Raw genomic sequence first — 115,343 nt, forward strand, 5'->3', positions numbered from 1 at the left:
AAAGCCTATCAAAGCTATATTTAATAGGCATGTAAACCAAAAGCTATTGGATACTTCATCTACCAATTCATAAAAAATGTCATGGAGCTAAGCGGCTCACGCTCCCCCCTCATATGCCGACCTACACAAAAATGCCCAGGCTGCCGCACGAGTCCTCTCGTGTGGTTTGTTGTTTAAAATATCACGCGAAAGGATTCGCGCGATAGCAGTGCAACACCGCGTTCAGACTTTGGTTTTCAACCAGCCAGAACGCTTAGTTATTGGCTAAAGTGATTTCTTTATTTTGTCTTCCCATATAATAACTCCATTTTCTGATGCTTTTATTATAAGTTCATTATCAACCTCGTTTAAATCAAATTTGAAGTTCGAGTCTAATTTTGGGAATGTATTATGATACTTTTTTTCCAGTATTTGCTTTTTAAATGGCCAAAACTCTTTCTCTACCAGAATAGTTGTTAATCTGAACATACTTTTTGAGCTGTCTTTGGACTTCAATTGTATCTCATTGACAGTAATTCGATGTTGATTAACATGTTGTTCAATGGGAGGCTTGGTTTTCTTGTTCCCTAAAGTTGATGTTCCTAATAATCCGAAGAGGATAGCACCTCCAAAAATAAAAATGGAGCTTATAATCCCAAATATTTTGGCTGTCCTTTTTTTCTTTCTAATCATTTCCCAAATAAGACAACATATTGAAAAGAACACACATGAAAAAAGAACAATAGGCACAACAGCTATTATAAAGCTTATTCCTATAATCTGTAATGAAATCAATACAATCAAACTTATTCCACCTAAAATGGAGATTGTACTATTAAAAAGTCGATTCCCACTAAATTTCCAGGATAAAATGAGACTTAGTATCGGATGAAGTAATAGGGAACCAATTAATAAATATTTTTCTATCATTGGGTTTTTGTTTTTTCATTATTGCCAACGGTGGCGGTATGGTTAGTAAGGGATTGCGGGCTTTTTACCTATCAAGTTACAGCAAAATTTGGAGCGGGGATCAGCCTACCCCAAGTGAGCCGAGCCCTGCTATGCGCTATTACGGGGTAATGGCATTTCGTGATTTTTCTGCTCGATATAATTTATTTAATTCTGGTTGCAGAGTCCAAATTCCAATTGGAAAAAAAAGAATTCTTAATAGTTGAATGATTAAGTCTCCAGCTCTCCAATTTGCTCCATATTTTGAAATTGCCAGTCCTTTTGAGAAAAGAAATATGAAGTAATAAAATAAGAAAGCCCCTCCAAAATACAGAATGAATGAAATTAGAAAGGATAAACCATTTGGTATTGCAAGTGGAATTAATACGAATTCAGTATTTAAAAGTCTAAGTGCAGTGCAAATTAGAAATACTGTTCCATACTTAACTATCATTTTTTGTTTCTCAGAAAGGGCTTTATATTTTCTATCCAATAATCCAATTGAAGTTACCATCCAGGATCCCCATAAAAAATAGGAAATGACAAGTGGGATTATACTTTCTGTAATGCTTAAACCCAAATTGAATATCGTGTTTAAACAGATAATAGTTCCAATAGATCCTACTCCAGTTCCGAGAAAGAGAAGAAGAAATAACTGCCAGTGTTTTAGTTTTAATATAAATCTCATAATTTCAATATTACTATTAATTTATAAATTCCCCAGGCTGCCGGACGAGCCCTCTCGTGTGGTTTGTTGTTTAAAATATCACGCGGAAGCATTCGCGCGATAGCAGTGTATTTCTCACATTGCATACAAGGGCTCGAATATGCGGAGTGCGGGATTTCAAGGCACTTCGCTATCAAATCGCCCCGCATTACGTATATTTATTGTTGGACTTTCGTGCTTTTCATTTCCAATAGTCAAGTTTGTAAATAATTAAGAATAATTCTTCGTGTCCAAAATGTGTTAACTGTCCATATTTGATGTTTGGTGTAAATGGTTTTGACCTTACCCATCCACAATCATGATAGCACATGTCAACTTTCCCAATTAATCTATTTTTATTGTCATAGAATTTGAAAATATAATCCACATCCTCGTCCCCCCAAGTAGTTTCTCCCCAATCAAAATTCATTGGATTATTAAACAGAGCAACAATTTCATTTATTTTATCTTCCTTCAATGTTTTAGAAATCCAAAAAATCTTAAATACTTTATCTTTTTCAAGCATTTTAATTTTGAAAACTTCTTGTCTTGGAAATTCAAATTCATCTTCTCCAAAGTATTTCCCGTATACATTCCTATGGTTCAAATATTCGTCATAGTGACTTTTCCACTCAAATAATTCCTGCTCTTTTTTGGACAATTCACGAAAATTTGTCCTATAGTAATCTTTAAGGTCTAACCATTTTAAGGCAACGCCTACAATTAAAACTATGGATATTATTTTAAGTATTCGTTTCATTCTTGTCTTGGCATGAAGCACAACTCGTCTATTTACCTAATACGCTTTATATCGTACCATATTGACATAACATAAAGCCTATCAAATCTATATTAAATATGCATGTAAACCAAAAGCTACTTTATACTTAGTTTACCATCATATCAACAGCTAGTTATTTTGTGGTTAATACCATCATTTTAAGGTTTTATTTTCAATTGAACCCTATACCTTGAACCCATAACACGAAATCCCAAACCCTACACCGCGAACTAATCACCAGGCACTAAACTGCGCACTCTCTACTCTTTTTAGTATCTTTGCCCGGGTTTATTCAAACCCACTTAATACGAATAGCAAAACAATAGTTAGATATGGCTCAAAAACCAAGCATTCCAAAGGGAACCAGGGATTTTTCACCCGTGGAGATGGTGAAACGCAATTACATTTTTGATACGGTTAAAAGCGTGTTTCAGAAGTATGGCTACCTGCCGATTGAAACGCCAGCCATGGAAAATCTGAGCACCCTGCTTGGCAAATACGGTGAAGAAGGCGATAAGCTTTTATTTAAGATTTTGAATTCGGGCGATTATTTGAAGAAGGCCGATGATGGTTTGCTGGCCGAAAAAGCCTCCAACAAAGTGATGTCGCAGATTAGCGAAAAAGGCTTGCGCTACGATTTAACGGTGCCTTTTGCCCGCTTTGTGGTGCAGCACCAAAACGAAATTAGCTTTCCATTCAAGCGCTACCAGATACAACCGGTATGGCGTGCCGATCGCCCACAGAAAGGTCGTTACCGCGAGTTTTTCCAGTGCGATGTGGATGTGGTGGGCAGTAACTCGCTGCTCAACGAGGTGGAGCTGATTCAGATTGTTGACGAGGTGTATCGTCTGCTGAATATTAATGTGGTGCTGAAACTCAACAACCGCAAAATACTATCGGGTATTGCCGAAATCATTGATGCATCGGATAAGATTGTGGACATAACCGTGGCCATCGACAAGCTGGATAAAATAGGTCTGGATAAGGTGAATGAAGAGCTGGCATCGAAAGGACTGTCGGCCGAGGCCATTGATACCATACAGCCTATTATTATGCTGAGCGGCACCAACCGCGAGAAGGTGGCTAAGCTGCGCGAGGTGCTGGCTTCATCCGAAATTGGCTTGAAAGGGGTTGACGAACTGGAGGTGGTGCTTAACTACCTGGATGTACTAAAGCTGGATTTGGAAGTGGAGCTGGACCTGACACTGGCCCGCGGCCTTAACTATTACACCGGCGCCATCTTCGAGGTAAAAGCCAGGGATGTAGCTATTGGAAGTATTACTGGCGGTGGCCGCTACGACGACCTCACCGGCATCTTCGGTCTAAAAGACGTGTCGGGTGTGGGTATCTCCTTTGGAGCCGACCGCATTTACGATGTGATGAACCAGCTGGAGCTGTTTCCGAAAGCCGACGGCGCTAAAACACGGGCCATGTTTGTTAACTTCGGTGGCGAAGATGAATTATACGCCTTGCAAATACTCAATGAGGTGCGCAAAGCAGGCATCAATGCCGAGCTGTTTCCCGACGCGGTGAAGATGAAAAAGCAGATGAATTACGCCAACAAAAAGGAAATTCCATTTGTATTGCTGGCCGGCGAAGAAGAAAGAAAGGCTAATACTGTAACAGTCAAGAATATGGAGAGCGGCGAACAGAGCCAGCTTACCGTTGACGAATTGATCAAAGTCATCAGTATTTAATAAAGAATTTATCTATGTTTGCGGGGTAGGCATCAAATTGTCTACCCCGCTTTTTATGGGCCGAATTCTTAAGAACAGAACACATCTATTTATCTCCTTTGGCGGCGATATCCGCTGCCCCTGAGCAGGCGCTGCCTGTTTTGTTACGAGGCAATGCTATCAAAATAGCTGCATTCCACACGCTCACCCTTGTATTCCCTAAAGGGAACAGCGCGCAGGATAAGCCCCTTTAGGGGTTTGGGGTAATAATTGCTGCCAAATCATTGATTACCTTCAGCCTAAATCCAATCCCCAAGGGACAATAAGAAACAAAACAGGAAAGCCCAGGCACGGATCATAAACCCGCGCCAGCTAACGAATCATCCAATTAAAATAACCTGGCTGTAAATGGCTATCAGCTAAAGCCAACAGCTACAAGCTAAAAAACACCATGCAAAAGACATTTGAAATATCACCAGCACCTCTTTCATTCGAAATCATTGAAACCATTTTAAAAGAAGGTTATCACCTGGCTTTGTCGGAAGAGTCGGTACAACGCATTGAGCATTGTAAGCAGTACCTCGACAATAAAGTGGCCAGTCACGATGGGCCGGTTTACGGTATCAATACCGGTTTTGGCTCCTTATGTAATATCTCCATTTCGTCTGATGACCTGAGTAAGTTACAGGAGAACCTGGTGAAGAGCCATGCCTGTGGTATTGGCCGCGAAGTGCCACGCGATGTGGTTAAGCTGATGCTGATGCTGAAGATTCATGCTTTGAGTATTGGTAACTCAGGCGTGCAGCTACAAACCGTGCAACGCCTGTGCGACTTTTTCAACAACGGCGTGTACCCCATCGTTTTCGAACAAGGTTCCTTAGGTGCATCGGGCGACCTGGCTCCGTTAGCACACTTATTCCTCCCACTTATTGGCGAAGGCGAAGTGCATTACAAAGGCGAATTGCGTACAGCAGCCGACGTATTGGCCGAAAACAACTGGGAGCCGATTAAGCTGGGTGCCAAAGAAGGTTTGGCCTTGTTGAATGGTACACAATTCATGAGCTCACACGCTGTATATACGCTGCTGAAGGCCTTCCGCCTGTCGAAATACGCCGATATTGTGGCAGCCACTTCACTGGATGCCTTTGATGGCCGTATCGAGCCTTTCTTCCCGCAGTTGCATGCGGTGCGCCCTCACCCGGGACAAATCGAGACTGCCCGCAACATCAAAGCCCTGCTGGAAGGCAGTGAGCTGATCACACGCGAGAAGAAGCACGTACAAGACCCGTATTCATTCCGTTGTGTACCACAGGTACATGGTGCCATTAAAGACGCCATTAACTACGTGGCCAACGTGGTACTGACCGAAATCAACTCGGTGACCGATAACCCAATGGTATTCCCCGAAGACGATATGATTGTGTCGGGTGGTAACTTCCACGGCGAGCCACTGGCATTGGCCATGGACTTTCTGTCAATTGCCATGAGTGAGATTGGCAGTATCTCTGAGCGTCGCACTTATCGCCTGATATCAGGTGAGCGTGGTTTACCTGAATTCCTGGTGGCCAACCCAGGCTTGAACAGTGGATTTATGATTCCGCAATACGCTGCCGCTTCCATCGTCAGCCTGAATAAGCAGATGGCAACACCTTCATCGGTGGATAGCATTCCATCGTCGAACGAGCAGGAAGACCACGTGAGTATGGGTGGTAATGCCGCCACTAAAGCACTTAAGATTGCCGATAATGTGGAGCGTGTGCTGGCCATTGAGCTGTTTAATGCTTCTCAGGCCATCGACTTCCGTCGTCCGGCTAAAACATCTCCATTCCTCGAAGACTTCCTGGCTCAATACCGCGAGTACGTTGGCTTTGTGAAAGAGGACAAAATCATGTACAAAGAGATTGAGAAGAGTGTTGATTTTCTTCAGAACGGTGAGTTTGGTGAGTTTGGCGAGTAAATAAAATAACTTTCAGCTTCTGGCTGTTAGCTACTGTATTAAGGATCGCATCTTTATAACCATAATGGAAATAAAGATGCGATCCTTTTTAGTTAGAAGATGTTAATCATCTTGATACTCACTAATTATATCTTGATACTATTTAAAAAAAACCACTACTTTTGCAGCTCGAAACAACGGAGTAAATAATTAAGACATAATATAATGGCATTACAGTGCGGAATCGTTGGCCTGCCCAACGTTGGAAAATCAACCCTATTTAATTGCTTGTCGAATGCAAAAGCACAGTCGGCAAACTTCCCTTTTTGTACCATCGAGCCCAATGTGGGCGTTATCACCGTACCCGATGAGCGATTGGTGAAGCTGGAAGAGCTGGTGAAGCCACAGCGTGTGGTGCCTACCACCGTGGAAATTGTAGATATTGCCGGTTTGGTAAAAGGTGCCAGCAAGGGTGAAGGTTTAGGTAATAAGTTCCTGGCTAACATTCGCGAAACAGATGCTATCATCCATGTATTGCGCTGCTTTGATGATGATAACGTAACACACGTTGACGGCTCCATCGATCCGGTAAGAGACAAAGAAATTATTGACCTGGAGCTGCAGTTCAAAGATTTGGAGACCGTGGAAGCACGCCTGCAGAAAACAGAGAAAGCAGCCAAAGCATCGAAGGATCAGGATGCCAAGAAGCTGGTTGAGGTACTATACCGTTACAAGGAAGCCTTTGAGAACGGCAAATCGGCCCGTACGGTGGAACTGACCGAGCATGAGCAAAAAGTAACGAAGGACCTGTACTTGCTGACCAACAAGCCGGTAATGTACGTTTGTAATGTGGATGAATCATCGGTGGTAGATGGTAACCAGCACGTAGAGGCCGTACGTGAAGCTGTTAAGGATGAAAATGCTGAAATATTAATCATTGCCGCTAAAACTGAGTCGGAAATTGCCGAGCTGGAGACTTTCGAAGAGCGTCAGGAGTTTTTGGAAGACATGGGACTGAAGGAATCAGGTGTTTCCAAGTTGATTCGTTCGGCCTACAAGCTATTGAACTTGCAAACCTACTTTACTGCAGGGGTGAAGGAAGTACGCGCCTGGACTTTCCACAAAGGCTTTTGCGCACCGCAAGCCGCTGGTGTTATTCACACCGATTTTGAAAAAGGCTTTATCCGCGCCGAAGTAATTAAGTACGATACCTTCGTTGAATTGGGCTCTGAGTTAGCTTGTAAAGAAGCCGGTAAAATGAGTGTTGAAGGTAAAGAATATGTGGTGCAGGATGGCGACATTATGCACTTCCGCTTCAACGTGTAGGAGACACAAGACATTAGAACGCGAACAAGTTCGCTAATAGATATTAGAAGCCTGGCAATTGCCGGGCTTTTGTTTTATCCCTTATTGCTTTTCAATACTTTTAATACGATACGAGCGACTATTAAGCTGAGTATAGCACAACTTAAGCCCAATGTCAGTAGTGGAGAGTTCTCAGCCAAGGTGTCGGAGAAAACTAACAATGAGGTGCAGAAACCAATGGCGAAGGTTACTGCAATAATTACCATCAGGTCTATCGGTCGTATTAATTTCATGCGCTCATCATTTAAAGTCTGAATCCCATCAGCAGAATATCATCGACCTGCTCATACTCGGTACCCATCCAATCTTCCATCTTCTGGTGCAGAATAGCCTTTTGGTCATCGATAGGCAGTTTGTGAATATTCAATAGCAAATGGCGAAAACGACGGTATTTAAACTTCTTACCCTCCGGACCACCAAACTGGTCGGCAAAACCATCAGAAAACAGGTAAATAACATCGTTAGGATATACCGGTATCTCCTGGCGTGTGTAGGAAAGTTCTTTACTATCATCAGAATAACCGATTGGGAATCGATCGCCTTTATAGGTAATAATCTCGTTATCGCGTATAATGTACAAGGGATTCATAGCCCCTGAAAAGTGCAATACCTGCTTATCTTCATCGAGCATTACCAGCGCAATATCCATTCCGTCAGTAATACTCTGCTTATTGAGACTTCCATCCTGGCCGTTCTTCTGGAAGGTACTGGCAACTTCCTGGCTCAAACTATTCAATATACGAGCCGGGCAATATTCTTCCTGTATCTCCACTATCTTCTTCAGTAAATCATAGCCAATAATGGACATAAAAGCCCCCGGAACTCCGTGTCCGGTACAATCCACAGCTGCCAAAAACACTTTGCTGTTTGTACGGTAAGCCCAATAAAAATCGCCACTTACTATATCCTTGGGGCGGAAGTAAATAAAGGATTCGGGCAATATCTGCTTTACCATCTCCTCCGACGGAATCATGGCTTCCTGAATGCGCTTGGCATAACTAATACTATCTGTCAGGCTTTGGTGAATGCGTGATAAGGACTCTTTCTGAATCTCAATCTTCTTCTTGTCAATAGCCTTTTCATTAAGAGCCTTGTAGGCCTTTCGGTAATTACGTATTCGGTAATTAATAAGCGTTTGCACCAATAGCACTCCAAAAATAATATAGAACGCATAGGCATAGCCCGACATCCACAGTGGCGTGGTAACGTCAATAATCAGCTCGGCCTGCTCAACACAAGGCACCCCATCATTATTAAAACCTTTAACTTTTAAGGTATAGCTGCCCGGAGATAAATTGGAGAAATTAACAGAATTCTGATGCGTCACATCCCGCCAGTCTTCATCGTGCCCTTCCAGTTTCACCCGGTAGGTATTAGCTTTTGGATAGGTGAATTCTAAAGCGGCAAAAGATACCGCAATCATGGTATTTCGCTTGTAACCAACACTTATTTGACTTCTCACTCCTTCGTATACTGCATCTACCTTGCCCTTATAGTAAACTTTCACACTGTTAATCACCATTTTGGGCTTGTTATTGTTGGTAGGCACATCTTCGGTGTTGATAATGGTCAGGCCCTTATCACCTCCAAAAAAGAGCTCATTCTTCCCATATTTACACGACGCCCCGGTATTGAAATTATAATCGGGTACACCATCGTTTTTATTATAATTGAAAGGAGGTGTTCCCGGAATAATTGAAGAGATACCCACACCTGTGCTTATCCATATTCTGTTATATCCATCCACTTCAACCGCATAAACCTTCCCACTAATCAGTCCATCGTAATTCCAAAATGAAGTGGTTTTGGTATGCTTATCGTAATAAGAAAGACCTGCGTGAGTGCCAATGATAATCCGGCCATGATCTTCAGCGAAGGCTGAAATGATATTATGACTTAGGCGCTTCTCTTCTCCTTCATTATTTCTGATTCTTCCAAAGGTTTTTGACGCCACATTATAGGTGTTAATCCCGTTATTGGTACCAATCCACAATTGCCCGTCAGCATCTTCAAAAAGCACGTTTATTTCATCATCGCAGAGCCCATATTCCACATCTTTATCGGCCCAGTAGCTGGTTATCTTTTCACCATCATATCGATACAGTCCAAAACGGGTGGCAAACCAGATGTGTCCTAAACGATCTTCAAGAATATCATTGACAACATTGGTCTTAAGCAGGTAGCGGAAATCATTACTATTTGAATAATCAAATTCTTTAATCCGGCTTGCCCCTCGCTCTAAAATAAATATACCTTCATCGGTGCCAAACCATATATTCCCCCCGGAGTCTTTATACATGGCATTAACCGTTGGATCATTGGCTGAAACGTATGCAGGATAAATTGTATAGTGCTTAAACTGTTTGGTATTACGATTGATACAGTAAACGCCTTTTTGACCTGTTCCAAGCCACAGGTTGTTTAAATCATCTACATAAACAGAATAAAAATCATAACAATCAATCGGATATTCAATATCGTCAATAGCGGCTATTGATGAGAACTTAGACGGTTTACGATCAATTTTAAAGAGGCCATCCTGAGCTGTCCCAATCCACAATAATCCGCTTGCATCCTCAAGTATTACTGTTATGTTTTGAAATGGACGCTCCAGGTAAGCATTCAATTCCAAGGCCGAATAGTCGCTGTAAGGTGTTTGCGAAAACATAAGCCCTTCGGGCGTTGCCAGCCACACTATGCCATTACGCCCGGCCAGCAAGGCACTTATTCCTTTATTTTCAAAACGGTTCGTTTTTTTATAAACTCTGGTTGAGATAGATGTATTTACATTGTACTTCCATAAGCCTTTATCCGATCCGGCAAGCACAACACTATCGTTAACCATCACCAAACTACTGATTTCCAATTGTTGATGAGCATTTTCAGGATTTATCCGATTTAGCGCATCACTTGTATTATCAATGTATTGAATACCATCTTTGGAACCAAACCAGACATGCCCCATACCGGTCTCAACCGGGTAAGTATTACTTCTGCCTGTTTTTAAAACAGATGAATAATGATCAAATTTTATGAAATCTTTAGTGCGGTAATTCACTTTCGCGATGGCATTTCTGGTTTTAATCCAAACGTTATCGCCTTCGGTATGCATACCATACACACCGGATTCTCTTAGTGCACTGAATAATTCAGACTCCTTATCTATATTAAGAAACTTACCATTGCTAACCTGCCAGATGGCTATCCCGCTATTCCGCGTACCAATCCATATATTGCCATCAGGCGTTTCGGTGATTGCCTGGATATGATTGCCAATAATGGTGCTATCAATCAAAGGGTGATGTCTGAAGGAAACAAATCCATAACCATCGTAACGATTAAGCCCATCGGTTGTGCCTACCCAAATATAGCCCCTGCTATCCTGATACAAAGCCGTAATATGACTATTGGACAAACCGTCCTTAATGGTAAACTGTTCCATGGAAAGCTTACCACTTTGCGCCATCAACAACGACAAACTGCTAACATACAAAGCAATAGCAAGCAAAAAACGCAAATAACTAACTTTACCCATGGATTTAAATAAATATCCTTGAATCAACACACTCATTGCTGATAAAAGTAATAAAATCCTCTGATCTTTTATAATAGCCAATGAAGAAAGAAGAGGCAAATAAGGTTTTTAACATGGTATTTTAAACAAAAAAAGAGAGGCGTTAACCTCTCTTCAATCTATTTGTCGTAATAGTTATGGCTGATAATTCACCTTTTCAGCAAACCATTGAAGATTTTGCGATTTGGGGCGCTCAATTGGTAAACCATAAAGGCGATCCCATATTAATTGTGTTAACACTCCCAAGGCTCTGGAAACACCGAATAGCACCGTATAAATTGGATATTCAGTAATTCCAAACGATGACAATAATGAACCACTAATGGCATCTACGTTTGGCCATGGATTTTTAACCTTTCCGGTTTTTTCCAGAATATCAGGAACCACCTGATAGATTTTGTCGACTAATTGAATTAGTGGGGCATCAGGCGCATATTTTTTGGCAAACTCCAGCTGAACGGTAAAACGCGGATCTGTTTTGCGTAATACAGCATGGCCATAACCAGGTATAACCTGCCCGTTGCGCAACGTCATCTCCGCATAATCCTTAATCTGTGATGTACTTGGAGAATCAGTTCCTATCTCCCGCAACATCTTATTTATCCAGTGCATCACATTCTGATTAGCCATACCATGCAATGGTCCTGCTAATCCATTCATGCCAGCTGAGAAACTGTAATAGGGGTTTGAAAGAGCCGAACCGACCAGATGTGTGGCATGAGCAGAAACATTGCCCCCCTCATGATCGGCATGGATAACCATATAAAGCCTCATCAATCGTTGTACTTCTATACTATCGTAGCCCATCATATGTGACAGGTTAGCGGCCCAGTCAAGACTCGGGTCAATATCAATATACTTCTCATTATGAAATACTCTGCGATAAATATAGGCCGCTATAACCGGTAACCTTGATATCAGGTCCATAACGCCTTCGTAGGTAGGCGCCCAGTAATCTTTTTTATCCATGCCTGTAAGGTAGGCCTTACGAAATTGCGATTCGGTGGACATGGCCAGAATAGCGCTGTTAAACTGAATCATGGGATGCGCATCCTTAGGTAACGCATTAATTACATCAAATACGTGAGAAGGAATACCTTGAGCTCTAAGGGCCCACTGCTCGCTAATATGATTGACATCTTCCTTGGTAGGTAGTTCGCCTGTTAACATCAGGTAAAAAAGTCCTTCTGGCAGTGGCTCACCTTCCTGGTGCAACTTAGGTAATAACTCCTGTAACTGCGGAATTGAATAACCTCTGAACCGAATGCCCTCTTCAGGGTCCAGTTTAGAAGTACAGGTCAGTAACGATACCATACCTTTCATCCCTGTCAATACTTGTCCTAAGGTAACATCCTGTATAACATCGTCACCGTGTTTCTTTATTAAGTCCTTTACCATTTCGGCCTTGGGGCGACCAATTTCAATGATACGTTCTTTGATGTAATCCATATTGAGTAGCTGATTGAATTAATAAAAATGCCAACGTGTGTGGTTGCGGCATTATTAGAACAGATTAATTATCTAATTGTTCTGCAGCTAAACAAGTACAAAAAAGGCCGGCCAAATGGCCAGCCTTTATATGGTATAAGAAGTCGCTTCTTATTTCTTTTGAACTTTTGCATATCCGTAAACAGCGCGCTCACCTAATTCCTCCTCAATGCGAAGCAATTGGTTGTATTTAGCCATACGGTCTGAACGGCTTAATGAACCAGTCTTAATCTGACCAGAGTTAGTAGCCACAGCGATGTCAGCAATAGTTGCATCTTCAGTTTCACCTGAACGGTGAGAAGTAACCGAAGTATAACCAGCACGGTGAGCCATTTCAATAGCGTTCAATGTTTCAGTTAAAGAACCAATCTGGTTTACTTTAATAAGGATTGAGTTAGCAGCTCCCAACTCGATACCTTTCTTCAAGTAATCAACGTTAGTTACGAACAAGTCATCGCCTACTAACTGACACTTATCACCGATAGCAGCATTTAAAGCTACCCATCCGTCCCAGTCGTTCTCATCCATACCATCCTCGATTGAATCGATTGGGTATTTAGCAACTAGTTCAGCCAGGTAAGCAGCCTGCTCTTGTGAGTTACGCTTAACACCATTTGGCTCGAAAATGCTGTAGTCATATACACCATCTTTGAAGAACTCTGAAGAAGCACAGTCCATAGCGATAGAAACATCACCACCATCTTCTTTACGACCAGCTTTGTAACCAGCATTTTCGATAGCTGTTAAGATACAATCGATAGCCTCTTCTGTACCACCTAACATTGGAGCGAAACCACCTTCGTCACCAACAGCAGTAGATAAACCTTTTCCTTTAAGTACTTTAGCCAAAGCATGGAATACTTCAGCACCCATACGTAAACCTTCACGGAACGACTCAGCACCTACAGGACGAATCATGAACTCCTGAAAAGCGATAGTAGCATCAGAGTGAGAACCACCGTTGATGATATTCATCATTGGAACTGGTAAAGTAACGGCATTAGTACCACCAATGTAACGATACAATGGCATTCCTAAATACTCAGCAGCAGCTTTAGCAGAAGCCAAAGACACACCCAAGATAGCATTAGCACCTAATTTGCTTTTAGTTTTAGTACCGTCAAGCTCAAGCATTTTGTTATCGATAGCAACTTGCTCCAATACGCTCATACCGATCAATTCAGGTGCGATTACTTCATTAACGTTTTTAACAGCACCTAAAACACCTTTACCCAAGTAACGACGATTATCGCCATCGCGTAATTCTAAAGCTTCATGTTCACCTGTTGAAGCACCTGATGGTACGGCGGCACGGCCAACGAAACCACTTTCTAATGTTACTTCAACTTCAATTGTAGGATTTCCACGAGAATCAAGGATCTCACGTGCATGAATGTTTGCAATTTGTCCCATAATACTATTGTTTATGTATTGATTGATAATTTTCCAAAAAAAAAGGATAATGCAATTTCATCATTATCCCCTTTTAAAGCAATTTCAAGAAAAAAAAGGAAAAACGAAAGTCTTTCCTTTTTCACTCATTGATTTATTCTTTTGATTCAGCTTCAGTAGATTCCGAAGTTGGCTCAGCACTTTCCTGTGCTGGTGCTTCAGCTGCAACAGTGCTATCAGCAGTTGTTGCTTTTCTACGTCCGCGTCGTGTTCTTTTACCAGCTGAAGAGGATTTCTTAGACTCCAACATGTTTTCATTGTAGTCAACCAATTCGATTAAACACATCTCTGCGTTATCACCAATACGGTTACCCAATTTCAAGATACGAGTATATCCTCCTGGTCTGTCAGCTACCTTAGCTGCCACTTCACCAAATAATTCTTTTACAGCATACTTGTCTTTCAAGTAAGCGAACACAGTTCTTTGTGCGTGGATACGCTCTTCAACTGTATTTAAATCTTTTGTTTTGGTGATAAGAGGCTCTACATACATACGTAATGCTTTAGCCTTAGCAACCGTAGTCTTGATTCTTTTGTGAAGAATCAAAGAGGAAGCCATGTTTGCTAACATCGCTTTGCGATGCGCACTCTTACGACCTAAATGATTAAATTTCTTTCTATGTCTCATCGCTATTATTCCTTGTCTAATTTATACTTGGCGGTATCCATTCCGAAAGTAAGTCCCATGTTAAGCAGGAGATCATCCAGCTCAGTCAGTGACTTCTTACCGAAGTTACGGAACTTCAACAGGTCGTTACGGTTAAATGTTACCAGCTCACCTAGTGTTTCCACATCAGCAGCTTTCAAACAGTTAAGCGCACGTACTGATAAGTCCATATCAACCAGCTTAGTCTTTAGAAGCTGACGCATATGTAATACTTCTTCATCAAACTCTTCGTTACCGAATTTCTCATCTGAATCAAGAGTAATCTTCTCATCTGAGAACAGCATGAAGTGATAAATCAATATTTTTGCTGCTTCTTTCAACGCATCTTTAGGATGGATTGAACCATCCGATTCAATTTCTAAAACTAACTTTTCGTAGTCAGTTTTTTGCTCTACACGATAGTTTTCAATCGCATACTTAACGTTGCGAATTGGAGTAAAGATTGAATCGATAGCAATTAACCCAAATTCTGCCTCGGCTGGTTTATTTTCCTCTGAAGGAACATAACCTCTTCCCTTCTCAATGGTCAATACCATCTGCAGATTTACTTCCGGGTTCATCTTAGCAACAACCAACTCGGGGTTTAATACCTCGAAACCAGTCATGAATTGATTAAGATCACCGGCAGTAAACTCTTCTTTACCTGAAATACTTACAGTAACAGTTTCCTGCTCTGTATCTTCTACCAGATTTTTGAAGCGAACCTGCTTAAGATTAAGAACGATTTCGGTTACATCATTAATTACACCAGGAATACTGGTAAACTCATGATCCACCCCTTCGATCTTGACAGTGGTAATTGCGTATCCCTCTAATGAGGACAACAATATTCTTCTTAAGGCATTTCCAACGGTAATACCATATCCTGGTTCCAACGGACGAAATTCAAACTTGCCGAATTTTTCGTCGGCTTCCAGCATAATTACTTTATCTGGTTTTTGGAATGCTAATATTGCCATAAGAATTAATTATTTAGAATACAATTCAACTATCAACTGTTCTTTAATATTTTCAGGAATATCACTTCTTTCAGGTACATTCAAGAATTTACCTGCAAATGAATCTTGATCCCATTCTAACCAGGAATATTTATGCACACCTGTATTGGCCAATGACGTTGAAATAACTTCAAGCGATTTTGACTTTTCGCGAATTCCTACGATCTGATCAGCTTTTACCTGATACGAAGGAATGTTCACAATTGCACCATCTACTACAATGTGACGGTGAGATACAAGTTGTCTTGCAGCTGCTCTGGTAGGAGCAATTCCCATACGATAAACTACGTTATCTAAACGAGATTCCAGAAGTCCAAGTAACACCTCACCTGTAATACCTTTGCTTCGAGAAGCTTTTTTAAACAGGTTACGGAATTGTTTTTCCAATACTCCGTATGTGTACTTAGCTTTTTGCTTTTCCTTTAACTGTAGACCGTATTCACTTGTTTTACGTCTACGGTTATTTCCGTGTTGCCCTGGAGGAAAATTTCTTCTTTCGAAATTCTTATCCGGACCATAAATCGCTTCACCGAATTTACGGGCGATTTTTGTTTTTGGACCAATATATCTAGCCATTCTTCTAAATTTTTGACTTTAAATTTTTGATTTTAAATATTGAATATGGCAGCCGCTAGATTATAGAGAGGAGAAATAATCATATAACCAATTCTTATTCAAAATTTGCCATCAAAAACCTATGGTTAACAACTAGTCGAGTAATTAAACTCTTCTTCTTTTTGGAGGACGACATCCATTGTGTGGTAGTGGAGTAACATCAACAATTTCGGTTACTTCGATACCTGCAGCATGAATTGAACGAATCGCAGACTCGCGACCATTACCCGGTCCTTTCACATACACTTTAACTTTTCTTAGCCCTAGGTCAAATGCTACTTTTGAACAATCAGTAGCAGCCATCTGTGCAGCATATGGGGTGTTCTTCTTAGAACCACGGAAACCCATTTTACCGGCACTAGACCAAGAAATCACCTGACCGTTTTGGTTGGCCAATGAAATAATAATGTTATTGAAAGACGAATGGATATTAGCCTGTCCAACAGCCTCCACCTTAACAACTCTCTTTTTTTGAGATCCTGACTTCTTTGCCATATCTTACTTAATTATTTAGTGGCTTTCTTTTTATTTGCAACAGTCTTCTTCTTACCCTTACGTGTACGAGCGTTGTTTTTAGTCGATTGACCACGTAATGGTAATCCGATACGGTGACGAATACCTCGGTAACATCCAATATCCATCAGGCGCTTAATGTTCAATTGAATTTCTGAACGTAATTCACCTTCGATTTTGTATGTGTCTGAAATATTATCACGAACAGCCTTAATCTGCTCGTCAGTCCAGTCTGATACTTTCAAATTAGCGTCAACGCCAACATTTTGAAGAATCTCTTGTGCTCTGCTTCTTCCTATTCCGTAGATATAAGTTAAAGCGATTTCTCCTCTTTTATTTGAGGGTATATCAACTCCAGCAATCCTTGCCATAATCTTATAATTTATCCTTGACGTTGTTTAAACTTTGGATTCTTTTTATTAATCACGTACAAGCGCCCTTTGCGTTTTACAATCTTACACTCGGCACTTCTTTTCTTTACAGATGCTCTAACCTTCATGATCGGTCACTTTATTATTTGTATCTATAGGAAATTCTTCCCTTTGTCAAATCATACGGTGACATCTCTACCTTTACTTTATCTCCAGGTAAAATTTTGATATAGTGCATACGCATTTTACCAGAAATATGTGCAGTAATGATGTGACCGTTTTCCAATTCCACTCTAAACATGGCATTGGATAAGGCTTCAATGATTGTTCCGTCTTGTTCTATAGAGGCTTGCTTCGCCATAATTTATGTAACTTTTTATTTTTCAGACTGCAAATGTAATACTTCTTCTACAAATTTAAAACTAGAAAGTATATCAGCTTCACCTTTTCTTATTGCTACAGTGTGTTCATAATGAGCAGATACCTTTTTATCGATGGTTCTGATGGTCCATCCATCATCTTCCTGAACGATTTGTCGCTTACCAAGATTAATCATTGGTTCGATGGCAATTACCATTCCCGACTTCAATTTAGTACCATTTCCCTTTCTACCGTAGTTGGCTACTTCAGGTGCTTCATGAAGATTTTTACCAATTCCATGACCAACCATTTCACGCACTACTGTATACCCACGCTCTTCTGTATAACTCTGTATGGCATGCCCGATATCGCCTAAACGATTATTTTCAATGGCCTGCTCAATGCCTTTGTATAATGATTCCTTAGTAGCATCTAATAATGCTTTAACATCCGGCGCTACCTCACCAATTGGGAAAGTATAGGCTGAATCACCATAGAAATCGTTTAACAATACACCACAGTCAACCGAAACCACATCACCCTCTTGCAAAGGTGCATCATTAGGTATACCATGAACCACCTGTTCGTTTACAGATGTGCATAGGGTATTGGGAAACCCCTGATAATTTAAAAAGGCAGGAGTACCTCCATTATCTCTAATGAAGGTCTCCGCTATTTTGTCTAATTCCAACGTAGAAACACCAGGCCTGATAGCCTTTGCAACTTCTCCAAGCGTTTTAGCCACCAATTGGTTGCTTATACGCATCAGCTCAATCTCTTCGTCAGTCTTTAAATAAATCATATGAATGATCGTTCCTCAATTAATAGATTGCAGCTCCACCACCAGATCTACCCATAATTCTACCAGACTTAGTTAATCCATCGTAATGACGCATTAACAAGTGGCTTTCGATTTGCTGTAAGGTATCTAATACAACACCCACTAGAATTAGTAGTGAAGTACCACCATAAAACTGTGCAAATCCCTGATCTACACCAGCCATCATAGCGAAAGCAGGTAAGATAGCAACCAATGCTAGAAATACAGAACCAGGTAAAGTTATTTTTGACATGATTGAATCTAAAAATTCAACTGTCTTTTTACCTGGCTTTACACCTGGAATAAAACCACCATTACGTTTCATATCCTCAGCCATTTGCGTAGGATTAATAGTGATAGCAGTATAAAAATAGGTGAAAGCAATAATCATTAAGGCAAAAATTACATTATACCAAACACCTGTAAAGTTAGCAAAGATAGATGCAAAGCCGCTTGCAGTTTCGCTATCGACAAAGCCTGCAAATGTTACAGGAATGAACATGATAGCCTGAGCAAAGATGATTGGCATTACACCAGCCGCATTAACTTTTAAAGGTATATATTGGCGAACACCTCCGTATTGCTTGTTACCAACAATTCGCTTGGCATACTGAACAGGGATACGACGAGTACCCTGAACCAAGGCGATTGTTCCGGCAAATACGAAGAACAACACAACAAACTCGATTAGCAACATTACCAAACCACCGCTTCCACTAGCAGCTTCCATTCTTGATATAAACTCGGCAAACAACGATTGTGGCAAGCGAGCAATAATACCAATCATGATGATTAGTGAAATACCATTACCAATACCTTTATCGGTAATACGTTCACCCAACCACATTACGAACATCGTTCCGGCAGTTAGGATGATTGTACTAGTAACAGTAAACGACCAACCTGTAGCTACAAAAGCCGCGTCTGGCAACTGATTAAATAGGTTTGTTAAATAACCCGGCGCTTGAACAACCAAAATCAAAACAGTCAAATAACGAGTTATCTGATTGATCTTTCTACGTCCACTTTCACCTTCCCTTTGAAGACGTTGAAAGTAAGGTACTGCAATACCCATCAATTGAATAACGATGGAAGCAGAGATGTAAGGCATAATACCCAATGCAAAGATGGATGCGTTAGAAAACGCTCCCCCTGAGAACATATCGAGCAGGCCTAATACACCGTCCCTTGTTTGACTTTTAAGCGCACTTAGTTGCGTGGGATCAATACCAGGAAGCACAACAAAAGAACCAAGTCTGTAGATTAACAACAGACCTAACGTTGTCGTAATTCTGGATTTAAGATCCTCAATTTTCCAGATGTTGCGGATGGTTTCGAATAGTTTCATTCAGTTACAATTTTACTACGGTTCCTTCAGCAGCTTCAATAGCTTTAGCAGCAGATTCTGAGAATGCATGAGCTTTCACTTCTAATTTAGCTTTTAGCTCACCATTTCCTAAAATCTTCACCAAGTCATTCTTGCTAACTAAACCGGCTTGTCTTAAAACTTCAGGATCAATTACACTAACCTCTTTATTTTCAGCAATAGTCTGTAACATCTCAATGTTTACAGCCTTATACTCAACGCGGTTAATATTTTTGAATCCGAATTTAGGAACACGTCGCTGCAAAGGCATCTGACCGCCCTCAAAACCAAACTTACGTGAGTAACCCGAACGTGATTTAGCTCCTTTATGACCGCGAGTAGATGTTCCACCACGACCAGAACCTTGTCCACGACCGATACGTTTTGAGGTCTTTACTGAACCCTTTGCAGGTCTTAAGTTATTTAAATTCATATTAATTTCCTCTAATTCGTTCGACCAAATTATCTTTCTACTGTCACCAGGTGCAGTACTTTTTGAACCATTCCTTCAATTTGAGGTGTGGCTTCATGTTCAACGGTTTGCTGAAGCTTCTTCAGCCCAAGGGCAGCCAAGGTGTTTTTTTGCCTTGCAGTGGCCCCGATTTTACTCTTAACCTGAGTTACTTTTATCTTAGCCATTTTGTCCTTATTTATCCGTTAAAAACTTTATCCATTGAAACACCTCGTTGCTCAGCAATAGTAGCAGCGTCACGCAGTTCAGTAAGGGCGCCGATAGTCGCTTTAACCAAGTTGTGAGGGTTAGATGACCCTTTTGACTTAGCCAATACGTCTGTTACACCAACACTCTCCAATACTGCACGCATCGCACCACCAGCCTTAACTCCGGTACCGTGAGAAGCAGGCTTCATAAATACGCTTGCTCCGCCGAAACGTGCTAATTGCTCATGAGGAATAGTACCATTGATAACAGGTACTTTAACTAGATTCTTTTTGGCAGCTTCAACACCTTTTGCTATAGCTGTTGTTACTTCGCCTGCTTTACCAAGGCCCCAGCCAACAACGCCGTTCTCGTTTCCAACCACTACAATGGCAGAAAAACTAAAGGTTCTACCACCCTTGGTTACTTTAGTTACCCTGTTGATAGCAACCAAACGATCTTTTAACTCCAGATCGTTATTGTTTCTGATTCTTTTGTTATTTCCAGCCATCGTTTGTTAGAATTTAAGCCCTGCTTCACGAGCAGCATCGGCTAATTGTTTAACTCTACCATGATAAAGGTATCCATTTCTATCGAACACAACAGCACTAATACCAACCTTCTGAGCAGCTTCGGCAATGTTTTTTCCTACCATTGCAGCCACTTCCGACTTAGTACCTTTCTGATCGGCAATCTCTTTAATCAAAGAAGAAGATGCAGCTAATGTTTTACCATTAACGTCATCGATTAACTGAACAGAAATCTGCTTATTGCTTCTAAATACTGACATTCTTGGACGCTCTGCGGTTCCGCTGATATTCTTGCGAACGCGCAATTTAATTTTTCGTCTTCTCTCTATTTTCGAAAAAGCCATAATTCCTAATTTAATTCAGATTAAACTTTAGCAGATTTACCGGCCTTACGACGAATTTCTTCGCCTTTGAAACGTATACCTTTACCTTTATAAGGTTCTGGTTTACGTAAGGACCTGATTTTGGCACAAACCTGGCCAAGCAATTGCTTATCTGCTGATTCAAGCGAAATAATAGGATTGCTTTTTCTGTCAGTAACAGCTTCCACTTTAATTTCAGCAGGTAACATTAAGTGAATCGGGTGAGAATAGCCTAACGCCAATTCAAGGATCTGACCTTGATTAGTTGCGCGGTAACCTACACCTACTAATTCCAACTCTTTTTTGTAACCTGTTGAAACTCCCACCACCATGTTGTTGATCAATGAGCGGTACAATCCGTGCTTAGCACGTATTTCTTTTTCATCGTTGGGACGAGCTACAGTAATAGTGCCTTCCTCAACTTTCACTTCTAATTCAGGGTGAATTTCCTGCACCAGTTCGCCTTTTGGTCCTTTAACTGTCACAGTATTGTCTTTAACAGTTACGTTCACGCCTGAAGGTATGCTAATCGGTGCTTTTCCAATTCTTGACATAGTTCTTCTTTTTTAATAAACGTAACACAATACTTCACCACCAATTTTCTGTACTCGGGCTTCTTTATCTGTCATTACACCTCGTGAAGTTGACACGATAGCAATACCAAGACCGTTAAGAACGCGAGGTAAACTACGATACCCGGCATACGAGCGTAAACCAGGTGTACTCACGCGCTTAAGCGCTTTGATAGCCGGAGTTTTTGTTTGAGGATCGTACTTCAGTGCGATCTTAACTACTCCTTGCTTGTCATCTTCGATGAATTTGTAATTTAAGATGTACCCTTTCTCGAAAAGAATTTTGGTCATCTCTCTTTTAAGGTTGGAAGCCGGAACTTCAACAACCCTATGACCCGCCATAATGGCGTTCCTGATTCGTGTCAGGAAATCTGCTATTGGATCTGTCATTTTATAAAGATTAAATTGATCCCGGCATTAATACAACACCGGGACAATATTTAACACTCTTACCAACTTGCTTTTTTAACACCAGGTATTAAACCAGCTGAAGCCATTTCGCGGAACTGAATCCTTGAAAGGCCAAACTGTCGCATATAACCTTTCGGACGTCCGGTTAATTTGCAACGGTTGTGCATACGCACAGGTGAAGCGTTCTTAGGCAGCTTTTGCAAACCTACATAATCACCTTCTTCCTTAAGCCTAGCACGTTTTTCAGCGTATTTGGCAACAAGCTTAGCCCTTTTTACCTCACGGGCTTTCATTGATTCCTTTGCCATATAACTAGTTATTTTTCACGTTTTTAAATGGTAACCCAAACTCTTTTAACAGAGCATAAGCTTCCTCATCGGTTTTTCCCGAGGTCACAAAGGTAATATTCATACCCAATATTTTTGACACATTGTCAATATTTATTTCAGGAAAAATGATTTGTTCTTCAATACCTAAGGTATAGTTTCCACGTCCATCAAGCTTACTGTTGATACCTTTGAAGTCGCGAATTCGAGGCAGTGCCACACGAATTAAACGCTCAAGGAATTCATACATGTTCTCACGACGAAGTGTTACACGTACTCCAATTGGCATTTTTTTACGAAGCTTAAAGTTCGAAATATCTTTCTTCGAAAGCGTAGCCACAGCCTTTTGTCCTGTGATAGTAGTTAGTTCTTTGATGGCGTTCTCAATCATTTTCTTGTCAGCAGTTGCTGCACCAAGACCCTGGTTGATAACAATCTTTTCTAACTTAGGAACCTGCATGATTGATTTGAACCCGAATTCTTTCATCAAGTTCGGTACAATCTCGTCCTTATACTGTTTTCTTAAACTAGGTGTATAACTCATTACTTGATCTCCTCCCCTGATTTTTTAGCAATTCGAACCAGTTTTCCATCATCATTCAACTTACGACCAATACGTGTTGGTTTTCCGGTTGAAGGATCTTTCACATTTAAATTTGAAATGTGAATAGGAGCCTCTTTCTTAACTATACCTCCTTGCGGACTTTCAGCATTAGGCTTTGTGTGCTTGCTCACCATGTTAACACCTTCAACAATGGCGCGGTTTTTAGCAGGAAATACCTCAAGTACTTTCCCTTCCTGGCCTTTGTTGACACCGGCATTAACAATTACGATGTCGCCTTTTTTAATATGCAATTTACCCATTGTTCTAATCTCTTTGATGATTAAAGTACTTCAGGCGCCAACGATACGATCTTCATATATCCTTCCCTTACCTCACGGGCAACAGGACCGAAAATACGTGTTCCTCTCATTTCTCCGGCCTGGTTCAATAGAACACAAGCATTTTCATCAAAGCGGATGTAGGAACCATCTTGGCGTCTAACTTCTTTTTTAGTGCGCACTACTACAGCCTTGGTTACAGTACCTTTTTTAAGGTCGCCACCAGGGATTGCGCTTTTTACAGTTACCACGATACGATCGCCTACTCCGGCATAACGCTTCCTTGTTCCTCCCAGAACACGGATACATAATACTTCTTTGGCTCCACTGTTATCAGCAACTGCAAGTCTAGATTCTTGTTGTATCATGATTACTTAGCTCTTTCTAGAATTTCAACTAATCTCCAACGTTTAGTCTTGCTCAAGGGACGAGTCTCCATAATTTTTACGGTATCCCCAATATTGCAGGTGTTGTCTTCATCGTGCGCGTGAAACTTCTTGGTCTTTTTCACGAACTTACCGTAGATGGGGTGCTTTTCGCGGATCTCTACAGAAACAACGATAGACTTCTCCATCTTGTTGCTTGCCACAACACCAATACGCTCTTTTCTAAGATTTCTATCCATCTCCTAATTATTTTTCAGTTTGTTGCTTTTGACTCAAAATAGTCTTCAAGCGCGCAATGTTTCTACGAGTATGTCTAATCTGCATTGGATTTTCCAATGGCGAAGTAGCATGGTTTAACTCCAACTGTTGCAAAGCAGCAGTTTCAGTTTCGATACGCTCAGCTATTTCGCTAACACTTAATTCTTTGATTTCTTCTACTTTCATGTCCTTAAGCATTTGTTGATTCAACATAGTCTCTTCTCACAACGAACTTTGTAGTTACCGGAAGCTTTTGAGCGGCAAGGCGCAATGCTTCTTTAGCTACTTCGTAAGGTACTCCTTCACATTCTAAAATAATGCGTCCTGGAGTAACAGGGGCCACAAATCCTTCCGGACTACCTTTACCTTTACCCATACGTACTTCGGCTGGCTTTTTAGTAATCGGTTTGTCAGGAAATATTCTAATCCAGATCTGTCCCTGACGCTGCATGTAGCGCGTTACGGCGATACGAGCAGATTCAATCTGACGACCTGTAATCCATTTACTCTGTAAGGCTTTGATACCGAAAGATCCGAACGCCAGTTCCTGCCCGCGTTGAGCTTCACCCTTCATCCGGCCTTTCTGCCTTCTTCTAAATTTTACTTTCTTTGGTTGTAACATCGTTCCTAATCAATTAATGTGAAAGGAGAATTACTTCTTATTATTTCTTCTTCTCGGACCTCTACCGCCACCGCGGTTTCCACCAGTGCCTTTTTCTTTGGTATTGAAAGCTGGAGATAAATCTGGCTTACCATAAATTTCTCCTTTGCAAATCCACACCTTGATACCAATCAGACCCATTTTAGTCAGGGCTTCTTCCTGAGCATAGTCGATATTAGCACGTAATGTATGCAGTGGCGTACGGCCTTCTTTATACATTTCGCTACGCGCCATCTCAGCTCCGTTCAAACGTCCTGAAATCTGAATTTTGATACCTTCAGCACCCATTCTCATGGTAGAAGCGATGGCCATTTTAATGGCACGACGATATGCGATACGTCCTTCCACCTGACGAGCGATGTTTTTCGCTACAATAATAGCGTCCAACTCTGGTCTCTTTACCTCAAAGATGTTAATCTGAACTTCTTTGTCGGTAATTTTCTTAAGCTCCTCTTTCAGTTTGTCTACTTCCTGACCTCCCTTACCAATAATGATACCTGGACGTGCAGTGAAAACGGTAATAGTAACCAATTTCAAAGTACGCTCGATAATGATACGAGAGATGCTGGCTTTAGCTAAACGTGCATTGAGGTACTTTCTGATTTTGGAGTCTTCTAATAGCTTATCGCCATAGTTCTTTCCTCCATACCAGTTAGAATCCCATCCTTTGATGATTCCTAACCTGTTACTAATTGGATTAACTTTTTGTCCCATCTAGCTATTAGTTTTCTTGTGTTTCACTTGATACTACTTTGCTTGCAACACGCAACGTAACGTGGTTTGAACGCTTTCTGATACGGTGCGCACGACCCTGTGGAGCCGGACGTAAACGTTTCAAAATACGGCCTGAATCAACCGCGATCTCACTCACATACAAGTTGGCGTCTTCGATGCGAACACCTTCGTTCTTTTCTTTCCAATTAGCGATAGCAGAAAGCAACAGTTTCTCAACCCTTCTGGAAGCTTCTTTCGATGAGAATTTCAGCATATCCAGAGCAAGGTTCACCTCTTTACCTCGGATCATGTCGGCAACAAGGCGCATCTTCCGTGGTGAAGTCGGTACATTGCGAAGCTTTGCGAAGTAATCGGTCTTCTTGGCTTCCTTTATTTTTTCAGCTCTTATTCTTTTTCTTGCACCCATTTTTTACTGTTTAAAGAATTTAAATATTGGCAGGCCAATTATTTTTTCTTATTACCTCCATGACCGCGGTATGTGCGGGTTGGGGCAAATTCGCCTAATTTGTGTCCTACCATATTTTCAGTAACATAAACCGGGATAAACTTATTGCCGTTGTGTACAGCAATAGTGTGTCCTACAAATTCCGGTGAAATCATAGAAGCACGTGCCCAAGTTTTAATAACTGATTTCTTACCTGACTCGTTCTGTGCCAGAACTTTCTTTTCCAGTTTAAAGTCGATAAATGGGCCTTTTTTTAATGATCTGCTCATAATTCGTTTAAATTAACCGGTTATTTTTTCCTTCTTTCAATGATGTATTGGTTTGAAGCCTTCTTCTTGTGACGAGTCTTATAACCCTTAGCCAATACCCCTGTACGAGATCTTGGGTGTCCTCCTGAAGAACGACCTTCACCACCACCCATTGGGTGATCAACTGGGTTCATAGCCACACCACGTACGCGTGGACGACGACCCAACCAACGGCTACGTCCAGCTTTTCCTGAACGCTCAAGAGCGTGATCTGAGTTACCTACTGCACCTAAAGTAGCACGACAAGTAGTCAGAATCATTCTTGTTTCGCCTGAAGGCAATTTAACAACCGCGTATTTTCCATCACGAGCAGCCAACTGAGCAAAAGTACCAGCACTACGTGCCATTGTACCACCCTGGCCCGGACGCAATTCGATGTTGTGAATAATGGAACCTAAAGGAATCTCGCTTAATGGCAAGCTGTTACCGATTTCAGGAGCAACCCCTGTTCCTGAAGCAATTGCTTGACCTACCTGCAACCCGTTAGGTGCAAGAATGTACCTTTTTTCTCCATCAGCGTAAGCTAGCAATGCAATACGAGCACTCCGGTTTGGATCGTACTGAATTGACTCAACTGTTGCGTTAACACCGTCTTTATTACGCTTAAAGTCGATTACCCTGTATCTCCTTTTGTGACCACCACCGATATTTCTAACGGTCATTTTACCGGTGTTATTTCTACCACCAGACTTCTTTAATGGCCTCAATAAGGACTTTTCTGGTGACGCTGATGTAATCGTATCAAACGCACCAATAATTTTGTGTCTCTGCCCCGGTGTTGTGGGCTTTAGTTTTCTTACTGCCATTTTTATTAGATATTGCTATAAAAATCAATAGTATCTCCTTCAGCTAATGTTACTACAGCTTTTTTGAAGGAATTTGTTCTACCAACAATAACTCCACTTTTTGTGTAACGCGACTTTGATTTCCCCGCGTATACCATTGTATTGACAGACTCAACACTTACGTTGTATAACTCTTCAACAGCGTCTTTGATCTGCAGCTTGTTAGCTTTTTTATCAACAACGAATGCGAAGCGATTCAACTTTTCGCCAAGTTCTGTCATTTTTTCAGTTACAATCGGTTTAATAATAACTTTCATGACGAGCCTCCTTATGCGTTAAACAGTTTACCGAATTCTTCTACAGAACTTTCTACTAACACCAAGTTTTTAGCTTTCATGATGTCATATGTATTAAGTTCAGCCAATGTCACTACGTCAGCACGCTGAATATTGCGGGCAGAGCGGTAGATGTTATCGTTAGCCTCTTTTAACACTAATAATGAGCGCTGACCATTCATTTTCAGGTTAGCAATCATTGCAGCGTATTCTTTTGTTTTAGGCGCTTCGAAGTTGAAGTCTTCCAAAACAGTAATCATTTGCTGCTGTGCCTTGTAGGCTAGCGCAGATTTACGAGCCAACTGCTTAAGTTTTTTATTCAACTTAAAACGATAGTTACGTGGACGAGGACCAAATACGCGACCTCCACCAACGAACACAGGAGACTTGATACTACCCGCACGGGCGGTACCTGTACCTTTTTGTTTTTTGATCTTACGAGTACTTCCTGCTATTTCTGCACGTTCCTTTGACTTATGAGTCCCTTGACGATTGTTAGCCAAGTATTGTTTTACATCAAGGTAAATGGCATGATCGCTGGGCTCAATTCCGAACACCGTTTCAGGTAATGTTACCTTTCTTCCGGTTTCTTTTCCTTCTAATGTTAATACGTTCAGTTCCATTACTTTTCAATAATTAGATATGAGCCTTTTGCACCCGGAACAGAACCTTTAACCAAAATAAGGTTGTTCTCAGGAATTACTTTAATCACTTTCAGGTTTTCAACCTTTACTCTGTCACCACCGGTACGACCAGCCATGCGCATACCTTTGAATACTCTAGCAGGGTATGATGCTGCACCAATAGATCCAGGAGCACGCAAACGGTTGTGCTGTCCGTGGGTAGACTGACCTACTCCACCAAATCCATGACGCTTAACTACACCTTGAAAACCTTTACCTTTTGAGATACCAGTGATATCAACAAAAGAGTTTTCATCGAAAAGGTTCACATCAACAGTTTCACCTAATTTGAATTCGTTGTCGAATTCGTGGAATTCAACCACTTTACGCTTAGGTGCTGAACCGGCCTTTTTAAAATGGCCAGCTTCAGGTTTTGTTGTGCTTTTTTCCTTCTTGTCGTCAAACGCCAACTGTACAGCCTCGTAACCGTCAGTTTCCACAGTTTTGATCTGTGTAACTACGCAAGGGCCTGCTTCGATAACAGTGCATGGCACATTTTTACCATCGGCACTGAAAACGGATGTCATTCCGATTTTTTTTCCAATTAGTCCTGGCATTGTTTAAACATTTAAGATTATCACACTTTAATTTCTACTTCTACACCACTTGGCAACTCCAACTTCATCAAAGCATCGATTGTTTTAGCTGTAGAGCTATAAATATCAATCAAACGCTTGTAAGATGATAATTGAAACTGCTCACGTGATTTCTTGTTCACAAATGTGGAGCGCAACACAGTGAAGATACGCTTGTGAGTAGGTAGCGGAATAGGACCGCTAACTACTGCACCAGTGCTCTTAACTGTCTTTACAATCTTCTCAGCTGACTTGTCAACCAAGTTATGATCGTAAGATTTAAGTTTTATTCTAATTTTCTGACTCATAGTGGAGAACACTAATTCTTATAATAATTCTACTTTTCCTTTTGCTTCTTTTACTACTTCAATAGCAATCTGACGAGGTACTGTTGCGTACTCTAAGAATTCCATTGAAGAAGTAGCACGACCTGATGAAATGGTACGTAAAGCGGTTACATAACCAAACATCTCAGCCAATGGCACCTTAGCTTTTACTACACGTGCACCAGCTTTAGATTCCATACCTTCAACCTGACCGCGACGCTTGTTAAAGTCACCGATGATATCACCCATGTACTCTTCAGGAGTCACAACTTCTACACGCATGATAGGCTCCAATAACTGAGGCTTAGCTTGTGCTGAGGCTGATTTGAATCCCTGACGGGCACAAATTTCGAATGACAACTGGTCTGAATCGACAGCGTGGAAAGAACCATCGAATACAGTTACTTTTAGCGCTTCTACTTCACTACCGCACAGTACACCATTCAACATAGCTTCTTTGAAACCCTTCTCAATAGATGGGATAAATTCTTTTGGAATGTTACCACCTTTGATAATGCTTTCGAACTGCAGACCTGTTTTACCTTCATCTGCAGGTCCCATGCGGAACTGGATATCGGCAAACTTACCACGACCACCAGACTGCTTCTTGAATACTTCGCGAAGCTCAACTTCCTGAGTAATGGTTTCTTTGTATGTTACCTGAGGCTGACCCTGGTTACACTCTACTTTAAACTCACGCTTCAAACGGTCGATTAGTACCTCAAGGTGAAGCTCACCCATACCAGAGATGACAGTCTGACCAGTTTCTTCGTTAGTATTTACTTTAAATGTAGGATCCTCTTCAGCCAATTTACCAAGAGCAACGCCTAACTTATCCATGTCTTTTTGCGACAATGGCTCAACAGCAACACCAATTACTGGCTCTGGGAAGTCCATTGATTCCAAAACGATTGGATGTTTTTCGTTACAAAGTGTATCTCCAGTACGGATATCTTTGAAACCAACACCTGCACAGATATCACCTGCTGAGATAACCTCACGTGGCAACTGCTTGTTTGATTTCATCTGATACAAACGTGAGATACGCTCTTTCTTATCAGTACGTGTATTTAATACGTATGAACCGGCTTCAATTTTACCAGAATATACACGCATAAATGCCAGACGACCTACGAATGGGTCAGTAGCAATTTTAAACGCTAGTGCAGATAATGGTTCCTCTTCATCCATCTTGTACGAAACTTCTTCACCAGTCTTAGGATTAACTCCTTCGATGGTACCGATATCGCTTGGTGATGGCAGGTACTGGATAACCGCATCCAATAAACGCTGAACACCTTTGTTTTTAAAGGCTGAACCACACATCATCGGAGTAATGGTTTGAGCAATTGTTGCTTTACGAATTACTTCTAACATTTGCTCACGAGTGATTGAATCAGGATCCTCGAAATACATTTCCATCAGCTCATCATCGTGCTCGGCTACCGCTTCAACTAATTTTCCTCTCCACTCTTCAGCTTCTGCTTTCAAGTTTTCAGGAATTTCCTGAAGCTCGTAACGTGAACCCATTTGCTCATCATCGAACCAAACTACGGCTTTGTTTTCGATCAAATCGATAACACCTTCGAAGTTTTCTTCAGCTCCGATTGGAATTTGCAAAGGCACTGGGTTAGCACCTAACATTTCACGTACCTGACGCACTACTTCGAAGAAGTTAGCACCTGAACGGTCCATTTTATTTACGAATCCGATACGTGGAACATTGTACTTGTTAGCCTGACGCCATACTGTTTCAGACTGAGGCTCAACACCACCAACTGCACAGAATAACGCAACAGCACCATCCAATACACGTAACGAACGCTCTACCTCTACAGTAAAGTCAACGTGACCCGGGGTGTCAATGATGTTGATTTTGTTTTCAACACCTTCGTATATCCAGTTGGTTGTAACAGCTGCAGAAGTAATGGTAATACCACGCTCTTGCTCTTGCTCCATCCAGTCCATTGTAGCAGCACCATCGTGTACCTCACCAATTTTGTGAGTGATACCTGTGTAAAACAAGATACGCTCAGTAGTCGTTGTTTTACCGGCATCGATATGTGCCATGATACCAATGTTTCTGGTCTTTTTAAGATCTGCCTTTCCCATGACAATAATTTCTTAAATATTTAGATTAAAATCTGAAGTGAGCAAAAGCACGGTTAGCTTCTGCCATTTTATGCATGTCTTCTTTCTTCTTGAAGGCAGCGCCTTCTAAATTGTATGCAGCAACAATTTCAGCAGATAATTTTTCTGCCATTGATTTTCCGCTACGTTTGCGAGCGTATAAAATCAAATGCTTCATGCCGATAGATACTTTACGGGCCGGACGAATTTCTGTAGGAACCTGGAAAGTAGCACCACCAACACGTCGGCTTTTTACCTCCACCGAAGGAGTGATGTTTTCAAGTGCTTTTTTGAAATACTCCAATACTGGCTTTCCATCTTTTTCAGCTTTTTCAGCTACACGCTCCATGGCGTCGTAAAAGATTTTGAAAGCGATTGATTTTTTACCATCGTACATCATGTTATTCACAAACTGAGTAACAGTTGTATCGCTAAACTTTGGATCTGGTAAAATAATCCTCTTTTTTGGTTTACTTTTTCTCATCTCTTCTTTTGTTTACTTTGTTATCCTCTTGGCTGTCTTGACTAGTCTTCAATGCTATGCATTTACTCATCCAGTTAATTAACCAAGTAAACAACGCACTTCACAATGTCTTTAATTACTTTTTAGCAGCTTTTGGTTTTTTAGTACCATACTTTGAACGGCGCTGCGTACGTCCGTCAACTCCTGATGCATCTAATGCTCCACGCACTAAGTGATAACGTACACCTGGAAGGTCTTTTACCCTACCTCCGCGCACCAATACAATTGAGTGCTCTTGCAGGTTGTGTCCTTCTCCAGGGATGTAAGCGTTAATCTCCTTACCGTTGGTTAAACGCACCCTTGCTACCTTCCTCATGGCAGAGTTAGGCTTCTTTGGTGTAGTGGTATACACCCTCACACACACGCCTCGACGTTGAGGACATGCATCTAAAGCACGTGACTTACTTTTTTCCACCTGCTTGTTTCGTCCTTTTCTAACTAACTGATGAATTGTTGGCATAAAATTTAAATATATTGCATTAAACAATTTCGTTCTAAACGGGGTGCAAAGGTACACTAATCCCTTATAAAACCCCACTGATTTTCAGCCTTTTTGACAACTTTAGACAAAAAAGCGCTGCAAAAGTACTAATTTTCAATGAAAAAAGAACAAGCCTTGCTTTATTTTTTTCTCAATCAATCTATATTTTCTCTCTAGAAAACAATTTGTTAGTTCAGGCAGCGGGAAACAATGAACATCATTCCCCCATTATCGACAAACAAGCCCTTGACAAACCAATTTCATGCCATAATTTCGCCTATCTAAAAAAAACTTGTGAATATGAAGACGCTAAACATTCCACTTTTCCTGAGCCTACTCGTTTTTAACCTGGGAGCATTTGCGCAGGAACATATACAACGCGGACTGGCCACCATTAACCGTAATAGCCTTGAAGCACAACTGGCCTTTTTATCATCGGATTGGTTTGAAGGACGCGAGGCGACTACCAAAGGCGCATATATGGCTGCCGACTACCTGGCCTCGCTATACCAGTCAAACGGTCTTTCGCCATTTACTGATAACAGCTATTTTCAAAAAGTTCCTTTGCTGGTGGCTCATGCACCCCACAAAGCCACAATCGCACTCAAAACCAATGAACTTGAAACAAAATACGCATTTCCTGAACATTTTAGAGCAGAAAGAATCCACGCGTCATTTGCATTGGAGGCAGCACCTGTTTGGGCAGGTTATGGCATTAACTCCGGGCAGCTAAAAGAGGTAAATACAGGCAGGAGCAAAGGCAAAATTATGATTCGCTTAACCGGATTGCCAGAAGCGACGGAAGGCAGTAAACTTCAGCAACTACTTAGCCAGCAAACAGAACAAGAATTACACACTATTAAAAAGCAACTGCTGGAACAGTCGGAGGCAGTAGCCATCCTGGAATACGACGTAAATGATCCAAACCTAGAGGCCTCGATTGCTAAAACACCGACTTATGAAGCCGCAGCAGAACAGGTACTTAACAAGCGTTCATCAGGTATTTACCAGAAAAGCTTATTTCTAACAGACGAACCTAGGAAAGGCCCCTATCAGTTTAAAGTGTCTAAAGCTATCATGGAAAGCCTCATCCCCAACTTTGAGCAATTCCTAAACAACTATCTGGCCGACCTGCAAAACCTGAGCATCAACTCCAAAGTTCCATTCTCTGCCAGCTCCCTGAAACTTGAAGCCGAAGCACATGTGGAGCTGAAGCAATGTAATAATGTAATTGCTATGATTGAAGGCTCCGAAAAGCCTGAAGAGGTGATTGTTGTTGGTGCCCACTACGATCACCTGGGTAGTTACAATGGTTACATCTGGAATGGTGCTGATGATAACGGCTCCGGCGCTATTGGCGTTGCTGCCATTGCCAAAGCATTCATGGCGACTGGTGTACAACCCAAACGCACCGTGATTTTTGCCAACTGGACGGCTGAGGAAAGAGGCTTATTTGGCTCACGGTACTTTGTTAAACACTTTAAAGATATCGACAAAATCAAATACTACCACAACTACGATATGATTGGCCGCAGCTACAACTATGAACAACCCGACTCAGCGGTATCATTATTATATACTAAAGAATGGGCTCAAGCAGAAACATTGTGTAAACAATACAACAAAGAGTATCAGCTTGGCTTAAAAATAAACTTCAGCGCCTGGGACAACCCCACCAGCGGCAGCGATAATGCACCATTTGCTAAAAAAGGTATTCCTATCATGTGGTTTCATACCGGCGGACACGAATCATACCATATGCCATCAGATCATGTTGACAGAATAGATTGGCAGAAGCTGGAAGCCATAGTAAAAACAAGCTTTCTGACTCTTTGGAACTTAGCTAACGAATAGTCGAAAACACAATTGGTGAAGTTTTTATTAGGAGCAAAGCAATTTTATGCTTTATCTTTGCCCAGATAAATTTAACGCATTAATGGCTCTCGTCAACCGTGAGCCTTTGTTGTTTGCAGCATAAGGCACCTAATACCGGGATGAGTACCATTAAAATTTAAATTATTAAGCAGGTCACAAAAAACAACAATTATCGTTCTTAACAACACTTGTGACCTGCAAAATAAAACAAACAGATATGAAAGCATTTGTATTTCCGGGCCAGGGTGCCCAATACGTTGGAATGGGTAAAGATCTTTACGAAAACTCACCAATGGCGAAGGAACTATTTGAAAAAGCAAATGAAATTTTAGGTTTCCGCATTACCGATCTGATGTTTGAAGGAACTGACGAAGACCTGAAACAAACAAAAGTAACACAGCCAGCCATCTTTTTACACTCTGTGATATTAGCCAAAACACTCGGCGACGCGTTTAAACCAGAAATGACAGCCGGACATTCACTGGGTGAATTTTCAGCTTTAGTTGCTGCAGGCGCTATGAACTTCGAAGACGGACTAAAACTTGTTTCGCAACGTGCACAGGCCATGCAAAAAGCTTGCGAGATTGAGCCATCAACCATGGCTGCAATCGTTGGCCTGGAAGATGCCATTGTGGAAGAGGTATGCAAAAGCATTGAAGATGTTGTGGTAGCGGCTAACTATAACTGTCCCGGCCAATTGGTAATTTCAGGTTCAATTGCAGGTGTTGATAAAGCATGTGAGCTATTAACTGAAAAAGGAGCCAAGCGTGCCCTTAAGTTACCTGTAGGAGGTGCCTTCCACTCTCCTTTAATGGAACCAGCGCGTACTGAACTGGCTGCGGCAATTGAGGCTACTGAATTCAGCACCCCTGTATGCCCTATTTACCAGAACGTAAACGCACAGGCTGTAACCGATCCGGCTACTATTAAAGAAAATCTGGTTGCTCAGTTAACAGCTCCTGTTCGCTGGACACAAACAGTACAAAACATGATTGCTGATGGCGTATCATCATTCACTGAAGTTGGTCCTGGTAAAGTACTACAAGGATTGGTAAAGAAAGTGGATCGCAAAATGGAAACTAACGGATTCAGCACTTACCAAGGCTAAAAATAGTTCGTTAGTTCATTTGACTAATAGATTTATAGATATAACAAAGGCAAGCTTTTCGGCTTGCCTTTTGTTTTGTTAATCATCCAAAGTACTCAAGTCGCCTTCATCTTCACCCAGTGCTCTGGCCTTTAACACCCGACGCATAATTTTCCCGCTTCGCGTCTTCGGCAACGATTCGGCAAAGATCACCTCTTCGGGCCGGGCAATGGGTCCCATTACCTTGGCTACATGATCGAGGAGTTCCTTCGCTAATTCTTTGGTTCCGGTCAATCCAGCCTTAAGAATCACATACAGATGTATGCCACTTCCTTTTAGTTCATGTGGCAAAGCGATGGCAGCTGCTTCCGCAACATCGGAATGACTGACTGCTGCACTCTCGATTTCTGCAGTTCCCAAACGGTAACCACTTACTTTTATCACATCATCACTTCGCCCGATAATCCAGAAATACCCATCCTCGTCCTTCCGGGCCGAATCACCGGCATGATAATACTTCTGCTTCTCAAACTTTGACCAATAGGTTTCGTTATAACGGTTATCATCTCCCATAATGGTGCGGGCCATGCCAGGCCACGGATTTTTAATGACCAGGGCTCCCACCTCATTGGCAGCTACATCATTCCCCTGCTCATCAACCACTCCCACTTCGTGCCCAAAGAACGGCTTGGTAGCTGAACCAGGCTTTAGTGGAGTAACAGGTAGCGGTGTAATCACAAATCCACCTGTCTCGGTTTGCCACCAGGTATCCATAATTGGGCACTGCTTCTTACCCACCACTTCATGGTACCATCTCCATGCTTCAGGATTTATAGGTTCGCCAACAGAACCCAATAAACGCAAAGAACTTATATCATGTCGGTTGACCCACGATTCTCCATAACGCATTAAGCCCCGAATGGCAGTAGGTGATGTATATAAAACGGTAATACCATATTTATCAATCATGCGCCACCACCTATCAGGGTATGGATGATTAGGCGCCCCTTCGTACATAAATATGGTAGAACCATTGATTAGAGGCCCATACACCATGTAACTGTGCCCGGTAATCCATCCCGGATCGGCAGCACACCACCAGCGATCTTCCGGTTTAATATCGAATACCATACGATGCGTAGCTGAAGTATAAACACTGTACCCGCCATGCGTATGTACCAGTCCTTTGGGTTTGCCCGTTGAGCCAGAAGTGTACAACAGAAACAGCATATCCTCAGCATCCATTTCTTCTGTTTCGCATTTATGGCTGGCAATAGGCAATGCTTTTAAATCGTGATACCAATAATCACGGTCGTTCTCCATGTATACCTCCTCGCCTGTTCGCTTAACTGTAATACACACCTCCATGGTGGGTGATAGCTCCATGGCTTTATTCACAATATCTTTCAGGCGGGTTGGTTTACCTCTTCTAAAGCCACCATCAGCAGTAATAACTACACGACTATTGGCAGCATTAATACGTTCAGCCAAAGCTTCATGACTAAAGCCCCCATATACCACACTATGAGCTGCTCCAATTTTGGCGCAGGCCAGCATCGCAAATATCTGCTCTGGTATCTGCGGCATATATATGGTGACAATATCCCCTTTATGCACACCCATTGCCTTGAGTATATTGGCAAACTCACACACCTCACGATTGAGCGCATGATAGGAATACGTTTTCAGATCGCCTGGCTCACCTTCCCATATAAAAGCCAGTTTGTTACGATTAGCCGTCTTGAGGTGGCGGTCGATAGCATTTTGGATGATATTGGTTTTACCCCCGGTAAACCATTTATAAAACGGATGATTAGAGTCATCCAGGACTTTATCCCATGGCTTATACCAGTCAAGTCGTTTGGCCTCTTCAGCCCAAAAGCCTTCCCTGTTTTTAATCGATTCATGGTATAAATCATCATATGACTTAACGGTGGCATAATCCATCACTTCCTGCGACGGATATACGAAATCTTTTGAGTCCATCATAAAACTTCAGCTTATCTCTTTTGGTTAATAATGTGATTGTCACCAAGATATAAATTGAAAACTTTATTTACAATATTTTCAGACTCTTTATTCTTAATAGTATTCATAAGAAAAGCCTTCTAAAAGGCTTTTCTCAACTATTCAGCAATGTTGTTATCGTTAATCACAATGGCTGCTTTTTGCTTTTTGCCATCCATAAGAATGGTTAAAGGCTGCTCAAACTCCACATGACGGAAGTATTCTGTTTCCCTCACAAGTTTCTGCTGCTTAAGAGTATCCAAATTAACAAACTGTTCTTCACTATTATGGTGCACACTAAAATAGCCCACATTCATAGATGTGACATTATGAAAGAAATGTGAGCCCAATGAGGCATCCAACGGGAAGTTAGGCAATCCCATCTCTACAATAACCCTGGCATGAGATATTTGCGACCAGAATACCGGAATACCGGTAAAACGATCACGGGTTCCCCATCGGCCAGGGCCAATAAGTACATATTCTTTTCCCTGCTCTTCGAAATACTGATTAATAGCCGCCATTTCAGCCCCCATTTCTGCTGTTTTGGTACGATCAAACACATCAATATTCATATACACCACATCTTTAATATGCTTAAGTCGTCCGTTACCCATTCCTTTGATGGATTGAAGTAACAACTGACTATTGCTAACCTCATCAAAGTTAATGTCGGCGTTATTCTCAATACGTATCAGTGGTTTAATCTGCAGCAGGTAAAGAGTTGGCAGGTTACGTCTTCCCGGTTCAAGGTCAACAGCAAACTCAATTTCAACAGGTGCTCCCATAGCCTCTTTGAAGAAGCGCAACAGCATATCCAGTGTTTGCGAAAGCGGAATGTAATCGTACTTGAGGATATTGGAGAAGTTAACGACACGAGGACCGCGCTTTGTGAAGTCATTCACCATGCGATCGTAGTTGTAGTCATACACCGTGGCGCAGTGCTTCAGGTTACCATCCTCTTCGGCCTCTTTGATGGCAAGCTTAACGATAGCAGCATCTTCACCCCCTTTTTCAAGGCAGAAATCTGTTTTATCAAGGTCAAGCGCATAAAAATAGGCTTGTGAATCTTTTATCTGATCCTGAATAGAATTAAGCTCCAGCTTTGGATGCTTAGGACAGAAACGATAAGCCTTTTCACCGCCCACAACATACTTACCCAAACCGACAGCCAAAACAGCAAACCCATCTTCGGGCTTCATATACGAAAACGGATAATAATTATAAGACTGCGCCACCCCACTAATGTTAGGATAGAAGCGATCGCCCACCTTGCCGCCTACCACTTCCTGAATGATGACAGCCATCTTCTCCTCTTCAATCTTATAGTTAACCGCATCAAAATAGGCTTTGGCAGGATCACTGAACATAGATGCATACACCAACTTAACGGCGGTACATAGCTGACGGAATCGCTCATTTACATCGGGATGATTGTTGGGCACCATATAAGTGGCATACACCCCTGCAAAGGGCTGTAACAGACTATCCTCAAACAGTCCGGAAGAACGCACGGCCAGCGGCTGGTCCATCACCTCAACATACTGCATCAGTTTCTCATTCACCTCATCACTCAGCTCCGACTTTAAAAATAAATCTTTGATGGCTTCATAATCGCGGCCAATAAAGGCAGGCGTATAGAGGTTATTTTTTTCGATAAAGTGCGTGAACTCGCCGGCTCCAATTATGGTTGTTGATGGGATACGTATATTAATGTCATCGATGATATTATCAAAATTGATATTCTCGATGAAGTTACTGAGAAAAGCCACGCCTCGTCCCTTACCGCCGAACGAACCTTCGCCAATGCGCACGATATAACGACAGCTTTTCACCATCTCCTTATCAAACATCACCACCTTACCGCGCAGCCTTTCCAAGCGTACATCCTCAAAAATTTCCAATATGGCTTGTCGCAGCTTGTTGGAGCTTTCGAAATCCTCAATGCGATAGGGCCTCAGTCGCTTGGCGATGGTAATCTCACCGCGAGCCATCAGCCAGGTAGATATCCCGTTTCGGCGGGCGTGATACAGCAATGATTCGGGCGTCACCTCTTCGATGCACTCCACAAACTCCTTAAGATTGCGGGCCACAGCTACTTTAGCACCTCGTGTATTTTTAAACACAAAATTACCAAAGCCCAGCTTCTGATGAATGAAATTATAGATATCAAGAGATAAGCTGTCGGAGTTCTTATCAATAAAATCGGAGTTAATGGCTTCGGCCCTTAAGGCATTAGCCGGGTCAGATGACTGCAGCAATGTAGGTATAATCGTTAACGATTTAACATACTTGATAAGTTCAACGCCAGCGTCTTCATCTTCCTTGCCGTTACGTGCATATTTTACATCGGAGATAACACAAATAAGGTTATCGAGGTATTTATCCACAATCTCCACGGCATCCTCATAATTACTGACCAGTAGAATTTTTGGGCGCACCCGCATCTTCATGATCTTATGCAACTGATCGCTCGATTCTTCGGCCAATATAGCCTGTGTCTGACTCATAATAATGGAATACAACAGCGGCAGGTAGCGGGTGTAGTATTTCTGCGAGTCCTCTACCAGCAGGATGACACGCACATCGCCCACCTTCACATCCTTCTCCACGTTCATCTTGTCCTCCACATACTTAATCATGGCCAGAAACACGCGCGAATCACCATTCCAGACAAATACCTTATCGATGTGCTCGATGTTACCACTGCCTTCGTCGAAAAACTTCAGGTCGGCATTATTATTCACCATTAGCAGAATGGGCACCTCCGGCTGTATCTCCTTGAGGCGGGCACTCATTTGCAGGGGCAGCTGCTTATCGAGGCCAGCCATAACAATAATCATGTCAAACTCTCGCTCCTGCATCAGCTCCTCAGCTTCATTAATAGTAGCCACACTGGAGATGCGCGGTGCTGTAAAAAGATTGAGCTGCAGGTATTCGCCAAAAATCTTATCGAAAAAGCGCCCCTCGCGCACAATACTATAGGCATCGTAATGGTTGGCAATAAGCAACACCTCTTTTACCTTAAAAGACATGAGTTCCTGAAAGATATCACGGTCGCTGCGTTTGCGGTTATATATGGTAGATAGTGTTAATTCGTCGATGTTGTTGTTCATTGGGCAGATACTAGACAATTATAAATTAGCTTGCTAAACTCTTAAAACAAAGAAGAGCAAATTAAGTTAAAATTGTTGGCATGGGAAGAAAAGCGAGGTGATTTTGGTCAATGAGGGGCCATGCTGTGCAGCAGGCGTTCTTTCGTAATCTGTGCTAAGAAAGAATTAATACTAACTGCAAAGCCTGTCTAATAAAGTCGGGCTTTTGTATAACTATGCGTTTTGAATTGAGCATTAGCTGGCAATGTGCAGTACTGTTAACTATAGAGGAGAAAAAGAGTTGCTGGATATGTTTATATTCAATTCAGTTTCAGTAAATGTTTTATAGTTACAAAACCGATGCTTATCCATTTGCCAACCGATAGTTATCGGTTTTTAAATGGATAGCTATCCGTTTTAAGGCTCTAGCAGAGCGCAGTCTGCGACTACGCTCAATGAATAAAATGATCCTTTCTCAGGCGTTTGGCTACACGACGTGATAGGTAGTTATTCAAGGTGTCATACCCAGCGTAAATACCATTCACTACAATTTCACTTATCCATTTATAATTGTCTAAATCATTGACATCGTACAAGTAAACATTGTAGCTTGAATTGGGTTCTTCACGCTCATTGGTCACAGAACTATTTTCGTAATAAGTGGTGACATATTTAGAGCTTGTCCAATAATCGCCAAGGTTCACGACCAAAATGGCCTCACAGCCCGAACGTTTTAATTGGTTTTTAAATTGTTCGTAAGTATAATCTTCATCGGGCAAAAAAGCTTCCGTCGATTTTATAATACGTGGAAAACCACCCGGACTTATATTACGCTCGAGTGACTTCTCGAGCTGCTTGCGGAATTTGAGATAAGAGATGTCGTTAAAATTACTGCGTACATTATTGTTGTAGTTTCCCTCAGTGAATCCTTTAAAATTATTGCCTGTGGTAAATACAAGCATCATTGATGAATAGGGACGCTGGGCAGGGCTTTTAACAATAGAAGTAATGGAAGATGAAGCACAGCTGGTTAATAATACAGCTAATAAATAAAGAATAACTAATCGTTGAGGCAAGGTATTACAATTCATAACTTTCAATATTACATGGGGGTGTTATTTCCTAAGAACGTCTGTCCAAAGGCAATTAGCAATTATGTTTTATGAAAGCTTTCAGATATTAGACAAACCCGATGGGGCTTGCACGTATCTAATAACAAAATGATTGATAAAGCATTTTGCTTATATTATGGGTTATACCGATTACGAATCACAGATTGATTAAAAACAAGCCCATCAGCATAACATACTGACGGGCTACTCTAACAACAAATATCAACTACCATTATTGCATTACAACCGATACATTCTGATTGCCTTGTTGAATAACAACAGATGCATCGTTACTACCGTGCTGCTGTACCAGCGCTCTGTTCATGTTACCTTGCTGACTAACAAAAGATGATAAGTGAGACCCCTGCATTTCATTAACAGCACGATTGCCTTGTCCGTTTTGATTTACAACAACCAGGTCATGGCCACCCGAATGGTCAACCCTTGCTACATTAGAGCTGCCAGACTGCCCAACATATATACTTGAATGACCACCATTTGACTCCACAACACCCCGGTTGTCTTCTCCATTTTGGCACACTCTTACTACACCATGACCCCCTTTACGATCGATACGCGCCACATTACCGCTTCCTGATTGATTGACTGTAGCTGTGCTATGTCCCCCTTTTGAGTAAATGACGGCCCGGTTGCCATCCCCCGATTGTCTTACAGCAGCAGTACTATGTGCCCCTTTCTGATCAATCAGAGCTGTATTACCTGTTCCATTCTGCACAGCGGCTGCAGTTAACTGATTGCCTTGCTGGGCAACCTTTGCCAGGTTATTATCACCAGCCTGACGAATCCGTACTAAGTGCCCCGAACTTCCTCCCTGGCTTGCAGAGGCCCTGTTATCATGACCGTTTTGAATTATCCGGGCAGTGTATTCCTGTCCTTTGCCTTGCTTAATATTTGCCCGGTTACCATTACCATTTTGTGCTATTACAGCAGTTCCTCCATGCGATCCGGTCTGAATCTTCGCCCAGTTATCCATACCGTGCTGCGCAATAAAAGCAGTATTATTACTTGCTCCCTTATGCCCATCTCCATGCTCTCCATCTTCATGAGAAGAACCTCCTTTATCGCCTTTGCCACCGTTGCCGCATTGACCACTATCGTGCCCTTCATCATGGCTATCGTCATGCTCATCAATGCTACTGCTTTGCTCAATTGCTGCCATATTCAAAGAACCTGTCTGCACAATTCTGGCTGTGCTATTGGCAATACTTTGCAGGGTACCTTGCTTAATAACTGCCCGTGAACCTGCACCGCTCTGGTCAATTACAGCACGTACACTGTTCACGCCCATATCGGGTAGGCTACCTTGGTGAATTCCAGCCTGATTACCAGACCCATTCTGCCTGACAACTGCGACATTACGCTCAGCAGCTGCTGTGGCATTACTCATCTGATTCACCCTTGAGCGGTTACTTGTTCCGGTTTGATCAACTAACGACCTGTTATAGTCACCTTCCTGATTGGTAACAGCTGTATTTTGTGCCATCACCATTGATGAACATACTAGAAGTCCAATCAACAATTTCATTTTTGTTCTCATAGTGAAAGTTTAGAAATTACAATACCCACCCCCGCACATCATTAACAAACAGCAAGTTAGAGCCAATAATTTCTAAATTCAATTCACTCATCATCAATGGTTCCTAAAAAGTGACGAACACCTTCCAGAATTACATGAACAAAACCATATCATAGACCAAAGCATTGACAATCATTTAGGTACATTATTACCCAATAATAAACTACAGCATTTCTTTAGTACTTGGCAAACGGTTATTAAACGGATCTTTACGTATAGCAGCCCTAATGGCTTTGGCCAGAGCTTTAAAGATGCCCTCGATTTTGTGATGCTCGTTTTTTCCTTCGGCCTTAATGTTCAGGTTGCAGGCGGCAGCATCGGTGAAGCTCTTGAAGAAGTGGTAAAACATTTCGGTAGGCATGTCGCCAATCATCTCGCGCTTAAAGTCGGCCTCCCACACCAGCCACGAGCGCCCACCAAAATCTAGCGTCACCTGTGCCAGGCAGTCGTCCATGGGCAGGCAGAAACCATAGCGTTCAATGCCACGCTTATCGCCCAATGCCTTTTTTATAGCCTCGCCCAGCACAATGGCCGTATCCTCAATGGTGTGATGCTCGTCGACATGCAGATCGCCGTCCACCATCACTGACAGGTCGCAGCCCGAGTGGCGACCAATCTGTTCCAGCATATGGTCGAAAAAATGAAGACCCGTATTGATGCTGCAAATGCCTTTCCCATCCAGGTTGATGGACACAGCAATTTTTGTTTCGGCCGTGCTACGTTCAACGGTGGCGGTACGCTCCGTTGCAAACAAGTGTTGCGTCACATCGGCCCAGCTGGCACTACAGAGCGAGCAAACATCGGCCAACCCGGCAGCCTCCAGCTCCTTGGCAGCCACATCAGATTCCTTCAGGTAGATGGCTTTACATCCCAGGTTTTTAGCCAGCTCCACATCAGTCAGCCGGTCACCAATCACATAGGAATTGGCCAGGTCGTAATCACCCTCAATGTATTTGGTGAGCAAGCCGGTACGGGGTTTACGTGTGGGGGCATTCTCTTCAGGCAAAGAGCGATCGACAAGGATATCGGCAAACACAATGCCTTCGTTTTTGAGTGTTTGAAGCATCTTGTTCTGTGCCGGCCAAAAGGTCTCTTCGGGAAATGAGTCGGTCCCCAGCCCATCCTGGTTGGTCACCATCACCAATTCAAAATCGAGCTGCTCAACAATGGTGGACAGGTTCTTGAACACGCCCGGGTAGAACTCCAGTTTTTCGAGACTATCCACCTGGAAGTCCACTGGCGGTTCTATTATTAAGGTACCATCACGATCTATAAAAAGTAGTTTCTTCATGTTTTAAATAGTATCAAGATTTGAGTATCAAGATGATTTGCAGCTTACCAACCGCCCTGTGTCTTGATACTTTTGTCTTATGTCTTTCTGTCTAATACTTCATCACATTCGTTTTCAACCAGACTTCAAGGTATTCCGTCCAATACGCTACAGGACGTTTGGCATCAAAACCAAAGCCATGGCCGCCAATGGGCAGTATCACCTTGGTCACGTTCCCGCCTTTTTCAAATAAATTATTCGCATACCTGTATGTATTCTCAACAGGCACGGCCCCATCATCGAGCGAATGCACCAGCAGGGTTACCGGCGTTTGTTCACTCACTTGCTTCTCCAGTGAGAAATACTCAACCATGTCCTGTTCAGGTGCATCCCCAATCAGGTTCTGACGGCTCCCCATGTGGGTACAGGTTGTGTCCATGCTGATAACCGGGTACATCAGTACCGAGAAATCAGGCCGCACCTCCTCCGAAGTCCTCTCCTTATCAACCGGATTGGTAAATAAAGTAGATGCCGATGCCGCCAGATGACCGCCGGCAGAGAAGCCTATAATACCGATTCGTGATGGATCAATATGCAATTCTTTAGCCCGTGAGCGAACCAAGTAAATAGCTTGCTGCGCATCCATCAATGGAACAAAAGCCGGTTTATCAAACAAGTCATCATCGGGTAAGCGGTATTTTAACACAAAGGCTTCAAATCCCTGCTGATTAAACCACTCAGCTGCCATAAATCCTTCATGATCGATGGCTTCGATTGCATAGCCGCCACCGGGAACAATGATGACAGCCGGCCTGGCCTCACTTCCCTTTACCGGGTAATGATACAACTGCGGAACGGTTACACGCGAAATACGGTAATCAACATTTTGCTCTTCAACCTCAAGGCCTTTGCTAAAGGGTACACTACCCTCCCAGAGGTCAATAACCTGCTTTTGACTATACATTTGGAACACACTCAAAACTAATAAACTGATTACAAACAGACTGTTTTTCATTGGATTAAGATACTATTTCGGGTACATATTTAAAGCTTCTGTCAACTGCTTATTTTCTTCCGGAGTCCCTACTGTTATTCGCAAACAGCCGGCACACAAGGCTACCGATGAACGATCACGTATGATGATTTGCTTTTGGACCAGATAGTCATAAACACCACGGGCATCGTCCACCCTCACAAGCAGGTAATTGGCATCGGATGGATATACCTTTTTTACAAAATTCAATTGCAACAGCACCTCTTTCAAATAAGTACGCTCTTTTAGAAGCAACTCAACCCATTTCTGCTTTTCATCGACTCTTTCCAGCAACTCCAATGCTTTTTCCTGTGTAAGTATATTAATATTATAGGGATATTTAATATTACTCAGCACTTTTATCAGCTCAGGCGCTGCAAAAGCCATTCCCAGACGAATACCCGCCATTCCCCAGGCCTTGGAGAAAGTTTGTAAAATCACCAGGTTAGGATTCGCGCCCAGCTTCGACAGCCAGCTCTTTTCCAGAGCAAAATCGATATAGGCCTCATCCAGCACTACAATGCCCTCAAACTCACTCACCAGTCTTTGAATATCTGCCTCAGCCAGACAATTCCCTGTGGGGTTGTTGGGCGAACAGATGAACAACAGCTTGGTGCGGTCGTCGCAGTCCGCCAGCAGGCCATCTGTATCCAGTTCAAACTCCTTTGTCAGCAATACCTTGCGCACTTCCACATTGTTAATGTCGGCCGCCACCTGGTACATGCCATAGGTCGGATCGATCGAAACGACATTATCAACGCCTGGCTCGCAAAAGGCTCTGAATAATAAATCAATGGGCTCATCGCTGCCATTCCCCAGAAATATTTGTGCCGCATCAATCCCCTTTAGTGCAGCAATCTTTTCCTTCACCTTGCGCTGATAAGGGTCGGGGTAGCGGTTATAGGGCTGATTATACGGATTCTCATTAGCATCCAGAAAGACAGCCGCCTCACCAGTGTATTCATCGCGTGCCGATGAGTAGGGCTTTAGGTTCTTAATATTTGAGCGTAATAATTGGTTCAGTGGTTTCATGTATATAAGCTTATAGCTGATAGCTGTTAGCTACTTGCAGCTTGATAATAATATAGTATCAAGATGATTCAGAAGACACAAAATAGTCTTATGGCTTGATACTTCTGTCTTGTGTCTATTTACTCATTTTCTTTAATCGAATCGTCACTGCATTTTTGTGCGCCATCAATTGCTCTGCTTCGGCCATTGTTTCAATCGCAGGTCCCAGCTTGGTCAGTCCAAAAGCACTAATCTTCTGATAGGTTATCTTTTTCATGTAACTATCCAGATTGACACCACTAAATGCATTGGCATAGCCGTGTGTTGGAAGGGTGTGGTTGGTGCCCGAGGCATAATCGCCTGCACTCTCGGGCGAGTAATTACCTAAGAATACCGAACCCGCATTGCTCACTTTATTGGCAACCTGCTCATCATCACGCATGGCGATGATCAAGTGCTCAGGCGCATAGTCGTTGCACATGTCGAGCATCTCCTCCACCGTTTTGAGTACCACCAGGCGGCTATTGGCCAGGGCCTTTTCGGCAATTTCCTTACGGGGCAAGGCCTGTAACTGCTGCTGCACTTCCTGCTCCACCTCATCAAGAAAAGACTCTTTATCGGTTAATAAAATCACCTGACTATCGGCGCCGTGCTCCGCCTGCGAAAGCAGATCAGATGCTACAAAAGCCGCATCGGCACTCTCATCGGCCAGCACCATCACCTCCGATGGTCCGGCCGGCATGTCAATGGCCACATCCTTGAGGCTCACCAGCTGCTTGGCTGCCGTTACAAAGCGGTTACCCGGGCCAAATATTTTAGCCACCAAAGGCACCGAAGCGGTACCATAGGCCATGGCTCCGATGGCCTGAATACCTCCTAACTTAAATATGCGGCTCACGCCCACCAATGAAGCGGCATACAGGATGGCCGGATTAACCTGGCCATCGCTGTTGGCAGGCGTGCACAGCACTACTTCTTTACAGCCAGCAATACGGGCAGGAATTCCCAACATAAGCACCGTTGAAAACAGAGGCGCAGTACCCCCCGGGATGTATAGTCCCACCGAATCAATGGCCACACTCTTCTGCCAGCAACGCACACCAGGCATGGTCTCCACCACTTCGCGCTGTGTTTTTTGCGACTGATGAAAGGTTTCAATATTTTGCTTTGCTATCAGTATGGCATCTTTCAAATCACTGCTAACTGCCATGCAGGCCTCATCAATCTCTGTTTGCGACACTTCAAGCGTATCCAGATCAACACCGTCAAACATGCGGGTATACTTAATTAAGGCGGCATCGCCATTTCTTTTGATATCATCCAGTATACCTCGGGCAGTATCATATACATCTTCCAAACCGTTATCGGGACGTTCCAATAACTGGCTCCATTCATTTTTGGGGGGATAAAGAACTTTCTGCATTGTATTTTCAGCTTATAGCCAAGCCCCTGGGCAAAGGCTACTCCCTTATGCGGGATAATTTTAACTCATATTACTTCTATCTGACTGATTAGCTTTTAGCTAATGGCTGATAGCCGATAACGATTTCCATATAATACATTTATCATCGGTCTTCGGTCATCGGCCTTCTCTATAAAATCATCTTCTCAATAGGTACAACCAATAGCCCTTCGGCTCCTAAAGCCTTAAGCTGACCAATTATTTCCCAGAACTTCTTCTCCTGTATTACCGAGTGCACCGAGCTCCATCCTTTTTCGGCCAATGGCAATACTGTCGGACTTTTCATACCAGGCAGAATCTTCACAATCTCTTCCACTTTATCATTTGGCACGTTCATCAGGATGTATTTGTTTGAGTTGGCCGCCATCACCGAATTAATGCGAAACAACATTTCATCCAACAGGGCCTGCTTCTCAGCTGATAGTCCCGAACCTGAAACCAGCAATGCCTCTGACTTCATCACCACTTTGACTTCCTTTAGGCGATTGGCCACCAAAGTACTACCTGAGCTTACAATATCAAATATGGCATCGGCCAAACCAATACCCGGTGCTATCTCCACCGAACCGGCAATCTCGTGTATCTCAGCATTAATATTCTGTTCCTTAAAGAACTTCTCAAGAATTACTGGATAGGAGGTCGCCACCTTCTTGTCTTTAAAATAGTCCAGGCCAGTGTATTCATCAGCTTTTGGAATGGCCAGAGACAGACGACATTTACTAAAACCCAAACGCTTAACTATATTTAAATCAAAGCCTTTCTCGGCCATTTCATTCTCACCCACAATGCCAATATCGGCCACATCATCAGCTACCGTCTGCGGTATATCATCATCGCGCAAAAACAATACCTCGATGGGAAAGTTGGGCGATGAAGCCACCAGTTTTCCACTTCCTACATTGAATTTAATGCCTGCCTCTTTAAGCAGTTTCATTGAATCTTCGTTCAAACGACCTTTCTTTTGTAATGCAATTCTCAATTTAGTTTCCATGTTATGTTCTTTTTAAAATATTGTCAATAAAAAAGGCTTACCCTGTGGATAAGCCTTTAAATGTTATGCTGTTATATACAACACCTCAGCTCATCCGGCAGAACAAGTAATGATGATGATGAATATGAATAGTAAATTGTGTCATAACTGTTGATAAAAAAAAGCGGCTTACCATTTCTGGTAAGCCGCAGTTGATATTTTGATTTTACACACCAATCACCGCCTACCAGTTGAGCAGGAAATAATGATGATGATGATGAGTAAAATTTTGCATGTCTTTGTTTTTAATTCGATACAAATGTAGCCTCAATATTTACAATTGCAAATTTTCAGGTCAATTTTTTATTTATTTATAAGTTAGTTGATCTATATCATACTTTAGACATCCTTTCAAATGACGCATATTGCTGGTCAGTACCTTTTATGTGTTTCACCAACCATTCTTTTAGAAAATTGGTGACCTCAATGGATAGAATCAGCTTGCCGCCTTTCAAACGTTCATAATAACTCTGAGTCTTATCAATAAACTCCTTGTGTAACATTTCATGTTCCTTAAGATTCGGATAATTCATGCGGCGCATATGATCTTCTTCATTGGCAAAATGCGTTTTGGTATATGCTACCAGGCCAAATATTAATTCCTCAAGTCTTTCGCGAGGAGAATTATCTTTTATCCCTTTGTAAAAGTTATCAATTAAGGTAAATAACTCTTTATGTTCATTGTCAATCACGGCATTATTTACCGATAATTCTTCAGTCCACATAGTTGTTTATATTTAGTTGCCCTGCAAAAATAATTAGCCTTAGTTAATTTAACATACGAAAAGCCCAATATTACTAAAATAAACCTCTACCGTTCAACCTGAATCTCGCACTACAATCTGCAATTATGTTGGTCCTGAAATTTTGAAACTCTTCATCTTTCCCTTACTTTCGACAAAAAATAAACGCATTATTATGAGTATTAAACAGCATATACCTAACCTACTCACCAGTTTGAACGTCTTATGTGGTGTTCTCGCCGTTTTTTTTGCTTTAAATGCGCGAATAGACATCGCCATCTGGCTGATTTTTGCGGGTGCTTTATTTGATTTCAGTGATGGATTTGCAGCCAGATTGCTCAAAGCATACAGTAACATTGGGAAAGAACTGGACTCACTGGCTGACCTTATCAGCTTTGGGGCTGCACCGGCTGCTATCTGGTCAACCATCATCAAGTATCAGCTAACAGGCAGCTATGCTACCAACTTTTTTGCACTATCACTATCTCAACAGGTATTTACACTCCTACCATTTATAATGGTTGCTTTTGCAGCTTTTCGATTAGCTAAGTTTAATGTAGATACAAGGCAAACTGAAAATTTCCTTGGCCTCACCACTACCGCCACGGGCATATTCACTGCTGCTCTGGCTTATAAGTTTATTGAAACACCCGAATGGTTTGCCTGGATGAGTCCATTAGTAATTTTAGCCCTAATAGTTTTCTTCAGCATCATGCTTATCAGCGAGGTCCCCATGTTCTCATTGAAATTTAAAAACATCAAATGGGCAAATAACAAAGAACGATTCACACTACTATTCCTGGCCATCGTTTTTGTAGTACTTTTGGGCGTGGGAGGCATAGCTGCAGTTATCCTGTATTACATTATTATTTCACTGACCAAATGGTTAATTGGTATCAAATAACAAAACAATACACTCAAAAAAAGGTCCGTTGGCAGTTACCAGCGGACCTTTTTTCATTATGCAATTAATGTTATTTCAATAACAATGTATTTGTAAAATGCTCCAGCATTTCTTTCACTTCCTCATAATCCTCTTCATCCACCTTAACATCTGTTAGACGTGGTAGGTGAATAGCAAAGTAACTATGGCTGTTGGCCATCTCAAACAAGTTGCTTGCCAATGCCCTAGGATATGGGAACTCAGGATTCACTTCTTTTATCACTTCAGCCACCTTTTCACAAAGCATTTTATAATTTGAGAAAAAGCCTTCCGTATTTTCCTTATCAACTTCTTTGGTATAATAAGCTTTAGTGCCTTCTGCAATAATCACACGGTGCAATACACTCTCATTCACATAGTCAATCGCCGGATTTTCCTTATAGGCATATACAAGCGTACTTATAATGATATTCAAGCGCTCAAGTGGCGAACTGATATTCATTGTATTTATATCTATCAAATAACTTACCCACTCCCAATACCACGATACCAGATAAAGTAACAATAAGTGCTTATTCTCAAAGTATCGATAAACAGAAGCTTCGGTAGAGCCCATTTTGGCAGCCAGCTTTTTAAAAGTGAAGGCTTCAAAACCGATTTCATCAATTAATAGAATACTATTCTTTATAATATTTTGACCTAGGGAAGTCTCCTGTGGATCACGAATGTAGAGTTTGTCGTTTAAGCTGATTTTGATTCCAATAGACATAGTTGCAAAACTTATTTTGAACAAAAATAGAACTTTTTTTGAACAAGTTTGACGTTTTGATGTTTTAGTATTGCAAAATATTGTAATAGTTTTGCTATTATTTTAAAAAGTAATAGATTTGCTCCCGAGTTTTTACCTAATGCATTATGAATCGAAGCTGTTAACCGGGAACAGCATGTGAAAAAAATTAAAGGATTATACAATGAGTATCTCGCAAAAAAATGGATTATTCAGTACCCTCAAACAAGACGTTCCTGCTTCTATTGTAGTGTTTTTAGTGGCAGTCCCACTTTGCCTTGGAATTGCCTTGGCTTCAGGTGCACCTCTCTTTTCAGGAATCATTGCCGGTATTGTTGGTGGAATTGTTGTTGGAGCATTAAGTGGCTCACAACTTGGCGTAAGCGGCCCTGCTGCCGGCTTAGCCGTTATTGTATTATCAGCCATAAACGAATTAGGCTCTTTCGAAATCTTTCTGGCAGCAGTTGTTATTAGCGGAGTGATACAACTCATTCTGGGATATGCCAAGGCCGGTATCATCGGCTATTACTTCCCATCATCAGTTATTAAAGGAATGCTTTCAGGGATTGGCATCATCATTATCTTAAAGCAAATACCACATGGGTTTGGGTATGACAAAGATTATGAGGGTAGCTTAAAATTTGTCCAAAGTGATGGTCACAATACCTTATCGGAGATTTACCACATGTTTGAGGCCATCAGCCCAGGTGCGGCCATTATCACAGCACTTTCCATGGTTGTGCTAATTCTATGGGAACGACCTTTTATGAAAAGAATTAAGCTTTTCCAGATTGTTCAGGGGCCATTAGTAGTGGTTACCATGGGTATACTTCTGAATATGCTGTTTAAAACCATTCCTTCACTAGCTCTCAATACTGATCAGGTTGTGGCAGTGCCAGTTGCCAGCACTATTGCCGGCTTCTTCGGGCAGTTTACCACACCGGATTTCAGCCAGATATTATCGCCTGCCGTTTGGACCATTGGGGCAACTATTGCCATAGTAGCCAGCCTTGAAACACTACTGTGCCTCGAGGCTACTGATAAGCTGGATCCTCAGAAACGCGTTACCCCAACCAATCGCGAGCTAAAAGCGCAGGGTATCGGTAACATCATTTCTGGTTTCATTGGTGGATTACCTATCACACAGGTAATTGTGCGTAGCTCGACCAACATCCAATCCGGTGGACAAACAAAGATGTCGGCCATTTTACATGGTGTTATTATGCTTATCTGTGCCATGGCAATTCCTAATGTGTTAAACCTGATACCACTGGCGAGCTTGGCAGCTATACTTTTTGTAGTTGGATACAAATTGGCTAAACCTGCCTTATTTAAGCAGATGTATGCACTTGGCAAAGAGCACTTCATCCCTTTTATGGTCACAATCGCGGGTATCATTTTTACCGATTTGTTGGTGGGGATTGTACTCGGATTAGTGGTTGCCGTGATGTACATCCTGTATAACAACTATAAAAAGCCATTCTTATTTGAATCTGATAAACACCTCAATGACAACTACCTTCACCTGGAACTGGCCGAAGATGTAACATTTATCAACAAAGCCAGCATTCTGAAAACATTAGGGCAAGTACCTGATGGCTCTAAGGTGATGATTGATGCCTCGCGTTCCATCAATATTTGTCAGGATGTAATTGAAATAATTGAAGAGTTTAAGACCAGTGCCGAATACCGCAACATTGAAGTAGTTATTAAAGAGCGAGAAAAGAAAGGCATTGAAAACCAACGCAGAGCAGTAGAGTTCGCTTTAAAGGAAATTTAATAGTAGCAACAAGTTTAAAATGACATTAAGATGAGTACCGTAACACAAACAGCACAATCACAGGCTAGCATCACTCCCGACATGGCAGTTGAACTTTTAAAAGCCGGCAACAAACGTTTTGTTGAGAACAAAGGGCTTCAACGCGACTTGTTGCAACAAGTGAACCAAACTGCCGACGGACAATTTCCTTTTGCAGCCGTAGTCAGTTGTATTGATTCACGAATCCCGACAGAGGTGGTATTTGACCAGGGTATTGGTGACATTTTTAATGCCCGCGTAGCTGGCAATATTGTCAATGAAGACATACTTGGAAGCCTTGAGTTTGCCTGTAAAATTTCAGGGTCAAAAGCCATTGTGGTAATGGGCCATACCTCATGCGGTGCTGTAAAAGGCGCCTGCGACAATGCTCAACTGGGTAACTTAACGCAAATGCTGGATAAAATTAAACCAGCCGTTGAGCTAACCCCAACAGCCGACGGAGAGGCGCGTGATTCAAACAATACAGAATTTGTAAATCAAGTGGCTGACAAGAATGTTGAGTTGACCATCGAAAACATTAAAAAGAACAGCGAAGTATTAAATGAAATGCATCAGCAAGGTGAAATTGCCCTTATTGGCGCCATGTATGATGTAAATACAGGAGAAATTACCTTTAGTTAGTTATGTTCCCCGGGTTGAATACGTCTGTTTCCTGAGTATAAAAAGTATTCAACCCTTTAATTTTACCTGAGTAATGGTGATTCGATTTCAGACGTGATTTCGAATCACCTTTTTTTTTATAACAATACAGCTTCAATAGGTTGTAATTTATAACATCGACACTAGATATTCCTACAGATTATCTGCTAATGAAGAAAAATTCACCAAATCCGTTTGGTTTTTAAAAAATTTATTTCAAATATTTGTGGCGTACAATTGCAAAAGCAAGACAATGAATATGATTTTAACACATAAAGGCTGGTGGCATCACACTTATCTTTCAACCGAGAGTTAAGGGCAATCGTCGTATATGTAAAAAATATGAACAAAGGCTTATCGAAACTCTCGGTAAGCCTTTTTTAATTCCGTAAATTGAACATACCATGGACACAATAACTATTAAAACACTTGCAACCCCCATACCAGCCAATGTGGCCGATGTCACAACGCCAGTGAGTCTGTATCTGAAGCTACGTGATGCCTACCCCAACACTATTCTGCTAGAGAGTAGTGACTACCATGGCAATAGCAACTCCATGTCGTTCATTTGCTTCAAGCCCTTGTATGAGTTTATTGCCGATAAAGGCTATGTCATGCAAGGCGAAGCACATAAGGAATTGCAACCTGTTAAAATTAGTGCGGATAATAATGTTCCTGAATTGCTTGATAGATTTATCAAGAGCCTTGAAGTGGACAATTCCGATTGCCCCATCAAAATCAATGGCCTGTTTGGCTATTCCACCTTCGATGCGGTGCAGTATTTCGATTCACTAAAATTTGAGGCTGAGCGAAAAGAGGAGCATTCAATCCCCGAACTACGCTACACCTACTACAAATACATTGTTGCATTCAACCACTTTACCAACCAACTGTACCTGATTGAGAACCTGAGAGACAATGAAAAGTCAGAAAGCAACAACATCATTGAGCAGTTTTACAACCGCACCATTCCTACTTTTCAGTTTACACCATCTAACCAGGAACAGTCAAATCTTAGTGATGAAGAATACATGGCCAAGGTGACCAAAGGCAAGGAACATTGCTTCAGAGGCGATGTTTTCCAGATTGTTCTGTCACGTCAGTTCAGACAGCAATTTGCAGGCGACGAGTTTAATGTTTATCGCGCCCTTCGTAATATCAATCCTTCACCTTACCTTTTCTACTTCGATTATGGCGATTACAAAATATTCGGTTCTTCACCAGAGGCTCAATTGGTGATAGACAACAACATGGCGACCATCAATCCCATTGCCGGTACCTTTAAGCGTACTGGCGACGATGCGAAAGACCAGGAACTAGCTATTCAGCTGAGTGAGGATGAAAAAGAAAATGCTGAACACGTAATGCTGGTGGACCTGGCGCGTAACGATCTGAGTCGCAACTGCGAAAAGGTAACCGTTAATACCTACAAGGAAGTGCAGTACTACTCGCATGTACTCCACCTGGTTTCTGATGTAAGCGGACAATTAAAAGAGGGTTCTATTGCGTCACGCGTGATGGCCGATACATTTCCGGCCGGCACCTTATCAGGAGCTCCCAAATATAAAGCCATGCAGCTTATTGATTCCATTGAGAACCAGAACAGGGGCTACTATGGTGGTTGCATCGGCAACATTGGCATTGATGGCAGTTTCAACCAGGCCATTATGATTCGCTCCTTTCTGAGCAAAAACAATACGCTGTTTTATCAGGCCGGAGCTGGTGTGGTCAGTGAATCGAAAGAAGAAAACGAACTACAGGAAGTGAATAACAAACTGGGTGCTTTAAAGAAAGCTATCCGCTTAGCCGAAGAGTTTTAATGAAGTAAAAGAGTAAGAAGGCAGAGGGCAGAAGTCAAACTAACTGCTTCTTGCTTTGACCGTCTGACTTCTGACAATAAAAATATTCAAGCAACTATAAGCAATATAAAAATGAAAATATTAGTCCTGGATAATTACGATTCGTTCACCTATAACCTGGTCCATTATGTGGAGGAGATTATAGATGAAAAAGTTGACGTATTTCGTAACGATGAAATCAGCCTGGCCGATGTAGCCCAATACGATAAGATACTCCTGTCACCCGGCCCCGGCATACCCGACGAAGCAGGTATTCTGAAGGAACTTATCAAAACATATGCTGCCAGCAAGAGCATCCTGGGCGTTTGCCTCGGTTGCCAGGCCATTGCGGAGGTATTTGGCGGCAGCATCCGTAACCTCAACAAAGTATACCATGGTGTTGCAACACCTGTTGAAGTCATTAATAAAGATGAATACCTGTTCAATGGCCTGCCTGAAAGCTTTAAAGCCGGACGCTACCATAGCTGGGTGGTGAATGAAGAGGATTTACCAGCTGAACTGCTTATCACCTCCAAAGAAGCGGACGGCCAGATTATGGGGCTGATGCACAAAGCGTATGATGTGCGTGGTGTACAGTTTCACCCTGAATCGGTGCTGACTGAGCATGGCAAGCAGATGATTAAAAACTGGATAGAGAAATAGTGATTAATCAGAAGACGGAAGACCGGGGACTTAATATTAACCAAGCTGCCAAAAGCTATCAGCGAACAGCAAGCAGCCAGAAGTTTTTTTCACCATGAGCATTAAACAAACCATAAAAGAACTCATTAACCACAAAACACTGACACGGGCCCAGGCCAAGAACGTGTTGGTGAATATTGCCAAGGAGCAGTATAACCAGTCGGAGGTGGTGGCCTTCTTAACGGTGTTTATGATGCGCCCTGTCACTGTTGAGGAACTATCAGGCTTTCGCGATGCGCTGCTGGAGCTCTGCCTGAGAGTGGACTTATCGGACTATCGGACCATTGATATGTGCGGTACCGGCGGCGACGGTAAAAACACCTTTAACATTTCAACACTGGCCTCGCTGGTGGTGGCCGGTACAGGTGCCAAAGTGGCTAAGCATGGCAACTACAGTGTATCGTCCTCATGTGGTTCGTCCAACGTGATGGAGTACCTGGGCTACCGCTTTACCAACGACGAAAACAAGTTGAAGGAACAGCTGGATAAGGCCAACATCTGTTTCTTGCATGCGCCGCTGTTTCACCCGGCCATGAAAGTAGTGGCTCCTATCCGCAAAGAGCTGGGTTTGAAAACCTTCTTCAATATGCTGGGGCCAATGGTTAATCCATCATTCCCTGCACATCAGCTGGTCGGGGTTTTCAGTTTAGAGCTGGCACGAGTGTACCAATACATCTATCAACAAACCAACATCCAATACAGCATTGTACATGCCCTTGATAGCTATGATGAAGTGTCATTGACTGGTGATTTTAAAGCCATCACCAACACAGGCGAACTGGTGTATTCACCGAATGATTTTAGTATGAAACAGATTCAACCAGAAGAAATATTTGGAGGTGACACCGTACCGGAGGCAGCCAATATATTTAAAACCATACTGGAGGGCAAAGGCTCCGAGGCACAAAACAATGTGGTGATTGCCAATGCCGCACTCGCCCTTAATTGCTACTCACCTGAAAAAGGCCTGGAACAGAACATCGAAGAGGCGCGCCAATCATTGCTGAATGGCCAGGCCGCCAAGGTACTATCAACCCTTATTAGCATTTAAGAAACAGCCATGAATATTCTCGATAAAATAGTCGCACACAAGCAAATTGAAGTTCAACAAGCTGCGAAAACTACATCGCAGGAGCAGCTGATGGACCAGCCACTCTTTAACGAAGCTGTACCTTCATTAAAAGGCTTCATTGCAGATCCCGGCAAAACGGGTGTCATCACCGAGTTTAAACGTCAGTCGCCTTCTAAAGGCATCATCAATGGTAATGCAACCGTTGAAGAGGTGGTTACCGGCTATGAAAAGGCCGGCTCCTCTGCCCTTTCGGTATTAACCGATCAGCAGTTCTTTGGCGGATGCAACCAGGACTTAACAACAGCCAGAGCCCTGACGACCATCCCAATTCTGCGTAAGGATTTTATCATTGATCCTTACCAGGTGTATGAAGCCAAAGCCATTGGTGCCAGTGCTATTTTGCTCATCGCTGCCATTCTGGATGTCAACCAGGCGAAAGAGCTGGGTGCCCTGGCCAACTACCTGGGTATGGAGGTACTCATGGAGCTGCATGCACCGGAAGAAGCTGATAAACTCAATCCGTTTGTGGATGTGGTGGGTATTAACAACCGCAACCTCAAAACCTTTGAAGTGAACCTGGAGCAGTCCATTCAGCTGGCTAATAGGCTGCCAGCCGACAAGCTGAAGATTTCAGAAAGCGGTATTCATTCGCCCGAAGATGTGTTCTTCCTGCGAGAGAACGGTTTTGATGGCTTTCTGATTGGTGAGAACTTTATGAAGACAAACAATCCGGCCGAAGCTTTTGCCAGGTTTGCCAAAGCCATTGCCGTTAAAGCCAATGCATAACAGCAACATTAACCAGTTAAGTAACAAAGGATGAAACCAGCACCTGAAATAAAAGTATGTGGCATGCGCGATAGCTCCAATATACAGGAGCTCATTGAGCTAAAGCCCGATTATATTGGCTTCATTTTTTACGAAAAGTCGCCACGCTATGTGGAAAAACCACCGCATGCACAAATGGATGCATCCATTAAAAAGGTAGGCGTTTTTGTCAATGCTAGCGAGCGCACCATCAACGAGAAACGCATCGCTTTTGGGCTCGACATCATACAGCTGCATGGCGATGAATCACCTGAGCTCTGCTTCATTTTGAAACAGTCGGGCGCACAGGTGATGAAGGTATTTCGCATTGATGAATTATTTGACTTTCAACAAACCAGGCGTTACCAGGACTATTGCGACTACTTTTTGTTCGACACACAGACCAAGGCCTTTGGTGGCAGCGGACAAAAGTTTAACTGGCAACTATTGAAGAACTACAACAATGCGCGTCCGGTGTTTTTAAGCGGCGGCATTGGCCCCGATGATGTGGCCGACATTCAGCACCTGGAACACCTCAACCTGAAGGCCATAGACATCAACAGTAAATTTGAAATTAAACCAGCACTTAAAGATATTCCGCGACTATCGGAATTTTTTAAAGCCATAAGACCAACACAGCATGAGCAAGCAGAGTAAATACCAGGCAGATGAGAATGGCATGTATGGCCGCTTTGGAGGGGCCTACATACCAGAGATGCTCTACCCCAATATTGAGAACCTGAAGAAGGTTTACAAAGACATTATCGATTCACCTGCTTTTCAGCAGGAGTACAAAGCCTTGCTGAAGGATTATGTGGGGCGCCCTTCGCCACTTTATCTGGCCAAGCGACTATCGGAAAAGTACCAGACCAATGTGTACCTCAAGCGCGAAGATTTGAACCACACGGGTGCCCACAAGATTAATAACACGGTAGGACAGATTCTGATTGCCAAGCACATGGGCAAACAGCGCATCATTGCCGAAACAGGCGCCGGACAGCATGGCGTGGCCACCGCTACGGCCTGTGCACTGATGGGACTGCAATGTGTGGTGTACATGGGTGAAATTGACATTCAGCGCCAGGCACCCAATGTGGCGCGCATGAAGATGCTGGGTGCCGAAGTGAAGGCAGCCACCTCGGGCAGTAAAACCCTGAAAGATGCCACCAACGAGGCTTTGCGTGACTGGATATGCAACCCCGAGGACACCTTTTACCTTATTGGTTCGGTAGTAGGACCGCATCCTTATCCCGATATGGTGGCCCACCTGCAGGCGGTTATCAGTGAAGAGATAAAGCTGCAAATCAACGAAAAAACCAGTAAGGACTATCCTGATTATGTGATTGCCTGCGTGGGTGGAGGCAGCAATGCCGCCGGTTCGTTCTACCATTTTCTGGACGATGAACGGGTGAAGCTGGTGGCTGTGGAAGCATCCGGTATGGGCGTTGACTCAGGTGATACGGCAGCCACCATCGCTCTGGGCGATATGGGCATTATCCATGGCAGTAAAACCTTCCTGATGCAGAGTGAGGATGGACAAATCACCGAACCTTACTCCATCTCGGCAGGATTGGATTATCCGGGCATTGGCCCACAGCATGCGCATTTGTTTGATACCGGTCGTGCACAGTTTCTGTCGGCCACCGATAAAGAGGCTCTGGATGCCGCCCTGCAGTTAACACAGCTCGAAGGCATTATTCCGGCCCTTGAATCGGCCCATGCACTGGCAGCGCTCGACAAAATGCAGTTTCAAAAGGACGATGCTGTGGTGATTACCCTCTCGGGAAGAGGCGATAAAGACATGGCCACTTATATGGAACGCTTTGGGTTTTAACAGTTCGATAATGAATCATCCCGGCACGATGCTAACAATGGCGAGGACGACGCTGACAATGCCGAGGACGATGTTGACAGTGCCGAGTACGATGCTGACAATGCCGAGGATGATGCTGACGATGCCGAGGACGATGCTGACAGTACCGAGGACGATGCTGACAGTGTCGAGTACGATGCTGACTGCGCCGAGCACCATGCTGACGATGCCGAGTACGATGTTGACGGTACCGAGGAAGATGCTGACAGTAGCGAGTACGATGCTGACAGTAGCGAGGACCATGTTGACAGTACCAAGTGCCATACAAACAATAAGAAGAAGGCTTCTATCAGAAAATAATTAACAAAGCAAGCAGCTAGTAGCTGACAGCAAATAGCTTTAGGATATGAACAGACTACAACAACTCTTTACGAATAAAAAAGATATCTGCTCGGTGTATTATACGGCCGGCTACCCCACTGTAAATGACACCATGCCAGTGCTGGAAGCCTTGCAGGAAGGAGGCGCCGATCTGGTGGAGATAGGTATGCCATTTTCAGACCCTTTGGCCGATGGACCCACTATACAGGCCAGCAGCGAGCAGGCATTGGACAATGGCATGAGCATTCAGTTGCTGTTTGAGCAACTGCAAACCATGCGCGATAGCATTACGATACCCATTGTGCTAATGGGCTATTTTAACCCGGTTTTTAAATATGGTGTGGAGAAGTTCATCGCCAAATGTCGGGAAATTGGCGTGGATGGTGTCATTATCCCCGACCTGCCCTTCGATGAATACCGAGAGCTGTATGAGACCTCGTTCAATGAGGCGGGTATCGCCAATATCTTTTTGATTACGCCACAAACATCGGATGAGCGCATCCGTTTGATTGATGCTCACAGCAAAGGTTTTATTTATGTAGTATCATCGGCATCGGTCACCGGCGCCAAACAGAATGTGCAACAGAATCAAATCGACTATTTCAACCGCGTGAACGGCCTAGGCTTGCAGAGTCCACGACTGATAGGCTTTGGCATCGGCAATCGCGACACATTTGCAACAGCCTGCCAACATGCTGCAGGAGCCATCATCGGCAGTGCCTTTGTGAAACTGCTCAGCGAACATGGGGCCGACAAACAACAGATTAAGGCTTTTATTAACACGATTAAGAATTAAAGTCCGGAGTCCGAAGCGCAAAGTCCGACGACTATTTTTTACCTCAACAAATTAACAACTAAACAATTCAACAATAGAATGCAAAACACCGCCATCATACGAATACATTGTCCCGACCAAAGAGGAATTGTGGCCAACGTCACCGATTTTATATACCGCCACAACGGAAACATCCTTTACCTCGACCAGCACACCGATCGTGCCGAGGAGCGCTTTTTTATGCGCGTTGAATGGGACCTCGACGGGTTTGCCATCGCCCCGGAGAAGCTCCAACAAACCTTTGAAGAAGCGATTGCCACGCCCATGCAGATGGTGTGGACACTGAATTTCTCATCGCAGATACCGCGCATGGCGATCTTTGTTTCGAGGGCATCGCACTGTTTGTACGATTTACTGGCACGCTACAGTGCCGGCGAACTGAATGTGGAGATTCCGCTCATCATCAGTAACCACAATGATTTGGAGCAGGTGGCCAATCAGTTCGGCATCCCCTATTTCCATTTGCCACTAACCAAAGACAATAAACCCGAGGTGGAGGCAGAGCAAATTCGCTTGTGTAAAGAGTACACAGTGGATTTCATCGTATTGGCGCGTTACATGCAGATTCTGTCGTCAGAGTTCAATGCACTTTATCCTAACCGGATCATCAACATTCACCACTCATTTCTGCCGGCTTTTGCGGGGGCTAAGCCCTACCATGCAGCGCACTCACGAGGCGTGAAGCTGATTGGTGCCACCGGGCACTATGTCACCTCTGATTTGGATGCCGGACCAATCATTGAGCAGGATGTGATTAAAATATCGCACCACGACACGGTACAGAGCCTGGTGCAAAAAGGCAAAGATGTGGAGAAGATGGTGCTGTCGCGTGCAGTACAAGCACATATCGACCGCAAGACATTGGTATATAAAAATAAAACCATCATATTCGCCTAACTAATATTCACAAACAAAAAAATACCCATGAAACAATTCGTATTAGTCCTGACTATGGCCCTTTTTACCCTTAACAGCTTCGCTCAACAAGCAGATGACCGTGGTTATTTAGTTAAGGTTGGCGATGTGGCGCCCGACTTTGAAATGACCTTAACCGATGGTTCAAGCGTTAAATTATCAGACCTGCGCGGGCATTTAGTAATGCTGCAGTTTACCGCCAGTTGGTGTGGCGTGTGCCGCAAAGAAATGCCACACATCGAAAAAGAAATATGGCAGGCCTACAAAGACAAAGGATTAAAGGTATTTGGCGTTGACCGTGACGAACCCAAAGCCAAAGCCCTGGAGATGATTGAAGCAACCGGCATCAGCTACCCCATGGGACTGGATGATAATGCCGACATCTTTGGATTGTATGCGGATAAGAAAGCCGGCGTTACTCGCAACGTGCTGATTGATAAAGAAGGTAAAATCATATTCCTGACGCGCTTATTTAATAAAGAGGAGTTTGCCGCATTAGTTAAGAAGATTGGGGAGGAAATTAAATAAGTCCGAAGCACGAAAATAGTGCCTGGTGCTATAGTGCACTGTGCGCAGTCGAGTAATAACAATAACCCTATAGATATGAAAACTTATAAGGAAATACATGCTTGGCAAAAGGCAATGGAATTAGTTACAGACATCTATTCTATAACGGATAGCTACCCTGAAAACGAGAAGTTTGGCTTGACCAATCAGATTAGACGAGCGGCTGTTTCAGTTCCATCCAATATTGCCGAAGGATTTGGAAGAAATTCTTTGCCCGACTTTATACGTTTCCTTAATATCGCAAGGGGCTCCCTGTTTGAACTTCAAACTCAAGTTGAAATCAGTCTCAATCTTGGGTTCCTTGCACGGGATAACTATGGGGAAATAGACGCTAAAACTGAAGAGATTGCAAAACTACTTAATGCGCTTATTAAAAGCCTCAAAAAGAAAATGAACTAAGCACGGGCACTGCGCACCATGCACTAAGCACATATCATGAAAATCATCATCATCAAATACAACGCCGGCAATATTCGTTCGGTTAATAATGCCTTGCTGCGATTAGGTTACGAAGCAGAGATTACTGCTGATCCAACCCAAATTCAACAAGCTGATAAAGTCATATTTCCCGGGGTTGGCGAGGCCAGTACTACTATGGCCTATCTGAGGGAAACAGGTCTGGATAAAGTGATTGTTAACCTGAAACAGCCCGTTTTGGGGATCTGCCTGGGTATGCAGCTCATGTGCAGCCATTCTGAGGAAGGTCATGTCGACTGCTTAAATATTTTCGATGAAAAAGTAAGAAAATTCCAGCTACCAGAAGGCAATATGGAAAACACTAAAATCCCACACATGGGATGGAACCAGATTACCGATGTGAAAACACCGCTTTTTGATGCATCACTGGAAGGGGAATACGTCTATTTTGTACACAGCTACTATGTAGCCCTGGGTGAAGATACGGCGGCCACAACCAATTACATTCTACCTTATAGCTCCGCCTTGCAAAAGGACAATTTTTACGCCACTCAGTTTCATCCTGAAAAGAGTGGTTCGGTAGGCGAACGCATTTTAGCTAACTTTTTAAGATTATAATACTATTAACCATCCTGTGAGCTTGCGAACAGGAGAGCTGACAGCCATAAGCTAGCAGCTAACAGCTTTTTAAAAAAAATGAATAAAATAGACATCATACCAGCCATTGACATTATAGATGGTAAGTGTGTGCGACTTAGTCAGGGCGATTACAACAGTAAAAAAGTATATAACGAAGATCCGCTTGAAGTAGCCAAAGAATTTGAAGACCATGGCATTAAACGGCTTCACCTGGTGGATCTGGACGGTGCCAAAGCCGGGCGGATCATCAACTACAAAGTGCTTGAACGCATTGCTGGCCAAACTAATCTAATCATTGACTTTGGCGGTGGCTTAAAGCGCTCTGAGGATCTACATATTGCATTTGAATCTGGTGCGCAGATGGTCACAGGTGGCTCCATCGCTGTTAAGAATTCTGAGGAGTTCGAAAGCTGGATAGAACAATATGGTTCTGAGAAAATCATACTGGGAGCAGATGCCAAAGACAATAAAATTGCAGTAACCGGCTGGCTCGAAGAAACCGATCAGGAGCTGATCCCTTTTATCAAAGGTTACACTGAAAAGGGCATACAAAAAGTGATTTGTACAGATATCAGCAAAGATGGCATGCTGCAGGGGCCTGCCATTGAATTATATCAGGAGATACTTGGTGAACTTCCGGAATTATACCTTGTAGCCAGTGGCGGAGTGAGTGGTATTAAGGATATTGAGAAGCTGGCGGAAGCCAAAATCCCTGCTGTCATCTTCGGTAAAGCAATTTATGAAGGAAAGATTCAGCTTAAGGAGCTGGAGAGATTTTTATAAAAAGGAACTAACATGTTAGCCAAAAGAATTATTCCATGCCTCGATATTAAAAATGGCCAAACGGTTAAAGGGGTAAAGTTTGTTGAAATAAAAGAAGTGGGCGACCCGGTTGAGTTGGGAGCGCTATATGCCGAGCAGGGAGCCGACGAATTGGTATTTCTGGATATTACAGCCAGTCATGAAGGACGTAAAACCTTTGTGGACTTAGTTAAGCGCATTGCCCGAAACATTAACATTCCTTTTACGGTTGGTGGTGGCATTAGTGAACTAAGTGACGCCGACGCCTTATTGAATGCCGGTGCGGATAAGATTTCCGTCAATTCATCAGCAGTTCGTAATCCCCATTTGATAAATGAATTGGCCCAGAACTTCGGCAGCCAGTTTGTGGTAGCCGCCATCGATGCCAAACACGAGCAAGGCGACGATTGGGTAGTCACAGTCAATGGAGGACGTATCCCGACAGACAAGAGGCTCTTTTCATGGGCCAGAGAGTGTGAAGATCGAGGTGCCGGAGAGATACTTTTCACCAGCATGGACCACGACGGCGTGAAGCAGGGCTTTGCCAATAACGCACTGGCTAAATTGAGCGACAACCTAAATATTCCAATAATAGCATCAGGTGGAGCAGGCAAGATGGAGCACTTTAAGGATGTATTCACTATAGGCAAAGCCGACGCCGGACTCGCTGCAAGCATTTTTCATTTTAAAGAGATTGGCATTCCGGACCTAAAAGCTTACCTGAATAATGAACAAATTCCAATTAGAATTTAGCTGACAGCTAATGGCTAATAGATTATAGCCTTTCCCTTTAACTCTAGTCATGAAAGATTATCGAAAATTACGAATCTGGCAAAAAGGTATAGAGATTGTTAAATTGACATACCAACTAACAAAATTTTTACCGCCTGAAGAGAAGTTTAATCTTGTTTCCCAAATGAACAGATCTGCTGTTTCTATACCATCTAACATTGCCGAAGGTAGTAGCAGAAAAAGTGAAAAAGATTATCATCGCTTCTTGGAAATTTCGTTAGGTAGCTGCTTTGAGCTAGATACCCAGCTTGAAATTATTAAAGAACTGGATTTAACAGAAAAAGACTTGGTAGATAATCTGCGTTCATTACTACTTGAAGAAATAATGATGCTGCAAAGCTTAATGAATAAACTGAATGTAAAACAATAGCCGTCAGCCATCAGCTGTCAGCTATCAGCTATAAATAATCATGACAATAAATTTCCACAAACTCAACAATGGTCTCGTACCTGCCATTATTCAGGATAACACCAGCAACAAGGTGCTGATGCTGGGCTTTATGAACGAAGAAGCCTATGAAAAGACCAAAACCGAACGCAAAGTCACGTTCTATTCGCGCACCAAAGAGCGCCTTTGGACCAAGGGCGAAGAGTCGAGTAACTTTCTGAATGTGGTATCAATGGCTATCGATTGTGATAACGACACCTTGCTTATTAAGGTAAATCCTGTTGGTCCGGTTTGTCATAAAGGAACCGATACCTGCTGGGGAGAAGAGAATACCAGCGAGGATATCCTGTTCTTAAAAACCTTACAGGATTTTATCGACAGGCGAAAAGAAGAAATGCCTGAAAATTCCTACACCACTAAATTATTCACTAAAGGTGTGAGAACAATTACTCAAAAGGTAGGCGAGGAAGCTATTGAAACAGTGATTGGTGCTATGGCCAATGATGATGAAAACTTTTTATATGAAGGGGCCGATTTGCTTTACCACCTGATTGTGCTTTTAACGCACAAAGGCTATCGTATTGAGGATTTGGCCCGCGAACTAAAAAGCCGACATAAATGATAAAATACAAAAGGCTCTTAGCTTAGCCACAACCTTGTCAATAAGCTACGAGCCTTTTTGTATTTTTATGGCATGAAAACAGAAGCCATCATCAACAAATATTACACGCCCAACTCCCCCCTATGGGTAACCTTAACCGAACACAGTAAAGCCGTTAGGGATAAAGCACTCGACATTGTCTCCAACCATCCTGAATTGGAAGCCGATGTGCAATTTGTAGCTGAAGCCGCCATGTTACACGACATTGGCATCTATCTCACCAATGCACCTGATTTAAACTGCTATGGCACATTTCCATACATCTGCCATGGCTACCTTGGCCACGACCTGTTGAAAAGAGAAGGATATCCGAGGCATGCATTCGTATGTGAGCGTCATACAGGAACCGGATTATCTGTTGATGACATCAAGCAACAGAAGCTGCCTATTCCCCATCGTAACATGCAACCCATAAGTATTGAAGAACAGATTATCTGCTTCGCCGATAAATTCTATAGTAAAAGCCGCTCCTTAAGAGAAGCAAAAAGCACAGATAAGATCATTAAATCGATGCGCAAGCATGGTGAACACCAGGTGAAGCAATTTCAAAAGTGGTGCGAGTTGTTTTTATAGTATCAGGCGATAAACCTAAAATTCTCCTGAAACCAATCGCCAACAAAAGGCACCTTCGTAAAACGACCTTGAATAGCACCAATTAAGCCAATCAGCCACAAAACCAATACGACTAAACCAACTACATTTCCCAGCCAGGACAGGCCAATAGTGGCCAGCATAATCTTAGCAAAAGAGGCAATAAAAAACAGTATAAGTGTGCCAAATGACTGGCGCAGGTGAAACAAACCTAATTCACTTTTAGGATTTTCATTTTGTCGAAGTATTAATGCAATAACCCATCCTACAATGGTAATGTAGCTAACGGCTGAAATCAGGCGGCTTTGGTCATTCATTTGATAAGGTTTTAATTTTCTGACGCCAAAATACTACTTTTTATAATAATTCCGCCCCACACATCTTGCACATATCGATGATTCTAAGCATCTTTGTCTCATTATGATGACAATGAGCTACATATCCAATTATCCGACCTACAGCGTCTGCTATAACTTCTAAGCAAGGTCAACTCATTGTATCCATTCATTTCATTTATTATTTAATCAATTTAACTAAGGAGGACTTTACCATGATGACACCAGCTGTTTATCCTGTATCCGTGCGCGTGTGCACATCTGTTTTTGCTTGTACATATAATTTCAAGCACCTGACAATTCATTCAAAATTTAAGTTAAAACAGAAATTAAAACGTGATGACTAAACAAAATAGAACTATATTATTACAAAAGATTAATACCAAACGCTTGAGTACAATCTGGAATGACTTTAAAGAGGCCCTAGCTGGTTCATCCCAGGATTACACACAGATTCCTTTGGGTCGAGCTGTGTTTTTATTAGCCATTCCTATGGTACTGGAAATGGTGATGGAATCGGTATTTGCTGTGGCCGACATCTACTTTGTTGGCCGGCTTGGAGCAGATGCTGTAGCCACTGTAGGTATCACCGAAAGCGTATTAACCATCATTTATGCCATTGCCTTTGGTTTAAGCATGGCCACTACAGCACTCGTTTCTCGCCGGATTGGTGAGAAAAACAAAACAGAAGCATCAAAAGAAGGTATGCAAGCTATTATTGCCGGTTCTCTTATCTCCCTGTTAATCGCAATTCCGGGTGTTGTATTTGCCAAAGATTTGTTGCAGTTAATGGGTGCATCACCAGCCATCATCAACGAATTGTCGGCCTATACATCCATCATGTTTGGCGGCAACCTGGTAATCATGCTGCTATTTATCAACAACGCCATCTTTCGTGGTGCAGGCGATGCAGCCATAGCCATGCGGGTATTGTGGATTGCCAATGGATTGAACATTATCCTTGATCCTTTGCTGATTTTTGGTATCGGGCCATTTCCTGAATTAGGTATTGCCGGTGCTGCTATTGCCACTAATATTGGAAGAGGTATCGCCGTAGCCTACCAGCTTTATGTGCTTTGGAAAGGTAATGGCCGGGTTAGTTTTAGCAGCATCCCTCTAACTATTGATTGGCAACGTATTGCTAAGCTCATTAAAATATCACTTGGTGGCATAGCTCAATCATTAATTGCCACATCCAGCTGGATATTTCTGGTTCGTATCATTTCCAACTTTGGCAGCGAAGTTTTAGCCGGATACACCATCGGTATTCGCATTATCTTGTTTTCACTATTGCCATCGTGGGGATTGAGTAATGCAGCGGCCACATTGGTTGGTCAGAACCTGGGCGCTCAAGAATCCGGGCGTGCAGAAAAAGCCGTATGGGGTGTTGCCCGCATTAATCTGATATTTTTAGGTGGATTGAGCATACTGTTTATCATTTATCCACATTGGTTTGTTGGCTTATTCACAACTGATGAAACAGTGCTGAATGCAGGCATTCAATGTTTGCGCATCATCTCCTATGGATTTGCCTTTTACGGCATTGGCATGGTGATGACGCAGGCCTTTAATGGTGCTGGTGATACCAGAACGCCAACACGCATTAATATTATAGCCTTCTGGATGATTGAAATACCGCTGGCTTATATAATGGCCATTCAACTTGGCTTTCAACAAGAAGGTGCATTTTATGCCATCATCATTGCTGAAGGATGCATGACCCTGTTAGCTGCCTGGCTATTTAAAAAAGGCAGATGGAAAAAAGAAGCAGTCTGACAATTGCGACAGGATATTTGGTAAATACTGCCAAATATCCTGTTATTATCTCGCTGTGTTTTATAGTTTTGGGGAAATACAATCTGTTTTATTCAAATCACACCGTATGAAAAAATATCTGTTTCTGCTATTAACAATCATGACAATAACAGCTTGTCATGAACAAAGTGACAACAACCAACAAACCGAGGTTGCTAATATTTCGGAAGCTACAATTAAAACGACTGTGGCTGCTATAGAAAAATTACATCCCAATGCCAATGCTCAAATAATTAATCGTGGGGTTAAGCATGCTGCCTCGCTTTGGCGCAACGTGGATGGCACTGAAAGCGATTTTCAGCAATTCTGCGAAAAACATTTTATAGCTGATGCTTCGCAAAAGGAGCTGATGTTTGAAAAAGTGAGTCGCAACCTAGAAATACTTTACGGCCACTTCAATAAAATAGCCCTTGAACTGCAGCGTCCGCTCCACGAGCCAATGGGTGACATCATCGACATTGACAAAACCTTTGGAGGATATAGTGCAGGCTCTCATCTTATCGAAGATATGTACCGCAATAAGCTGGCCTTTAATATTGCCTTGAATTTCCCTTACTACTCATTATCTGAAAAAGAACAAAACGCAGCTACCTGGACGCGTAAAGAGTGGGCTTATGCCAGAATGGGAGATGTATTTACAGCACGTATTCCGGCTGAGATTCTTCAAAACGTATCAGAAGTTGGTTCCGCATCAGAAATGTATATCGCCAATTACAACATATACATGGGGCAACTGGTGGATGATAAAATGCAGACCTACTTTCCGGAAGATATGATACTGCTATCACACTGGAACCTGCGCGATGAAATAAAATCGCATTATAGCAAAGGAGCTGATGGTGTTCAGCTGCAAGGAATGGTCTATGAAGTGATGAAGCGCATTATCGATCAAACAATACCAAAGGATGTCATCAATAATGGCGACTACCAGTGGAATCCTTATAGCAATGCGGTATATAAAGATGGCCAGACAATAGAACTAGCCAGTGAAGACAACGGCCGCTACCAACAAATCATCAACAACTTCCATGCTATGCGCCAGATGGATGCCTACACACCATTGAATACGGCTGTGAAGCGAGCTTTCGAGGGAGGCATGGAAATCACTCAGGCTGATGCCGAGCAACTATTTGTTGAGTTCATGTCATCAGATGCCTTAAAGCAGGTTGGTGAATTAATTAAGCAACGACTGGGACGCGATTTGCAACCATGGGACATCTGGTACGATGGCTTTAAAGCCCGCAGCGCTATTGATGAGAATACACTAAACAATATCACCCGCACGCGCTACCCAAATGCCAAAGCCTTGGATGATGACTTAGCCCATTTATTAGTGAAATTAGGTTTTACGAAAGAAAAGGCCTCCTTTCTGGCAGAGCGCATCGATGTCGATCCGGCCCGCGGTTCTGGTCATGCCTGGGGTGCATCAATGAAAGGTGAAACAGCTCACCTACGCACACGAATCCCGGAGAGTGGCATGGATTATAAAGGCTACAACATTGCTATTCACGAATTCGGACATAATGTAGAGCAAACCATCTCGCTTTACGATGTGGATTACTACATGCTTAACGGTGTACCTAACACGGCGTTTACTGAGGCACTGGCTTTCATCTTCCAGAAGCGCGATTTGGAATTGCTGGATATGAAAAATGACAATCCAGAAAAAGAAGCTTTACAGATCCTAGATAATTTCTGGTCAACCTATGAAATTATGGGTGTATCATTACTTGATCAACGCATGTGGAAGTGGCTTTACCATCATCCCGAAGCCACTGCCGATGAATTAAAAGTGGCTGTACAGCAAATTGCTATTGATATCTGGAACGAGTTTTATGCACCAGTATTTGGCATCAACGATCAACCTATTCTGGCTATTTATTCTCACATGATTAATAGTCCCATCTACCTGTCAAACTATGCATTTGGCCATTTAATTCAGTTCCAGGTAGAGCAATACCTTAAAACAGCAGACTTTGCGCCTGAAGTGGAGCGATTATTTAAAATTGGTTCTATTACACCTAATGCATGGATGCAAGCTGGCCTTGGAGAAGACATCTCTATTGTTTCAATCATTAAAGAAGCCCAAACAGCTGCTGAAGAGTTAAGCAAGAATTAGAAAAGACTTAATTATACAAAAAAAGGTAAACCACTTGGTTTACCTTTTTTTTATGGTCTTATATCAATATAGATTAGTCAATCGCTAATTCGATCATCTTCTGAAGCTTTTTGCGGCCAAAGAATATTCTACTTTTCACCGTACCTATCGGCATATCCAACTGTTCAGCTATTTCTTTGTATTTGTAGCCTTCCATATGCATAGTCAATGGTTGCTTAAACTCACCTTCCAGCTTATTCATCTGCGAATGAATCTCGCCGGTATAATGTATAACATCAGGTGTGTCATCAGTATAGTACTTATTAGATAAGTAGTTAACTTCATCAACTAGCATAGGTGCCTGACGCATTTTGTACTTACGGCGATAATTGTTGATAAATGAGTTGCGCATGATGGTGTGCATCCACGCTGAAAAGTTGGTATTCATCACAAACTTCTCTCTTGAAGAGAGGGCTCTGAAGTTTGTTTCCTGAACAAGGTCGTGGGCATCTTCCTCATTCGCTGTTAATGTAAGGGCATAGCTAAACATTTTTTGTTGAAGCCCCAATAGTCGATGGTTGAATTGTTCTGCGGTCATCTTTCTGGGTATTATTGTTTAACATTTTCTGTTTCCTTTAACACAATTGTCCGGGTGTTTAACAATTAATATTTTGGGAAACTCAATTAATTTAATTAAAATCATTCATAAATCCAACTGTAAATCAGTATTACAGTCATTTATTTCTTTTTGGTATTTAATTACCTGATTACTTCGTAAAGATGAACAAAATCAAATTAACTTCCAAATCTGTTTAATGATTTTAACATGCAATTAATCATTATTGCAATAATATTCATAACACTCAATCATCCTAATACCCTAACAGTCAGTTGTAAGAATGCATTTGATTGACTATTTAAATATTTTTTACATTTATTGAAAAGAATTAATAGTGCTCAAACGTTCTATATATTGTCTGTTAAAAAGCGACATTTATCGTGTTTCTTTTCAATTTAAGTAAGTAATTTGCTCTTTCGTTAGAGCTATTCAGAATAGTTGATACTCATGCACATTTTCAAAAAGATATATCATTTTTATGTTGATGGATTTCGTAACCTGTCGCCTTGGGCGCGCACATTATGGGTCATCATTCTGGTGAAGCTGTTTATCATGTTTGCAGTTTTGCGTCTGTTCTTTTTTCGGGATACATTAAAAAACAGGTATGCAACTGATGAGGAAAGAGCTAACCACGTTATCGAAGAATTAATTGGACAATAATAATAACAATAAATTAATATGCTAGAGAATATTGATTTGTCGCTCGTCAATTGGTCGAGGGCACAATTTGCACTTACAGCTATGTTTCACTGGCTCTTTGTTCCATTAACACTGGGCCTCAGTTTTATCATAGCTTTTATGGAAACCATTTATGTAAAAACAGGTGATCAGGAGTGGAAGCGAATCACCAAATTCTGGATGAAACTATTCGGTATTAACTTTGCCATTGGCGTGGCCACCGGTATTATCCTCGAATTTGAATTTGGTACCAACTGGTCCAACTATTCCTGGTTTGTTGGTGACATATTTGGGGCACCGTTAGCCATTGAAGGTATTATGGCATTCTTTATGGAAAGTACCTTTATTGCTGTTATGTTTTTTGGCTGGGGTAAGGTCAGTAAAAGGTTTCACCTGACTGCTACCTGGTTGACTGCAGCAGGGGCAAATCTATCTGCACTCTGGATATTAGTGGCCAATGCCTGGATGCAAAATCCGGTTGGTATGAAGTTTAATCCGGAAACAGCTCGTAATGAGATGGAAAACTTCTGGGATGTCTTCCTATCACCAACAGCCGTTACAAAATTTTTGCACACCACCACATCCGGCTATGTACTGGCCTCGTTATTTGTTGTAGGTATAAGCAGTTGGTTCTTAATAAAAAAGCGTCATGTACTATTTGCCAAAAGAAGCATAGTGATTGCTGCTATTTTTGGCTTAGTATCTTCAGTAATGCTAGTAGCTACAGGCGATGGTTCAGCCCGTGATGTTGCCAAAACACAACCCATGAAATTTGCTGCTATGGAGTCGCTTTACGAAGGCCAGACTCAAGCACCTTTAATTGCCATTGGCCTGTTTGGCAAAGAACACGACGACCCAATGAACCGCGATTCAGATCAGGAGTTTCTGGTTAAAATAGAAATACCTAATATGCTCTCTTACCTTGCTTTTCTGGAGGTAGACGCTTTTGTGCCTGGCATCAAAGATTTGGTATTAGGCAATGAGCAACACAACATCATGTCATATAAAGAAAAAATAAAACGAGGCTATGAAGCACAGCAAACGCTGAAAGCATTTAAAGAGGCAAAAGGTGTTGATGAGGCTGAGTACGAACGATTGAAAGCAAAGTTTGATGATAAAGAATGGGTAGAAAACTATTTTAAATACTTCGGCTACGGCAATTATTATGATCCCAACCCTGAGCAACTTGAGCTTAACGCTTTCAAAATAGTACCACCCATCTCATTGTCTTTCTATGCTTTCCATATCATGGTCATTCTGGGTGGTCATTTTATGCTGCTGTTTATGGTCATTTTATGGTTGGTATACAGAAAGAAACTAGAATCGAATAAACTGGTGTTATACACGGCACTATGGACTATACCATTGGCATACATTGCCAGTCAGGCCGGATGGATAGTTGCTGAAGTTGGTCGTCAACCATGGGTTATACAGGACCTGATGCCCACCATGACTGCCGTATCGAAGATCGACACCAGTTCAGTCATGATCACTTTCTGGCTTTTCACCATCACCTTTGTGGCTCTGGCTATTGCCGAGGTTAAAATCATGGTAAAACAAATTAAAAACGGACCTAAAGAAGGAGGACACAACTAATGTTTGGAGAATTATCACATTTAGCGCTGCAGCAATATTGGTGGATCATCGTTTCGCTTTTAGGCGCATTACTCGTCTTCCTGATGTTCGTGCAGGGAGGACAAACTTTGATTTATACCATTGGTAAAACAAGTATGGAAAGAACAATGCTTGTAAACACTTTAGGTCGCAAATGGGAATTTACCTTTACCACTTTGGTAACTTTTGGTGGAGCGTTTTTTGCCTCATTTCCTCTATTTTACAGCACTAGTTTTGGTGGGGCTTATTGGGTTTGGATGCTTATACTATTTGCATTTGTTATTCAGGCAATAGCCTATGAATTCCGCTCTCGCCCAAATAACGTATTTGGTCCACGTACCTATGAAACATTCCTGCTAATCAATGGTCTGCTGGGTACTATCTTAATCGGCACCGCCGTAGCTACATTCTTTACCGGTTCTGCTTTTACCGTGAATGAAATGAATCAATCACAATGGGAACTGAGCTCTCATGGCCTGGAAGCAGCTTTAAACCTTCACAATTTATCACTTGGACTTGCTGTATTCTTCCTCGCTCGCGTTCTTGGTTTACTTTATTTCATGAACAGCATTAATCATGTTGACGTGTTTACACGTGCTAAAAAGCATCTGATTTACAATGGCATTCCATTTCTGGTTTTCTTCCTCACTTTTGTCATCTGGTTGTTTGTAAGAGATGGCTTTGCTGTAAATCCATATACGCAGGAAGTATATCTGGAACCATACAAGTATTTTAAGAATATGGTGGAGATGCCAATAGTCTTCATCCTGTTTTTAATTGGTGTAGTTGGAGTTTTGCTTGGCTTGGGTGCCGGTATCCTTCGTCGCGACTGTACAAAAGGCATATGGGCTGCAGGTGGTGGTACCGTTCTTACTGTATTCAGCCTTTTACTAATTGCTGGGTTTAATAACACCTCATTCTACCCTTCTACCTATGATTTACAAAGCTCATTAACGATACAAAATGCTTCATCAAGCCACTTTACCCTGACTGCCATGAGTTATGTATCACTGCTTGTCCCATTTGTTTTTGCATACATCTGGTATGTATGGAAGGCCATGAACAACAAGCCAATTGATGAGGATGAAATGAAATCTGAAGATTTACACGTTTACTAATAGAACTGACATGAAATATTTACACGAAATAGTATGGTATCTTTCTCTCCCATTAACCATTGTTATTAGCTACTATGCAGTACTATTTGGCTTAAAGAAGTTTAATCAGCTTCACGAAAAGGAAGAGGAGACAGAATAACAATATCTCTAAGCATATAGAAAGAGCCGCTCAGAATTATCTGAACGGCTCTTCTTTTTGTGCTAACTCAATAAAAAATAGTTATTCAACGTCCCACACATCACCTGAGTGAATCAGGTCGTTGAATGATTTAATTTGCGATTGTTCCTGAACTTCTGCAAGCTGCTTCGCTACACACTGATCATAAACAGGTGCCTTAACAGAACGAATTACACCCAAGGCAACCGGATATTCAGGGTATTCCATATCAGCCAGCTTCAAGTGCAAGGTGATATCATCACAATGTGCATCGTGCACAAGAATATCATCTTCAGTAATGCCATTTTCACCGATGGTAACCACCTTCAATTCTAAGCCTTCAAGCATCAAACCTTTGTTATTTTCAGCTCCAAAAATCATTGGCTTACCATGCTCCAGCTTAATGGTACGATCGGCCGAATGCGCCTTATCGGTAATAGCATTATGGGTTTTATCGTTATAAATAACACAGTTCTGCAGTACTTCAACTATAGATGTACCTTCGTGCTTAGCTGCTTCTTCCAACATCACCACAGAGTGCTTCAGATCTTTATCGATGCAGCGGGCAAAAAACTGTCCACGTGCGCCAATACATAGCTCTCCCGGACGGAAAGGCGCTTCAACTGTACCGAATGGTGAAGTTTTCGAAATAAACCCACGCTTAGAAGTTGGTGAATACTGTCCTTTTGTCAAACCATAAATCTGGTTGTTGAACAGGATTACATTTAAATCAATGTTACGACGAATGGTATGGATAAAGTGGTTACCTCCAATAGCTAATGCATCACCATCGCCTGTAATCTGCCATACTTTTAAGTGTGGATTAGCCACCTTAACACCAGATGCGATGGCCGAACCACGACCATGAATCGTATGAAAACCAAACGTTTCCATATAATATGGGAAGCGTGATGAACAGCCTATACCAGAAATAACTGCTACTTCTTCTTTTTTATATCCCAAAGAAGCCATTGCCTTTTGCACTGAATTCAGAATGGCATGGTCTCCACAACCAGGACACCACTTTACGCTTTGGTCACTTTTAAAATCTGTAAATTTTACTTGACAATTTTCAGCCATCATTTATTCCTCCAGCAAGGTTTTAAAGTGTTCTTTCAATTCTACTACCGTAAATGGTTGCCCCTGTACTTTATTAAAACGTTGTGTTTGAATATCAGGGAAGTTCATTGTCAGGTAATCGGCAAATTGCCCAAGGTTTAATTCACACACCACAATCTTTTTGTAGCGCTTCAGTACTTCATATGTATTGCGTGGTAATGGCTTAATGTAATTAAAATGTGCCAATGCCAGCTTGTGTCCTTCATTTGCCAACTCATCAACTGCAGTAAACAGGTGACCAAATGTACCTCCCCATCCAACAACTAAAACATCAGCATCTTCATCACCCAGTAATTCTAATTCAGGAACCACATTAGCAACGCGTTGTACTTTTTCCTCACGAATTTCCACCATACGCTGGTGGTTCAATGCATCATGAGAAACAGCACCAGTCTGCTCATCTTTTTCAAGTCCGCCAATTCTGTGCTCTAATCCAGCTGTTCCGGGAGTTGCCCAATAGCGTGACAGCTTTTCCAGATCTCGTTTATACGGATGCCAGTCTTTATCATTAACGTCTGCTTTAGGTACGCTAATCGTTGGCCATTCTTCAAGATTTGGCAAACGCCATGGTTGAGTACCATTTGCCAAGAAACCATCGGTTAATAAAATAACAGGCGTCATGTGTTCTACTGCAATTTTGGCTGCGTAGAACGCATAATCAAAGCAATTGGTTGGTGAACTGGCCGCAATAATAACAGCCGGACTCTCACCATTTCGGCCATACAACGCCTGCATCAAGTCTGACTGCTCAGTCTTAGTAGGTAATCCGGTTGATGGCCCGCCACGCTGAACGTTTACAATAACCAGTGGCAACTCAGCAATAACAGCCAAGCCAATTGCTTCACCCTTCAAAGCCAAGCCAGGTCCTGAAGTAGTTGTAATCGCTAAATCACCTGCAAAGCTGGCTCCAATAGCAGTACAAATACCTGCAATCTCATCTTCAGCCTGGAATACCTTCACACCTAAATCTTTACGAGCACTTAATTCCTGAAGAATTTCGGTTGCTGGTGTAATAGGATATGAACCCAGGAATAATTCTAAACCGCTCTTCTCAGCAGCAGCCAAAAATCCCCATGCGACAGCCTGGTTACCGCTAAGGTTGCGATACTTTCCCTTTTTAATATCTGCAGGGTGGATATGATAAGAAGGTGTTAGCGCCTGAATAATGTTACCATAGTTGTAACCATCTTCAAGTACCTTAACATTGGCATCAACAATCAGTTGATTCTTTTTAAACTTCTTCTTTATATAGTCTTTGGTATGATCAAGAGGACGATCGAAAAGCCAGTAAACCAACCCAAGCGCATACATATTCTTGCTTCGAAGGATACTTTTATTGTCCAATCCCATATCTTTTAAGCTTTCTTTCGTCAGCGTAGTGATAGGAGCCTTCACAATATTGTAGCCGCTCAACTTACTTTCAGTAATCGGATCGTCGGTTTCATAACCTGCTTTTCGCAAATTCTTTTCATCACAACTATCTACATCTAAAATAACCGTACCACCTGGTTTCATCCATTTTGCATTAGCCTTTAATGCTGCAGGATTCATTGCCACCAGTACGTCGCAGTAATCCCCCGGAGTATATACTTCGGTATGTCCAAAATGCACCTGAAAGCCGGATACCCCGCTAATGGTGCCCTGTGGGGCACGAATTTCAGATGGATAATCAGGAAATGTTGAGATGTCATTTCCAAAAATTGCAGAGGTGTAAGAGAATAAGGTTCCTGTCAGCTGCATTCCGTCACCGGAATCACCTGAAAACCTTACTACAACTTCATCTCTTTCAATAACTTTTGACCTTTTACCCATGATTGACAAGGTTCTGATTTATATCTATCTATTATAACAAAGTTAATCTATCAATAAAAAGGAAATCAATGAATATAAGCACTTAGCTTTCAACATTAATTTCCTCTGAATTGTGGGAGTAAAGGTAGAGATATGGCCATATCGACAAGTTGATATTTGTCATGTTTAACCGGTTCACACCTTGTGTTATACAACACATTTTAAAATACATAATTTATGGCCGATAAATCGAATTATCCTTTACTTTACCCCTCTTCAACACTCAGAGTTAAAAAAGTTGATTGTATTTTTGACCTTTCAATTCTTCATCTGTTTAACTAATACCTGTTGTAATATAAGCTTTCAAAAGTTCAGGATAATTATAAACAAAACAAAATATGGCACTAATTAAATCAGTAAGAGGCTTTACGCCTAAAATTGGGAAGAATGCCTATCTGGCCGAAAACGCAACCATTATAGGCGATGTAGAGATAGGCGATGATTGTAGTATATGGTTTAATGCAGTATTGCGCGGCGATGTTAATTCTATTCGCATTGGCAACAAAGTAAACATTCAGGACGGCTCTGTTTTGCACACCCTGTATCAGAAATCAGTCGTTGAGATAGGTGATAATGTGTCAATAGGTCATAATGTGACTATTCACGGCGCTAAAATAGAAGACAATGTATTGATTGGTATTGGCGCCACGGTACTGGATCATGCTGTTATTGGCAGCAACTCAATTATTGCAGCTAATTCACTGGTATTAACGGGCACTATAGTAGAACCAAACAGCATTTATGCAGGAGTGCCAGCTAAAAAAGTCAAAGATATTGAGCCGGAACAATCAAGAGAGATGGTACAAAAGATTGCCAATAACTACCTGATGTATGCCGGGTGGTTCAAGGAAGAAGACGAGCAGTAACTTTGAAGCTATCAGCTATTAACAAATGGCTGATAGCTTTTATAAAACCAAATGTTCCACGTTGGTTTCACCTTCGAAAAAAATTCCTGCTGTCTGTTTAAATTTAGCAACCTGCTCTGTAGTATATAAATGTACAGTCCCACTTTTCGAACACATGGCATCCATCTCCGGATGTCGAAACAGATAGTCTTTTAAACTCTCTCCGACAATGTCTCCCTGTTCCAATAGCTGTGCACCAACAGGTAAGTATTGCTTAATTTTTGGGGTTAACAGCGGATAATGTGTACAACCCAAAATGACGGTATCAATTGCATTATCTTGCCTAAAGAGGTTGTCCACGTGCTGTTTCACAAAATAGTCGGCTCCAGGTTTATCAAACTCATTATTCTCGACCAGTGGCACCCACATTGGGCAAGCTTCCTGAGCCACTTGAACTGATGGGAAAAGCTTGTTAATTTCTATTGGATACGATTCGGACTGTATAGTACCCACCGTACCTAAAATACCAACGTGCTTGGTTTTACTATAGGCATTTACTACTTCTACACTTGGTCGTATAACTCCCAAAACACGCTTCTGAGGATCTATATGCGGAAGATCCTTCTGTTGGATGTTACGAAGAGCTTTAGCAGAAGCAGTATTACAAGCTAAAATCACCAGGTTAGCCCCCATATCAAAGAGCTTTTTTACAGCCTGTAATGTGTATTCATAAACAACCTCAAACGAACGTGTTCCATAAGGAGTGCGTGCATTATCTCCTAAATAAATGTAATCGTACTGGGGTAAATGCTCAACTAATTTATTTAATACAGTTAATCCTCCGTAACCGGAGTCAAACACGGCAATTGGTCCTGGTTGCTTCATACATTAGAAATATCACTTAAAGATACAAAAGCGGGTGACTAAACCTAGCCACCCGCTTCAACAAAATTGTTTGCTATTTCTTATTGTGCGCCTAATTTAGTCTTAACCAACGGTGCACAATCTATACTTTTACTTGAGTGGTATACCACTACCTGAGAGCTTATATCGAAAATGTAGATTAAGCCCTGTTCCTGTCCAACTTCATCAATGGCTTTTTGCACTTTGGTAATAATGGGCTGAAGCAATTGCTGCTCCTTCTGGCCAATCGTCTGCTGTGCCATTTGGCTGTATTGTTGCATACGCTGCTCATAATCCTGAATTTCCTTTTCCTTAGTGGCGCGGATTAAGTCAGGCAAAGAATCACGCTGTGACATATAGTCGGTGTATTTCTTCTGCAAATCCTGTTGCATTACCTGCAACTGCTCCTGCAATTTAGTAGCTTCGGCCTGAAGTTCCTGGTCAGCAGCTACTTTTTCCGGCAGTTGCATCACTAATTCCTGAATATTTATATGACCAAACTTAAGATCCTGCGCCTGCACTTTTCCAACGAAAGCAATGGCAGCAAACAGTACTATAACTTTTACCAATTTCATATCTAAATTTTTTATTTACTTATTACTGAATACCTAGTTTAGCTTTCACTAATGCACCAACATCAATGCTTTTATCTGACGCGAAAACAGGTACCCGGCTTGTCATTTCAAATATATACAAAAATCCTTCTTCATCGCCTACTTCCTGAATGGCCGCTTGCATTTTTTGAATAACAGGCGCTTGCAATTCATTCTGTTTGGCCTGTATCTGCTGCTGTGAAAGCAAGTAAAAGTTTTGCACCTTCTGATTCAATTCCATCAACTCCTGCTCACGTGCTTGTCTTTCAGCGGGTGATAAACTCTCAACTTCCTGCTGATAGTTCTGCTGTTTAGTTTGTAAGTCTTGCTGCATGGTCATTAGTTGCGACTCTTTCTGCTCAAACTCTGCCTCCATTTGTTCTTCAATAGCTTTCAGCTCTGGCATTGCCTGCAGTATTTCAGCACTGTTAATATGACCAAATTTCATAGGCTGCTGTGCATTAACTGAACCAATGGCTAGTAAAAATACAACAACCAGTGTGTAGTAAATTTTCATATCTTCTTCTTTAATTATTCACTTTTATATCCAAGTTCAATCAGCACATCGTCACTGATATCATACTTGTTATCCACAAACATAATACCCATCCCGGATGCTTTATCAAATACTGCAGCGATGTTGTTCTCCGAAGCAATATCAGTTATAGCATTGTAAATCTCATCCTGAATTGGCTTTATTAAAGCTTCGCGCCTTTTAAAGAGTTCTCCATTCTGCCCGAAATAGTTCTGTTGTAGTTGTTTTGCCTGCTGCTCTTTTTCAACTATCTCATTCTCTCGTTTAGTTTTCATTTCATTGGAAAGAAAAACATTCTCAGCCTGATAGTTTTTGTATAGCTCAGCTACTTCCTGATAGCGCTGCTCCACTTCACCCTGCCACTTACTGGATAATTGGGACAATTGCTCATTAGCTGCCTCATAAGCAGGAATGTTTCTTAAGATATATTCCGAGTCAACAAAAGCATACTTTTGAGCAAACGCCATTTGCCCAATAAATAAAAGAGATAATAAAACGATGTTTTTCATAGCTTATTCATTTTAGTATGCTTAAATAAACAAAAATCAAACCAAACTCATAACAAGCTGCATGTTAGAAACTTTGACCTATTACAAAGTGGAACTGACTACCACCGGCATTTCTTCTGTATAGACTCTCATCAAATCCATAACCCCAGTCAATTCCCATTAATCCAAAGATAGGTAAGAATATCCTCAAACCGACTCCGGCAGAACGCTTTAGCTCAAACGGGTTATAATCTTCGTACTGACTCCAGGCATTACCGGCCTCAAGAAAGGCCAGTGCAAAAACGGTGGCCGATGGTTGCAATGCCAATGGATATCTTACTTCCATGGTCAGCTTATTATATATATTACCGTCGTACGATCCTTGTGTATTATAAGGAGTAAGCGATGAGTTTTCATATCCACGCAGTCCGATGGTCTCGGAACCATACATGCTGAAGCCCGCCATTCCATCTCCTCCGAGAACGAACTTCTCAAACGGACTCTGAAGGTATTTATTATAGTAACCAAGGAAGCCCATCTCCATTTTACCCATCACAACCAGTTTGCTGGCATTATCAATGGGTTTATAAACGGCTCCTTTGAAAGTCCACTTATGATATTCAATCCGTTGATACTTTTCTTCCTCGCTGGCTTTTGACCAATCCTTGTCTGGCTGGAACATTGACCAAGGTGGGGTAAACTCAACGCCCACAGAGAAGTCAGATCCCTGACGAGTATAAATTGGATTATCAATCGAGCGACGACTCAACATGACCTTAAAGTTCAGGTTGTTTGAAATACCATTCTGCATAATGAAATAATTCCAATCCAACAGATCGTATCGTTGATAACTAGCCTCTGTATATAATGAGAAGAAATCATCGGGCCAGCGAAGACGTTTACCAAATCCTAATGAGATACCAGTAATCTTCATGTGCTGATCGATGGCATCAGGATCTTGCATTCCCGGGTAACTACCTCCATAACCGGGATAACCACCATAACCACCTCCATAGCTATAACGCGGATCGTAATAACTTGAACTAACACCTGTTTGAATAGAGTGATAGATGGAGAAACTCAGCGAGTTAGGTTTTTTACCGCCTAACCAAGGCTCGGTAAATGATAAACTATATGACTGGTAGAACTTACCGTTGGTTTGTGCACGTAAAGCCAGGGTCTGACCGTCACCGGTAGGCAATGGACGCCAGGCCTCTTTATTAAAGAAGTTACGCATTGAGAAGTTGGTAAACTTCAGACCTAATGAACCTACAAACATACCAGCACCCCAACCACCGGATAATTCTATCTGGTCATTGGCTTTTTCTTCAAGCTGATAAACCAGGTCCACTGTTCCATTATCAGGATTTGGCTGAACATCTGGTGAAATATTCTCAGGATCGAAATGCCCAAGTTGCGCCAATTCACGCACAGTACGAATCAATTCAGACTTACTAAATAGCTGTCCGGGCTTGGTTCTGATCTCACGACGCACCACATGTTCGTGTGTTTTGGTGTTACCACGTATGATTACCTTATTAATGGTAGCTTGCTGTCCTTCATAAATACGCATCTCAATATCGATGGTATCACCACGCACACCTGTTTCTACAGGTGTTATATTGGAAAACAGGTAACCATTATCCATGTAGCGGTTATGCACTGCATCTTCGTCAGTAATTAAGCGTTCATCCAGGTATGTCTGGTTAAAGACATCACCTTTCTTAATACGCAAGTCATACGCTAAAAGCTCGGAAGGGTAAATGGTGTTACCCACCCAGGTAATATCACCGAAGTAATATTTATTACCTTCTTCGAGCACCAACTTAACGTCAACAGTGTTATCCTCGATATTTTTACTTACCTCTTCGCTTACGATGCGTGCATCGCGATACCCCAATTCGTTGTATTTACCAATAACAGCTGTTAAATCCTCTTCGTATTTTTCAACAACAAATTTCTTGGTTCTGAAAAAGTTCAGCACCTTGCCTTTTTCGTTGGTCTTTTTCATGGTGCGGTTCAGCTTACCATCGCTAAGCACCTCGTTTCCTTCAAATGTAAGACTACTTACCTTTACCTTATCTTTTTTGTCAACGTTGATGTCCAACGTAACATGATTAGGTTTTGATGGATCGTCTTTTTGAACAATATTAACTTCGGTATTATAAAATCCTTTGTTCACGAAGTGATCGGTGATGTATTTCTCGGCTCGGGTCACCATAAATGGGGTTACCTGTGAGCCTTTCATCATGGCAACCTTTTGCTCTACAGTTTCTATCTCATTCTTTTTGAGCCCATGAAAATACATCTCTGATAAACGAGGTCGCTCCTGCAGGTAAATCTCCAGGTAAATTTCACGCCCCTCGATTTTTTTGGCTTTGATTTTGGCATCGGAAAAAAGTCCGTGTTGCCAGTATCGCCTGATGGCTTCGGACACTTCATCACCTGGCACGGTAATTTGCTGCCCTACTTTCAGTCCACTGATATTGACTAGTATTTTTGGATCCAGGTTTTGTACCCCGGTTACTTCAATATCTGCAATTACATACTTTCGGGGAGTGCCCGAATATGAAATATTTGGAATATCAGTTGTTTGTCCAATTACACTACTAATAGAGAATATAAAAAGAAAAACAATCAATAATTTACTTCGCATATTACCTTCCATGCAGTTCAATAGTTTTTTCAATTTAGGTTAGTCCAACTTCCTCGATTCTATCTTCTCACCTCACTTCACCTGATTATTTTTTAATTTGCTCGCCGGTTTTTCCAAATCGCCTTTCGCGACCTTGAAAATCCAACAGTGCCCGGTAAAAATCATCTCTCCTAAAGTCGGGCCATAAAATGTCGCAGAAATATAGCTCAGAATAAGCTAACTGCCAAAGTAAAAAGTTACTTATTCGATGTTCACCACTGGTTCTGATCATTAGTTCCGGATCAGGTATACCGGCAGTTGACATGTAATTGGATATCACATCGGCATTGATATCTTCAATAGCCAATTGATCATTCTTCACTTCGCTGGCAACGCTTTTAAAAGCTTCAATTATCTCCCAACGAGAACTGTAGCTTAATGCCAGTGTTAATGTTAATCCGTTATTTGATGAAGTTTGTTGTATGCAGTCTTCCAGTTTTTTCTGAACACCACCTGGTAAAGCTTCTTTACAACCTATTGCATTAAGCTTCACATTGTTTTTCATTAAGGTGGAAGTTTCGGAACTGATAGTTGACACAAGGAGGCTCATGAGCGCATCCACCTCCGTTTTGGGACGGCTCCAGTTTTCAGTACTAAACGCATAAAGAGTCAGGTACTTCACCCCAAGTTCGGCCGCTGCTTCTGTTACTTCCCTTACAGCCGTAACGCCATGCTTATGGCCAAACATTCGCGAGTTTCCACGCTTTTTAGCCCAGCGACCATTTCCATCCATTATTATTGCTACGTGGCTTGGCAGCCTGTCTTGTATCAGTTCGTCTTTTAACGACATACTATCAACGTGCTATTTTTTTATACCATCATTACATTTGGTTTTACGCTTCAACATACTGATTGTAACGTATACACCTGCAAACGATATCCAATCGTTATTATGGGTAAAGGTGCTCTCTCCAAATCCATAAGGGTCGGAAGGATCTATGCTTCCTGGCCCCACATAGTCCAAGTCATCAACAAATGTTTTTCGAAAGGTCCATTCGGCTCCAATCCTTACATATTTGTTGATCTTGTACTTTGCACCTATACCGAACGGCAAAGATAATATAAAACTTGTATTGCCCGCAGAATTTTCAACATCTGTATCAATTCTGTTATAAATAGTTGTGGCTAAGCCAACCGAAATGTATGGCGTGAAGGTAGTGGTGGAAATAAATTTATGATCGTAAGACCTGAAATTAAACTCGACCTGTGCCGAAACATCTCCTATACTTCTGTTGAAAGAATAATTCCCTTCGCCCGACTCAAGGTATTTTAAATCCTGACCGTGATAATCCCCACTGATATTACCCACTAAAGCCATTCCTTTAAGGGCAATACGATCGGTAAACACATAACGGCCAATACCACCAACAGCAAGGTGTGAGTTGGTAAACGGAACGCCTGTACTAAGATCTCCAATATAATAGGATGTTCCTAAAAAAGCACCTAGCTCAAGCCGATCCTGCGCCTGCACTTGTTGATTGGCAATGCACAAACAAACAATGACCGCTATAACAAGCGGCCGCCATATTTTTTTTGTTGGGGTTTCCGTATAGATTAGAGGCATTAGCATTAAAATCAAAAACCTGAATTACTGGCAACGTCAACCACAGTTGTACATCGCGGTATAATTGTTCAAACAGCGATTCAGAAAAATTATTGCACTAAAATAAAGATTAATTGCGCTTATCAACGCCCCACATCAATTTATTACGCAATGTAGTAAAGAAGGAGTGACCATCTAATTCAATCACATTGATGCTAAATCCTGCTTTTTTAACCTTAAGGTTGACTGAGTTATCAAACACTTCACTTCGTGAATCGAGCGAAGCCAAAAACTTAGAATCACGCCCTTCCACCTTCAGGGTAACCTCCACATCGTTAGGCACAACAACGGGCCTTACATTCAGATTATGCGGAGCAATCGGCGTAATAATCAAACACTTACTATCAGGATGTAGTATCGGACCACCCACACTAAGTGAATAGGCTGTTGAGCCTGTTGTTGTAGAGATAATCAGTCCGTCGGCCCAAAAAGAGTTTAAAAATTCGTTATTGACATAGGTATGTATGGTAATCATGGCCGAGCTATCGCGCTTTGAAATAGCCAGTTCATTAAGGGCAAAGTTATAATCTCCAAAATGATTCCCATTTGTTTCGAGCACCAGCAAATCGAGCTGTCGGAGCCGGTATTTTCCATCAAGTACCTCCCGCAATGCCACCTTCATTTCTCCTTGAGAGATATCTGCCAGAAAACCTAATCGACCAGAATTTATGCCGACAATCGGAATACCTTTATCTCGCACATAAGTCACCGCTTCTAAAAAGGTGCCATCACCACCAATACTAAAAACCAGGTCCACATCTGCTATGTCATCGTGATGTGTAAAAAAAGCATCCACTTCAGGCTTCATCTTAACGCTTGTAAGCAAAAAGTCGTAGAATGGTTTATGAATCACCACATCCACATTATTGTCCTTTAAAATATTGAACAGGCTTTTACAGGCATTAAAGAACACCTCACCAAACTGCTTTCCGAAAACAGCTATTCGCATAATTTTGAGTTTATCTGAAGAATACTAAATGGCCAAATTAAAATGTACAAAAAATCCATGTTGACGATGTTTATTAACGGAGTAGTTAAAACTCCAGACCATGTCATAAAACGTAACAAAGTCGATACCGGCACCATAGCCATACTGCCAATCATTTACAAATGTATTAGTTATTGGTGGATTCTCTTGCCATACGCTGCCAAAATCATAAAAAGCCTTCAGGTAAAACGCATAATTGACTTTTGCAAACTGAGTGAGCGGCATAAAACCCAAACTTTTAACACGCGGATGAAGCAAAGTGAACAGCAATTGATTTTTCATCGTAAACTGCCTAGTGCCATCGATAACATATAACTCGTAGCCATTCAAAAAGCTTTCATAGCCACTTCCGGCATTCAGAACATAGGGCAGCGAGTTACTCGTATTATACTCTCCATATGCCATGCTGGTCCAGTGCCAGCTCTCGTGCAAACGCACATGTTTATCATAGCTACCTGCCAGCTTAAAGTTATTCAGTTCATCTTGCCACAAGCCAAATCCGGACTGAACAGCTTCAAGCTTGACCCGGCTCCCCTTCAGCGGATAAATCTTAGAATCACGCTTGTCGTAGGTATATTCATACCTTAACTCCAGAAACTGTAGTTTATTGGCGTCAGTTGTCAGGTAGTGGGGATTTAGGTCAATCACAGAATCGCTCACATTGAAATGATGATAAGCAACATCGAGCTTATGCCGCTGATACAAACCTGAGCGTAACGAGTAATAAATGGAACCATGATAGGCCACCTGAGCCATTTCTGTTTCAAGTCCAGTAAAAACAGGTTGATTACTTAGTGTTGCATAAGGCAACTGATCAGACATACTAAAATTAAAGAAAGCACCCCAACCTCCACGCTTATTATATTCAGGCGATAGGTATCCCAATAATATCTGAGTAGTAAATCCAAGCCTGATTCGCGCAATGATTTTTTCGTTGCGCCCCCTGAAATTATCCCGCTTCAGATAGACACCATAGTTGACACGTGACCAATCGCCACTATTAAAGAAAGAACTTAAATTACGATCGGCCACCTCAAATATGGGAAATACCCACCAGTACCATCGTTCATCTACATTGATATGAAACACAATAGTATCATCGGACTGGATGGTGTAATGAATAGAAACAAAATTAAAAAGCGATGTATTTAAGAGATTATGACGGCAACGCTTAACGACCTGTCCAATACGATTAACAAGCAATCTATCACCCTGTTTAAAAATGAGCTCATTAAGAATAACCCGTTGCTTGGTAATTTTATTGCCAGTAATAACAATCTGCTGAACAGTTACATATTCATCATTTACCTGTTCATTATTTTTAACAGGTAACGCACTGGCATTAGCAAGCAAACTGTTCATATGCATCAATATACATATGCACAACAACCTGCCGGCATTTACATAGGCCCATACCATACATTACCTTTTTATTACGCTACATATTAAGATACCTCATTAATGCATCGTAGTTTTTTTTCACTGTATCGTCATAAGCATTGTCGCCCACGTAGGTTGCTTTAACCGAATAGTCGTACCTGTCAAATGCATTTAGCACCGGCCCAACATCAATACGGTTTAGTTTAATGGCTATGCACAATTTATCAGCATCAACAGGCTGAGAAACATACAAACTCAGAATTTTAGCATCTGCATCTTCAACTATTCTGGCTATCTCGGCCAATGAGTAATCACGGGGCATAAGCTCCAACTCAATAATCCCACCTTCGGTGTGAGCCGCAATTAAACCGGCAAAAGTCTGTAATAAATCACTTTGTGTAATCAGACCCAGATAATTCTCCTCTTTATCAACAACAGGCACAACGGTTAGCTTAAGCCTTGAGGCCAGCTCGATAACATCGAATATATGCTGATGCTCAAACACAAACGGCCGTGCATACGACAATGCATGATTCCCCAATGCTTCTTCGGCCTTATTGAAATCGTATATATCAACATCACTAATCAGACCTAAAAAAGCCCTGTTATTAACAATTGGCAAATGCGAAACCCTAAAAACCTCCATCCAGTTAAGGGCATCAAGCCCGCTGTCTGAGGTCTTTAACGAAGGAACAACTTCTGATATTAATTCTTTTGCCAACATAGATTACTTTTCGAAATACTTTATAATTTTGCGCGACAAAGGAAAACCCTTTTATGACGTAATTGTTTGAGTATTAAAAATACTGTCAAACATTATAACAAGCAAAAGTAGGCGATAGTTTATTTTGCATTTAATCACTTATAAAAGGGTGTTCATCAATAAAACAACAATGACAAAACTTAGTGTTAACATAAATAAGGTAGCCACCCTTCGAAATTCAAGGGGCGGCAATACACCAAATGTATTGCAGGCTGCTATTGATGTTCAGGAATTTGGCGGTGATGGTGTTACTGTTCACCCACGACCCGATGAGCGCCATATCCGTTATAAAGATGTGTATGATATTCGTCCGGTCATTAAAACGGAGTTTAACATTGAAGGCTATCCATCGAAAGAATTCATTGACCTTGTTTTGGCTGTTCGCCCGCACCAGGTGACACTGGTACCCGATCCACCAGAAGCACTGACCTCCAATGCAGGCTGGGACACAGTAACGCATATGACATTTCTACAGGATGTGATAGGTCGCTTCAGTGATGCTGGTATTCGCACCTCAATTTTTGTTGACACCAACCTGAAGAACATTGAGGGAGCAGTTAAAACCAATACCGACCGTATTGAGCTTTATACCGAGCCCTACGCCACCAACTTTACGAAAGACCGTGAAGCAGCCATCGCGCCATTTGTTGAAGCAGCCGAATTGGCCAACAAGATTGGGTTGAAAATCAACGCCGGACATGATTTAAACCTGGATAACCTCAAGTATTTCAATGAGCGTATCCCTTATTTAAAGGAAGTATCAATAGGCCACGCTTTAATTAGCGATGCCCTTTATATTGGTCTTGAAAAAACCATTCAGCTATATAAACAGCAATTGATAAAATAAACGGCATGCAACTTTTCCATCGCGAATTTGGTAATAAAGGACCCACTCTGATTATCCTGCATGGCTTGTACGGGGCATCAGACAATTGGGTATCGATTGCCCGCCAGCTGGAAAAGGACTACCACATTTACCTTTTGGATCAAAGGAATCACGGCCATTCGCCCCATAGCAACACTCACAATTATGAGTGCATGGCCGATGACCTCCTGGAGTTTTTTAACGACAAAGGCATTGAAAAAGCGCATCTGGTTGGACACTCGATGGGTGGTAAAACAGCCATGCGCTTTGCTCTCACACATCCCGAGCGCATCAGTAAACTGGTGATTCTCGACATTGCACCAAAATCGTATGCCTCATTCAGTAATTATGCACAGATCACCAACAATCATCAGCTGATTATTGATAGCATGCTCAATGTAGATTTTACACAGGTATCATCACGGCAAGACATTGATCAACAACTAAGCACAAGTCTTCCCGACAAGAAGCTACGCCAGTTTCTCTTGAAAAATGTTAATCGCAGTAAAGAGGACACCTACCATTGGCGTCTTAACCTGCCAGTCATTAAAGAAACGCTGGAACAAATAATGGATGGCTTTTCAGAACTTAACCCGGATGAACTAAACGTCAACATTCCTTCTATCTTTATAAGGGGTGAAAAATCGGGCTATGTGATGGATGAAGACACATTGGTGATGCGCAAATTCTTTAAAACTGCTGAAGTTGTGAGTATCCCCAATGCAGGCCACTGGCTGCATGCCGAACAGCCCGAACTGCTTATTAAGACCCTGGCGTATTTCTTATTGGACTGATTGATTCTGTTTATGTTCAGATTTGGTTGTTTGTTAAGTTGATAGAGTTTATTAACGGACAGAAACCAGATGCAAGATATAAGATTAGAGAAGAGCCTCCATCGCCTGACGGCACTTTCCCTCGAAGAAAGAGCAACTGCACAAAAATCGAAAATCAAGGGTTGGTAGCCTGTTTCACCAGCAACATGCTAATCGCATCCAGCAGATTGTCAAATCAACAACTCAACAATCATCAGGCATGCTCAACCGCATCCTCAGCTATCAGCTCTTCTCCCTTGAAGCGCAAAAACAACTGAGCCGTTGCCAACACATCCTTCTCACAATAGCGGGCTATACGTTCGACATCACGTTCTTCATAAAACACTTGTGCCACCTGACTTCCGTCAATATCATCCTTGGGCGAAGGAATATCAAAAATGGTTGTCAGCAGGTTAAGGGATGTATAATGTTTGTAGTCGCCAAACTTCCACATATCCATGGTATCCATAAACTTCACTTCCCATGGTTTTTTTCCTGCCACATCCAGAATAGGAGGTAACTTAACGCCATTGATAAGCATTCGGCGGGCAATATAGGGGAAGTCAAATTCCTTGGCATTATGCCCGCATATATTCTTATGCATATCACGCGCAAATCCGTTTAGCATCTGACCAAAATCTTCGAGCAGCACCTTTTCATTATCGCCTGCAAATGACTTAACCCGAAAAATTCGCTTGCCTCCGCGAGCCGAAATCACGCCAACCGATATACAAACAATCTTTCCAAACTCAGCATAGATGCCTGCCCGGCCATACACATCGCCTGCAGACTCATCCTCAGCCCTGAAATAAGCCGACTTTTTATCCCAGAGCACTTGCAATTCGGGCGTTACATTTTCAAAACTGGCCTCCTGCGGCACTGTTTCGATATCCAGAAACATGATATCTTCTACTCTGACGGCATCAAGCATAGCAATTAATTTAGGCTGGTTAGGTTACGTTCAATGAAATGCGTGAGAATATTAATGGCAATATGGTTATTACCACCTTGCGGCACAATCAAATCGGCATAGCGTTTGGTGGGCTCAATAAACTGCAGATGACTCGGCTTCACTGTTTCATCGTAGCGCTGAAGCACCTTTTCAACCGTTCGTCCACGCTCCATAATATCGCGCTGTATCACTCTTGACAAGCGATCATCCGCATCGGCATGCACAAACACCTTCAGGTCCATCAACTCGCGCAACTGACAGTTACCTAAAATCAGAATGCCTTCAACAATAATCACATCTCGCGGCTCAACAGTTACCGTCTCTTCAGAGCGCGTACATGATAAGTACGAATACTGGGGCATATCCACCGCACGGCCTGCTTTCAGGTCGGCAATATGCTTAATCAACAATTCCCATTCGATGGCATTGGGATGATCGAAATTTATTTTCTGCCGCTCTTCAAGGGGCAAATGCCTGCTATCTTTATAATATGAATCCTGCGGCAAGATGGCCACTTCGCCCTCGGGCAGCTGCTCCATAATTTTACGTACCACAGTTGTTTTGCCGGAACCTGTCCCGCCAGCTATTCCAATAATCAGCATTTTACTAATTTTGCTTTGTTAGTAACCGACAAAATAAGTAAAATATTCGATTATGATTAAGCACATTGTACTCTTTCAACTGAAAAGCTTTGACAGCGAAAACCTGAAAGCCGCAAAAATTGAGGAAATAAAAAAGGGCTTGCTGGCTCTTGACGATAAAATAGATGCACTACTGTCTATTGAAGTAGGCGTTAATTGCAATCCCAATGAACAGTTCGACATTGCCCTGACCACCACCTTTAATAATATGGAAGACCTGGAGATTTACGCCAAACACCCCGACCATTTGGCCGTTGGTAAAATAATACGTGAGGTATTGGAAGCACGCTCATGCGTTGATTTCGAATACTAAGAGAACTTTACGGAAGGCTCTGCATACAGTTAAGAGCCTTCCCTTATCAGTAAGTTACAAAACAAAGTCTTGACGTTTTCTGCACAATAACAGATATTAAGCTGTTATCACAAATACCCACTAATATCAAACGCATGAAAACGCTGCTATCCATTTTGCTATCACTTTTTACGGCAGGCACCTTTGCTCAAAGCATAAAAGTAGCTGCCGGTAAAATCGTCCGCCACGAAACGTTTCCTTCCAACTATGTAGATGCCCGCAATATTGATGTGTGGTTACCCGACGGATACTCACAGGATAAAACATATGCTGTGATATATATGCATGATGGCCAGATGCTGTTTGATGCCACCAGCACCTGGAATAAACAGGAATGGGGAGTTGACGAAGTATTAGCGAGCCTGATGAATAACCACCGGATACGTGATTGCATAGTAGTAGGCATATGGAATAATGGCAAAAAACGCCATGCCGAATATTTCCCACAAAGAAGCTGGAAGCTGATAGCTGAAGAGCAACAACAGGCTATCCTCAAAAAGGAAGAGATTTATATTGAACCTTCGGTATTATTGGATGGCATGCTGGCCGATAAATACCTGCGTTTTATTGTGCGCGAACTGAAGCCCTTTATCGATAAGACATACAGCACCCTAAGTAATAAGCAGAATACCATTATTATGGGCTCAAGCATGGGCGGTTTAATCAGCTGCTATGCCATGTGCGAATACCCCGGCATTTTTGGAGCTGCCATTTGCATGTCGACACATTGGCCTGCCGTTGATGGCATCACTCTAAAGTACCTGGAACAGAATATAGCCAATGCCAAAACACACCGTATCTATTTTGATTATGGCACCGTCGATCTGGACGCTCTTTATGAACCCTACCAAACAAAAGTTGACTCCATTTTTATGGCCAAGGGCTACAAAAAGGACATCAACTATCAATCGTTGAAATTTAAAGGAGCCACACATAGTGAAGAAGCCTGGCGACAGCGCTTAAACATCCCCCTGGAATTTATTTTACCTCCTCAGCCAACCAATGATTAGATACCTGTTATAAAACTCATCTACATAAAAAGAGGGTGTACGAGAATCCAAAAAGACAATTACGAACTTATTCGTAAGAAAACACCTCTCCTTCAAGGAGAGGAAGCCATGACTCAGCAATAATAATATCTTACATTAGAGATAGTTGCCCTTTCCAGCAAGGTCACCTTCTCCTTAAGCAGGCTTTATTCCGCCAGAGCGGAAAGGCCGGAATGAGGTGATGAAGTTATAGATTATTAGTACAAAAATTGTTTCCCTTCATTTTAGTAAACCCTCTACATAAAAAAGGTGCCTGTTATAGCACCTTTCTTACTTCATCGATTTTTTATATAATCAGGCATCAAGAGTCACACCCCAAACTTACTGGCAAATTCAGCTACCATTTGCTCAAGCTCCAGTTTAAACTGGGCCAGAAAGTCATCAAAGTACACTTCACCGCTCTCACGCGAACCATCACTAAACTCAAGCTCCAAATCAACCCACCAACTGCCGGCTTCATCCATCCGCGCTTTGGGCACCGCATGTGCCTTTGCTATTATCTTGTTATCATTCAGATACCTTACATCCATGGCTGCATAGTTGTTTAAAGCACTGGCCAAAGCCTCGGCATACGCTTTACTGTCAGCCTGCAGATCGTCCACCTTAAGCAGCTCATTATACAACTCACCTGTTTCGGCTGTTGTATTAAACACGACTTCTTCTATGGCCAAACTGTTAATCAGTTGCTCAACCGGCATTTGCTCATCATGCTCATCAAAAGATAAGTCCAGCAGATGTCCCAACACCCGGTCAGCATCATTGTTGAATGTCAGCAACCAATAGCCATTCTGCTCATCTTTACCCAATTCACCACTCAAATTATAAGGAGTTGGGTTAAATGTCATTGCCACCACCTCGAAATAGCCATCGTACGTAAACGTGGCATTTACATTGCTGGCAAGCACCAGTTCATCCTTCACCTTTATGCTGAAATGTAACTTTTCAAGTGCTTGTTCTATCACTGTGCCATCTTCCAAAACATCACCTTTATCAGGGAAATCACCCGAATAAAAGGCCAGGTCAGAAATAGTCAGCAGAGCCGTATCACCAGGTATTTCGTTGGTAGCCGGAAACTGAAATATGACATCTGTTTCGTGCTCTTCCACTTTAATAAATGTACTATTGGCATCATCCCAGGCCCATACGCCACATCCTTCCTTGGCCAGCAAGCTGCAATAGTAATCTTTATCAAATGTTAAGGTCATGAGCTCTTCGAAATAACAGTTTTGAGATGCATTGTTATACATCAGCTCGCCCACCTCAACAACAGCTTTCAGAAACAAAGCATTGCCCGAAACTTCATGCCCATCCAGGCGACCAAACATTGAGTGACTAATGGCTGCAAAGCGCGTTTGGCTTAACTGCTCCAGCTCATTATTCAGTGATTCGGTGCTTGATTTCAACACACTCTTATCGTGCTCCACGCCATGCTTGCTATAGGCATCCATCATCTCATCGCTTTCGCATGCTATAAAAAACACCGAAAGCACCACCACCCACAACTTCACTAAACTCCTCATATTCGTATTATTTTCCACTATTCTGATAGTTTGTATGTATGCTCTTTCCTGTATATGAGACAATGAAGTAAATGGTTACACGTATTGGAAAAATTTCGATTCAAAAAAAGCCACTCCAAAACGAAACAACTTCTCTTTGTAACAACCTTAGCTAAACGATGTCTGCGACTTCGTTGGGTTGAATAAGTAGTTTTAAACTACTTGTTTGGTTCGATGGAATTACCAATTGCGCCGGGCGATGTGAACCGCAATTACTTATACATATTGTTGGCATTCAATATTTTTCAATCATTCCAACCTTCAAATTCATTCATTTTCCAGTCAGTTGGTTGTAATGAGTTTTCGTATTCCTTTAGCTCTTTATAAGCATCTTCAACAATTGTTTTGTTGTCATACCAGATGTCATCAGCAGGATAACAACAAACTCCATCAGTCAATTCTGATATGATTGCCGAAGAAAGCGAAGACATTCTAAGTTCAAGCGAATTTTGTGAACCCCAATTAAAAGTCAAAACCAATTTACAATCCGCAAGTTTAGAGTCTATCTCTGTATTTACATATTCAACCTTTTCTGTTGGCTTATTTAGTAGTCTTTGAATCAAAGTCTTTTTAGGTTGAATTGAGTCAAGCTCTTTTTGTAAGTCAAATTCGTCCTTATAAAACTCAAATCCTGATATAAATTCTTTGTCTTTGAATTCTTCGTTCTCAGTATTTTTAAACTTTATTCTAAATGGTAAAAATCCGCTGTGGTCATCAAAAGAAAAGTCTGGATGAATTTCACATTCCATATCAAATTGATTCATTCGCTCCATCCATTTTGGAATAATTGAATCGTCAACTTGTTTTACAAAAACATTTAAATCTAAACTCATATTTATTATTTCTTAGTTCAATTTCAGACAGTAGGGAGGGGGAATTGAACCCTCAGCTAAGTCAAGTCTGCGACTTCGTTTGGTTGAATAAGTAGTTTTAAACTATTTGTTTGGTTCGATGTAATTACCAATTGCGCCGAGCGAGAGTACCCTTTTTCACCCTCGATGCCTGCCGAAGCTGCGAACCAACCAAAATATGATGGTTCACTTATGCTTTATTAGCCATTGTTGGGCCTTCGTGATTTATATTAGTATTAGTTTTTTTCAATTTAGTTCCAAGAAAAATTCTTTTCATAAAAGGTCTTGTATATGTATAAATGACCAAAGCTGTCACAATTGTTATTTGTGCAACATAGATAAAATAAAAATCTTGTTCCTGCTTACGAATTAAATACTTATAAGAATCAAATAAGTGTGTCAATAAATAAATTGGTAACAGAATAATAAATGTATGTCTAGCTTTTTCTTTAAGTCCAACCAAACCAACCAAATTAATACCTAATATTAATCCGACTGCTAAATCTAAGATGAAAACCGACAATGATACTCCTGCTGATAAAACCCCAATTTTCTCATATTCTGCAGACATTATTGCTTTAAAATCATATGGAAGAGATGTTAAGATCAACATTTCACTCATTGATAAACTGTAAAAAAACAATAACATTATAGCCATATTTAGAATCTTTGGCTTCAGGTTTGATTTATCAGAGAAGCTCTTCTTAACTCCATAAAAGATTGTAAACACGAATAATAGGAGAACTAAGTTTTGCATATTAAGTATTCATTTTTTTTGCGGCACTACTTATTACACGATGCCCAACTAACAGATACACTACAATTTGCTATACAACCATAGCTAAGCAAAGTCTGCGACTTCGTTGGGTTTAATAAGTAGTTTAAACTATTTGTTTGGTTCGACGTAATTACAAATTACGCCGCGAGGGTTTTCAACCAGCCAGAATGCTTAGTTATTAGGGAGCGTTAATTCGTATCTATAAAAAACGTGTCTTGTATAGGGGTTTTGAGGTAAGTGTTGTATCATTTTTTGGAGGACTTCATAATTATTATAAATATGGATACATAAATGGATTTTTGACCTAACTCTTTCTCCTTCTTTTATGGCAGGTAACCAATCGAACCTAATTTTCTTGAACGCATTTATTACATCTTCATTGATGCTCTCTTCGAGTTCTTTCTCTATTGATACGTCTTGTTGCACTCCGTTTTTATCAATAATAATAGCCGCCATAATAAATTCATACTCTTTTTCTAAAAGATCGAATATGTCTGGTTCAAAACTAATAGCAGCTAGTTTTTCTAGCTCAAACTCTCCATCTAGCATAAGTGGAGGTCTATCTACTGTTTTTAATTCGAACTGATCCGTATTTGTTTCCACTAAAAAAGTATCAATCGAATTTATAGACTCCGAAATTTCAATAACCTTCTTATTGTCAAAGTCATACTTGAGATAAATATCGTTGTCAGAACCGTAATAACGCCAGATGCCAACCTTAACTCCATTTATATACTTTCCATATACGACTGTATCTTTGCTGACTTTATCAATTTTAAGATAATCTCCATGATTTAGTTTTGTAGACTTATCAATGGTAGTCAACTCAATATTAAAGATGTTCTTCCTTTTTTTGATTTTAGTCTGAGCAGAGCTAATCAGAAAAAAAGATAATAAGTATGTTATTATAATGAATTTAGTCATTTGTTAGGATTATATTTATTTATTAAATACTTGATTTAAGGACATCTTAAATATGCTGATTTTTAATACTAAGCGAAGTCTGCGACTTCGTTGGGCTTAATAAGTAGTTTTAAACTACTTGTTTGGTTCGATGGAATTACCAATTGCGCCGAGCAAGGTCGGCCCAACCAAACTATGCTGCCGCCTGCTATGCTTTATTGCGGTTTGTTGGCGTTTCGTTATTATATTTTATCAATAGTCTCTTTAAGTTTTTCAATCAAATTACCATTCCTATCGAAACCCTTAAATTTCTTTATTATCACACCATCTTTGTCAATCAAAAATGAAGTTGGTATTGCTTGGACTTGATACTGGGTTTTAATCTTCCCTTTAGTTCCCGCATTATCAGATACATTATGCCAATTTATGTTGTCTGCTTTAGAAGCGTTAACCCAAGCGGCTTTGTTTTTATCTACAGAGAAACTAACGATGGATAAATTATCAGGTACCTGGTCAAAATTTTCACTTAGATACTTATTCTCCATCCTACAAGGTCTACATCCTGCACTCCAAAATGACAGATAAATGTATTGTCCTTTTAAAGAGGATAACTTGAATTGTTGACCATCTATTGTGTTAGCTTCAAAATCAATAAATGAATCACCTATCTTTGCAATTTTCTCATACAAATAGACATTCAAAGCCTTTGCAGTTGGTGTTGATTCAATTGAAACTGGTAAGTTTTGAAAGATTGCTTCTAATGTGTCACGTGGGATGCTTTGGCGATTCATATAGACGATATTTAAACCATAAAATGAATTGGAGTGCTTTTTCCCAAAGTCTACATAAATTTCATGTGACGCCGATTGTGATTCGCTGAATCTTTTAATTAAGTTTTGCATTTCAACGTCATCTGAATATTTTTTATTCATAAAACTATCTACAGCACCAAAATATATTAAGTCATAGGGGCGTTGAAGCTTTTTTAGTTTATTTTGTAGTTCCTGTTCTTTTCCACCATTTATTGCACTATTGAGATGCATATCTTTAATTGGTGATTCAAAAGTTATATCAACATTCTCAACTTGAATATTAGCATATTCGTCTAAACATTTTATCCAGCAACTGGTAGGATATTCAACTTTTCCGCTCAATTTAAAATTACCATTTATAGAAATAGCAGAATCTAAGTTTACTTCTTGGTCTAAATCGTATAGCGTGATTAAAGTACTGTCATTTAAACCTTCGATATGGCCATTAATAATGAATCCATCATTGGAAGTTTTGCAGCTTGAAAGGATTAATGTGATGAATAAAAGTTTTAATAGTTCTTTCATATTAGTTAAGATATGTGTGGGTTTAATGAACACCAACGGAAAAGGCTATGAAGCGTAAGTGAATTTAACCGTACTCACTCTCGAACTTCACGGAGCCAAAGCGTTGTATTTGTTTTTATCTTTTTCATTTTAAAAGCCAAATCAACCTTTGGCGCTGCTCGCCGAAGCTGCGGACCGACCAAAATGAGTCGGCTCACTTATGCTTTATAAGCCATTATTGGGTTTAGCTATTCTTTCTTCTTCGTTAAATTTTAGTGACATTCCAATAGTTATTAGTTCTTCTTGCATAATTGAATTCAAATTTTCCCCACGTAATGAAAATGTGAAGAAGTCAGGTGAATTTACAGTTACTTTTGTAAAGCCACTTTTTTCTGTCTTAGACCTAACAACATTATAAGTAAATCCGTCTTGATTCAGGTTATTTATGTCCGAATTTATGATATAGTCTGGAACTTTTATATGTATAAAATATGATGTGTCTTGATATTGTGTTATGCTGTAATAGTTACAGTCTCTTTCAAATACTTGTGGCGGTATAGGATGAATTCTTAATAGTGAGTCTGTAAGTTTTCCTGTTTTTATGGTATCTGTTTTATCTGGGTCAAAGAGCCGCTTATAGCTTACTGTTATTGTAGAGTCAGTTTCTGATTCAATTACTTCTTGCCCCATTATTGAAAGACTGTTCCTAGACCAAAATAAATATTCTTTCAATGTCATAACCGCTGGAGATGCAGTTATGCCATATTCATACAAAAATTTTGTTTTACCATTCTTGATGTAACCATACCACTCTCCCTCATCTCCAACTTTAAAACCTTTGTCTTGCCAACCTAAAGGCGTTACAAGATTAAATACTTTAAAATCGATAATTTGTTGTTCCTTATTTTCTGGATGGATAGTACTCTTACTCATATGAATTGGAATTATATATCCACCGACATTTAAATAATTGAATAGCAAATAAGCTGTTAAGATACTTATTAGCGTAATTAATATTGTGCGTCGTTTTTTCATAATTAGACCTAACTAAGAGATAGACAGCACTATGCTTATACCCCCTTATGTACACCTTAAAAATACAATAATAGATAACATGATTGCTATTGTGTGTCAGTCATTAAAAACACCATTCTCTCGCAGATGCTTAACGAAGGCAGTAAGCCTTCAATTTTTCAGTTCGTTTGTCCCTGTTTATTATCACTTCCCAAACTTGTGGAGCTACAACATATGGTATAAAGCAAAGCACGCAACTTTGCGCAGGTACTTTTACGCCAACGAATACCATTCAACAAATCTGCAAGGTGTTAATCACGAAGCTAAAAATGGCTCCACAAGTTTGCGGAGTCATTTTTAAGGCCTATAAAGGTGCTCTGCAAAAGTGTGGAGTCATTTTTAATGACCTGAATTATACCAAACAATTGTGCGCAGCATCCACCATGATGATAATTTGCACTCCACAACTTTGCGGCATCACTTTAGAGTGAATAATTTTGATTACCATTCACATTTCCATCAACTCATCCAGTAATAGATTTGTATACCATACAACACAACGCTTTCATATGCCTTACATTAAACACTTTACCAGTGCTTACTACATTCAATCAAATCTCTAAGCGAAAAATAGTTGTTGTATATTTATTTTGTTCTATTGTATTTTTTGTTTAGTTTCAATGCAACAAACTAAATTTAATACTATGATTAAACCAATTCTAAACAATTATTTAAATTCAAGTGAATTCTACACACTTGTTAAAAACATTGTTACAGCCACTAATGATTCAGGCATTGATGAGGCATTAAAAACAGCGCTTACATCACGTATTAATCAGAATTTTGACATTTTTGACCAGGCACTTAACCGGCAAAAGGTTAATCCGCTCACCAAGGAGATGGAAGCGATCGATTTAGAACGCGATGAGCTATTTATGGGACTAAGAACCAGTGCCGAAGCATTGACCTACCATTGGGATACAAGCACAAAAGAAGCTGCTTATGCCCTGGTTGAAATTATCCGTCGTAATGGCTGGTCAATGCACCGGAGTGGTTACGCCGAACAATCGGCAGCCTTCAACACACTGTTGTCGGAAATAAAAAAGGAACCTGCAGCCACCCACCTGGCAACAACCAACCTGGGCGAGTGGATAGCTCGAATAGACCAATGCCAGCAGGAATTTGAAACGGTCAGCACCAACCGCGAAGAGCTGAACGCCAAAGACAAGCCTTTATTAACTATCACTCGCAAACAGCTGTATGAAGATTTACTCGCGTCGTTAAGATACCTTGAGAGCATGGCTATGTTTAGCCCAAACAGTGAGATTACGCCTTTGATAAATACCATTAACGAGATTATCAGCTCGGTAACTTCCAATGCCAGGGCACGCAAAACACGTAGGGATTCAGAAAAGGTGAGTGAATAAACTTCACACCTCTGATCATAAGGCCGTTCTACTCTTGAAACGGCCTTATTTATGATTGCACGCCGTGGGCTTATTAACATACGACACCTAGCGGAGTCGTACATTAACACCTTCCCTTCACCGCACAAAAAAAGCCGCTCCAAAACGGAACGACTTCTCTTTGTAACAACCCTAATTAACCTCAGCCATTGGCTGATATTTTTTATTCTTTCGTCAGGAACTCATGCACACTTTTGGCAGCCTCGCGCCCTTTGGCGATGGCGGTAACCACCAGGCTGGCGCCATTAGAAGCATCACCTGCAGCAAACACATTGGCCTTACTGGTCTGATACTGGGCATCAACTTTAATATTTCCGCGAGCATCCAGCTCCAAACCAAATTCCTTCACCAATCCCTCATGCACCGGGCTCACAAATCCCATGGACAGCAATACCAATTCGGTATCCATCTTATAAGCCGTCTCTGGCTTTTCACTCATCTGCCACTGCCCGTTATCTCCTTTCGTCCATTCTACCTCAACCAGCTCTACCTGCTTCAGTTTACCGTTTTCACCAATGAAACGCTTGGTATTGAGGCTCCACTTACGCTCACATCCTTCTGCATGTGAAGTAGATGTTTTAAGCGTGGTTGGCCAGTATGGCCATGGGTTTCCAGCCGCTCTTTTTTGTGGTGGCTTAGGCAATATCTCAATCTGCGTCACCGAATTGGCTTTCTGGCGGTTAGATGTACCCACACAGTCAGAACCCGTGTCTCCTCCACCAATCACCAATACATTTTTACCGGTTGCCAAAAGACGATCGCCATTGGTAAACACTTCGCCTCTGTTGACCTTATTTTGCTGTTTCAGAAAATCCATTGCAAAATGCACCCCATCCAAATCGCGTCCTTCGACAGGCAGATCACGTGGTTGCATAGCACCAATGGTTAATACCACGGCATCATATTCTTTCGCCAGCTCTTCGCCTTTTACGGTTTCACCAACACTCACATTGGTTTTAAACTGAATACCTTCTTTTTCGAAGATAGCCACACGGCGATCAATCACCTTTTTATTGAGCTTAAAATCAGGAATCCCGTAGCGCAACAAACCACCTACTGCATCATCCTTCTCAAAAACCGTGACTGAATGCCCCGCCTGATTGAGCAGATCGGCTACCGACAAGCCCGCCGGACCAGATCCCACAACCGCCACTTTTTTCCCTGTTCTATGTGCCGGAATACGAGGTTCAATATACCCTTCTTCAAAAGCACGCTCCACCACCGAGCACTCATTCTCACGAATGGTGACAGCTTCTTCATGTATTGCCAACACACATGATTTCTCACAAGGGTTTGGGCAGATACGCCCTGTAAATTCAGGAAAACTATTGGTTGAGTGCAGTATTTCACTTGCCAGCTTCCATTCTCCTTTATACACAGCATCCTGCCACTCAGGTATTTTACTACCAACCGGACAAGCCCAATGACAAAATGGTATACCACAATCCATACAACGCGATGCCTGGAGGGTGCGATCAGCCACATTGAGTGTTTGCTCCACCTCACCATAATCATCTACACGTTCGGCTACAGGACGGTAACCACCTTCTTTACGTCCATATTTTATAAAACCTTTTGGATCTGCCATAATCGTATTTTTTAAAGAAATCGGGGTGGCTCCTTTGAGCCTTTTATCACTCATTCTCCTTTTGTCCCCCGATGTTCTTTTATTTATAGCTGATAGCTACTTAATCTTTTTAACTACAAGCTGAATATTATTTTAATCTAAACCCCACTCCCTCCGGGCATCTCCCCAAGGGGAGAAATGCCCCTGACCTCTATAAATCTTCCTCTGGGGAAGTGCCAAAAGGCGATGGGAGAAATAACCATTCACTTACCCTATTCTCTGATATAAGGCGCATCTTCTGTTTCGCGCAACTTACGCTCCAGCTCCTTTATCTTTTGCTCCTGCAATACCTTTTTGTATTCAAAAGGAATCACCTTCACAAATTTGGGCAGGTAAGAGGTCCAGTTAACCAGCACTTCCTGAGCCTTACTACTATTAGTATGCAACAGGTGCTTATTGAGCATAAACTGCAGTTCCTGCACATCGGCGGCATCTTCAACTGGCGTTAAGTCCACCAATCCCTTATTACAATAGTAATCCAGGTTGCCTTCTTCATCAAGCACATAGGCAATACCACCACTCATTCCAGCTGCAAAGTTGCGTCCTGTTGGTCCAAGCACCACCACTCGTCCACCTGTCATGTATTCACAACAGTGATCACCAACACCCTCGACAACGGCATGGGCGCCTGAGTTACGCACAGCAAAACGCTCGCCCGCTACTCCTCTCACATACACAAAACCGCTTGTGGCACCATAGAGAACCGTGTTACCGATAATAATATTCTCTTCGGGCTTAAAGCTTGAACCATTTGGCGGCACAACGATGATTTTACCACCCGATAATCCTTTGGCCATGTAATCATTGGCATCACCCTCCAGCCGGAAACTTACCCCTTTAGCCAGGAAGGCACCAAAACTTTGGCCTGCCGAACCATGGAAGGTACAGTTAATCGTATTCTTAGGCAGACCTTCTTCTCCATACTTCTTAGATACTTCACCCGATAGCATGGCTCCAACCGTACGGTCGGTGTTGATGATATCGCTTGCCATCCACACCTTCTGCTTATTAATCAGCGCCGGCTGTGCCTGTTTGATCAGGCTGCGATCCAACACCTCATCCAATTTATGATCCTGCTCAGTGGTGTTGCGGATTGGGTATTTCTTCCCTTCCTCAGGGAAATATAACAAACGACTTAAGTCAACGCCTTTTGATTTCCAGTTAGAAACATTTGCATCCTGCTCCAGCAAATCGGTACGGCCAATCACTTCATCCAGCGATTTAAAACCGAGCTGAGCCAGGTACTCACGCACTTCTTCAGCAATGAAGTTAAAGAAGTTAACGACGTATTTATATTTGCCGATAAAACGTTTACGTAGCTCCTCATCCTGGGTAGCTATACCTGCCGGACAAGTATTCAGGTGACACTTACGCATCATCACACAACCGAGTGTTACCAGAGCTGAAGTGGCAAAACCATACTCTTCTGCTCCCAGCATAGCCATCTTCATCACGTCCAGACCGGTCTTCAGCTGACCATCCGTCTGTAACTTAACACGTCCGCGCAGGTTATTCATCACCAGCGTCTGCTGTGCTTCAGATAAGCCTATCTCAACTGGCAAGCCAGCATGCTTGATTGAACTGGTTGGGCTGGCACCCGTTCCACCTTCTGTACCACTGATAACAATCAGGTCGGCATGCGCTTTAGCAACACCTGCTGCAACAGTACCTACACCATTTTCCGATACCAGCTTCACGCTCACACGTGCTGACGGATTGGTGCTCTTCAGGTCGTAGATAAGCTGCGCCAAATCCTCGATTGAATAGATATCGTGGTGAGGAGGAGGCGAAATCAAAGTGATACCAGGCGTTGAGTTACGCAGGCGGGCAATGATCTTATCCACTTTAAATCCGGGTAGCTGACCACCTTCACCAGGCTTGGCACCCTGAGCAATTTTAATCTGCAGCTCATCGGCATTGGTCAGGTAGTTGTTGGTTACCCCAAAACGACCACTGGCAATCTGCTTAATGGAGCTACGAGCAGGACTCTTAAAACGTTCTGCATCTTCACCACCTTCACCGGTATTACTACGTCCACCCACTGCATTCATGGCCAACGCCATAGCTTCGTGCGCCTCTTTCGAGATAGAACCATATGACATGGCCCCTGTAACAAAGCGTTTCATAATCTCCGAAGCCGGCTCCACTTCACTGATATCAATCGGCTTTCTGTCTTTGAGCTTCATCAGGCCGCGAATAAACAATGGCGTTTTGTTATCGGCATCTACCTGACGGCTGTATTCTTTGTATTTACTATAGTCTCCTTCGGAAGTAGCCCATTGCAGCAATCCAACGGTTTCTGGGTTCCACCCGTGCTTTTCGCCATATTTACGGTAGGCATAGCTACCTTTTGTATCAAACGGGTTACTCTGAAAAGCAGGCTTAAATGCCTTATTATTATCAAGGATACTCTCCTGTGCAATTTCTTCCAGCCCTACACCACCAATCTTGGTAGGTGTGCCAATGAAGTATTTACTGATTACCTCTTCTGAAACGCCAATCGCCTCGAAGATCTGGGCGCCATGATACGAACGCAGGGTACTGATACCCATCTTCGACAATACCTTCAACAGCCCTTTATCAACTGCTTTGATATAGTTTTCGCGTGCGGTTGCATAATCCATGTCAATCTTACCTGCTTTCACCATTTCATTGATAGCAGCAAAACACACATAAGGATTAATTACACTGGCTCCAAAACCAAGCAACAAGGCAAAATGCATCACCTCGCGCGCTTCACCCGTTTCTACAACCAAACCTACCTGCATACGCTTTTTGGCTTTAATCAAGTGGTGGTGCGTAGCAGCAACAGCCAATAAGGATGGCACAGGTGCATGCTGCTCATCAATGTCGCGATCACTCAGGATGATGTAATTCATGCCATCATCAACCGCTTTTTCAGCCGCCTGGCATATTGACTCCAGAGCTTCCTCCAGTCCTTTACCGCCTTTATTAACAGGGAAAGTCATCGGAATCTTAACATGCGTAAACTCCTCACGCATATAATCCTTAATCTTACCCAAATCAGTATTGGTCATCAGCGGGCTCTCAAACTTAATGGAGCGACACTGTGATGGCTCTTCTCGCAACAGGTTCTTTGAAACGGAACCAATATAGTTGGTTAATGCCATTACAAGACCTTCCCGGATAGGATCGATAGGTGGATTGGTTACCTGGGCAAATAACTGACGGAAGTATGAGAAAAAGCGTTGCGGCTTATCAGACAATACTGCAATAGGCGTATCGTTACCCATTGAGCCAATAGGCTCACCTGCTGTATTGGCCATAGGGGCAATAATATGCTCAAAATCTTCGCGGTTATAACCAAAGGCTTTTATATAGGCATCATACTTTTCACCCAAACCTGATGGTACACGTTCCTGCACATCGATATCGCGCATACGAATGCGATTTTCCTTCAACCAGTTACCATATGGGTGACGCTTAGCCAGTTGCGACTTAATTTCTTCATCAGGTATAATAACACCTAATTGTGTATCTACCAACAACAGCTTACCAGGCTTCAATCGTCCTTTTTCCTTTATATCTTCGGCTGGGAATGTCTGAACCCCTACTTCAGAACCCATCACTATCATGTCATCTTTGGTAATGACATAACGCGACGGACGTAAACCATTCCTGTCCAAAGTACCCCCTACATAGCGTCCATCAGAGAACACGATAGAAGCAGGACCATCCCATGGCTCCATAATGGTAGAGTGATATTCGTAATAAGCCTTCAGACTTTTCGGAATCGGATTTTTACTATTCCAAGATTCAGGTACCAGCATACTCAGCGCGTGAGGTAAAGAGCGTCCAGTCAGGAACAGGAACTCCAGCACGTTATCCAGCGAGGCTGAGTCACTCATATTGGGTGTTACCACCGGGAATAGTTTCTTTAGATCATCGCCAAATAAATCAGACTCTAACAGACTCTCGCGTGCCTGCATCCACAAACGGTTACCTTTAATGGTATTGATCTCACCATTGTGCGCCATTATACGAAATGGTTGAGCCAAATCCCAGGTAGGAAAAGTATTGGTACTAAAACGTGAGTGCACTAAAGAAATGGCACTTTTCACACGCCTGTCCTTCAAATCCAGAAAATATAATCCCAACTGCTCTGGCGTGAGCATACCTTTATATATAAATATCTTGGTAGATAAACTTGGTAAGTAAAACGCTTCCTTTTCCTTTAGTTCAGATGCTCTAATGGCATTTTCGGCTTGCTTTCGTGCCAGGTACAAACGACGCTCCAAGGCATCTTGCTCATAGTTTCCTTTAACAAACACCTGACAAATCTTAGGCTCAGTTCCCTGGGCTATCTCCCCAATTACATCGCTATCCACCGGCACATCCCTATAGCCTATCAACTCCAATCCCTCAGCAACAAAAAACTTGTCAAGCACCTCCTGACAATAAGCAGCTTCCATTTCATCCCGAGGAAGAAACACCAATCCGGTACCATACTTACCAGCTGAAGGCAGATTAAATCCGAACGTCGTGAAGTATTCATGAGGCACCTGCATGAGAATACCAGCACCGTCTCCCGATTTATTATCAGAACTTTCGGCACCCCGGTGTGTCATATTCGTAAGCACCTCCAAGCCTCTCATCACTATTTCATTGGATTGCGTACCTTTAATATTGGCCACAAATCCAATCCCACAATTATCACGTTCATTAGCAGGATCGTACAATCCCTGAGGATTTGGAAATCTTTTTATCATACTGTTTTGTTTAAGAGAAAATCTACTTATACCCCCTTCGTAAGGAATCTCATTCTCGCCGTTGGATTGGATGAACCATAATCAAATCATCTTTCATTCAGAAAGCTTATTGTGATTTTATATTATAATTCGAAAGCAAAAATAGAATTTTCATTTATATATACCAACTTATCGTGACGAAAGCTGTATTTTTTTATGACATTTGACATGTTTGTTCTGGAATGCATTTTTATTCACACCCTTGTATGATTATTCACTTTCATTGAATTTCAAGTAATTATATCGCCCAACACCACGTAGCACTACCCTTATTCTTTCTATTTTGAAAATATGACCTCATTAAAAAGGGGGCATCTTACTTTCAAATCACTCTTTTTTACCACACACCCCCTTTCAATTAGGGGGTATTTTGTTATTTTTTACTTTATTTTCACATTTAACCCCATTCTGATAGGGGTGTAATTAAATATTTTTATATGTTTGCAGTGTCGACCTATGAAAAATCAGGGGTACCCACGAATAAAAAGTGTTTTTTTAGGCAGACACCCCCCAATCAACAAGATGTAAAGCAAAAATTAACTTTTTAACCGTTCATCTATGAAAAAGATTTTATTGATTTTGGGATTAGGGCTTGCATTAACCACTGCTAACGCTCAAGAGGAAACAAAAAACAACCTGGAAATAACAGGTTCGGTTGACACCTATTTTAAATATGATTTCGCGGGTCAGTCGAATATTCCAACAAGTTTTGCTGACGACCATAATTCCATTTCGATTGGTATGATTGATTTAGGCTTAAGCCAAACTGTAGGCAAGGCCACTTTTGTTGGTGAGCTTTCATTTGGACCCAGAAGCTACAAATCTATACCAAGTGTTGGCTTTCTAACCACTTTTGGCGAAGTCGAAACACAAAGTGTCAATATTCAGAATGCATACATCAGCTATGCAGTAAGCGATGCTGTATCGTTAACAGCTGGCTACATGGGAACATTTGTTGGCTACGAGGTTATCTCACCTGCTGCAAATTTTAACTACTCCACCTCATACTTATTTTCGGCAGGTCCGTTTCAAAATGCCGGATTTAAGGTGGATTGGTCGATTAGTGAAAGCGTAGCCTTAATGCTTGGGGTATTTAATGATTGGAATGTTTACCAGGATATGAATGGCCTTTCTGATTTTGGAGGACAATTAGCACTATCGCCGGTTGATGGATGGGATGCATATATCAATTTCTTGACTGGGCCTGAATCTGGCACTATTATAGATTTAACAACCGGCTATCAAATTTCAGACGCGTTTTATCTTGGATTAAATGCTGCCGATTACTCAGTAGCCGACAAGTATGGCGATGCCGGTTATACAGGTTTCGCATTATATCCTCAATATAGCTTTTCTGATAAAGTGGCTATCGGTTATCGAGCCGAATATTATAAAGAAAAAGAAAACAACTGGTTAATTGATACCGAAAGTGTTTTCTCAAACACTATTACACTCAACTACTATCATGGACCTTTTACACTGTCAAGTGAACTCAGAATGGATTCTGCTAAAGATGAAATCTTCCTTGATAATAATGATGAAATCACAAAGTCTGCATCGCAATTCCTGATTGCAGCTATTTATTCATTTTAACACACACAAACCAAATCTATGAATGAAAATAGGGGTGGCTCAATCACATTGTCCTAATTAGCTTAAACCTTTATCGCCATCAACGAGCCACCTTTATTTTTCATTCAAAATATGCCAAAGCAGGCTTGTCATATTTATCCTGTACAATTCGGATAAATAGCAAGTCTTATCACAAAGCTATTTGACCATTAAAACATTAGCACATGAAAAAGATTGAAGCAATTATCCGCTTAACACGCTTCGAAGCTGTAAAAAAAGCGCTGGAAGAACAGGACATAACATTCTTCTCATACTGGGATGTAAGAGGTACAGGCGTTGCCCGCGAGGGACATTTATACAGAGGTACAGTCTATGACACCAGTATTATTGAACGACGCCTGCTGTCAATAATTGTACGCGATGAAAATATGGACAAGACAGTAGCGGCCATCATCAACGCTGCTAAAACCGGCGAAATAGGCGACGGACGCATTTTTGTTACCGACATAGCAGACACCTTCAGGATACGCACAGGGGAGTCTGGTCCGGAAACACTTTATGAGAAATAATCGAATCGAAACCTTGAAAAATTAGAAATTATGGATGCAAATAGCGCATTAGATATATTATGGGTATTACTGGCCGGTATTTTAGTATTTTTTATGCAGGCAGGCTTTGCCATGGTGGAAGCCGGTTTTACACGAGCCAAAAACGTAGGTAATATTATCATGAAGAATTTCATGGACTTTTCAATAGGCTCCCTGATGTTCTGGATTATTGGATACAGCATTATGTATGGGGGAGAAGGTGCATTTTTTGGTTCACTTGACTTCTTTTACAATGATGGTACTGACCTGCACAACCTGTTTTTCCAAACAGTATTTGCAGCAACAGCAGCCACCATCGTCTCAGGTGCAATGGCTGAACGCACAAAGTTCAGCACCTACCTGTTGTTTTCACTCATTATTACAGTTGTCATCTACCCCATTTCAGGCCATTGGGTTTGGGGCGGCGGTTGGTTAAGCGAGCTCGGCTTTCACGATTTCGCAGGTTCAACCGTAGTACACTCAGTAGGTGGATGGGCAGCCCTGGCTGGCGCCTGGACCATTGGTCCACGAATTGGCAAGTACAATGGTAAAGCCAATGCCATACCTGGTCATAACATGGTCATTGGAGCTTTAGGAGTTTTTATTCTTTGGTTGGGCTGGTTTGGTTTTAACCCTGGTTCTCAATTAGCCATCAGTGGAGACAATGCTTATGCAGTTGCCCTGATAGTTATCACGACCAACCTTGCTGCAGCAGCGGGTGCCATAGTAACAATGTTTGTTACCTGGTTCAGATACAAAAAGCCTGACTTATCGATGACCTTAAACGGTGCTCTGGCAGGATTAGTAGGCATCACAGCAGGTTGCGACATTGTTTCGCCAGCAGGCGCTGTAGCCATCGGAGCCATTGCCGGACTGGTAGTTGTATTCTCCATTGAATTTATCGACCACAAACTTAAAATTGATGATCCGGTTGGTGCTATCTCTGTACATGGCGTTTGCGGTGCCTTAGGTACTCTTTTGGTCGGTTTATTTGCCACAGATGGCGGGCTGCTATATGGCGGAGGCTTTTCATTGCTGGGCGTTCAGGCCCTGGGAGTAGTCAGCATCGGCATTTGGGCCTTTACCATCGGACTAATCCTATTCAAGGTACTTAAAGCCACTATTGGCCTACGCGTATCGGAACAGGAAGAACGTGAAGGATTGGATATTCACGAACACGGTCAAAGTTCCTATAACTACTAGGAAAATGTTGCTGATGAATACCATCACGCAGTAAACACTCCTGACCAACTAGAAAAATGTTGCGTTGTTTTATTTTTATATTGAAAAGCAATGGCCTGTACGAACGGTGTACAGGCCATTCTTTATTTTACTTAAAGAATTCGTCATGAATGGCCTCAATGGCACTATCTCGATCATCTTTGGCTACCATAAAATAGCTTGCCACAGCAGATGCTCCTGATACGATCATCTGTACATTAATATCTTTACGTGCGAGAGCCATAAACAAGCGCCCGGCTACACCCGGGCGATCTAATAAGCCTTCACCTACCACTGCAATGGTTGAAATCTGCTCGGAGGCAATCAACTCGGTTATAGAAGACAATTCCAGCTCCTCAACAATGGAGTAGGCCCGCTTTATGTCTTTGGCAGACAACAACAGGTTAATAACAATTTGTGAAGTTATCACTGACTTAATATTGATACCTGCCCTATCCAAAGCGACAGACACCTTAGCCAACACTCCCTTTTTCAGACCAACACCAGGCCCTCTCATCTTCAGGATGCAGAAATCATCACTATAAGTCACACTTTTAATAATGCAATCGGTAACTGTTTCAGTACCATACACAACAGTGCGGGGAGCTACGCTACCATCAAAGGCGTCAATATTACCGATGTGAATAGGGATACCAACCTCCTTTAAGGGTTCCACGGTGCGCGGATGCAGAATGCTAGCACCAAAATACGACAACTCAGCCGCTTCGGCATATGACAGATTTGTAATGCGCTGTGGCGATTTGACCAATTTAGGATCAGCACTCATAAACCCATCCACGTCCTTCCACACATCCAATGATTCGGCCTCAAGACATCTGGCAATAGCAGCAGCTGAATAATCGCTACCTCCACGGCCCAGCAGGGTTACTTTCCCTTGTTCCGAAACACCATAGAAGCCAGGTACGACATATATCTTATTTTCAGCCAACCGTTTCTGAACATTGGCTGATGATATTTCAAAATCAACTGTAGCATTACCAAATTCACCATCGGTAACAAGCGGCATTTGCTCAGGCAAAGCTTCCTCAGCATCAATGCCATTACTCTGTAGAATGGAAGTCAACACCAATGAACTTAATCGCTCACCATAGCTCAAAATAACATCCTCAACAAACTCAGGCACATCACCAATATAATGGATACCAGTCAGGTAACGACTTAACTCTTTGATGCGCGATTGAACAGCATTTAAGGTTCTATCCTGCCAATCTTTATCATCAAAATTCTCAAGAATAGCTTCCTCTTTCAACTCACGCAGAAAACGCACCAGTTTTTCAATGTTTGACTCATCCTTCTTAACATCATCCATTGCCTGAATCAGGTGATTGGTTATCCCATAAAATGCAGAAACCACAATCACCATAGGGCGATCGTAGGCCTTTATTACCCGCACCAGTTTTTGAATATCTTCTTTTTTCTTCAGGTTGGAGCCCCCGAATTTGGCTACTACTTTTTTCATTATTTACATATAGATATAGCGGCTCAATGCCATTAAAAAAAAAACGACTTAACATCTGATTATATCAGAAAAACGTGGAATATTAGATTACGCCCGGCCGGGCATTCGAAAGTAAAAAAGTTGCATCATCACATGATTGTTTAAATTCATTAACATCCTAAAGGAATCAGGTTTTGGCACCTGCCCAAAGGGTGGTTGCCAGAGGTTCGCCGAGCCTGTCTCTCCCCTCTTCTCAATAAACTCAAACATCTGCACCATTCGCGCAGAATTGATTGCAAACATAGGTGATTGCATTAAAACTACCAAATGCCTTTGTGGTCATTTTCTATTCCACAATGTATCATCTTTAATCATCTCCATCAGATCGCCATGGACAAATTTAAAGCCCAGCTCCATTTTAACTTTTTGATTGGATATGAGCTTATAAGGTTGCTCCTTATCAGAAAAAACCGGAGGCAATTGCCCGTTAAGTTTAGCTGCCAGAGAATAAAACGCCTCTTTGGTAGGGTGTGTATCAGCAACACCATTAAAAACATGACCGAACGCATCGGTCTGTATAATACTAAAAATCAACCGCACGCAATCGTCCAGGTGGATAAGATTAATGGGCTGCTGTGCTCCGTCAACAATTCTGGTTGGCGTAAAAAAACGGCCGGGATAACGTTCCCCGCCAACCAGCCCGCCAAAACGAACAACGGTGCAATTAAAGTCACTGCGCTGAAACAATCGTTCAATATCCAGCAGGGCATTTGTGCTATCTTTTATATTTTCAGTATCTGCCTCATGCGCGGTTTGATTTAAAGACGGGTAAACAGAAGTGGAACTAATGAATATCACTTTTATTGGACCACTTTGCTTAATCTTTTCAACCAGCGGATGATAGTTAACCGCATCGCGAAGCACTTTGGTAGGCGGAATATTAACTAATAAATATTCTGACTTAAAGAATTCATCCGCCAGAGATGCCTTATCCGCAATATCTATTTGATAAGCCTCAATCCCAATATTTGTCAACACATCCACCTTATCTGCTGAAGTGGTTGAACCTTTAACCTGCCACCCTTTATTGACAAGGTGACTGGCCAGCGGCAATCCCAGCCAGCCACATCCTAAAATACTTATTGTTTTAGCCATACCCATTTAACCAGTTTTTCGTGCCATTTGTTTAGTACCTGTTCATACACGAATTATGAATGGAGCGTATGAAGGCTTCTGGCTTCTTGAGCTGTTTATAGAAGTTTGAGATATACTTATACAACTGCTTCCGGTCTCTCATATCCAGATGCTCGAAATTTAATATCGTTTCATAAACCTGTTCTTCTATGGCTAGAAATTCTCCAATTAAGGCATAATAATTATCATCATAATCCCTGCAACGCCCGGTATAGTCACGCTCGGTTACATCATCTGCACTCGACCACTCTGCAGGTTTTGCATAAGATGCATTAACAAATCCGGCATGATCAAAATCGTAAGGAATAGCGGTTACCTCTTCGCGCCGATGGCCGAATCGTTTTATAAATAGCACATTATGACCACTCTTAATACGCCAATCGGTATTACCAATCATATAATTGAAAAAAGCAACACGGTCGGCATCCATAGCGTTAATTTCATGGTCCTTAAAGTATTCCCCTTCAATCTCTATAGTATTGGTCCGTTCCGACATCATATATACCGGTTCCAGAAAAAATCCTTTCGCCTGATAATTTTTACCGCGCTCGCCAAAGTCAAAATATTGTATGTCACACAAACGCGTTCTTAGAGCATATGGACTAAGCAACGCCCACAGTTTATAAATAAGGTATTCCTTCAGCATGTATTCTTCATACACTTTGCTGCCCGAACAATGAGTGACCAACTTCAGCTTAGTGAGGTAACCATCTTCTGTAAACAGCGTATCGGGCTTAAAATTGAGCATCACAGGGGGGAAAAAGCAGTTGTCTTTACGATAGTTTCCCCGGGCCCTGCATCGCACATTAATTTCGGCAGAATCGGTAGCACTAAAATAGATAATGACCTTACTATCGCAATACTCCTCGCTTTTTTTACGAATATGACTGGTAATATCAAAATACAAACTCACCTTTAGCACCTCGCTATTGTCAAACAAAGAGGGGAAAACAGGTTTATCGGTAACTTGAGCAATTACCACATTCATCCCTAATAAAAAAGCAGTAAGCAGGCCCGTAATTTTCGTCATAATAATCAGTAGTCGAATAATTGAGTCATAATTTATAAAAAAAATAGATGGCTGGAAAATCGGCTTGAAATTGAAAATATTAATACGTAGTTTGAAGTATTAAAAACAACTGCGTATGTATTTATTCGCCATTGACAATCAGGAAGAGCTGCAGGAAGGAATCACCAGAGTTTTAAAAGAGCAGTATGAGTATATCACTTATCTGGCGTCTATCCCCAAAGATATAGATCATACCGTACATGAAATAAGAAAAGCCCTTAAACGTATCAGAGCTATTTTCAGACTGGTAAGATGGGATATTGGCGAACAGTTGTTTCAACGCGAAAACATCAAATTCAGGGATTTAGCCAGGCAGCTTTCTGATTTACGGGACTTTCATGTGATCATCAGCTATCTGGCGGCCAACTTTGAAGCCCAGGAACTTCGCATTGAAGAATCAGCCTACATCAGACTGGTGGAGCACCTCAACCAAAAAC

119 protein-coding genes and 1 riboswitch (1 of these 120 running past the window's edge) are annotated in these 115,343 nt (G+C 41.8%); of the genes, 40 read left to right on the top strand and 79 right to left on the bottom strand.

The genetic code is table 11. From position 1 onward, the window contains the following. Positions 1–264: 264 nt before the first annotated feature. The 3 genes from KEM09_RS08990 to KEM09_RS09000 all read right to left on the bottom strand — a co-directional run bounded on the left by KEM09_RS08990 (position 265) and on the right by KEM09_RS09000 (position 2,393). Positions 265–909, bottom strand: coding sequence for a hypothetical protein (locus KEM09_RS08990; protein ID WP_212227737.1), 645 nt, complete (start codon positions 907–909; stop codon positions 265–267). 139 nt (positions 910–1,048) lie between these two features. After that, positions 1,049–1,615, bottom strand: a complete 567-nt coding sequence (locus KEM09_RS08995; RefSeq protein ID WP_212227739.1) for a hypothetical protein — start codon at positions 1,613–1,615, stop codon at positions 1,049–1,051. 220 nt (positions 1,616–1,835) lie between these two features. Next, positions 1,836–2,393, bottom strand: coding sequence for a hypothetical protein (locus KEM09_RS09000; protein WP_212227741.1), 558 nt, complete (start codon positions 2,391–2,393; stop codon positions 1,836–1,838). Between the two features lie 353 nt (positions 2,394–2,746). Between KEM09_RS09000 and hisS the strand changes: the two genes are divergently transcribed. The 3 genes from hisS (at position 2,747) to ychF (ending at position 7,352) form a co-directional block, all read left to right on the top strand. Beyond that, positions 2,747–4,111: a histidine--tRNA ligase gene (hisS, locus tag KEM09_RS09005; RefSeq protein WP_212227742.1), complete on the top strand. Its 1,365-nt coding sequence runs from the start codon at positions 2,747–2,749 to the stop codon at positions 4,109–4,111. 430 nt (positions 4,112–4,541) lie between these two features. Next, positions 4,542–6,047 (top strand): histidine ammonia-lyase, encoded by a 1,506-nt coding sequence (gene hutH, locus KEM09_RS09010; RefSeq protein WP_212227743.1) that lies wholly within the window; start codon positions 4,542–4,544, stop codon positions 6,045–6,047. A 204-nt stretch (positions 6,048–6,251) separates the two neighbouring features. Continuing rightward, complete coding sequence (gene ychF / locus KEM09_RS09015; protein WP_212191456.1) at positions 6,252–7,352, top strand: redox-regulated ATPase YchF; 1,101 nt, start codon at positions 6,252–6,254, stop codon at positions 7,350–7,352. Positions 7,353–7,426: 74 nt separating this feature from the next. Here ychF and KEM09_RS09020 read toward each other — a convergent pair whose 3' ends face one another. The 37 genes from KEM09_RS09020 to rpsL all read right to left on the bottom strand — a co-directional run bounded on the left by KEM09_RS09020 (position 7,427) and on the right by rpsL (position 31,966). Then, a complete protein-coding gene (locus KEM09_RS09020; protein ID WP_212227744.1) occupies positions 7,427–7,624 on the bottom strand; it encodes a hypothetical protein in 198 nt (65 codons plus the stop codon). A gap of 11 nt (positions 7,625–7,635) precedes the next feature. Continuing rightward, positions 7,636–10,926 (bottom strand): ligand-binding sensor domain-containing protein, encoded by a 3,291-nt coding sequence (locus KEM09_RS09025; RefSeq protein WP_212227745.1) that lies wholly within the window; start codon positions 10,924–10,926, stop codon positions 7,636–7,638. A gap of 174 nt (positions 10,927–11,100) precedes the next feature. Continuing rightward, positions 11,101–12,414 carry a citrate (Si)-synthase gene (locus KEM09_RS09030; protein WP_212227746.1) on the bottom strand — a complete coding sequence of 438 codons (1,314 nt, stop codon included), beginning with the start codon at positions 12,412–12,414 and terminating at the stop codon, positions 11,101–11,103. A gap of 150 nt (positions 12,415–12,564) precedes the next feature. Beyond that, positions 12,565–13,866 (bottom strand): phosphopyruvate hydratase, encoded by a 1,302-nt coding sequence (eno, locus tag KEM09_RS09035; protein ID WP_212227748.1) that lies wholly within the window; start codon positions 13,864–13,866, stop codon positions 12,565–12,567. A gap of 133 nt (positions 13,867–13,999) precedes the next feature. Then, positions 14,000–14,533, bottom strand: a complete 534-nt coding sequence (rplQ, locus tag KEM09_RS09040) for a 50S ribosomal protein L17 (RefSeq protein WP_212227750.1) — start codon at positions 14,531–14,533, stop codon at positions 14,000–14,002. A 5-nt stretch (positions 14,534–14,538) separates the two neighbouring features. Continuing rightward, the gene (locus tag KEM09_RS09045) at positions 14,539–15,531 is read right to left on the bottom strand and encodes a DNA-directed RNA polymerase subunit alpha (RefSeq protein ID WP_212227752.1); all 993 of its coding nucleotides are present in this window, start codon (positions 15,529–15,531) and stop codon (positions 14,539–14,541) included. Positions 15,532–15,540: 9 nt separating this feature from the next. Then, positions 15,541–16,146 (bottom strand): 30S ribosomal protein S4, encoded by a 606-nt coding sequence (gene rpsD / locus KEM09_RS09050; protein ID WP_212227754.1) that lies wholly within the window; start codon positions 16,144–16,146, stop codon positions 15,541–15,543. A gap of 144 nt (positions 16,147–16,290) precedes the next feature. Next, positions 16,291–16,680, bottom strand: coding sequence for a 30S ribosomal protein S11 (gene rpsK, locus KEM09_RS09055; protein WP_212191463.1), 390 nt, complete (start codon positions 16,678–16,680; stop codon positions 16,291–16,293). An 11-nt stretch (positions 16,681–16,691) separates the two neighbouring features. After that, positions 16,692–17,069: a 30S ribosomal protein S13 gene (gene rpsM, locus KEM09_RS09060; RefSeq protein WP_212227756.1), complete on the bottom strand. Its 378-nt coding sequence runs from the start codon at positions 17,067–17,069 to the stop codon at positions 16,692–16,694. 11 nt (positions 17,070–17,080) lie between these two features. Beyond that, a complete protein-coding gene (gene ykgO, locus KEM09_RS09065; RefSeq protein WP_212191465.1) occupies positions 17,081–17,197 on the bottom strand; it encodes a type B 50S ribosomal protein L36 in 117 nt (38 codons plus the stop codon). Between the two features lie 14 nt (positions 17,198–17,211). Further along, positions 17,212–17,430, bottom strand: a complete 219-nt coding sequence (gene infA, locus KEM09_RS09070) for a translation initiation factor IF-1 (RefSeq protein WP_143303625.1) — start codon at positions 17,428–17,430, stop codon at positions 17,212–17,214. A 15-nt stretch (positions 17,431–17,445) separates the two neighbouring features. Next, on the bottom strand, positions 17,446–18,231 hold the full coding sequence (gene map, locus KEM09_RS09075; protein WP_212227758.1) for a type I methionyl aminopeptidase: 786 nt from the start codon (positions 18,229–18,231) through the stop codon (positions 17,446–17,448). Between the two features lie 19 nt (positions 18,232–18,250). After that, positions 18,251–19,597, bottom strand: coding sequence for a preprotein translocase subunit SecY (gene secY / locus KEM09_RS09080; protein WP_212191467.1), 1,347 nt, complete (start codon positions 19,595–19,597; stop codon positions 18,251–18,253). A gap of 4 nt (positions 19,598–19,601) precedes the next feature. After that, the gene (gene rplO / locus KEM09_RS09085; RefSeq protein ID WP_212227760.1) at positions 19,602–20,048 is read right to left on the bottom strand and encodes a 50S ribosomal protein L15; all 447 of its coding nucleotides are present in this window, start codon (positions 20,046–20,048) and stop codon (positions 19,602–19,604) included. A gap of 29 nt (positions 20,049–20,077) precedes the next feature. After that, a complete protein-coding gene (gene rpmD, locus KEM09_RS09090; RefSeq protein ID WP_212191469.1) occupies positions 20,078–20,254 on the bottom strand; it encodes a 50S ribosomal protein L30 in 177 nt (58 codons plus the stop codon). Between the two features lie 11 nt (positions 20,255–20,265). Further along, the gene (rpsE, locus tag KEM09_RS09095; RefSeq protein WP_212191470.1) at positions 20,266–20,784 is read right to left on the bottom strand and encodes a 30S ribosomal protein S5; all 519 of its coding nucleotides are present in this window, start codon (positions 20,782–20,784) and stop codon (positions 20,266–20,268) included. A gap of 6 nt (positions 20,785–20,790) precedes the next feature. After that, positions 20,791–21,147 carry a 50S ribosomal protein L18 gene (gene rplR, locus KEM09_RS09100; protein WP_212227762.1) on the bottom strand — a complete coding sequence of 119 codons (357 nt, stop codon included), beginning with the start codon at positions 21,145–21,147 and terminating at the stop codon, positions 20,791–20,793. Between the two features lie 20 nt (positions 21,148–21,167). Further along, a complete protein-coding gene (gene rplF / locus KEM09_RS09105; protein WP_212227764.1) occupies positions 21,168–21,719 on the bottom strand; it encodes a 50S ribosomal protein L6 in 552 nt (183 codons plus the stop codon). Between the two features lie 12 nt (positions 21,720–21,731). After that, positions 21,732–22,127: a 30S ribosomal protein S8 gene (gene rpsH, locus KEM09_RS09110; RefSeq protein WP_212191473.1), complete on the bottom strand. Its 396-nt coding sequence runs from the start codon at positions 22,125–22,127 to the stop codon at positions 21,732–21,734. Between the two features lie 59 nt (positions 22,128–22,186). Beyond that, positions 22,187–22,456 carry a 30S ribosomal protein S14 gene (rpsN, locus tag KEM09_RS09115; RefSeq protein ID WP_212191474.1) on the bottom strand — a complete coding sequence of 90 codons (270 nt, stop codon included), beginning with the start codon at positions 22,454–22,456 and terminating at the stop codon, positions 22,187–22,189. Between the two features lie 4 nt (positions 22,457–22,460). After that, positions 22,461–23,018: a 50S ribosomal protein L5 gene (rplE, locus tag KEM09_RS09120; RefSeq protein WP_212227766.1), complete on the bottom strand. Its 558-nt coding sequence runs from the start codon at positions 23,016–23,018 to the stop codon at positions 22,461–22,463. Beyond that, the gene (gene rplX, locus KEM09_RS09125; RefSeq protein WP_425305777.1) at positions 23,018–23,338 is read right to left on the bottom strand and encodes a 50S ribosomal protein L24; all 321 of its coding nucleotides are present in this window, start codon (positions 23,336–23,338) and stop codon (positions 23,018–23,020) included. The genes rplE and rplX overlap by 1 nt, the downstream gene beginning before the upstream one ends. Before the next feature lie 20 nt (positions 23,339–23,358). Next, positions 23,359–23,724 (bottom strand): 50S ribosomal protein L14, encoded by a 366-nt coding sequence (gene rplN, locus KEM09_RS09130; protein ID WP_212191476.1) that lies wholly within the window; start codon positions 23,722–23,724, stop codon positions 23,359–23,361. A 2-nt stretch (positions 23,725–23,726) separates the two neighbouring features. After that, positions 23,727–23,981 (bottom strand): 30S ribosomal protein S17, encoded by a 255-nt coding sequence (gene rpsQ / locus KEM09_RS09135; protein WP_212191477.1) that lies wholly within the window; start codon positions 23,979–23,981, stop codon positions 23,727–23,729. Between the two features lie 7 nt (positions 23,982–23,988). Next, positions 23,989–24,186: a 50S ribosomal protein L29 gene (gene rpmC, locus KEM09_RS09140; RefSeq protein ID WP_212191478.1), complete on the bottom strand. Its 198-nt coding sequence runs from the start codon at positions 24,184–24,186 to the stop codon at positions 23,989–23,991. 4 nt (positions 24,187–24,190) lie between these two features. Then, positions 24,191–24,622, bottom strand: coding sequence for a 50S ribosomal protein L16 (rplP, locus tag KEM09_RS09145; protein WP_212191479.1), 432 nt, complete (start codon positions 24,620–24,622; stop codon positions 24,191–24,193). Positions 24,623–24,652: 30 nt separating this feature from the next. Then, positions 24,653–25,375 carry a 30S ribosomal protein S3 gene (gene rpsC / locus KEM09_RS09150; RefSeq protein ID WP_212191480.1) on the bottom strand — a complete coding sequence of 241 codons (723 nt, stop codon included), beginning with the start codon at positions 25,373–25,375 and terminating at the stop codon, positions 24,653–24,655. 7 nt (positions 25,376–25,382) lie between these two features. Then, the gene (rplV, locus tag KEM09_RS09155) at positions 25,383–25,802 is read right to left on the bottom strand and encodes a 50S ribosomal protein L22 (RefSeq protein WP_212191481.1); all 420 of its coding nucleotides are present in this window, start codon (positions 25,800–25,802) and stop codon (positions 25,383–25,385) included. Between the two features lie 38 nt (positions 25,803–25,840). Next, positions 25,841–26,110, bottom strand: coding sequence for a 30S ribosomal protein S19 (rpsS, locus tag KEM09_RS09160; protein WP_212227769.1), 270 nt, complete (start codon positions 26,108–26,110; stop codon positions 25,841–25,843). A 20-nt stretch (positions 26,111–26,130) separates the two neighbouring features. Then, positions 26,131–26,955, bottom strand: coding sequence for a 50S ribosomal protein L2 (gene rplB, locus KEM09_RS09165; protein ID WP_212227771.1), 825 nt, complete (start codon positions 26,953–26,955; stop codon positions 26,131–26,133). A gap of 5 nt (positions 26,956–26,960) precedes the next feature. Continuing rightward, complete coding sequence (gene rplW / locus KEM09_RS09170) at positions 26,961–27,251, bottom strand: 50S ribosomal protein L23 (RefSeq protein WP_212191484.1); 291 nt, start codon at positions 27,249–27,251, stop codon at positions 26,961–26,963. Between the two features lie 11 nt (positions 27,252–27,262). Continuing rightward, positions 27,263–27,892 carry a 50S ribosomal protein L4 gene (gene rplD / locus KEM09_RS09175; RefSeq protein ID WP_212227773.1) on the bottom strand — a complete coding sequence of 210 codons (630 nt, stop codon included), beginning with the start codon at positions 27,890–27,892 and terminating at the stop codon, positions 27,263–27,265. After that, a complete protein-coding gene (rplC, locus tag KEM09_RS09180) occupies positions 27,892–28,509 on the bottom strand; it encodes a 50S ribosomal protein L3 (RefSeq protein ID WP_212191486.1) in 618 nt (205 codons plus the stop codon). Before rplC ends, rplD begins: the two co-directional genes overlap by 1 nt. A 20-nt stretch (positions 28,510–28,529) precedes the next feature. Then, positions 28,530–28,835 carry a 30S ribosomal protein S10 gene (gene rpsJ, locus KEM09_RS09185; protein ID WP_130642659.1) on the bottom strand — a complete coding sequence of 102 codons (306 nt, stop codon included), beginning with the start codon at positions 28,833–28,835 and terminating at the stop codon, positions 28,530–28,532. 18 nt (positions 28,836–28,853) lie between these two features. Next, complete coding sequence (gene fusA, locus KEM09_RS09190; RefSeq protein ID WP_212227775.1) at positions 28,854–30,965, bottom strand: elongation factor G; 2,112 nt, start codon at positions 30,963–30,965, stop codon at positions 28,854–28,856. A 25-nt stretch (positions 30,966–30,990) separates the two neighbouring features. Continuing rightward, positions 30,991–31,467, bottom strand: a complete 477-nt coding sequence (gene rpsG, locus KEM09_RS09195) for a 30S ribosomal protein S7 (RefSeq protein WP_212227777.1) — start codon at positions 31,465–31,467, stop codon at positions 30,991–30,993. A gap of 115 nt (positions 31,468–31,582) precedes the next feature. After that, positions 31,583–31,966: a 30S ribosomal protein S12 gene (rpsL, locus tag KEM09_RS09200; protein ID WP_212227778.1), complete on the bottom strand. Its 384-nt coding sequence runs from the start codon at positions 31,964–31,966 to the stop codon at positions 31,583–31,585. 321 nt (positions 31,967–32,287) lie between these two features. On the opposite strand from rpsL, the gene KEM09_RS09205 reads away from it, so the two are divergent. Then, positions 32,288–33,841 (top strand): M28 family metallopeptidase, encoded by a 1,554-nt coding sequence (locus tag KEM09_RS09205; RefSeq protein ID WP_212227779.1) that lies wholly within the window; start codon positions 32,288–32,290, stop codon positions 33,839–33,841. A gap of 238 nt (positions 33,842–34,079) precedes the next feature. Then, positions 34,080–34,970, top strand: a complete 891-nt coding sequence (fabD, locus tag KEM09_RS09210) for an ACP S-malonyltransferase (protein ID WP_212227780.1) — start codon at positions 34,080–34,082, stop codon at positions 34,968–34,970. 78 nt (positions 34,971–35,048) lie between these two features. Here fabD and acs read toward each other — a convergent pair whose 3' ends face one another. The 10 genes from acs to KEM09_RS09260 all read right to left on the bottom strand — a co-directional run bounded on the left by acs (position 35,049) and on the right by KEM09_RS09260 (position 49,291). Continuing rightward, positions 35,049–36,938 (bottom strand): acetate--CoA ligase, encoded by a 1,890-nt coding sequence (gene acs / locus KEM09_RS09215; RefSeq protein ID WP_212227781.1) that lies wholly within the window; start codon positions 36,936–36,938, stop codon positions 35,049–35,051. Positions 36,939–37,075: 137 nt separating this feature from the next. Further along, positions 37,076–40,072, bottom strand: coding sequence for a PEP/pyruvate-binding domain-containing protein (locus tag KEM09_RS09220; RefSeq protein ID WP_212227782.1), 2,997 nt, complete (start codon positions 40,070–40,072; stop codon positions 37,076–37,078). A 431-nt stretch (positions 40,073–40,503) separates the two neighbouring features. Beyond that, positions 40,504–41,142, bottom strand: a complete 639-nt coding sequence (locus KEM09_RS09225) for a hypothetical protein (RefSeq protein ID WP_212227783.1) — start codon at positions 41,140–41,142, stop codon at positions 40,504–40,506. 253 nt (positions 41,143–41,395) lie between these two features. Beyond that, the gene (locus KEM09_RS09230; RefSeq protein WP_212227784.1) at positions 41,396–42,721 is read right to left on the bottom strand and encodes a hypothetical protein; all 1,326 of its coding nucleotides are present in this window, start codon (positions 42,719–42,721) and stop codon (positions 41,396–41,398) included. 202 nt (positions 42,722–42,923) lie between these two features. Further along, positions 42,924–44,051 carry a bifunctional histidinol-phosphatase/imidazoleglycerol-phosphate dehydratase HisB gene (hisB, locus tag KEM09_RS09235; protein WP_212227786.1) on the bottom strand — a complete coding sequence of 376 codons (1,128 nt, stop codon included), beginning with the start codon at positions 44,049–44,051 and terminating at the stop codon, positions 42,924–42,926. Between the two features lie 91 nt (positions 44,052–44,142). After that, positions 44,143–45,045 (bottom strand): alpha/beta hydrolase, encoded by a 903-nt coding sequence (locus KEM09_RS09240; protein WP_212227788.1) that lies wholly within the window; start codon positions 45,043–45,045, stop codon positions 44,143–44,145. Positions 45,046–45,057: 12 nt separating this feature from the next. Continuing rightward, positions 45,058–46,095, bottom strand: coding sequence for a histidinol-phosphate transaminase (gene hisC / locus KEM09_RS09245; protein ID WP_212227790.1), 1,038 nt, complete (start codon positions 46,093–46,095; stop codon positions 45,058–45,060). 115 nt (positions 46,096–46,210) lie between these two features. Then, on the bottom strand, positions 46,211–47,497 hold the full coding sequence (hisD, locus tag KEM09_RS09250; protein ID WP_212227792.1) for a histidinol dehydrogenase: 1,287 nt from the start codon (positions 47,495–47,497) through the stop codon (positions 46,211–46,213). Positions 47,498–47,666: 169 nt separating this feature from the next. Next, a complete protein-coding gene (hisG, locus tag KEM09_RS09255) occupies positions 47,667–48,527 on the bottom strand; it encodes an ATP phosphoribosyltransferase (protein ID WP_212227794.1) in 861 nt (286 codons plus the stop codon). 371 nt (positions 48,528–48,898) lie between these two features. Continuing rightward, positions 48,899–49,291, bottom strand: coding sequence for a bacteriohemerythrin (locus tag KEM09_RS09260; protein ID WP_212227796.1), 393 nt, complete (start codon positions 49,289–49,291; stop codon positions 48,899–48,901). 193 nt (positions 49,292–49,484) lie between these two features. On the opposite strand from KEM09_RS09260, the gene KEM09_RS09265 reads away from it, so the two are divergent. Beyond that, positions 49,485–50,213: a CDP-alcohol phosphatidyltransferase family protein gene (locus KEM09_RS09265; protein WP_212227798.1), complete on the top strand. Its 729-nt coding sequence runs from the start codon at positions 49,485–49,487 to the stop codon at positions 50,211–50,213. A 70-nt stretch (positions 50,214–50,283) separates the two neighbouring features. Here the strand turns inward: KEM09_RS09265 and KEM09_RS09270 are convergent, their stop codons facing one another. Beyond that, positions 50,284–50,961, bottom strand: a complete 678-nt coding sequence (locus KEM09_RS09270) for a TetR/AcrR family transcriptional regulator (protein WP_212227800.1) — start codon at positions 50,959–50,961, stop codon at positions 50,284–50,286. A 202-nt stretch (positions 50,962–51,163) separates the two neighbouring features. Between KEM09_RS09270 and KEM09_RS09275 the strand changes: the two genes are divergently transcribed. From KEM09_RS09275 to trpB, 8 genes are all read left to right on the top strand, one after another. Next, entirely contained in the window at positions 51,164–52,759 is a 1,596-nt protein-coding gene (locus KEM09_RS09275) for a SulP family inorganic anion transporter (protein WP_212227802.1), read from the top strand. A 30-nt stretch (positions 52,760–52,789) separates the two neighbouring features. After that, complete coding sequence (locus KEM09_RS09280) at positions 52,790–53,419, top strand: carbonic anhydrase family protein (RefSeq protein ID WP_212227804.1); 630 nt, start codon at positions 52,790–52,792, stop codon at positions 53,417–53,419. Between the two features lie 422 nt (positions 53,420–53,841). Beyond that, positions 53,842–55,257 carry an anthranilate synthase component I family protein gene (locus KEM09_RS09285; RefSeq protein WP_212227805.1) on the top strand — a complete coding sequence of 472 codons (1,416 nt, stop codon included), beginning with the start codon at positions 53,842–53,844 and terminating at the stop codon, positions 55,255–55,257. 111 nt (positions 55,258–55,368) lie between these two features. After that, positions 55,369–55,938, top strand: a complete 570-nt coding sequence (locus KEM09_RS09290; protein WP_212227807.1) for an anthranilate synthase component II — start codon at positions 55,369–55,371, stop codon at positions 55,936–55,938. A 94-nt stretch (positions 55,939–56,032) separates the two neighbouring features. Then, positions 56,033–57,028 (top strand): anthranilate phosphoribosyltransferase, encoded by a 996-nt coding sequence (gene trpD / locus KEM09_RS09295; RefSeq protein ID WP_212227809.1) that lies wholly within the window; start codon positions 56,033–56,035, stop codon positions 57,026–57,028. A 9-nt stretch (positions 57,029–57,037) separates the two neighbouring features. Further along, positions 57,038–57,835 carry an indole-3-glycerol phosphate synthase TrpC gene (trpC, locus tag KEM09_RS09300; protein ID WP_212227811.1) on the top strand — a complete coding sequence of 266 codons (798 nt, stop codon included), beginning with the start codon at positions 57,038–57,040 and terminating at the stop codon, positions 57,833–57,835. Between the two features lie 30 nt (positions 57,836–57,865). Next, positions 57,866–58,510, top strand: a complete 645-nt coding sequence (locus tag KEM09_RS09305; protein WP_212227813.1) for a phosphoribosylanthranilate isomerase — start codon at positions 57,866–57,868, stop codon at positions 58,508–58,510. Further along, complete coding sequence (gene trpB / locus KEM09_RS09310) at positions 58,494–59,687, top strand: tryptophan synthase subunit beta (RefSeq protein WP_212227815.1); 1,194 nt, start codon at positions 58,494–58,496, stop codon at positions 59,685–59,687. The genes KEM09_RS09305 and trpB overlap by 17 nt, the downstream gene beginning before the upstream one ends. Positions 59,688–59,702: 15 nt before the next feature. Here the strand turns inward: trpB and KEM09_RS09315 are convergent, their stop codons facing one another. Continuing rightward, complete coding sequence (locus KEM09_RS09315; protein ID WP_212227817.1) at positions 59,703–59,990, bottom strand: hypothetical protein; 288 nt, start codon at positions 59,988–59,990, stop codon at positions 59,703–59,705. An 82-nt stretch (positions 59,991–60,072) separates the two neighbouring features. Here KEM09_RS09315 and trpA point away from each other — a divergent pair, with 82 nt between their 5' ends. From trpA to KEM09_RS09365, 10 genes are all read left to right on the top strand, one after another. Next, positions 60,073–60,843, top strand: coding sequence for a tryptophan synthase subunit alpha (gene trpA, locus KEM09_RS09320; RefSeq protein ID WP_212227819.1), 771 nt, complete (start codon positions 60,073–60,075; stop codon positions 60,841–60,843). Between the two features lie 78 nt (positions 60,844–60,921). Beyond that, positions 60,922–61,779: a formyltetrahydrofolate deformylase gene (gene purU / locus KEM09_RS09325; protein WP_212227821.1), complete on the top strand. Its 858-nt coding sequence runs from the start codon at positions 60,922–60,924 to the stop codon at positions 61,777–61,779. A 27-nt stretch (positions 61,780–61,806) separates the two neighbouring features. Beyond that, a complete protein-coding gene (locus KEM09_RS09330) occupies positions 61,807–62,325 on the top strand; it encodes a TlpA family protein disulfide reductase (protein WP_244824933.1) in 519 nt (172 codons plus the stop codon). Positions 62,326–62,400: 75 nt separating this feature from the next. Beyond that, positions 62,401–62,763 carry a four helix bundle protein gene (locus KEM09_RS09335; RefSeq protein ID WP_212227824.1) on the top strand — a complete coding sequence of 121 codons (363 nt, stop codon included), beginning with the start codon at positions 62,401–62,403 and terminating at the stop codon, positions 62,761–62,763. A gap of 36 nt (positions 62,764–62,799) precedes the next feature. After that, positions 62,800–63,399: an imidazole glycerol phosphate synthase subunit HisH gene (gene hisH / locus KEM09_RS09340; protein ID WP_212227826.1), complete on the top strand. Its 600-nt coding sequence runs from the start codon at positions 62,800–62,802 to the stop codon at positions 63,397–63,399. Between the two features lie 78 nt (positions 63,400–63,477). After that, complete coding sequence (hisA, locus tag KEM09_RS09345; protein WP_212227828.1) at positions 63,478–64,203, top strand: 1-(5-phosphoribosyl)-5-[(5-phosphoribosylamino)methylideneamino]imidazole-4-carboxamide isomerase; 726 nt, start codon at positions 63,478–63,480, stop codon at positions 64,201–64,203. A gap of 12 nt (positions 64,204–64,215) precedes the next feature. Continuing rightward, positions 64,216–64,974: an imidazole glycerol phosphate synthase subunit HisF gene (hisF, locus tag KEM09_RS09350; protein WP_212227830.1), complete on the top strand. Its 759-nt coding sequence runs from the start codon at positions 64,216–64,218 to the stop codon at positions 64,972–64,974. Positions 64,975–65,023: 49 nt separating this feature from the next. After that, complete coding sequence (locus tag KEM09_RS09355; RefSeq protein WP_212227832.1) at positions 65,024–65,383, top strand: four helix bundle protein; 360 nt, start codon at positions 65,024–65,026, stop codon at positions 65,381–65,383. A 40-nt stretch (positions 65,384–65,423) separates the two neighbouring features. Further along, entirely contained in the window at positions 65,424–66,023 is a 600-nt protein-coding gene (gene hisIE / locus KEM09_RS09360; protein ID WP_212227833.1) for a bifunctional phosphoribosyl-AMP cyclohydrolase/phosphoribosyl-ATP diphosphatase HisIE, read from the top strand. Positions 66,024–66,095: 72 nt separating this feature from the next. Then, positions 66,096–66,635 (top strand): HD domain-containing protein, encoded by a 540-nt coding sequence (locus tag KEM09_RS09365; RefSeq protein WP_212227835.1) that lies wholly within the window; start codon positions 66,096–66,098, stop codon positions 66,633–66,635. 2 nt (positions 66,636–66,637) lie between these two features. Here KEM09_RS09365 and KEM09_RS09370 read toward each other — a convergent pair whose 3' ends face one another. Continuing rightward, complete coding sequence (locus KEM09_RS09370; RefSeq protein ID WP_212227837.1) at positions 66,638–66,970, bottom strand: hypothetical protein; 333 nt, start codon at positions 66,968–66,970, stop codon at positions 66,638–66,640. 357 nt (positions 66,971–67,327) lie between these two features. Here KEM09_RS09370 and KEM09_RS09375 point away from each other — a divergent pair, with 357 nt between their 5' ends. Together KEM09_RS09375 and KEM09_RS09380 are read left to right on the top strand one after the other, a co-directional pair. Then, a complete protein-coding gene (locus KEM09_RS09375; RefSeq protein WP_212227839.1) occupies positions 67,328–68,764 on the top strand; it encodes an MATE family efflux transporter in 1,437 nt (478 codons plus the stop codon). Positions 68,765–68,870: 106 nt separating this feature from the next. Continuing rightward, a complete protein-coding gene (locus tag KEM09_RS09380) occupies positions 68,871–70,922 on the top strand; it encodes a hypothetical protein (RefSeq protein ID WP_212227841.1) in 2,052 nt (683 codons plus the stop codon). Between the two features lie 73 nt (positions 70,923–70,995). On the opposite strand, the gene KEM09_RS09385 is transcribed toward KEM09_RS09380, so the two are convergent. After that, positions 70,996–71,499: a sigma-70 family RNA polymerase sigma factor gene (locus KEM09_RS09385; RefSeq protein WP_212191524.1), complete on the bottom strand. Its 504-nt coding sequence runs from the start codon at positions 71,497–71,499 to the stop codon at positions 70,996–70,998. Between the two features lie 468 nt (positions 71,500–71,967). On the opposite strand from KEM09_RS09385, the gene KEM09_RS09390 reads away from it, so the two are divergent. The 4 genes from KEM09_RS09390 to KEM09_RS22010 are packed head-to-tail and all read left to right on the top strand — an operon-like array spanning position 71,968 to position 75,069. Then, the gene (locus tag KEM09_RS09390) at positions 71,968–72,180 is read left to right on the top strand and encodes a DUF4492 domain-containing protein (RefSeq protein ID WP_212227842.1); all 213 of its coding nucleotides are present in this window, start codon (positions 71,968–71,970) and stop codon (positions 72,178–72,180) included. 18 nt (positions 72,181–72,198) lie between these two features. Continuing rightward, complete coding sequence (locus KEM09_RS09395; protein ID WP_212227843.1) at positions 72,199–73,794, top strand: cytochrome ubiquinol oxidase subunit I; 1,596 nt, start codon at positions 72,199–72,201, stop codon at positions 73,792–73,794. Further along, complete coding sequence (gene cydB, locus KEM09_RS09400; protein ID WP_212227844.1) at positions 73,794–74,930, top strand: cytochrome d ubiquinol oxidase subunit II; 1,137 nt, start codon at positions 73,794–73,796, stop codon at positions 74,928–74,930. Before KEM09_RS09395 ends, cydB begins: the two co-directional genes overlap by 1 nt. Positions 74,931–74,940: 10 nt before the next feature. After that, complete coding sequence (locus KEM09_RS22010; RefSeq protein WP_262898264.1) at positions 74,941–75,069, top strand: hypothetical protein; 129 nt, start codon at positions 74,941–74,943, stop codon at positions 75,067–75,069. A gap of 81 nt (positions 75,070–75,150) precedes the next feature. On the opposite strand, the gene KEM09_RS09405 is transcribed toward KEM09_RS22010, so the two are convergent. Continuing rightward, positions 75,151–76,167, bottom strand: coding sequence for a 2-oxoacid:ferredoxin oxidoreductase subunit beta (locus KEM09_RS09405; RefSeq protein ID WP_212227845.1), 1,017 nt, complete (start codon positions 76,165–76,167; stop codon positions 75,151–75,153). 3 nt (positions 76,168–76,170) lie between these two features. Further along, positions 76,171–78,018, bottom strand: coding sequence for a 2-oxoacid:acceptor oxidoreductase subunit alpha (locus KEM09_RS09410; protein WP_212227846.1), 1,848 nt, complete (start codon positions 78,016–78,018; stop codon positions 76,171–76,173). 377 nt (positions 78,019–78,395) lie between these two features. On the opposite strand from KEM09_RS09410, the gene KEM09_RS09415 reads away from it, so the two are divergent. Continuing rightward, entirely contained in the window at positions 78,396–78,923 is a 528-nt protein-coding gene (locus KEM09_RS09415; RefSeq protein ID WP_212227847.1) for a gamma carbonic anhydrase family protein, read from the top strand. A gap of 39 nt (positions 78,924–78,962) precedes the next feature. On the opposite strand, the gene murI is transcribed toward KEM09_RS09415, so the two are convergent. From murI to KEM09_RS09465, 10 genes are all read right to left on the bottom strand, one after another. Further along, positions 78,963–79,787, bottom strand: coding sequence for a glutamate racemase (murI, locus tag KEM09_RS09420; protein WP_212227848.1), 825 nt, complete (start codon positions 79,785–79,787; stop codon positions 78,963–78,965). 80 nt (positions 79,788–79,867) lie between these two features. Further along, on the bottom strand, positions 79,868–80,380 hold the full coding sequence (locus KEM09_RS09425) for an OmpH/Skp family outer membrane protein (protein WP_212191532.1): 513 nt from the start codon (positions 80,378–80,380) through the stop codon (positions 79,868–79,870). 22 nt (positions 80,381–80,402) lie between these two features. Continuing rightward, positions 80,403–80,915 carry an OmpH/Skp family outer membrane protein gene (locus KEM09_RS09430; RefSeq protein WP_212227850.1) on the bottom strand — a complete coding sequence of 171 codons (513 nt, stop codon included), beginning with the start codon at positions 80,913–80,915 and terminating at the stop codon, positions 80,403–80,405. A 14-nt stretch (positions 80,916–80,929) separates the two neighbouring features. Further along, positions 80,930–81,442, bottom strand: coding sequence for an OmpH/Skp family outer membrane protein (locus KEM09_RS09435; RefSeq protein ID WP_212227852.1), 513 nt, complete (start codon positions 81,440–81,442; stop codon positions 80,930–80,932). Positions 81,443–81,506: 64 nt separating this feature from the next. Continuing rightward, positions 81,507–84,089, bottom strand: a complete 2,583-nt coding sequence (gene bamA, locus KEM09_RS09440; RefSeq protein ID WP_244824935.1) for an outer membrane protein assembly factor BamA — start codon at positions 84,087–84,089, stop codon at positions 81,507–81,509. Between the two features lie 73 nt (positions 84,090–84,162). Further along, complete coding sequence (locus KEM09_RS09445; RefSeq protein WP_212227854.1) at positions 84,163–84,906, bottom strand: undecaprenyl pyrophosphate synthase; 744 nt, start codon at positions 84,904–84,906, stop codon at positions 84,163–84,165. A 12-nt stretch (positions 84,907–84,918) separates the two neighbouring features. Next, on the bottom strand, positions 84,919–85,680 hold the full coding sequence (gene porG / locus KEM09_RS09450) for a type IX secretion system protein PorG (protein ID WP_212227856.1): 762 nt from the start codon (positions 85,678–85,680) through the stop codon (positions 84,919–84,921). A 109-nt stretch (positions 85,681–85,789) separates the two neighbouring features. Then, positions 85,790–86,668, bottom strand: a complete 879-nt coding sequence (locus KEM09_RS09455) for an NAD kinase (RefSeq protein WP_212227858.1) — start codon at positions 86,666–86,668, stop codon at positions 85,790–85,792. A 24-nt stretch (positions 86,669–86,692) separates the two neighbouring features. Beyond that, a complete protein-coding gene (locus tag KEM09_RS09460) occupies positions 86,693–88,069 on the bottom strand; it encodes a BamA/TamA family outer membrane protein (RefSeq protein WP_212227860.1) in 1,377 nt (458 codons plus the stop codon). Between the two features lie 76 nt (positions 88,070–88,145). Beyond that, on the bottom strand, positions 88,146–88,811 hold the full coding sequence (locus tag KEM09_RS09465) for a CBS domain-containing protein (protein WP_212191539.1): 666 nt from the start codon (positions 88,809–88,811) through the stop codon (positions 88,146–88,148). Between the two features lie 169 nt (positions 88,812–88,980). On the opposite strand from KEM09_RS09465, the gene KEM09_RS09470 reads away from it, so the two are divergent. After that, positions 88,981–89,697, top strand: a complete 717-nt coding sequence (locus KEM09_RS09470) for a pyridoxine 5'-phosphate synthase (protein ID WP_212227862.1) — start codon at positions 88,981–88,983, stop codon at positions 89,695–89,697. Between the two features lie 5 nt (positions 89,698–89,702). Continuing rightward, positions 89,703–90,509 (top strand): alpha/beta fold hydrolase, encoded by an 807-nt coding sequence (locus KEM09_RS09475; protein WP_212227863.1) that lies wholly within the window; start codon positions 89,703–89,705, stop codon positions 90,507–90,509. A gap of 232 nt (positions 90,510–90,741) precedes the next feature. Here KEM09_RS09475 and KEM09_RS09480 read toward each other — a convergent pair whose 3' ends face one another. Both KEM09_RS09480 and udk read right to left on the bottom strand, forming a co-directional pair. Then, the gene (locus KEM09_RS09480; RefSeq protein ID WP_212227864.1) at positions 90,742–91,458 is read right to left on the bottom strand and encodes a 3'-5' exonuclease; all 717 of its coding nucleotides are present in this window, start codon (positions 91,456–91,458) and stop codon (positions 90,742–90,744) included. 5 nt (positions 91,459–91,463) lie between these two features. Then, on the bottom strand, positions 91,464–92,081 hold the full coding sequence (gene udk / locus KEM09_RS09485; RefSeq protein ID WP_212227865.1) for a uridine kinase: 618 nt from the start codon (positions 92,079–92,081) through the stop codon (positions 91,464–91,466). 52 nt (positions 92,082–92,133) lie between these two features. Here udk and KEM09_RS09490 point away from each other — a divergent pair, with 52 nt between their 5' ends. Both KEM09_RS09490 and KEM09_RS09495 read left to right on the top strand, forming a co-directional pair. Next, positions 92,134–92,433 (top strand): Dabb family protein, encoded by a 300-nt coding sequence (locus tag KEM09_RS09490; protein ID WP_212227866.1) that lies wholly within the window; start codon positions 92,134–92,136, stop codon positions 92,431–92,433. A gap of 134 nt (positions 92,434–92,567) precedes the next feature. After that, positions 92,568–93,482, top strand: coding sequence for an alpha/beta hydrolase (locus KEM09_RS09495; protein ID WP_212227867.1), 915 nt, complete (start codon positions 92,568–92,570; stop codon positions 93,480–93,482). Positions 93,483–93,829: 347 nt separating this feature from the next. Here KEM09_RS09495 and KEM09_RS09500 read toward each other — a convergent pair whose 3' ends face one another. The 6 genes from KEM09_RS09500 to KEM09_RS09525 form a co-directional block, all read right to left on the bottom strand. Continuing rightward, entirely contained in the window at positions 93,830–95,041 is a 1,212-nt protein-coding gene (locus tag KEM09_RS09500) for a hypothetical protein (RefSeq protein ID WP_212227868.1), read from the bottom strand. A gap of 284 nt (positions 95,042–95,325) precedes the next feature. Then, on the bottom strand, positions 95,326–95,913 hold the full coding sequence (locus KEM09_RS09505) for a hypothetical protein (protein ID WP_212227870.1): 588 nt from the start codon (positions 95,911–95,913) through the stop codon (positions 95,326–95,328). A gap of 208 nt (positions 95,914–96,121) precedes the next feature. Next, complete coding sequence (locus KEM09_RS09510; protein ID WP_212227871.1) at positions 96,122–96,589, bottom strand: hypothetical protein; 468 nt, start codon at positions 96,587–96,589, stop codon at positions 96,122–96,124. A gap of 291 nt (positions 96,590–96,880) precedes the next feature. Continuing rightward, positions 96,881–97,633 carry a hypothetical protein gene (locus KEM09_RS09515; protein ID WP_212227872.1) on the bottom strand — a complete coding sequence of 251 codons (753 nt, stop codon included), beginning with the start codon at positions 97,631–97,633 and terminating at the stop codon, positions 96,881–96,883. Between the two features lie 221 nt (positions 97,634–97,854). Then, positions 97,855–98,949, bottom strand: a complete 1,095-nt coding sequence (locus KEM09_RS09520) for a TlpA disulfide reductase family protein (protein WP_212227873.1) — start codon at positions 98,947–98,949, stop codon at positions 97,855–97,857. A 204-nt stretch (positions 98,950–99,153) separates the two neighbouring features. Beyond that, the gene (locus tag KEM09_RS09525) at positions 99,154–99,963 is read right to left on the bottom strand and encodes a hypothetical protein (protein WP_212227874.1); all 810 of its coding nucleotides are present in this window, start codon (positions 99,961–99,963) and stop codon (positions 99,154–99,156) included. A 683-nt stretch (positions 99,964–100,646) separates the two neighbouring features. Between KEM09_RS09525 and KEM09_RS09530 the strand changes: the two genes are divergently transcribed. Continuing rightward, positions 100,647–101,369 carry a DUF6261 family protein gene (locus tag KEM09_RS09530; RefSeq protein WP_212227875.1) on the top strand — a complete coding sequence of 241 codons (723 nt, stop codon included), beginning with the start codon at positions 100,647–100,649 and terminating at the stop codon, positions 101,367–101,369. A 202-nt stretch (positions 101,370–101,571) separates the two neighbouring features. On the opposite strand, the gene KEM09_RS09535 is transcribed toward KEM09_RS09530, so the two are convergent. Both KEM09_RS09535 and gltB read right to left on the bottom strand, forming a co-directional pair. Further along, the gene (locus tag KEM09_RS09535; protein WP_212227876.1) at positions 101,572–102,996 is read right to left on the bottom strand and encodes a glutamate synthase subunit beta; all 1,425 of its coding nucleotides are present in this window, start codon (positions 102,994–102,996) and stop codon (positions 101,572–101,574) included. A gap of 251 nt (positions 102,997–103,247) precedes the next feature. Further along, positions 103,248–107,765: a glutamate synthase large subunit gene (gltB, locus tag KEM09_RS09540; protein WP_212227877.1), complete on the bottom strand. Its 4,518-nt coding sequence runs from the start codon at positions 107,763–107,765 to the stop codon at positions 103,248–103,250. Positions 107,766–108,362: 597 nt separating this feature from the next. Between gltB and KEM09_RS09545 the strand changes: the two genes are divergently transcribed. From KEM09_RS09545 to KEM09_RS09555, 3 genes are all read left to right on the top strand, one after another. Continuing rightward, on the top strand, positions 108,363–109,397 hold the full coding sequence (locus KEM09_RS09545) for an outer membrane beta-barrel protein (RefSeq protein ID WP_212227878.1): 1,035 nt from the start codon (positions 108,363–108,365) through the stop codon (positions 109,395–109,397). 203 nt (positions 109,398–109,600) lie between these two features. Continuing rightward, entirely contained in the window at positions 109,601–109,945 is a 345-nt protein-coding gene (locus KEM09_RS09550) for a P-II family nitrogen regulator (RefSeq protein WP_212191638.1), read from the top strand. A 30-nt stretch (positions 109,946–109,975) separates the two neighbouring features. Further along, a complete protein-coding gene (locus KEM09_RS09555) occupies positions 109,976–111,166 on the top strand; it encodes an ammonium transporter (RefSeq protein WP_212227879.1) in 1,191 nt (396 codons plus the stop codon). Positions 111,167–111,293: 127 nt separating this feature from the next. Here KEM09_RS09555 and KEM09_RS09560 read toward each other — a convergent pair whose 3' ends face one another. The 3 genes from KEM09_RS09560 to KEM09_RS09570 form a co-directional block, all read right to left on the bottom strand. Continuing rightward, positions 111,294–112,664: an aspartate kinase gene (locus KEM09_RS09560; protein ID WP_212227880.1), complete on the bottom strand. Its 1,371-nt coding sequence runs from the start codon at positions 112,662–112,664 to the stop codon at positions 111,294–111,296. Positions 112,665–112,807: 143 nt separating this feature from the next. Continuing rightward, positions 112,808–112,906: riboswitch (SAM riboswitch) on the bottom strand. Positions 112,907–112,982: 76 nt separating this feature from the next. Continuing rightward, on the bottom strand, positions 112,983–113,798 hold the full coding sequence (locus tag KEM09_RS09565) for an NAD(P)H-binding protein (RefSeq protein ID WP_212227881.1): 816 nt from the start codon (positions 113,796–113,798) through the stop codon (positions 112,983–112,985). A 31-nt stretch (positions 113,799–113,829) separates the two neighbouring features. Further along, on the bottom strand, positions 113,830–114,867 hold the full coding sequence (locus KEM09_RS09570; protein WP_212227882.1) for a hypothetical protein: 1,038 nt from the start codon (positions 114,865–114,867) through the stop codon (positions 113,830–113,832). 115 nt (positions 114,868–114,982) lie between these two features. Between KEM09_RS09570 and KEM09_RS09575 the strand changes: the two genes are divergently transcribed. Further along, a protein-coding gene (locus tag KEM09_RS09575; protein WP_212227883.1) for a CHAD domain-containing protein crosses the window boundary here: on the top strand, positions 114,983–115,343 show its beginning. Its footprint extends 539 nt past the window's final position; the window shows 361 of its 900 coding nt (coding positions 1–361); its start codon is at positions 114,983–114,985; its stop codon lies off the right edge, out of view.

The sequence above is a fragment of the Carboxylicivirga mesophila genome, from assembly GCF_018271975.1.
GTDB lineage: Bacteria > Bacteroidota > Bacteroidia > Bacteroidales > Marinilabiliaceae > Carboxylicivirga > Carboxylicivirga mesophila.

Excerpts from the sequence above, each read along its gene's own strand:
- KEM09_RS09290 (WP_212227807.1), top strand. The coding sequence starts at position 55,369 with ATGAAAATATTAGTCCTGGATAATTACGATTCGTTCACCTATAACCTG.
- rplB (WP_212227771.1), bottom strand. The coding sequence starts at position 26,955 with ATGGCAGTAAGAAAACTAAAGCCCACAACACCGGGGCAGAGACACAAA.
- KEM09_RS09030 (WP_212227746.1), bottom strand. The coding sequence starts at position 12,414 with ATGGATTACATCAAAGAACGTATCATTGAAATTGGTCGCCCCAAGGCC.
- purU (WP_212227821.1), top strand. The coding sequence starts at position 60,922 with ATGCAAAACACCGCCATCATACGAATACATTGTCCCGACCAAAGAGGA.
- KEM09_RS09265 (WP_212227798.1), top strand. The coding sequence starts at position 49,485 with ATGAGTATTAAACAGCATATACCTAACCTACTCACCAGTTTGAACGTC.
- KEM09_RS22010 (WP_262898264.1), top strand. The coding sequence starts at position 74,941 with ATGAAATATTTACACGAAATAGTATGGTATCTTTCTCTCCCATTAACC.
- rplX (WP_425305777.1), bottom strand. The coding sequence starts at position 23,338 with ATGGGTAAATTGCATATTAAAAAAGGCGACATCGTAATTGTTAATGCC.
- KEM09_RS09525 (WP_212227874.1), bottom strand. The coding sequence starts at position 99,963 with ATGAAAAAACGACGCACAATATTAATTACGCTAATAAGTATCTTAACA.
- hisH (WP_212227826.1), top strand. The coding sequence starts at position 62,800 with ATGAAAATCATCATCATCAAATACAACGCCGGCAATATTCGTTCGGTT.
- KEM09_RS09570 (WP_212227882.1), bottom strand. The coding sequence starts at position 114,867 with ATGACGAAAATTACGGGCCTGCTTACTGCTTTTTTATTAGGGATGAAT.
- rplQ (WP_212227750.1), bottom strand. The coding sequence starts at position 14,533 with ATGAGACATAGAAAGAAATTTAATCATTTAGGTCGTAAGAGTGCGCAT.
- KEM09_RS09385 (WP_212191524.1), bottom strand. The coding sequence starts at position 71,499 with ATGACCGCAGAACAATTCAACCATCGACTATTGGGGCTTCAACAAAAA.
- udk (WP_212227865.1), bottom strand. The coding sequence starts at position 92,081 with ATGCTGATTATTGGAATAGCTGGCGGGACAGGTTCCGGCAAAACAACT.
- KEM09_RS09415 (WP_212227847.1), top strand. The coding sequence starts at position 78,396 with ATGGCACTAATTAAATCAGTAAGAGGCTTTACGCCTAAAATTGGGAAG.
- fusA (WP_212227775.1), bottom strand. The coding sequence starts at position 30,965 with ATGGGAAAGGCAGATCTTAAAAAGACCAGAAACATTGGTATCATGGCA.
- rpsQ (WP_212191477.1), bottom strand. The coding sequence starts at position 23,981 with ATGGATAGAAATCTTAGAAAAGAGCGTATTGGTGTTGTGGCAAGCAAC.
- KEM09_RS09430 (WP_212227850.1), bottom strand. The coding sequence starts at position 80,915 with ATGAAAATTTACTACACACTGGTTGTTGTATTTTTACTAGCCATTGGT.
- rplR (WP_212227762.1), bottom strand. The coding sequence starts at position 21,147 with ATGGCTTTTTCGAAAATAGAGAGAAGACGAAAAATTAAATTGCGCGTT.
- KEM09_RS09020 (WP_212227744.1), bottom strand. The coding sequence starts at position 7,624 with ATGAAATTAATACGACCGATAGACCTGATGGTAATTATTGCAGTAACC.
- rplN (WP_212191476.1), bottom strand. The coding sequence starts at position 23,724 with ATGATACAACAAGAATCTAGACTTGCAGTTGCTGATAACAGTGGAGCC.
- KEM09_RS09490 (WP_212227866.1), top strand. The coding sequence starts at position 92,134 with ATGATTAAGCACATTGTACTCTTTCAACTGAAAAGCTTTGACAGCGAA.
- rpsM (WP_212227756.1), bottom strand. The coding sequence starts at position 17,069 with ATGGCAAGGATTGCTGGAGTTGATATACCCTCAAATAAAAGAGGAGAA.
- KEM09_RS09380 (WP_212227841.1), top strand. The coding sequence starts at position 68,871 with ATGAAAAAATATCTGTTTCTGCTATTAACAATCATGACAATAACAGCT.
- rpsK (WP_212191463.1), bottom strand. The coding sequence starts at position 16,680 with ATGGCAAAGAAGTCAGGATCTCAAAAAAAGAGAGTTGTTAAGGTGGAG.
- KEM09_RS09460 (WP_212227860.1), bottom strand. The coding sequence starts at position 88,069 with ATGAACAGTTTGCTTGCTAATGCCAGTGCGTTACCTGTTAAAAATAAT.
- KEM09_RS09395 (WP_212227843.1), top strand. The coding sequence starts at position 72,199 with ATGCTAGAGAATATTGATTTGTCGCTCGTCAATTGGTCGAGGGCACAA.
- trpA (WP_212227819.1), top strand. The coding sequence starts at position 60,073 with ATGAACAGACTACAACAACTCTTTACGAATAAAAAAGATATCTGCTCG.
- KEM09_RS09435 (WP_212227852.1), bottom strand. The coding sequence starts at position 81,442 with ATGAAAAACATCGTTTTATTATCTCTTTTATTTATTGGGCAAATGGCG.
- rplP (WP_212191479.1), bottom strand. The coding sequence starts at position 24,622 with ATGTTACAACCAAAGAAAGTAAAATTTAGAAGAAGGCAGAAAGGCCGG.
- cydB (WP_212227844.1), top strand. The coding sequence starts at position 73,794 with ATGTTTGGAGAATTATCACATTTAGCGCTGCAGCAATATTGGTGGATC.
- eno (WP_212227748.1), bottom strand. The coding sequence starts at position 13,866 with ATGGGACAAATTGCAAACATTCATGCACGTGAGATCCTTGATTCTCGT.
- rpsJ (WP_130642659.1), bottom strand. The coding sequence starts at position 28,835 with ATGAGTCAGAAAATTAGAATAAAACTTAAATCTTACGATCATAACTTG.
- KEM09_RS09000 (WP_212227741.1), bottom strand. The coding sequence starts at position 2,393 with ATGAAACGAATACTTAAAATAATATCCATAGTTTTAATTGTAGGCGTT.
- KEM09_RS09550 (WP_212191638.1), top strand. The coding sequence starts at position 109,601 with ATGAAAAAGATTGAAGCAATTATCCGCTTAACACGCTTCGAAGCTGTA.
- rpmC (WP_212191478.1), bottom strand. The coding sequence starts at position 24,186 with ATGAAAGTAGAAGAAATCAAAGAATTAAGTGTTAGCGAAATAGCTGAG.
- KEM09_RS08995 (WP_212227739.1), bottom strand. The coding sequence starts at position 1,615 with ATGAGATTTATATTAAAACTAAAACACTGGCAGTTATTTCTTCTTCTC.
- hisF (WP_212227830.1), top strand. The coding sequence starts at position 64,216 with ATGTTAGCCAAAAGAATTATTCCATGCCTCGATATTAAAAATGGCCAA.
- KEM09_RS09330 (WP_244824933.1), top strand. The coding sequence starts at position 61,807 with ATGAAACAATTCGTATTAGTCCTGACTATGGCCCTTTTTACCCTTAAC.
- rpsC (WP_212191480.1), bottom strand. The coding sequence starts at position 25,375 with ATGGGACAAAAAGTTAATCCAATTAGTAACAGGTTAGGAATCATCAAA.
- infA (WP_143303625.1), bottom strand. The coding sequence starts at position 17,430 with ATGGCGAAGCAAGCCTCTATAGAACAAGACGGAACAATCATTGAAGCC.
- KEM09_RS08990 (WP_212227737.1), bottom strand. The coding sequence starts at position 909 with ATGATAGAAAAATATTTATTAATTGGTTCCCTATTACTTCATCCGATA.
- trpC (WP_212227811.1), top strand. The coding sequence starts at position 57,038 with ATGAATATTCTCGATAAAATAGTCGCACACAAGCAAATTGAAGTTCAA.
- KEM09_RS09565 (WP_212227881.1), bottom strand. The coding sequence starts at position 113,798 with ATGGCTAAAACAATAAGTATTTTAGGATGTGGCTGGCTGGGATTGCCG.
- KEM09_RS09410 (WP_212227846.1), bottom strand. The coding sequence starts at position 78,018 with ATGGGTAAAAGGTCAAAAGTTATTGAAAGAGATGAAGTTGTAGTAAGG.
- map (WP_212227758.1), bottom strand. The coding sequence starts at position 18,231 with ATGATTTATTTAAAGACTGACGAAGAGATTGAGCTGATGCGTATAAGC.
- KEM09_RS09510 (WP_212227871.1), bottom strand. The coding sequence starts at position 96,589 with ATGGCTATAATGTTATTGTTTTTTTACAGTTTATCAATGAGTGAAATG.
- hisC (WP_212227790.1), bottom strand. The coding sequence starts at position 46,095 with ATGAAACCACTGAACCAATTATTACGCTCAAATATTAAGAACCTAAAG.
- KEM09_RS09445 (WP_212227854.1), bottom strand. The coding sequence starts at position 84,906 with ATGTCGTTAAAAGACGAACTGATACAAGACAGGCTGCCAAGCCACGTA.
- KEM09_RS09315 (WP_212227817.1), bottom strand. The coding sequence starts at position 59,990 with ATGGCACTTGGTACTGTCAACATGGTCCTCGCTACTGTCAGCATCGTA.
- rplF (WP_212227764.1), bottom strand. The coding sequence starts at position 21,719 with ATGTCAAGAATTGGAAAAGCACCGATTAGCATACCTTCAGGCGTGAAC.
- hisS (WP_212227742.1), top strand. The coding sequence starts at position 2,747 with ATGGCTCAAAAACCAAGCATTCCAAAGGGAACCAGGGATTTTTCACCC.
- KEM09_RS09260 (WP_212227796.1), bottom strand. The coding sequence starts at position 49,291 with ATGTGGACTGAAGAATTATCGGTAAATAATGCCGTGATTGACAATGAA.
- KEM09_RS09545 (WP_212227878.1), top strand. The coding sequence starts at position 108,363 with ATGAAAAAGATTTTATTGATTTTGGGATTAGGGCTTGCATTAACCACT.
- KEM09_RS09025 (WP_212227745.1), bottom strand. The coding sequence starts at position 10,926 with ATGGGTAAAGTTAGTTATTTGCGTTTTTTGCTTGCTATTGCTTTGTAT.
- bamA (WP_244824935.1), bottom strand. The coding sequence starts at position 84,089 with ATGGAAGGTAATATGCGAAGTAAATTATTGATTGTTTTTCTTTTTATA.
- KEM09_RS09405 (WP_212227845.1), bottom strand. The coding sequence starts at position 76,167 with ATGGCTGAAAATTGTCAAGTAAAATTTACAGATTTTAAAAGTGACCAA.
- rpsE (WP_212191470.1), bottom strand. The coding sequence starts at position 20,784 with ATGGCTGGAAATAACAAAAGAATCAGAAACAATAACGATCTGGAGTTA.
- rplO (WP_212227760.1), bottom strand. The coding sequence starts at position 20,048 with ATGAATTTAAATAACTTAAGACCTGCAAAGGGTTCAGTAAAGACCTCA.
- rpsH (WP_212191473.1), bottom strand. The coding sequence starts at position 22,127 with ATGACAGATCCAATAGCAGATTTCCTGACACGAATCAGGAACGCCATT.
- rplE (WP_212227766.1), bottom strand. The coding sequence starts at position 23,018 with ATGAGTTATACACCTAGTTTAAGAAAACAGTATAAGGACGAGATTGTA.
- rplC (WP_212191486.1), bottom strand. The coding sequence starts at position 28,509 with ATGCCAGGACTAATTGGAAAAAAAATCGGAATGACATCCGTTTTCAGT.
- rpsL (WP_212227778.1), bottom strand. The coding sequence starts at position 31,966 with ATGCCAACAATTCATCAGTTAGTTAGAAAAGGACGAAACAAGCAGGTG.
- KEM09_RS09480 (WP_212227864.1), bottom strand. The coding sequence starts at position 91,458 with ATGCTTGATGCCGTCAGAGTAGAAGATATCATGTTTCTGGATATCGAA.
- KEM09_RS09230 (WP_212227784.1), bottom strand. The coding sequence starts at position 42,721 with ATGAGAACAAAAATGAAATTGTTGATTGGACTTCTAGTATGTTCATCA.
- KEM09_RS09500 (WP_212227868.1), bottom strand. The coding sequence starts at position 95,041 with ATGAGGAGTTTAGTGAAGTTGTGGGTGGTGGTGCTTTCGGTGTTTTTT.
- KEM09_RS09335 (WP_212227824.1), top strand. The coding sequence starts at position 62,401 with ATGAAAACTTATAAGGAAATACATGCTTGGCAAAAGGCAATGGAATTA.
- rplV (WP_212191481.1), bottom strand. The coding sequence starts at position 25,802 with ATGGGTGCAAGAAAAAGAATAAGAGCTGAAAAAATAAAGGAAGCCAAG.
- KEM09_RS09045 (WP_212227752.1), bottom strand. The coding sequence starts at position 15,531 with ATGGCAATATTAGCATTCCAAAAACCAGATAAAGTAATTATGCTGGAA.
- KEM09_RS09205 (WP_212227779.1), top strand. The coding sequence starts at position 32,288 with ATGAAGACGCTAAACATTCCACTTTTCCTGAGCCTACTCGTTTTTAAC.
- KEM09_RS09475 (WP_212227863.1), top strand. The coding sequence starts at position 89,703 with ATGCAACTTTTCCATCGCGAATTTGGTAATAAAGGACCCACTCTGATT.
- murI (WP_212227848.1), bottom strand. The coding sequence starts at position 79,787 with ATGAAGCAACCAGGACCAATTGCCGTGTTTGACTCCGGTTACGGAGGA.
- KEM09_RS09515 (WP_212227872.1), bottom strand. The coding sequence starts at position 97,633 with ATGACTAAATTCATTATAATAACATACTTATTATCTTTTTTTCTGATT.
- KEM09_RS09520 (WP_212227873.1), bottom strand. The coding sequence starts at position 98,949 with ATGAAAGAACTATTAAAACTTTTATTCATCACATTAATCCTTTCAAGC.
- ychF (WP_212191456.1), top strand. The coding sequence starts at position 6,252 with ATGGCATTACAGTGCGGAATCGTTGGCCTGCCCAACGTTGGAAAATCA.
- KEM09_RS09220 (WP_212227782.1), bottom strand. The coding sequence starts at position 40,072 with ATGAACAACAACATCGACGAATTAACACTATCTACCATATATAACCGC.
- KEM09_RS09225 (WP_212227783.1), bottom strand. The coding sequence starts at position 41,142 with ATGAATTGTAATACCTTGCCTCAACGATTAGTTATTCTTTATTTATTA.
- KEM09_RS09375 (WP_212227839.1), top strand. The coding sequence starts at position 67,328 with ATGACTAAACAAAATAGAACTATATTATTACAAAAGATTAATACCAAA.
- KEM09_RS09305 (WP_212227813.1), top strand. The coding sequence starts at position 57,866 with ATGAAACCAGCACCTGAAATAAAAGTATGTGGCATGCGCGATAGCTCC.
- KEM09_RS09560 (WP_212227880.1), bottom strand. The coding sequence starts at position 112,664 with ATGAAAAAAGTAGTAGCCAAATTCGGGGGCTCCAACCTGAAGAAAAAA.
- secY (WP_212191467.1), bottom strand. The coding sequence starts at position 19,597 with ATGAAACTATTCGAAACCATCCGCAACATCTGGAAAATTGAGGATCTT.
- trpB (WP_212227815.1), top strand. The coding sequence starts at position 58,494 with ATGAGCAAGCAGAGTAAATACCAGGCAGATGAGAATGGCATGTATGGC.
- KEM09_RS09470 (WP_212227862.1), top strand. The coding sequence starts at position 88,981 with ATGACAAAACTTAGTGTTAACATAAATAAGGTAGCCACCCTTCGAAAT.
- rpsD (WP_212227754.1), bottom strand. The coding sequence starts at position 16,146 with ATGGCTAGATATATTGGTCCAAAAACAAAAATCGCCCGTAAATTCGGT.
- fabD (WP_212227780.1), top strand. The coding sequence starts at position 34,080 with ATGAAAGCATTTGTATTTCCGGGCCAGGGTGCCCAATACGTTGGAATG.
- rpsG (WP_212227777.1), bottom strand. The coding sequence starts at position 31,467 with ATGAGAAAAAGTAAACCAAAAAAGAGGATTATTTTACCAGATCCAAAG.
- ykgO (WP_212191465.1), bottom strand. The coding sequence starts at position 17,197 with ATGAAGGTTAGAGCATCTGTAAAGAAAAGAAGTGCCGAGTGTAAGATT.
- hisB (WP_212227786.1), bottom strand. The coding sequence starts at position 44,051 with ATGAAGAAACTACTTTTTATAGATCGTGATGGTACCTTAATAATAGAA.
- KEM09_RS09270 (WP_212227800.1), bottom strand. The coding sequence starts at position 50,961 with ATGTCTATTGGAATCAAAATCAGCTTAAACGACAAACTCTACATTCGT.
- KEM09_RS09370 (WP_212227837.1), bottom strand. The coding sequence starts at position 66,970 with ATGAATGACCAAAGCCGCCTGATTTCAGCCGTTAGCTACATTACCATT.
- rpsS (WP_212227769.1), bottom strand. The coding sequence starts at position 26,110 with ATGAGCAGATCATTAAAAAAAGGCCCATTTATCGACTTTAAACTGGAA.
- KEM09_RS09495 (WP_212227867.1), top strand. The coding sequence starts at position 92,568 with ATGAAAACGCTGCTATCCATTTTGCTATCACTTTTTACGGCAGGCACC.
- KEM09_RS09505 (WP_212227870.1), bottom strand. The coding sequence starts at position 95,913 with ATGAGTTTAGATTTAAATGTTTTTGTAAAACAAGTTGACGATTCAATT.
- KEM09_RS09390 (WP_212227842.1), top strand. The coding sequence starts at position 71,968 with ATGCACATTTTCAAAAAGATATATCATTTTTATGTTGATGGATTTCGT.
- KEM09_RS09355 (WP_212227832.1), top strand. The coding sequence starts at position 65,024 with ATGAAAGATTATCGAAAATTACGAATCTGGCAAAAAGGTATAGAGATT.
- rplW (WP_212191484.1), bottom strand. The coding sequence starts at position 27,251 with ATGAAAGTTATTATTAAACCGATTGTAACTGAAAAAATGACAGAACTT.
- rpmD (WP_212191469.1), bottom strand. The coding sequence starts at position 20,254 with ATGGCTAAGATAAAAGTAACTCAGGTTAAGAGTAAAATCGGGGCCACT.
- KEM09_RS09240 (WP_212227788.1), bottom strand. The coding sequence starts at position 45,045 with ATGAAAAACAGTCTGTTTGTAATCAGTTTATTAGTTTTGAGTGTGTTC.
- acs (WP_212227781.1), bottom strand. The coding sequence starts at position 36,938 with ATGATGGACTCAAAAGATTTCGTATATCCGTCGCAGGAAGTGATGGAT.
- KEM09_RS09555 (WP_212227879.1), top strand. The coding sequence starts at position 109,976 with ATGGATGCAAATAGCGCATTAGATATATTATGGGTATTACTGGCCGGT.
- trpD (WP_212227809.1), top strand. The coding sequence starts at position 56,033 with ATGAGCATTAAACAAACCATAAAAGAACTCATTAACCACAAAACACTG.
- KEM09_RS09455 (WP_212227858.1), bottom strand. The coding sequence starts at position 86,668 with ATGCGAATAGCTGTTTTCGGAAAGCAGTTTGGTGAGGTGTTCTTTAAT.
- hisIE (WP_212227833.1), top strand. The coding sequence starts at position 65,424 with ATGACAATAAATTTCCACAAACTCAACAATGGTCTCGTACCTGCCATT.
- KEM09_RS09365 (WP_212227835.1), top strand. The coding sequence starts at position 66,096 with ATGAAAACAGAAGCCATCATCAACAAATATTACACGCCCAACTCCCCC.
- gltB (WP_212227877.1), bottom strand. The coding sequence starts at position 107,765 with ATGATAAAAAGATTTCCAAATCCTCAGGGATTGTACGATCCTGCTAAT.
- KEM09_RS09425 (WP_212191532.1), bottom strand. The coding sequence starts at position 80,380 with ATGAAATTGGTAAAAGTTATAGTACTGTTTGCTGCCATTGCTTTCGTT.
- rpsN (WP_212191474.1), bottom strand. The coding sequence starts at position 22,456 with ATGGCAAAGGAATCAATGAAAGCCCGTGAGGTAAAAAGGGCTAAGCTT.
- KEM09_RS09535 (WP_212227876.1), bottom strand. The coding sequence starts at position 102,996 with ATGGCAGATCCAAAAGGTTTTATAAAATATGGACGTAAAGAAGGTGGT.
- KEM09_RS09280 (WP_212227804.1), top strand. The coding sequence starts at position 52,790 with ATGAGTACCGTAACACAAACAGCACAATCACAGGCTAGCATCACTCCC.
- porG (WP_212227856.1), bottom strand. The coding sequence starts at position 85,680 with ATGCCTCTAATCTATACGGAAACCCCAACAAAAAAAATATGGCGGCCG.
- hisA (WP_212227828.1), top strand. The coding sequence starts at position 63,478 with ATGAATAAAATAGACATCATACCAGCCATTGACATTATAGATGGTAAG.
- hisG (WP_212227794.1), bottom strand. The coding sequence starts at position 48,527 with ATGGAAACTAAATTGAGAATTGCATTACAAAAGAAAGGTCGTTTGAAC.
- rplD (WP_212227773.1), bottom strand. The coding sequence starts at position 27,892 with ATGGAACTGAACGTATTAACATTAGAAGGAAAAGAAACCGGAAGAAAG.
- hutH (WP_212227743.1), top strand. The coding sequence starts at position 4,542 with ATGCAAAAGACATTTGAAATATCACCAGCACCTCTTTCATTCGAAATC.
- KEM09_RS09530 (WP_212227875.1), top strand. The coding sequence starts at position 100,647 with ATGATTAAACCAATTCTAAACAATTATTTAAATTCAAGTGAATTCTAC.
- KEM09_RS09285 (WP_212227805.1), top strand. The coding sequence starts at position 53,842 with ATGGACACAATAACTATTAAAACACTTGCAACCCCCATACCAGCCAAT.
- KEM09_RS09275 (WP_212227802.1), top strand. The coding sequence starts at position 51,164 with ATGAGTATCTCGCAAAAAAATGGATTATTCAGTACCCTCAAACAAGAC.
- KEM09_RS09465 (WP_212191539.1), bottom strand. The coding sequence starts at position 88,811 with ATGTTGGCAAAAGAATTAATATCAGAAGTTGTTCCTTCGTTAAAGACC.
- hisD (WP_212227792.1), bottom strand. The coding sequence starts at position 47,497 with ATGCAGAAAGTTCTTTATCCCCCCAAAAATGAATGGAGCCAGTTATTG.